Here is a 114635-nt window from a genome sequence, read left to right on the forward strand (position 1 = left end):
CTTCCATGGAGCTGGCGGTCTCTTCCAGGGAACTGGCCTGCGATTCGGTACGCGCTGACAGGTCCGCGTTGCCAGAGGCGATCTGGCGTGAGGCGACGGCTATGGTCTCGGTGCCGCTGCGAACCTGGCCCACGATATGCGCCAGACTGTCGTTCATGTCCTTCATTGCCTGCATCAATTGTCCCGTCTCGTCTTTGGAGTGGACTTCAATGGTCTGGGTTAAATCTCCTGCGGCAACACTTTTAGCAATTCGAACAGCCTCATTCAATGGCCCGGAAATGGCACGAATAAGCCAGACACCGATGAAGGCGGCGAGCAGCACGCCTGCCAGAATAGCGATGATTGAAATATTGCGCACCGTCGCATACATGCTCTGGGTGTTTTCAAACTCGTGCCTGGCCTGATCCATCTGATACTGAATTAGCGCATCAATATTCTTGCGCACTTCCTTATAACTATCTTTCATTGGGCCCTGCACAAGCTCTCCAGCCTGCTGATAATCCGCTGCACGCAATGCCGCGATTGCCGGGCGCAATCCACCCCGTCCATATTTGATGCGACTTGCGACAAAGCTGTCCGCGAGTTTTTTCTCTTCCGGACTCAGCTTGGTCTTGAGGTAGGCATGCCAGACCTGATCAATCTCCTTGATGACCTTTTCCGCCTCATCCATCTGTTTGCCGACTACCGCTGGTCCCTCTGCGAAGGCCCCCACCTGTCCGACAATAGATTCGGCAACCAACAATTGATTTTTATTGATCAGCCTGACCACCTCGTCCAGGTGCCCCACGGTAACCATCCGCTCCTCGTATACACTTTTCAATGCACTATTGGCGGAATTCAGGCTCACCAAACCCAGGATGCCTATCCCGGTAAGCAGCATGGAAAGAAAACCGATCACAAAAATCAGCCGCGATTTGATACTTAGATTCCTTAACATTTCTCCATCCTCCAAATTCTTATGCAGGGTCGGAATTTGCCGGAAGCGGCATTTTGCGACCCCGGCATTTTTTCTTCGTTATGCTGCAGCTTCCTCGATCAGACCCATTTCTGCGCTGGACATGAGTTTGTCGATATCCACCAGAATCAGCATGCGCTCATCCAGCGTACCGAGGCCAATCAGGTAATCCGTGTCGAACGTCGTTCCCATCTCCGGGGCCGCTTTGATTTGCTCAGGAGAGAGGGTTGTGACGTCGGAGACGCTGTCAACCACCATTCCCATTACCCGGCCGGCGATATTGAGGATGATCACCACGGTAAACTGGTCATAGACCGGCTCGCCAAGATTGAATTTGATACGCATGTCGACGATCGGCACAATGATGCCGCGCAGATTCACTACACCTTTGATGAACTCCGGTGAATTGGCGATGCGCGTCACTGGCTCGTATCCACGAATCTCCTGAACCTTGAGAATGTCGATGCCGTATTCTTCCTTGCCTAAAGTAAAGGCAAGAAACTCGTTTCCGGAGACCTCGGAGTGCGCCTGATGCAAGGCGGCATTGGTTTGTGTGTGTGCAGTTTGTGACATGATCCTTGTCCTTATCAGGAGAAAATAGGCGCAGCAGTAAGCTGACGACTTGAGCGCAATAGTGCGGCGACATCGAGAATCAGCGAAACGCCGCCGTCACCCAGAATGGTGGCGCCCGAAATGCCGGCCACTTTGCGGAAATTCGACTCGAGATTTTTCACTACTACCTGCTGCTGCCCGACCAGCGCATCGACCAATAATGCGGCTTTTTTGCCATCGCTTTCCAGAATGACGACAATGCCTTGCGACGGATCGGTGTAACGCGGTTCGATCGCAAAAATCTTGTGTAGCGGGATTAGCGGCAAATAATCTTCGCGGACCTTGACCACTTGCCCCTGACCGGCGATTTCCTTGACGTCTGCGGGGGTGGGCTGGAGTGATTCGATGACGTAACCCAGCGGCAGGATATACACTTCTTCACCAACCTTGACCGACATGCCGTCCAGAATTGCCAGCGTGAGCGGCAGCGAGATCGACATCGTGCTGCCGTAGCCTTTGGCTGAACTGATTTCCACAGTGCCGCCCATGGCCATGATGTTGCGCTTGACCACATCCATGCCCACACCACGCCCGGACACATCGGTCACCGCTTCAGCTGTGGAAAAGCCTGGTGCGAAGATAAGCTGCCATACCTCTGCGTCCGGCATGGTGTCCGAAACCGGCAAACCTTGCTGCTTTGCCTTGGCAAGAATTCTGTCGCGATTCAGGCCGGCCCCGTCGTCGCTCACTTCGATCACGATGTTGCCACCCTGATGCGCGGCGGAAAGTATCAGTTTGCCGGCTTCGTCTTTCCCTGCCGCACGCCGCGCATCAGGCATTTCTATGCCATGGTCAACGCTGTTGCGCACCAGATGCGTGAGCGGGTCCACGATGCGTTCGATCAAACCCTTATCGAGTTCTGTCGCGGCACCCCGCGTAATGAATTCAACTTTTTTACCCAGCTTGGCAGCCAGATCGCGCACCATGCGCGGGAAGCGCGAGAATACGTAATCCATCGGCATCATGCGGATGGACATCACCGCTTCCTGCAGGTCGCGCGTATTGCGCGTCAACTGACCGACGCTGTTCAACAGTCGTTCATGAAGAATCGGGTCAAGAGAACCGGTGCGTTGCTCGATCATGGCCTGGGTAATGACCAGCTCACCGACCAGGTTGATGAGCTGATCCACTTTTTCAATACCGACGCGAATCGATGACGATTCCTGGGTTGCCGGTTGTTTATCCGCGGCGCGCCTGCCAAATGGCTTGCCTTCAACGGATACTGCGGTTTCGGCTTCCTGGTGAGCTGATTGAGGCATAGCAGCGGCTTGCTCTGTTGCGGAGGTATCTTTTTTCTCGATTTCAGATTTCAGTGGCTCGAAAAAACCATAGCCAGGCTCTGATTCCGGCATTGCCGGCGGCGCGGTATCAGCTTCCGGCTGAGCCACTGCCGAAGCAGTTTCCTCGGTAATTTTAAGGTCGTCCGGATCCAGCACGAATGAGCAAATGGCGATAATATCGTCCAGCTTTTCATTGGTCGCCAGCGTAAAAACGCTGCGCTTATTGTCGAGTACGGACTGGCTGATTTCACCCAGCAAGCCCAGCTCTGCGGCCAACGCGTCGACATCTCGCTGCGGCACTTCCGGTAATTCAATGCGGAAACTGCGGCTCGCACTCGCAGCTTGAGTGGGTGTGGACGCTGTTCCGGTAGCGCGTTTTTCCGGTTGGCCTGCAGGTTGCACCGCACTTCCTGCATGCGCGGCGGAATCCTGCGACAGCGCGTGCAGCCGCTGGCATACACTGCTCACCGCATCCTGATCGACGCTCGAACCCTGCCGGTGGCCATCCATTTGCATTTTCAGGATGTCCTTGGCGGCCAGGAACGCATCCACATGCTCTGCCGTCAACGCCATCTCGCCTTTGCGAATTCTGTCGAGCAAGGACTCCAGCATGTGCGTCACTTCGGTAATATCGGTGAAGCCGAAAGTAGCTGCCCCGCCCTTGATCGAGTGTGCTGCGCGAAAGATCGCATTAAGATCTTCGCTATCCGGTGCTGATACATCAACAGCCAGCAACAGTTTCTCCTTTTCGGCGAGCAACTCCTCTGCCTCATCAAAGAACACCTGGTAAAACTGGCTCATATCAACTGTCATTTCTTGTCTCCGTCATTTGCTTGCAGCATGATTTCTTATGCTTTCATCAGCCGATTACTTTTTTTACAACCTCGGTCAGCCGTTGCGGATCGAACGGTTTGACCAGCCATCCATTGGCGCCTGCGGCTTTTCCCTGAGCTTTCATATCGTCGCCGGATTCGGTGGTCAACATCAGAATCGGCACGCGCTGGTAGCTCGTCATGCCGCGCAATGCCTTGATCAGGCTCAGGCCATCCATGCGTGGCATGTTCTGATCCGTCAGCACCAGATCAACGGTCTGTTTCTTTGCCTTGTCCAGGCCATCCTGCCCATCCACAGCTTCGATCACCTGGTATCCCGCTGCTTTCAGACTAAATGCCACCATCTGGCGCAACGAACCCGAGTCATCTACTGCTAGTATTGTTTTGGCCATCATTACTCCTGCTATTTTCGTATCCGGGCTGACTACCCGTTCGTATTGCTTCCCGCTATTTGCTAGAAAAGCTCAATGTCTCCGCTTTCCATATGCCTTTGGTTAACTGCTTTGCGCAAAGCACCCTCAAGTGCAACACTTCGCTCAGCCAGCATCTGATTGAGGCTATTCAACAAAGTGACGATGTCTTCGTGATCACTTTCAGGCAACACATTGGAACTGCCTGTGTCGAGCGCGCCGAACACGTCGCGCAGCCCTGACAGATGCGTCACCATTCTGCCAATCAACTGGCTGGTCATATCCTGAAATTGCAGGCCGGTCACGGCAGCATTCACATGCTGGCCTATCTCACCCTGGATGGCTTCCAGCCTGGCAACACATTCAGGTGCGGGAGTTCCGCCGGACAGCAACAGGTTTACCGTCTCCTGCTGGATACTGAGCGCTCCATGAATCGCCATGAAGCTCGAACCCAGCTTTTTAATTGCTTCACTCAGCAGAATATTCATCTGCACCAGGTCTGTTTCCACTTCGACCAGATGCCGGTCGCCATGGTCAGACACCCCGGAGAGCAGATTCTTGACCTGTGAGCCCATTACTTGATTAGGAACCATGTCTAAACTCACAGATAATTAAATAACGACAAGCCGGCGATTTTCACAAAGGACTGCTGCGCGGCCTGGAGCGTAGTTTGCTGTTGGGTAAGCTGACTGATCGCCTTGGCGTAATCAACATCCTGAAGTTGTGACAAGGTCTGGCTGTACTGGATGTCCCGGCTTGAACCGGCGCTGTTCAGGGAATCCAGTTCTCTGAGGCGCGATCCGACAGAAGCTCGTGTTGTCAGCACATTGTTGAGAGATTGGTCGATATTGCCGTTGGCAGTCGACAGCCCGGCCGTTAGGGCGGCGCTCCCCGCCGGCGTGGTGACCGGGGTTTGCAGTAATGTAATCAAGTCGGTCAGCGTCTTGAACACATCCTGATTATTCCCCTGGAATATGGCCTGTCCGGAATCGCTCACCGCCATCTGCCGTGAGGAATCCACCTGTATTTGCCGTTGTCCCTGGTCGCCATTGTATTGAGCACCCGTCGCGGTTTTGACGAACGGCTGAGTTCCGGTCTGATAACCGGAGAACAGGTAATTGCCAATGCCATCCGTGGTATTGGCCAATGCCAGCAATTGATCCAGGTCGCTGCTCAATTGCGTCGCCAGATTGCTGCGATCCGAGTTCGACAAGGTGCCATTTCCGGCGTAGACAGTTTGCGTTTTGACATCCTGCAGAACCGAAGTAACGCTCGCCAGGGTGCTGTCCACAGCGGTGAGCGAACCGACCGCAGTCTGGCGGTTGGTGGCGTATTGCGCATTGACTGATTGCGACTGGGTAACGTCCAGCGCACGGGCGGCGGCAACCGGATCATCCGCGGGCGTCAGGATGCGACGCCCGGTAGACAACTGTTGTTGCGTCTTCACCAGATTGGTTTGCAGGTCGCTGATTTTGGCTGCGCCCTGCTGAAAGATCATGCTGGTACTGATACGCATGTTTATCCCCTTAATTACCCAGCGTGAGCAGAGTGTTGAACAGCTGGCTGGCGATCTGCATGACCTTACCGGCTGCCTGATAGGCCTGCTGATAGCGCAACAGATTGGTTGCCTCTTCGTCCAGATTGACTCCTGATTCGGACTGCTGCGCCTGCACCAGGCCGGTCAACAAATTACCCGATGCGGTGCTCGACACATTGAGTTCGTTGGTTTTATTACCTACGCTACTGACCAATTGCGAATAGGCGCCCTGATAGGTCGTGGTACCGCCGGCCAGGGTATTGCTGGTTTGCAAGGCGCCGAGCAGCAGCGCATTGCGGCTGTCGCCAACACCGCCGGTATTGGCTGTAACAGCAAAACTGTCGCCGCTGGCCGGAGCACCGGCGATCTGGACGGTCCAGCCGTTGTAGCTGATGTTTGCGCCGGGGGTATAGGTCACGCCGGTAGGGTTTCCGGTGCCGGTGCCGCTCACGTCAAACGTCGTCGGCGAGGTGAAAGTAATCGTCACCGGCTGCTGCAAATTGGCGTTGGGGGGCGGCGGTGTGTTCACGCTGGGTGCGCTGATCGTTCCCGAGCCCGAGTTGGGTGAAACAGCGAAGCTGTCGCCACTGGCCGGAGCTCCGGCGATCTGGACGGTCCAGCCGTTGTAGCTGATGTTTGCACCGGGCGTATAGGTCACGCCCGTAGGATTTCCGGTGCCCGTTCCGCTCACGGAAAACGTCGTTGGAGAAGTAAAGGTAATCGTTACCGGCTGTTGTAAATTGGCGTCGACGGGTGGTGGATTGACACTCGCCGTCCCAATACTCCCTGTGCCTGTATTGGTCGTGGTGGCCGAAGAACGAATCGGTGGCGAGGTGGCCGAAGAACGAATCGGTGCTGCCGCTGCGATCAGTGCCGGATCGCTAATGGCCACATTGATCGCCTTGGCGCCATCTACGGTAGGACGGATCAGAAAGCTGTCTCCCGCTGCCGGCGTACCGGTAATATTCAGGCTCACGCCATCGATGGTTTGCGGAAAAGCGCTGAACGTGGTGACGGCGCCATCCGTAACCCGCGTAAGCTTGTAATTTGTGCCGTCGTAATTCAGCCGGTAATCGCTGGCGGTCAAAGCACTCGCACTACTGATCGTGGCTGTAAGCGCTCCGGTTCCGGTATTGGTGGTACTGGCACTCACCCGGGGTGACGCTACGGTAAAGAAATCGCCGCCCAGATTGCCATTGAGACCCTGACCAAGACGATGCTGGGCGTTGAAATCGCTGGCCAGGCCGATTGCAACCCGCCCCAGTGCATTCTGTGCAGGATCCAGCGACTGACTGCGGAAAGCGAGCAATCCGCCCAAATTTCCGCCGCTCAGGCTGTTTTCTCCCATGATCACGCTCGTACCATTGGTCGCGTAAGCGACCTCGATACGGCTTGGATCGGTCGGCGAAATAGTCGTGCTCAACGCATAAGCCTGCTTGCCGATCACCAGCGGCTGGCCATTGCCGATAAAGACGTTATATTTCCCGTCATCCTGCTTGACGACTGTGGTCTGAATTTCCTTGCTCAAATCGGCCATCAACTGGTCACGCTGATCAAGCAGATCATTCGCTGGCTGGCCGTTGTTCGCCCCTTGCGCCAGCGTGATTGCATCATTCAGTTGCGCGATTTTCTGTGCATAGGTGTTGATGACGCCGACGCTCGATGTGATCTGGCTATTCACGCCCTGGTTCATCTGGGCCAGCTGATCGTTCAAGCTCTGAAAACGCGACACCAGCGACTGACCCGAGGACAACGCAGCCTGACGCGAGGGGACCGACGCCGGATTGGCGGCCAGATCCTGCACGCCCTTGAAAAAATCCTGCAACGCGGGCGACAGTCCCGCAGAAGGGTCGGCCAGCATATTGTCGACTTGCTGAAGCTGCGTCGCGTAAGTGCTCTGACTGCTGTTTGTAGACTGTGCGGCACGAACCTGGGACGCCTGGAAATCGTTGTAGATACGTTTGATCGTTTCAATCTGGGTGCCCTGTCCCAGAAAACCATAGCCAAAATTCTGTTCGAGCGCCGAACTCTGTATCACCACCTGACGGCTGTAGCCCGGTGTGGCGGCGTTGGCGATGTTGTTCCCAGTCGTGCTGATCCCCGCCTGGGCTGCGGCGAGAGCGCTTTGTCCGATGCTGAGAATATTGGAGGCCATGGTGTCTTTAATCTACTTGTATAGGGAGGTTGTCGGCACGCCGTCAAAAAACTTTAACGGGGCTAGCGAAGTTTCTCAGGCAGACAGCGATTGCGTGATGATGCGCGTCAACTTATCTGCATAATGCGGATCAGTGGCATAACCGGCACGCTGCAGACCCTGGGCAAAGCCAGCCACATCCTGGGCATTGGCCAGTACTTGTTGATAGCGCGGGTTGCTGCGCAACATGTGAGCGTAGTCGCGGAAGGCATCGGCGTAGTTGTCATAGGCGCGGAATTTCTGTACTACTTTCTGTGCCACACCGTGCACATATTCAGTGGTGACATGTTCCACCACCTTGCCTTGCCAGCCACCGCTTGCCTTAATGCCGAACAGATTGTGGCTGGGCGTGCCATCCGCCGCGATGATTTCACGTCGCCCCCAGCCACTTTCCAGTGCGGCCTGGCCGAGCATGAATTTGGCCGGAATGCCGGTGGTACGACTGGCCTCTTCTGCATGCCCCTCAAGGCGCGCCTGAAACGCCTGCACGTGCGCTGACTGGCTCGAACTGGTTTTGGCTGGTGCAGTAGCAGGTGCCGCGTTGGAAGCAGGGGCAGGATTCACGCCGGATGGCAGACCGGATAAAGACGGCATGGGTTGTCCAGACGGTTTATCTCCCGGCGGGGCCGTCACCGTATTGGAGAGCTGGCGTATCAATACGTCAGCCAGCCCCACGCCGCGCGAGGCGAGATTCTGGCTTAACTGCTGGTCCAGCATCGAGGTATACATCCGGGTCTGCGCATTGTCGAATGTCCCATCCTGCGGGCTGGCTTCGCGCATGCTCTTGAGCATCATGTTCATGAACAAGGCTTCAAACTGCTTGGCGACGGTCTTCAATCCCTCCGGCGTATTCTGCTTGGCCGACTGGCGTAACGCATCCACACTCTGGGTATCGGTAACCAGATTTGCGGACAGTTCGGTCGGGTTGATCATGGTCAGCGTTGGTCAAATAATTTCGAGCTCGGCGCGCAGTGAGCCAGCTGCTTTCATTGCCTGCAAAATGGCCAGCAAATCCTGCGGTGTCGCTCCAATGGCATTCAGTGCCCTCACCACTTCGGCCAGGGAAGCACCGCTTTGCAGCATCAATACCTGGCCAGGTTCTTTCTTGATCTCGACCTGGGAACGCTGGGCTACGACTGTCTGACCCTGTGAAAATGGCGCGGGCTGGCTGATGACCGGCTGGGTGTCGATCATTACGGAGAGATTGCCGTGCGAAACCGCGCAGCTATCCAGCGTGACCGCCTGGTTCATCACCACGGAACCAGTGCGGGCGTTAAGAATCACCTTGGCGGCGGTCTGCGCCGGCGTCACATTGAGGCTTTCCAATGCCCCCAGAAAGGCAACCCGTTCATCGCTGTTGAGCGGCGCCTGCACCTGGATTACACGCCCATCCAGTGCGGCAGCCGTGTTATTGCCAAAATGTTTGTTGACCGCGGCGACCACACGACTGGCAGTGGAAAAATCGGTGTCGTTGAGTTCCAGCCGCACCACATTCCCCTGGCTCAGCGAGCTGGGCACCGCGCGCTCTACGGTTGCACCGGCGGATATGCGTCCCACGCTGAGATGATTGACCTGTACCTTGCTGCCGCCTGCAGAAGCGCCTACGCCTCCCACCAGCAAGTTGCCCTGGGCCATGGCATAGATCTGGTTATCGGCGCCTTTCAGCGGCGTCATCAGCAGGGTTCCGCCGCGCAGACTCTTGGCATTGCCCATCGAGGATACGGTAATGTCGAGCGTCTGCCCGGGCTGGGCGAAGGCCGGTAGCGATGCCGTCACCATCACCGCCGCCACGTTCTTGAGCTGCAACGTCGTGCCGGGCGGCAGATTGACGCCCATTTGCTGCAACATGCTGGCCACGCTTTGTACGGTGAATGGTGTTTGGGTGGTCTGGTCGCCGCTGCCGTCCAGACCAACCACCAGACCATAACCGATCAGCTGGTTCTGCCGTACCCCCTGGATGCTGGCCAGATCCTTGAGACGCTCGGCATGCGACACGCCAGAGATCAGCGTAGCAAGCAATGCAAACAGCATCACTAAAGTCCTGCCCGATTTTTCCAAACGCATATTTGCGGCTCTCATAATGGCATCACGCTCAAGAAAAATCGCGTCAGGGAAGTCATGACCTGTGCCGCATCGATACGGCTGTTGGACCGATATTCAACCCGCGCATCGGCGACCTGGGTGGATGACACCACATTACCCGTCGCAATGGTGTCCGGGCTCACTACCCCGGAAAAACGAATGTATTCGACGCCCGTATCCAGCGACACCTGCTTTTCGCCACTGACCATCAGGTTGCCATTGGGAAGCACATCGGTAACGGTGACAGTCAACGTGCCAGTGAAAATGTTGCTGGAATTTTCTGCGCCCTTCGTATCATATTTGTTCGCTGATTGCGCGGAGACCGAGGTTCCTTGCAGCATTTTAAGCGGCAAGCCCAGTATGGTCGGGATACTGGCCGCTACGCTGCCACTCTTGCTGCCGGAACTGCCGGTCTGCTTGCCGGCATTGGTTTTCTCGTTGATGGCGATGGTGAGCACATCGCCCACCAGGCGCGCACGCCGGTCTTCGAACAGCGGACGATACGACGTGGCCTGGAAAATCCCGCCGTTGGTCGGCGCTGCCGGTGCGGCCTGGAGCGGCTTGGCATGGGTGGGCTTCTGCACGATCGTATCGGGCACCACGGCGCAACCGCCGAGCAGCACAATCGATAAAATCATCACGGCAACAGCGCGATTATTCATTTCTGCTCCATTTACGCGGGTAAAGGAAACATTCAAAGTTGAGTCAGCTTCTGCAACATCTGATCGGAGGTCGTGATGGCCTTGCTGTTGATCTCGTAAGCACGCTGGGTCTGGATCATATTTACCAGTTCCTCCGCCACGTTTACGTTCGAGGTCTCCACGTAGCCCTGATTCAGCAGGCCGGCACCATTGCTGCCCGGAGTATTGGTATTGGCAGTGCCCGAGGCAGCAGTTTCGACATACAGATTCTCGCCTTTGGCTTCCAGCCCGGCCGGATTGATAAATGTAGCCAGTTGCAGCGAACCGACTTGCACCGGCGCCACGCTGCCAGGCTGGGTCACCGATACCGTGCCATCGCGCCCGATGGTAATGCTCTGCGCATTGGCCGGAATGGTGATGGCAGGCTGGATGACATAACCGCTGGAAGTCACCAGCTGACCCTGGCTATCACTCTGGAATGAACCGTCGCGGGTATAAGCCGTTGTGCCGTCCGGAAGCAGCACCTGGAAAAAACCGGAGCCCTGGATCGCAACATCCTTATCGTTGCCGGTCTGCTGCAGATTGCCCTGAGTGAAAATCCGCTCGGTAGCGACCGGGCGAACACCGGTGCCCAATTGCAAGCCGGTCGGCAACTGGGTTTGTTGCGACGACTGCGCGCCGGGTTGGCGCATGGTCTGATACAGCAGATCTTCAAATACCGCCCGCGAGCGCTTGAAACCGCTGGTGCTGACGTTGGCCAGGTTGTTGGCGATTACATCCATTTGTGTCTGCTGCGCATCCAGACCGGTCTTGGCTATCCAAAGCGAACGGATCATTTTTTTCTCCAGAAAAACATTTCATCACCGATGCACAAAAACCAACTGTCCATCGGCATACAATTGCCATTTTGCGCCGCCCATCACTAACTCAAACTGAGAAGCTGACTCGCTTTATTGGCGTTATTCTCGGCGTTCTGCAACAACTTCATTTGCATTTCAAACTGGCGGCCCAGGCTGATCATGTTAACCATGGCTTCCACCACATTGACATTACTGCCTTCCAGCGCGCCACCGATTAGCGCCACATTCGGATCGGATTCGGCAGGGCTGCCATCCTTGGTACGGAAGTAGCCATCATCACCGCGTACCAAAGACGCATCCGGCGGATCAACCAGCTTGATACGCCCCAATACGTTCACCGCTGAAGGCGAACCGGTTTTCGGGATCGCTGACACGGTGCCATCTTTGGCGATGGCGATCGTGACATCAGGCGGAATGCTGATAGGGCCGCCGTCACCCATTACATTGAGTCCGCTTTGTGTCTGCAAAACCCCATTTTCACTGAGCTTCAGACTGCCATTGCGTGTGTAGGCTTCGGCGCCGTTTTCCGATTCCACAGCGATCCAGCCTTTGCCCTGCACCGCCACGTCGAGCTCGCGCCCGGTTTGCTGGATGGCGCCGGGAGTAAAATCACTGCCCACCGTCGAATCCACCACAAAGGCGCGCGTCGGCAAGCCTTCGCTGCTGACCACAGGCACAGCCCGGAACGAATCCAGCTGGGCGCGAAAGCCGGTCGTGGTGGCATTGGCCAGATTGTTCGTCGTCGTCGCCTGCTGTTCCAGGATGTGCTTCGCGCCGGTCATGGCGGTGTAGATCAGACGGTCCATGCGGGTCTCCCAGTGGCTTGGCTAATGCGGATTAACGCAGATTCACCAGAGTTTGCAGAACCTGATCCTGCGTCTTGATGGTTTGCGCATTCGCCTGGTAATTGCGCTGTGCAGTAATCATGTTCACCAGCTCGGCAGTAAGATCGACGTTCGAATCTTCCACCGCAGACGACTGCAATACACCCAGGCTGCCTGAGTTGGGCGTACCCACCAGTGCCGGGCCGGAGGCCGCAGTATCCGTCCAGAGATTATTGCCGAGTGATTGCAGACCGTTGGGGTTGGTGAAATTCGCCAGTACCACCTGTCCCAGCGTGGCGGATTGTCCATTGGTATAGCGCCCGACGATGGTGCCGTCCGCACTGATACTGAAGCCGGCCAGTCGGCCGGAGGTATAGCCATCTTGCTTCAGTGCATTAACGCTGAAGGCTGATCCATACTGCGACGTTCCCGTGTAATCAACACTAACCGTAAATGGAGAAGTTGCACCTGTGCCTACAGTCAGCGGCACGGCGAAGGGTGGGGCGGGGACGAGCGAACCATCGGTGGCAAAAGCCAGCGAACCCACTGGGACCGGTGCAGCGGGTGGCACATAACCGATAGGCACGCCGTCGTTGGCTGCGTATACATTCCAGGCATTGGCGCCGGTCTTGACGTAGAAAGTCTGCAGGGTGTGCGCGTTACCCAGGCTGTCGTAAACAGAAACCGCTGTCGAACTGTTGTAAGTAGTCGGATCCGCCATATTGAATGGCGTGGTCACTGGCACTGTGCTACCCGAATCCAGATTCAATACGGCTTTCACTTTTGTCGTAGTCTGAGGTGTGAGATCCGAGGTATTGATATTTAAATCGGCAGGAGCCCCTGTTGACAGCACACCATTGGCATTCGCTGTATAACCGGTCAGCCGTGCGCCAGTAGCGTTGATGATATAACCGGATTTATCAAGCTGAAACTGGCCATTACGCGCGTAGGTAATGGTGCCGTTATTGCTCATGCGAAAAAAACCGCCGCCGTTGATCGCCACGTCCAGCGGATTATTGGAAGCCGAGATATTGCCCTGGGTGAACTGCTGGGCAACCACAGCCACCTTGGTACCGATACCGATCTGGGAAGCCCCTGCGCCGGTCAGCGAATTGGCGTAGACATCAGCGAATTGCGCCTGCGATTCCTTGAAACCGACCGTGTTGGCATTGGATACGTTGTTGCCGATCACATCCAGACTCTTTGACGCCGCATTCAAGCCGCTTAAACCTTGTTGAAAACCCATTTCGCTCTCCTAAATATGTACTTGATGCTGGTTCAAAGAATCTGCCGGATATCAGCCAGATTGACCGGGCCGAGACCGGGCACATTCAGCACCACGCCTTGACCACTGCTTGCCACGCTTGCTACCTGGCCGAACGCCAGGCCGTTTGCACTCACATTCTGGCCACCTTGAGTGGCGCTGACTGTGAAGCTGTACTGGCCGTTGGCGGCTGCCGCACCGCTATCGGTCGTACCATCCCATTGCAAAGCCAGCATGCCAGCCTGCTGGGAACCCAGATCCATGCTGTGTATCGCTCTCCCGCTGGCATCCTTGATAGTGACTTTTACATCGTCAGCCGACGTGGCGAGATCGATGCCGAATGGCGCCTGGCCATTGTTCAAGTTCAGGCTGGATCCTGCTACCAATACCCCATGGCCGATCATCCCCGCTGCCTGCAAGGTCTGGCTGGACTGGTAGCTGCCCATCAGGGACTGCAGCGTCGTATTCATTTTATCGATACCGGTGACCGTAGACAGCTGCGCGAGCTGGCTGGTTACCTGCGCGTTATCGAGCGGGTTGAGCGGATCCTGATTTTTCATCTGGGTGACCAGCAGCTTCATGAAGGTATCCTGTGCGGCGGCAGCGGTACTCTGCGTTGCCGCGGCTGCCGGATTCATGGAAGCCAGCAAGCTGGGAGAAACGGTGTTGTTTTGCACGGTGCTCATTTAATTCTCCTTGGCTACTGGCCGATGGTGAGGGTTTTCAGCAGCATGGTTTTGGCTGCATTCATGGTTTCCACGTTGGTCTGATAAGAGCGCGACGCAGAAATCATGTTGACCATTTCTTCCACAACGTTGACGTTGGGCATGGCGACGTAGCCTTTTTCGTCGGCAACGGGATTTTTCGGGTCGTAAACCATCCGCGGCGGTGAAGTGTCCTCGACTACCCCCAGCACCTTCACCCCGCTTGCCTGCGAACCGGCAACCGGCACCGCACTGAATATGACCTGCTTGGCGCGATAGGGTTGGCCGGTGGAACTGGTAGTGCTGTCGGCGTTGGCGAGATTGCTGGCCGTAGTATTAAGGCGCTGTGCCTGCGCACTCATGGCGGAACCGGCGACATTGAAAACATCGAAGAGCGACATGATGATTACCCCTGTATTGCAGCCAGCAGACTCTTGATCTGCCCGCTGATCATGGTGAGACTCGCCTCATAGCGAATTGCGTTGTCGGCGAACTGATTGCGTTCGGTATCCATATCCACGGTGTTGCCATCGACGCTGCCCTGCTGGACACTGCGATACAGCACCGGTGTACCACTGGGGCCCGTTGTGCCGGGAGCATTCAGGTGCACGGCGGAAGTCTTGGCAAGCTCGGATGGCGACTGCCCGGCAGGAGTCAGCGCATTCTGCAGGGCGCTGCTGAAGTCGATATCGCGCGCCTTGTAATTAGGCGTATCCGCATTGGCGATATTGGATGCCAGCAATTGCTGGCGCTGCGCACGCAGGCTGAGCGCGGTTTCCTGAAAACGCAGGTATTCATCTAGTTTCCCGATCATGGCAATCCCCGAAAATATGGTGCTAGAGAAAACGTGTAGTCATAGAGCTATTACAGTTTCACTGCTCCGATCTTACGGCGGCACTGGCAAACGCAATTGCTTGATAAGCGCCCATATCCGCAAGCTATTCCTTGCTTTGACTAAACGCTGACCCTATAAGATAGGCGGGTAATCAATCCGTTGGCCAATTACCCATGAAAACCCTGCTCGCCACGCTACTGTTCATGTTCATGCAAATTGCCGTCGCGCAAACCGACGGCTTGCGCCAGGATCCGGCGGTCGTTCGCCAGATCGCGGAACAGTTTTTGCACGCACAGACTCGCGGGCTTCCCGGTCATGTCAGCATCAGTGTCAACAAGCTCGATCCGCGCCTGGATCTGGCATCCTGCGCTGCACCCCAGGCATTTATGCCCAGCGGCAGCCGGGTATGGGGGAAAACCACGGTAGGCATCCGTTGCACGGTACCTACGCCCTGGACGGTTTACATTCAGGCCAAAGTCAGCGTGGTGGCCGACTACATTGTTACTGCCGCACCGCTGGCCCAGGGTCAGATCGTCAGCGCGACCGATCTCGCCACCATGCAAGGCGACCTGACCACCCTGCCTACCGGCATCATTACCGATGCCGCTCAAGCCATTGGCCGCACCGTCACCCTGTCCCTGCAAGCGGGAAGCGCATTGCGCCAGGATAGTTTGCGCAGCCAGCCTGCCGTACAGCAAGGGCAAACGGTACGCCTGGTATCCGTGGGGCCGGGATTTCAGGTTTCGTCGGAAGGCCAGGCGCTGACCAGTGCCAGCGAAGGTCAATTGGTACAAGCCCGGACTCAGGCTGGACAAATGATCAGGGGAATAGCCAAAGCGGGTGGCGTGATCGAGGTAAGCTATTAACGAGATTCCGCCAATATGTTCTGATTGAGCGTTAAAGTTTGCAACAGCCTCGCCGATATAATGAACACTGGCTCTGGCTTAGTTGGGCCCAAATCAGATTGAGATAACACAATGAAAATCAATGACTCGAAAAAGTCAACCAGCTTACCGCTCGGACAAACCCAGGCAAACACAGGTAAAAAGGTAGATAAGGCCGAGACCGCGCCCGCCACGGCTGCAGGGACGATCAAGTCCTCCCCCATGTCTGCGCAATTACAGGCTTTGCAAGGCTCCATGGCCGCGGGCGAAGTTTTCGATGCGGGCAAAGTGGACGCCATCAAGACGGCCATTGCCGATGGAAAGTTCAAGGTCAATGCCGAGAAAGTTGCAGACGGGCTCCTGGCAGCCGTGAAAAACCTGCTGCAGGGACGTCGGCACTAAATCTGAATCTCAAGGGTATCCGCTTGATGCAAACACTCAACGAAGAACGCGATGCAATGCAGCATCTGCTCGGATTTATCCGGCAGGAACAGGCATTATTGCTCGAAGCCAACATCGACGGGATGCATGCAATCACCGTTGAAAAAGCCGGCGCCGTGGCCCGCATGACGGAATTGGTCAATGCCCGCCTGCAAGCGCTGGCGGCAGCCGGTTACCCGCAGAACGATGCAGGCATGCAGGCATGGCTGGCCAGCCAAACAACCGGTGAAGCCGCAGCAACTTGGGCGGAACTGCTGGCGCTGACACATACCGCGAAAGAAGCCAATCGTATCAATGGCCTGCTGATCAATACTCATTTAACGCGTAATCAAGTAGCCCTTAACGTACTGCATGGCGCGGATCAGCGCACTGGTTTCTACGGGCCGGATGGGCAATCGAAGATTTCAATAGCGGCACGCAATCTGGTCATCGGCTAGGCTGGGCTCAACGGCAAGTTGTATCAAAATTCGACCTTTGCGATCCCGCAAGATGTAACAACAAGGTGCCTGGCATGTCAGGCCACGAATATATCGGCTACCAGCCCCCAATTCATGCGCGCTGACTCTATTTCCACATCGTTATCCGCGAGCCCTGCCGCAAAGCGCATTTCGCTTTTACAAAAATTCAGTGATGATGCAAACCTGCCGGCTTTGGGCAGCGCGGTATCGCGGGTTGTGCAACTCGCTTCATCCAACGACGAGGCCTTGCAGGAACTCACCAATTTCGTCTTGTCCGATGTCGCGCTGACGCAAAAAATTCTGCGCCTCTCCAATACGGTGTCTTACCGTACCGCCTCAGGCCGGCAGATCAGCACCATCTCGAGCGCAATTTTTTTACTTGGCTTCGACATGGTGAAGACCTGTGCATTGGCCATGCTGCTGGTCGATCGCCTGCCCGACAACAACCACGCCCAGAGTGTACGCTTCGAACTGGCGCAAGCCTTGCGTGCCAGTGTGATTGGGCGCCAACTGGCGCGCCGCAGCCACTTTCCCGATTCCGAGGAAGCCGCGATTACCGCCCTGTTCAAGAACCTGGGTCAACTCCTGGTCGCTTCGCATGATCATGACGTATACAACGAAATTAACGTACTGACCCATGCCGCCAACCTCACCCCGGCCAGGGCATCCATACAGGTACTGGGTTGCAGCTACGACCAGCTCGCCGTTACCGTGCTGCAGGACTGGAAAATTTCGGATACGCTCATTCATGCCCTCACCCCGCTATCCAGCCGTACCCTGAAAGCACCGTTAAATCGGCAGGAATGGATGGCCCAGGTGGCTTCGTTCAGCGCGGAAGCCGCAGGATTGATGCCGCATCTGTACGATGCGAAACAGCTCACCGATAACCAGGCACTGGTGACGCGCTTCGGCGCCGCACTCAATCTCGACAAGGCGCAAATCGACCAGCTATTTGTCGCAGCAAGCGAAGAAGCCCATATTCTGCTGGACAGCATGGGTTTGCTCTCCGTGCCCGACAAACAGGCTGAATTGCCGAGCGATACGGACTCCAGCGCAGAAAACCTGTTAAACGATTTCCTGCTCGCCTCACCCGATCCCGACAGCCAGCCAACCATAAGCTGCCACCCCAGCGGCAAACCCATTAACGCTCATGCGTTGTTACTGGCGGGCGTACAGGACGTGACTCAGATGATGGGCTCCGGTCATGGCAAACTAAACGAGCTGATCATGCAGGTGCTGGAAACCCTGTACCAGGGCATGGGCTTTCGATTCGCTACGCTATGCATGAAAGACCTGAAAACCGAACAGTATCGGGCACGTGTTGCAATAGGTGAGAGCCACGCCGCACGCCAGGCCGGTTTCCGATTCTCCACCACCAGCACCAACGATATATTTCATCTGGCGATAAAAAATAACGCCGACCTGATGATCGCCGACGCCACCGCCACCAAAATTTATCCGCTCATCCCCAGCTGGCACCGCCAATTACTGCCTGATACGCAAAGTTTCATTGTCCTGCCTTTGGTGATACAGGAAAAAGTGCTGGGCTTACTCTATGCAGACCGATCCTTACTGGCGCCAGAAGGCGTCTCGGCAGATGAAACCTCGCTGATTAAAACCCTGAAAGGCTTGTTGTTGGCGGCGCTCAATTCCCGTTGAGATAGGCACGAAACCATTACGCTGCCGGGTCAACACCAGAAAGCGCCGACCCGGCGGTCCTTTGCCGGCTGGTCCATCACTTCTTTTGAACCAGCCCGGTTGTGCTTCGACCGGCTGTGCTATTGCCGCATCCACTCGGAGCGTTTACTCCTATCAGTGCTCATGCACTCCACCCCGCTTGATATTCAATACAGGTTGCTCCGCACCGGTTGGGGCGACCGATTTGGCGTCGTGCTTGACGGGGGCACTGGGTGCTTCAGGCATTTCACCAGTCCATTCGTAGGCTTGCGTGCCCGGTGGTTGTTTGTACCAGCCGGGGTCTTTGTAGTCATTGCGCGCCAGTCCTTCACGCACTTTGACGACAGTGAACATGCCGCCCATCTCGATCGGGCCAAACTGCCCCTGCCCGGTCATCATGGGCAGGGTGTTATCCGGGATGGGCATCTCCATGCCGCCCATCGAAGCGCCTTTATCGCCCATCACCATGTAATCCGGTACCAGTTGGGTGATCTTTTCGGCGATGCCTTTCTGATCAACGCCGATCATGGTCGGCACGTTGTGCCCCATCGCATTCATGGTGTGATGCGATTTATGGCAGTGGAACGCCCAGTCGCCCGGTGCATCGGCGATAAACTCGATGGCGCGCATCTGGCCGACGGCGATATCGGTGGTCACCTCCGGCCAGCGCGCCGATTTAGGCACCCAGCCGCCATCGGTTCCGGTGACTTCGAAGTTGTGCCCATGCAGATGCAGGGGATGGTTGGTCATGGTCAGATTGCCGGCGCGGATACGCACCCGGTCGCCTTTTCTAACCACCAGCGGGTCGATTCCAGGAAATGCCCGGCTGTTCCAGGTCCACAGATTGAAATCGAGCATGGTATTGATCTTGGGCGTGTAGCTGCCCGGCTCGACATCGTAGGCGTTGAGCAGGAAAACGAAATCCCGGTCGACCGGCATGAAGCCGGGATTTTTCGGATGCGTGACCCAGAACCCCATCATCCCCATCGCCATCTGCGCCATTTCATCGGCGTGCGGGTGATACATGAATGTGCCGGGGTGGCGTGCAACAAATTCATAGACGTAGGTTTTGCCGGGCTGGATTGCGGGTTGCGTCAGCCCGCTTACACCGTCCATGCCGTTGGGCAAAATCTGCCCATGCCAGTGAACGCTGGTGTGTTCGGGCAGCTTGTTGGTCACGAAAATACGTACCTTGTCGCCTTCCACCACTTCGATGGTGGGGCCGGGGCTCTGGCCGTTATAGCCCCACAGATTGGCTTTCATGCCGGGTGAAATCTCGCGTACCACCGGTTCGGCCACCAGGTGAAATTCCTTCCAGCCGTTTTTCATGCGCCAGGGCAGGCTCCAGCCGTTCAGCGTGACGACCGGGTTATAGGGACGACCATTCGGCGGCACCAGCGGCGGCATGGTGGCAGGGTTCATTTGGGTAACGGCTTCCGGCAGCGAAGCGGCCTGTGTCCGGCTTACCATCGCGGCGCCCATCAGTACTGCACCGGATGCGGATAAAAAATCTCGACGACTGGTCATGGTCACTCCTTGTTCGATAGATTGGCGGGCAGATTACCGCCCAGTGCGGCTGTCAGATCTGTCTGGGCGACCCAGTAGTCTTTCAGCGCATTGATGTAGCCGTTCACGCTCAGCACCTGTTCGCGCGCATCCGCCAGCAGTTCGAACACGCTGATGAGCATGCCGTTGTAGCGCAGCATGTTCTCATCCGAGATCTGCTTTCTGAGCGGCACGATGTTGTCGCGGTAATGCCTGGCAAGGTCGTAGGCACTGCGATAGCCGAGGTAGCTTTCACGTACTTCGCTGCGGGCGTTGACGGCGGTTTCGGCAAGGTGATTGACCGACTGCATGTAGATCGCTTCGGCCTTGGCCACGCGCGCACTACCCCAGTCGAACAGCGGAATCTCCAGGCTGAGTTCATAGCCCGTGGCACGCGGCAACCCGCTGTCGGTATTGCGCAGATACCCCAGATCCAGCACGTTGATGAAACGGGTCGTGCGGGTGAGACCCAGCGATGATGCGAGACTTGCCGTCTGCTGTCTGGCCGCCTGAATATCGAGGCGATTATTGATGGCGTATGCTTCGGCATCCTGCACTTGCAGCGGTTTGGCGGGCAGGTCGGGCAGGCGCTCGGGCAACTGGAACTGCGTCTCGCTGCCCCACAAGCCCATCAGGCGCGTCAGTTTTTCGCGCGCCCTCACCGCTTCCTGTTCGGTCCGCGCCAGCGCTGCCGTGGCATCGGCATAAAATACCTGCTCGCGGTCCTGTTCCAGCTTGCTCCAGTTGCCCACCCTGGCCATGCGTCCACCCAGCTCCGCGCCCGCTTCTGCCGCCGCATTGACCTGCCGGGCGTACATCACACTTTGCTGGGCGGCCACGGCCTCGAAATAGGCTTTGCGCGTGTCGGCAGCCAGGCGCAGCACCTGATTGGCCACTTGCAGCTTGACCGCCTCGAAGCGCTGCCGCTCCAGACGGCTTGCCTGGGGCAGCATGATCAGATTGACCAGGCTCATCGTAAAGGTGCGCTCTATCATCGTATCTGCGCCCTGCGTGATGTGCTTGAAATCGAACCTGGGGTTTTGCAAACGCCCGGCCTGCACCAGATCCGCTTCGGCGATACCCAGCTCGGCATAGCCGGCCTGCAGCCCCCGATTGTTCAACAGCGCAATTTGCACTGCATCCTCGGCATTCAGCGGTTTCGCCAGCAGGTTTTTGATGGAGGCATCGACAGCCTTCGCGTCATCGCTGTTGCGTACCAGCTTGACCGTTTTGCCCAGGCGCGCTTCGCTAAGCTGCGCCACCGAATCAAACCCGCCGTCTTTGGAGAACGTCGCGCAGCCGCCCAGCAGCAGCGTGAGCGCAACGCCTGATACTGTTCTGTGCATCAAGCTGCTCATGGTTTGCCTCCTTGCTGCGGTTTGCCGGCAGCGCCGGACATATCCATGCCGCTCATCCCGCCCTCGTTGCCGACGGCCTCGTTGGCGGAACGCCAGTTTTTGTCCGGCGACACGGTGTCATCAATGATGACACGGTAGTCATCCAGCGGCGATTGATACTGTGGCGCCGGCACCGTGACCTGCGCATTGGCAGGATCCGGCAGCGCGCTGGCGCCGGGCCCGCCCTGCGCCAGCGCGACCAGCGGCGCTGCCGACCACAACGCCGCGCATACAAATGCTTTAAATGTGTTCATGATAATCCTCGTTCGTGTAAGCAGAATTCTGCCACCGCAATCAAAGCCGTGGCGAAACCATACCGGGTGCGGACAGACGCCCTGCTGGACGCATGCGCCGGCTCGTGGCTAAACGAAAGAGGATTGGGGGGGACGTTCCGGGGTTGCCGAAACGAAACTGCGGAATGACCGGGAACGGAAAGGAATGACTTCGCTGCCATAAACCGGCATGGAAGAAACTGCCATGAACGGCGGAGCAATCGCCACACTCAAACAACCGTCCAGGCAAGCACTGCATTTGCCCGCTGCATCGTGATGGCTGTCGGTTGATACGCAACAGTCAGCATGTTCCATAGTCGAGGCAGCATACTGCAGAGGCATCTCATGCATGGCATGATCGCCTGACATCATCGCCGCTGCTGCGAATCCCTGGATGGGTACGCAGAGCAACAATAGCCAGACGAGGATGGTTTTAAACAGGATTTTCATAACGAAAATTTTCGTACGTAGAATCACTCACCAGTTAAAACCAATAGCATCTGGCAGTAATCTTAACGCGCCTTGGCTACTTTGGCTTTGGAGTTGGCCACGGCATCAGCCATGGATTTACCGACCTTGAACTTGACTACTTTCTTGGCCGGGATAGTGATGGTTTTACCAGTCGCCGGGTTACGGCCTTCGCGACCTGCGCGTTCCGTGACGGCAAAAGTTCCGAAACCAACCAGTTGCACGGCATCCATTTTGGTCAGGGCTTCCTGGACAGTAGCCATCAGTGCATCCAGCATGGCTGCGGTTTGGGCCTTGGTGCTGTCGGTTTTGGTGGCAACGGCTTCGATCAGTTCTGCTTTGTTCATAGGATAGCTCCTGTGGGTTGTGGGAAAAGAGGGGACATTCTTACAGGTATTGCCTCCATACGGCAATGTTTTTCAGCGCTTCCGGGAGGAAACTACTAAAGCTCAACTTTACAATATCTTCTCAATATTTGGATTTTAGCGTTGTCCCCTATACCATTGCGGCTGTTTCGCGCCCCCTGCTGAATCCATGAACCTGCTCAGATCGCTCGCCAAAGTCAGTAGCATGACCCTGTTGTCACGCATCTTCGGCTTCGTTCGTGATGCAGTCATTGCCCGCGGCTTTGGCGCAGGCATCTACACTGACGCGTTTTTCGTCGCTTTCAAAATTCCCAACCTGTTGCGGCGCCTGTTTGCCGAAGGCGCCTTTTCGCAGGCGTTCGTACCGATACTGGCCGAGTACAAAAACCGCCGTGGCCACGAAGACACGCAACGGCTGGTGGACCATGTCGCCACGCTGCTGTTTCTGGCGCTGCTGGCGGTGACCCTGATCGGGGTGCTGGCAGCCCCCGCCGTGGTCTATATCAGCGCGCCCGGCTTCTCCGCCGAACCGGAAAAATTCGCGGTGACAGTGTCCATGCTGCGTATTATTTTCCCGTACATCCTGTTTATTTCGCTGGTCTCGCTGGCAGGCGGCATACTGAATACTTACAGCCGCTTTTCGGTACCCGCATTCACGCCGGTTCTGCTCAATGTGGCAACCATTGCAGCCGCCTTGTGGCTGGCACCGCACCTCGCCATCCCGGCGATGGCACTGGCCTGGGGAGTGACGCTGGGCGGCATCCTGCAATTATTGCTGCAACTGCCCTTCCTGAAGCAGCTTGGCTTGTTGCCGCGTTTTCGGCTTGAACTGCATGATGAAGGTGTGTGGCGCATCCTCAAACTGATGGGACCCGCGCTGTTCGGCGTTTCCATCGCGCAGCTGTCTCTGCTGATCAATACCATTTTCGCTTCTTTCCTGGCGACTGGCAGCGTGTCCTGGCTGTATTACGCGGATCGCCTGATGGAGTTTCCCACCGGCATGCTGGGGGTGGCGCTCGGCACCATACTGTTACCCAGTCTGGCCAAGCATTATGTGGATAACGACCCCACGCAATATTCGCAACTGCTGGACTGGGGGCTACGCCTCACCCTGATGCTGGCGCTACCCGCCGCTGCGGCTTTAGCGATATTGGCGGTACCCTTGATCAGCACCCTATTTCTGTATGGCCATTTTAGTTTTCACGATGTCTTCATGACGCGCCAGGCGCTGGTGGCCTATAGCCTCGGGCTGCTGGGGCTGATCATGGTGAAGATTCTCGCGCCCGGATTTTATGCGCGGCAAAACATCCGCACCCCGGTAAAAATCGCCGTGATTACCCTGTTTGCCACCCAGCTCATGAACCTGATGTTCGTATGGAAACTGCAGCATGCCGGACTGGCGCTATCCATCGGCCTGGGCGCTTGCCTGAATGCTGCGCTGCTACTTTGGAAACTGCGCAGCCAGGGCATTTATCAGCCGCGGCCGGGCTGGTATGCGTTTTTCATGAAAATTGGGGTTGCGCTGGGTGTGATGAGCCTGCTGCTATGGTGGGGCATGATGGGAGAGTCAAGCTGGCTGCATATGCATGCCTTGCAACGCCTTGCTCATCTGAGCGCTCTGGTGGTGTTGGGCGCAGGGAGCTATTTTGGCACGCTGTGGGTGCTGGGCATGCGTCCGATCCAGTTCATGCGCCGCACAGCCGAATAGTTCAGGGCCGGTGAATAGCTTTGACCGGCGCGCCGCACAACCGCTAAAATCCCTTATTTTCAGGTTGTTTCAACCCATTCCTCAATGCGTATTACTCACGGCATAGCGCCTGTCGTCAGCCAGCCCAGCGCGGTGACAATAGGTAACTTTGACGGCGTCCACCTCGGTCACCGGGCGATGCTGCGTCGTCTGGTAGAAGCAGCCAGTCAACGCGGCCTGGTACCGTGCGCGATAACTTTCGAGCCGCATCCGCGCGAATTTTTTGCACCGGACAAAGCCCCCGCCCGTCTCTCCAGCCTGCGCGAAAAGCTGCAAATGCTGGGCGAATGCGGGATTGCCCATGTCCATATCTGCGCTTTCAATCAGGCATTTTCACAACTCTCGGCAGAAACTTTCATCGAGCGCATCCTGGTCGCCAGTCTGCAAACACGTTTCCTGCTGATCGGCGACGATTTTCGCTTCGGTGCACGGCGCGGCGGCGACTTCGCCATGTTGCAGGCGTACGGCGCGCAGTCAGGCTTTGAAGTGGCCGCAATGGGTAGCGTCACCCTGGACGAATTGCGCATTTCCAGCACCGCGGTACGCGAAGCGCTGGCAGCGGGCGATCTCGACCTGGCCGGCCGCCTGCTGGGCCGCCCTTACAGCATCAGCGGACGAGTCGTCGACGGCGACAAACTGGGGCGCGACATCGGTTTTCCCACCGCCAATATCCAGCTCAAACATAACCGCCCGCCGCTGACCGGGATTTTCGTGGTGCAAGTGCGCGGACTGGCCGATGCGCCGCTGCCCGGCGTGGCCAGCCTGGGCGTGCGCCCCACCGTCAAGGAAAACGGCCGGCCGGTGCTGGAAGTACACCTGCTGGACTTCGACCGCAGCATCTACGGACAGCATGTGTGCGTGGATTTTCTGGCCAGGCTGCGCGACGAGGAAAAATATCCCGACCTGCCCACGCTCATTCATCAGATTGGCCGCGATGCAGAAAATGCCAGGCAGTATTTCCGGGCTGGTTCACAGGCGCCAGCATCGCTTGCCATACCCGCCAAACCCGATTAAACTTGTACAGTAATTTGAACAGGTATACTGCCATGCACATTATCAATTTCTCCGACGCGCGCAACAACCTCAAACGCGTGATCGACCAGGTTGTGGAAGACGCTGACTACGCCGTCATCACCCGTCGCGACGATGCCGACGCCGTGGTCATGTCGCTCGATACCTTCAATAGCCTGATGGAGACAGTTCACCTGCTGAAAACACCCGCCAACGCCGCACATCTCGCTCGTTCGATTGAGCAGTTGCGCAAGGGCAAAACCAAGTTGAAAGATCTGGTGGATGCCTGAACGGCTGGTATGGACAGCCGCCGCATGGGATGACTATCTCTATTGGCAAACTCAGGATCGAAAAGCGCTCAAACGCATCAATACGTTGACTCAGGATGCCATGCGCAATCCGTTCACCGGTATCGGCAAACCGGAACCGCTGAGGGAAAACCTGAGTGGATTCTGGTCACGCCGCATCGACGAGCAGAACCGGCTGGTTTATGCCGTGGACAACGCAGACCTGGCGATCGTGGCGTGCCGCTATCACTACGACTGAACTCCATTTACCATTTATGCCACCTCTGCAGCCAATCCAATGACTGACTATAAAAATACCCTGAACCTGCCCGATACGCCCTTCCCCATGCGCGGCGATCTCGCCAAACGCGAGCCGGGCTGGCTGGCCCAGTGGCGCGAGAAACAACGCTACCAGCAAATCCGCAAGGCCGCCGCCGGGCGCCCCAAATTCATCCTGCACGACGGCCCGCCCTACGCCAACGGCGACATCCACATCGGCCATGCGGTGAACAAAATCCTCAAGGACATCATCGTCAAGAGCAAGACCCTGGCCGGTTTCGACGCACCGTATGTGCCGGGCTGGGACTGCCACGGGCTGCCGATCGAATTGCAGGTGGAAAAACAGCACGGCAAGGCCATCCCCGCGGCGCGCTTCCGCGAGTTGTGCCGCGAATACGCCGCGACCCAGATCGAGCGCCAGAAGGCTGACTTCATCCGCCTCGGCGTGCTCGGCGACTGGGACCATCCCTACCGCACCATGGACTTCGCCTTCGAGGCCGGCATCATGCGCGAGCTCGGGCGCATCCTCGCCAACGGCTATCTCTATCAGGGCGCCAAGCCGGTGCACTGGTGCGTGGACTGCGGCTCTGCGCTGGCCGAGGCCGAGGTGGAATACGAGGACAAGACCTCGGCCACCATCGACGTGGCGTTTCAGGTCGCCGATAACGCGGATTTCGCGCAGCGGCTGGGCATGCCCAAACTCACCGGGCCGGTATATGCGGTGATCTGGACCACCACGCCGTGGACCTTGCCCGCCAACCAGGCGGTGTCGGTGCATCCGGATTTCATTTACGACCTGATCCTGACGCCGAAAGGCATCCTGATTCTGGCGCGCGACCTGGCGGAAGCATCGATCAAACGTTACGGCTTCGAATCCGTGGAAGTGCTCGGCCAGTGCAAGGGCAGCATGCTGGAGCACCTGCAACTGCGCCACCCTTTCCTCGACCGCAGCGTACCCGTCATCTGCGGCGAACACGTCACCCTGGAAGCCGGTACCGGCCTGGTGCACACCGCGCCGGCGCACGGCGTGGACGACTATCAGATCGGCTTGAAATATCACCTGGCAGTGGACAACCCGGTGGGCGATGACGGCAAGTTCTTCGACGGCATCCCGCTGGTAGGCGGACAGACGGTGTGGCAGGGCAACAAGACCGTGGTCGAAACCCTTGCCGCCAGCGGCCTGCTGCTCGCCAATGAAAAACTGCTGCACAGCTACCCGCACTGCTGGCGGCACAAGACGCCGATCATCTTCCGCGCCACGCATCAGTGGTTCATCGGCATGGACAAGACCGGCGCGGATGGCGTGAGCCTGCGCAACCACGCCATCGGCGCAGTGGACAATACCGCGTTCTTCCCGGCCTGGGGCCGCGCCCGCCTGGAAGCCATGATGAAAAACCGCCCCGACTGGTGCGTGTCGCGCCAGCGCAACTGGGGCGTGCCAATGCCGCTGTTCGTGCACAAGGAAAGCGGTGAGTTGCACCCGCGCACCGCAGAGCTGATCGAAGCCGCGGCGCAACGCGTGGAGCAGACCGGCATCGAAGCCTGGTTCAGCCTCGACCCCGCTGAACTGCTTGGCGATGAGGCCAGCGAGTACAAGAAAATCACCGACACGCTGGACGTGTGGTTCGATTCCGGCGTAACACACGCCTGCGTGCTCAAGCAGCGTCCCGAACTCGCCTACCCTGCCGATCTGTACCTGGAAGGCTCGGACCAGCATCGCGGCTGGTTCCAGTCCAGCCTGCTCACCGGCTGCGCGACTGACGGTCGTGCGCCCTACCATGCCCTGCTCACCCACGGCTTCGTGGTGGATGCCAAGGGTCACAAGATGAGCAAGTCCAAGGGCAATGTGGTCGCCCCGCAAAAAATCATGGACACCTACGGCGCCGACATCCTGCGCCTGTGGGTGGCGTCCACCGACTATTCCGGCGAACTGACTATCTCCGACGAGATCCTCAAGCGCGTGGCCGACGCCTACCGCCGCATCCGCAACACGCTGCGCTTCCTGCTCGCCAACCTGGCCGATTTCGATCCGGCCCGGGATACCCTGCCGGTGGACGACTGGCAGGAAATCGATCGTTACGCGATGGTGATGCTGGGCGAATTCCAGACTGAATTACTGGCGGCCTACGACCGATACGAATTCCACCATGCCGTGCAGCGCATGCACAATTTCTGCTCGGAAGACCTGGGCGGTTTTTACCTCGACATCCTCAAGGACCGGCTCTACACCACAGCCGCCGGCTCGCATGCGCGGCGCTCGGCACAAAATGCACTGCATCACATTACTCACGCGCTGGTGCGACTGATGGCGCCATACCTGAGCTTCACCGGCGAAGAAGTGTGGCAACTGCTGACGGCCGACGAGAACGACAGCATTTTCCTGCATCAGTGGCACAACCTGCCGGTGGCTACAGACGCGCCGCAACTGGCCGCCAAATGGCCGCTGATCCGCGCCACTCTGGCCGACGTGCGCAAGCATCTGGAAACCCTGCGCATCGCCGGCGATATCGGCTCCTCGCTGCAGGCTGAGGTGTCGATTCATGCCAGCGGTGAACAATACCAGGCGCTGGCCGATCTCGGCAACGACCTGCGCTTCGTGATGATTACCTCTGCCGCCACGGTGACGCAGGCCGCAGCCGCTTCCGTCAGCGCCGAACCCAGCACCCATACCAAATGCGAGCGCTGCTGGCACTATCGCAGCGATGTCGGCAGTCACGCCGATCATCCCGCCTTGTGTGGGCGTTGTTACAGCAATCTTTTCGGCCAGGGCGAGGACAGACAGCATGCCTAGACTCAAACAGGGACTCGTAGTGGCTGGATTGATCATTGCCCTCGACCAGCTCAGCAAATACGCGATTACGCACACCTTCATGCTCGGCGATTACCTCACCGTCACGCCATTTTTCGACCTGGTGCTTGCCCACAATACCGGCGCGGCGTTCAGCCTGTTTGCGGATCAGGCCGGCTGGCAGCGCGCATTTTTCATCAGCACTGCGCTGATCGCGTCTGCCATCATCATCTATCTGCTGCGGCGCGAATCCGGCAGCGTGCTGTTCAAGCTCGCGCTCAGCCTGATTCTGGGCGGCGCCCTCGGCAACCTGATCGACCGCATTCTGAACGGCTACGTGGTGGATTTCCTGTCCTTCCATATCCAGCAGCACTACTGGCCGGCGTTCAACGTGGCCGATTCCGCCATCACCATCGGTGCGCTGCTACTGGTCTGGGACAGCCTGAAAAAACCGCGCAAGCCATGAGCGACGGGATGCGGCAGATTGAGCCTGGCGACACGCTCACCCTGCATTTTGCCCTGCGGGTAAATGGGGGTGTTGAAGTAGACAGCAGCTTTGACGACGCACCCATTACGCTGACGCTCGGTGACGGTACCCTGATGCCGAATCTGGAGCACTGGCTGATCGGCATTGCCCCCGGCGAACGCCATGTGTTCCAGCTTGATCCCATGCAAGCCTTCGGCGAATATAATGCCGAGCTTGTGCAAACGCTAGCGCTTAGCGACTTTTCCCCTGACAAGCTTCCACAGACCGATAGCGTAATTGAATTCAGCCTGCCCAACGGCAGCACCCTGGCCGGACGCATCCTGACGCTGACGGACACTCACGCCAGCGTGGATTTCAACCACCTGCTGGCGGGCTTGCCGATCGAATTTGAGGTTGAAGTCGTCGAGATTTGCCGTCAACCCGGAGATTGACACGCCGCCGGGAAAAAGTTATTGTACAAATATCAGTACAATAACTTTTTGAGCCAAAAATGGATGCCATCAGCTACAGCTACACGCGCCAGCACTTTGCCGATGTGATGGACAAAGTGAATGACGATTGCGCGCCGGTTCTGGTGACGCGCCAGAATGGCAAACCGGTAGTGATGATGTCCCTCGCGGATTTCAACGCACTGGAAGAAACGGCATATTTGCTGCGCAGTCCGGAAAACGCGCGCCGCCTGATGGCTGCAGTGGATGAATTAAGAAGTGGCGCGGGCGTCAAACGCGAGCTGCTACCCGATGCAGATTAAGTTTGCCGAACAAGGATGGCAGGATTACCTCTACTGGCAGCAAACAGATAAAGCAGCGCTCAAGCGGATCAATGCGCTCATCCATGACATCGTGCGCTCACCTTTCGATGGCATCGGAAAGCCCGAACCGCTACGCCACAACCTGGCTGGATTCTGGTCACGCAGGATTAACGATGAGCATCGTCTGGTTTATGCAATCGAGGATGGCTGCCTGCTGATCGCCCAATGCCGCTATCATTACTAACCATTTCCGGGCAGACCCCCATGACCACCCAAACCCAAATCCTTCTCGCCAACCCCCGCGGCTTTTGCGCCGGGGTGGATCGCGCCATTGAAATCGTCGAGCGTGCACTGGAACGCTTCGGCGCCCCTATCTACGTGCGCCACGAAGTCGTGCACAACAAATTCGTGGTCGATGACCTCAAGGCCAAGGGTGCGATCTTCATTGAAGACCTGGCGGAAGTACCCGCCGGCAGCACGCTGATCTACAGCGCCCACGGCGTCTCCCAGGAAGTGCGGCGTGAAGCCGGGGCACGCGGCCTGAAGGTATTCGATGCCACCTGCCCTCTGGTCACCAAAGTCCACATCGAAGTCGCTAAAATGCGCGAAAAGGATCTGGAAATTATCATGATCGGCCACAAGGGCCACCCCGAGGTGGAAGGCACCATGGGGCAATCGGCGGGCGGCATGTACCTGGTGGAAACGCCGGAAGACGTGGCGAAACTGGAAGTGAAAGACGCAGATAAACTTGCCTTCGTCACCCAGACCACCCTCTCGATAGACGACGCCGCGCGCGTGATTGCAGCGCTCAAGGCACGTTTCCCCGCCATCGTCGGCCCGAAAAAAGACGACATCTGCTACGCCACGCAAAATCGCCAGGACGCGGTCAAGGCGCTGGCAGCGCAATGCGACTTGGTCATCGTAGTGGGTTCACCGAACAGCTCCAACTCCAACCGCCTGCGCGAAGTGGCGCAAAATCTGGGAGTGGATGCCTATATGGTGGATAACGCTGGAGAGTTGAAAGAGGAATGGCTGGCGGATAAAACACGAATTGGCGTCACAGCAGGCGCCTCCGCACCGGATGTGCTGGTTCAGGAAGTCATCGCCCGGCTTAAATCATTGGGCGCCGACGATGTAACGGAGTTGAGCGGCACTGCCGAAAGCGTGGTGTTTCCGTTGCCGAAGGGGCTGATTCAGCTGGTGTCAATTTAGCCCCTCCCCTATGCATCTCCCACTCCATGGCCGGGATGCATACAGATTAATGCCGTATCAATCAGCCCCAGTCAACGGCTCCAGCCAATTCTCGACCCCGAGGCCGGCAACTCGGGTAAATTCACCCATGTTATCCGTCACCAATGTAAGCTCCAGCGACAGCGTGTGGGCTGCGATCAGATAGTCGTTCGCGCCGATTGGCGTACCAAGCTTCTCCAGTGCCGAGCGTACCTCGGCGTATTTCTCGTCAGCCCCAGTTTCGAGCGGCAGCACCTCAATCGCGGACAGCAACTGCTCAATCTTGCTTGACAAGATTTGAGACCCCTTCTTTGCCGCACCGTAGCGCAACTCACAGGCGACCACGACACTGGTGCAAATTGCGTCTTCACCGACTGCATTGATTCGGCTGGCTACAACCCCAGACGGTTGCTTGAGAAGGCTACTCAGGATGTTGGTATCAAGCAGATAGCGATAGCCTGCCATTTCAGAGTTCCACAGGTTCGGCAGGCAAATCCTCGACAGCGGGGAAATTCTCTTCCATCGGCTCCCATCCGGCGAGCAATCCCAGCAGCGAACGGCGCGTGAGCGGTTCAATGATCAAGCGATCCCCTTCTTTGCGGATGATGGCTTCCGTACCCGACAGTTCGAACTCGCGGGGAATGCGTATCGCCTGGTTGCGACCGTTTTTGAATAGACGTACATGACGTTCGGTTAACATGGTGGCCTCCTTGCTGGGACAATGTGGCATATACTCTGGCATATACTACCAAGCAGACACCTTTACGGCAATACCGTGGTCGGCTCCCCCAACAGCTCAAACTCCAACCGCCTGCGCGAAGTGGCGCAAAATCTGGGCGTGGATGCCTATATGGTGGATAACGCCACGGAATTGAAAACGGAATGGCTGGCGGATAAAACCCGAATTGGCGTCACAGCAGGCGCCTCCGCACCGGATGTGTTGGTGCAGGAAGTCATCACCCGGCTTAAATCATTAGGCGCAGACGATGTAACGGAGTTGAGCGGCACTGCCGAGAGCGTGGTGTTTCCGTTGCCGAAGGGGTTGATTCAGCAAAGCCAGCTTACGTAGGAATCCTTGCGCCCTCTTGCGCTGTCCATGTTCGGGCGGCGATTTTTCTATGTGTGGTGGCTGCAGCTTCGCATCCGAGGTTCTGATGCGTGAAACCATCATACAAATAAGAAAATCGGGCAAAGAGTTGTTAACCGAACTCCCTGGCGCAGAGAAAAGTATAAACTTTTCACGACCCAAGTGACTTGCCACAACTCACTAATTGTCTCGGCTCATTTGCTCCAGCAAGCGATCGATCCCAAACTACCTGATGCAGTTTTGGCTCCCGTGTTATCCAGGGAAAGATTGCCGCACGCATCACCCGACATAATACCGGTAGGTAGTGCTTGCAAAGTATATGTGTTGGTACCCGAAGCGGAAATACTCAACGTGTATTTTGCTGTGCCTGTCTTGGGCGATTGGGTATAAGGCAAGGTAGGATTGCTGCCCCCGGGCGTATAGGTCCCATTTTCAGTATAAGTACGCTCCATGAACTGGCTAAGTTCGGTAAGCGCACCCTTAGCGTCGCCTCTTGCTGCTCGCTGAACGTAACTTGTGTATGAGGGGTAGGCAATCGCGGCTAGTAAGCCCACGATAGCCACCACAACCATGAGTTCTATCAGCGTAAACCCGCCATTATGGGAAAACACTCGAACGGGATTTTTAATTTCTTTTCGGGTAAGCATGTCCATCTCCAGCACTTGGTTAGACTGCCCGATATCAATTTATACGTATCTGTATCAGCTGGCGACCGCCATTGCCAGGGGGTTGCTGATAAATAATATCAACCTGTTCCCCCGCTTTGGGTAAGGTTCCATTGAGCACTACTAGCCTGGAATCATAGTGATAGCTGACATTACCGATCACCATGATCATGGTGGCGGAATCCACTCGTTCCACTTTTCCGCTCAATTTCTTGGCTTCAGGTGCTCGGTAAGACTTGGCACTGTCTACAGGAATTTTTCCCAAGGCACCCGTCGTGCTCGCCGCAATCATCCCCGACTGAAGCATCAACAACCCCGACATCAAAATCTGCGGTAGATATTTCATGACTGTCTCCTCGTCATTATTGAATCAACTCATGCCAAGATACGCGTCCATTTGCACCCGATGCGCCAAGGTTCAGTACTTGGCTCATTGATCCATTAGATTGGTTCATGAGCTTATTCATATACTTCTTGGGCTTGTTGCTCTTAAGCGACTGTATTGACACGCCGGAAGGTATCGAATCTATCATCAAGCCTCCTGCTGCAACTGACCCACCACCATAAGTGAGATTGTCGCTTGAATCAATCGAACCATTACCATTCGTATCGAACGGACTGCCCGCCAAACGTCCCCCTGTTGCAGCATCGAGTTCCATTAGCGCGCCTGTACCACCCGCCGAACAGGCCCCGGTTGAAGGTATCAGCGTGGTAAAAATTATGCGTTTGTCGTACAACACCGGGTCGGTCACAACCCGCTCGCCAGAAGTCAGATCCATATACCAGCCGTCAGGCGTGCTTACATTGGCTGGGTTTTGCGAGGTAATACGGTAAGTGTTGGTACCTACAATTTGCGTACCAAGTATGCTCTGTTGAATTAGCGTGCTACGCGAAGCAACTATGGCACCCGCATCGCGTATTCCGTAGAAACTACCTCCGGGTGTAGTGGAGGTAATATCGCTTACTTCCAGATATTTTCCCGTGCCGAAATACACCATCAAGTTATTGGTATTACTCGGGTCAAATCCGACATCCGGCGCATCGGTGATCGGTTGCGGGTTATTGGACGCATCCAGTGCGGTGAACAAGGGTTTGGGGCTCCCCACGCTTCCATAAGCAATTTTCCATGAACTGGGGTTGGTGCTGGTCAGGTCAAACTTCCACATGTTCCCGCGCAAATCCCCGGCGTACACATAATCAGCCACACGATCGCCGTTGACATCAATCACAGCGGGGGTTGCTAGCCCATTGGGGGTTGTGGTGCTGCCCACCGGAAGGGTAAATTTTTTGACCAGACTACCCGTTTCCAGATCAACGATATACAGCGCTGCGTAACCTGTGGTACTAGCATGGCCATCCGCATCAGTATTGTTATAACCATTGCCGAAGATTGCCACCCATTCACCATTATTCAACTTCACAATAGCTGGCTGGCTGAAGGAATAGCCCATGTCAGAATCGTTCAGGTCATTAAATTCCCAGCGCACAATGCTTGCTGCATTTGCTTCAGAAAAGTTAGCGGGATCGGTGACGTCCAGCGCAAAGAAACCCTGCCCGCCAGCCGCCAGCCCGCTGACCAGAACTGAGCGCCATTCCGGCGATGCGGCGAGTGCGCCGCTTGTTGTGCGTTTTTTGATAAACGCATCTCCGGCGCTTGGGGAGCCATCCACAAAATAGCGATGACCATAGCTGGTTGCGGTCAACTGGGTCAGATTTGCGTAAACAGAGGCCGGTATATAGGCCAGTTTTTCCTGCCCCGTGGCCTCGTCAAACCCATGCAACATACCGTCATTCGCTCCGGCGTAGATCATGCCAGGACGAGTTGCATAGGCCGTGCGAAACGCCGAATACATGCTTGTTTCAAAATCATCCGGGTAATTGAATACCGGCGCACCGACATAGTAAGGGGCAGAGTGGACAATATCGCCCAATTTGCTGGTGTTACGCGGGCGGAAATTAAGACCGGTGCCCTCGTTGGCCGCACTGCCACGAATATAGTCCAGCCGGGCTGCGCCATTGGTATCGACCACATTGCTCGGACTGGTGTTTAAAGCCAGAACCTGAGCAGGATCCAGTTCTGTTGCACTCGGCGAACTCGGTACTACAGGCCACCGGAACGCAATACCCAAACCAGTCGAAGGCTTGATAGTGAGTATTTTTCGACCGGTATCGTAATTCTGGCCATTGATAGCCTGCCCCGCATCCCAGGCTATTGGTGTCTGGATAATATTGCCCGCGCTATCCAGATTGTAAGCGATCAGCTGACCAGACCAGTCGGCACTACTGAACTTGGCCTGGAATACTTTTTGACTGCTGCTGGCACTTCCCGAATTAAGCGATACCGAAGAAGCCGCCCCGGTTTTAGACAGGATGTCAGAAAAAATCGTGTTGAGCGCAGTCGTCAAAGAGCTGGAATCGGTTGCTGAATAGGCCGTGCCTGTGCCACCTGCACTTGCAATGGTATTGAGTTGCGATGGATTGGTGCCGTAGGGCATGGCGAAGCCCACGATGTAGGTTTCCACCTTCGCCGGGCTACTCAGCAAATTTCCTGCAGCCGTGGCCGCATTGGTCAGTGCTGCACTTACCCCACTAGGCTGAATCGGGTTGCCATTCTTGTCCACGGACGGCAAGCCGTTGGTAATGAACACATTGAAATTCTTGCCGCAGGAATTGGGCAAAGCGGAAGCAGGCCCCCCGTTCTGACTAGCCAAGCTTGCCGGGGTATTGAAGTAGGTCTGCGTTGTTACTAATGTCCCTTCAATTGCGGTCAACCCTGCATTCTGCAATGGATAAGCGGGATCAGTAGGCTTGTTGGAGACAAACTGGGAAGTACCCAGCTTGGTATTCATTTTCCCCGCCTGCGTGGCGTCAAGAAAGCTGATAGGCACGTGCAGATAGCCGCCGCCGGGCGAGGCATTGGAGAACCAGGTCGGGCCAACATAGAAATAGGGATTGAAACGGCCAAAATCGCTGATACCCTGGGCCAGATCGCTGTCCGTCGGATACACATAATATGCGCCATTGAATCCGCTGTAGCCCGCCGAACTTTCGGTTGCCGTCACCGTGTTATTGCAATAGCTACCGCAAGAAATGGAATGAGGTGCTGGTGCAGGGCCTGGTGGGGTGGGTAAAGTATCGGTAGTCCCAGTGTAATTGCTAAAACAGCGGTAGTAATCCCATGGGCCATCCTGGGAACCTGCGTTCCAGTCGACATTGCTGCCGTCGAAATAATACTCGCCATTGGTGAAGTTATGAGAAGCATCCGCCGTAGTTGAATAGCAATACCCAGTGCCCAGATTAGAGCCAGCATAAAAAGGCGCCGCCACATTGTAGTAAATGTACTGGGTTGAACTACCCGGCTTCAGAATTCGGAATTTTTTGGTGAGTGAATCCCTTGATCCGGTAAAACCCGAATTGTAATTCGTCGGATCGTAACTCGCATCGTAGGGTGAGTTATGTAGCGCAAATAACGAGACTGCATTTCCGCCGCTGGTGTACTGCTGAAAAGCCATCAACCCCATGTTGAGTTTGGTGGTGTAGTTGGAGATCAGCGTCTTCGCTACACCCCGGGCAATTTCTGATTTGCTGAGTGGACTTGCACTACCGCACAGGCCGCTAACACAGGCAGCGGCAGAGCCGGTCGGATCCTCATCCATATTCTGTGCGTTGGTCAGCGTAATCAGAATATTCGGTATAGCGCTGGTGGTCAGAAACAATGGCGCCTGGCTCAGCGCAATCGAAGCGGCGTGAGCCGCCGGCACCACCACAGAACAGCCTGCATACAGCGCAAGCTGTAAACAGCGGCTTAGAAGTTTGGCTTGTGGCATCGACGTTATCATCGCGCGGCTCCTTGATTAACGGGTTGCATCATTGCTTGAGGTAAACACTTTGCAAAGTTGAACGGGACAGGACATTGCTACCCCAACCTACAGCTGTCACTCGAAAAGGCGTGACCAAGTTTGATGGGGTATTCGATTTCTGACTGCCGCTATCCGGCACAAAAGAGTTCATCATTTCGATCACATAGCGGGGTTGCTGCGCCACGCCGGTTATGCTGCTACTGATCAGCACAGTGTTGGTGCTGGAGGGAGCCCAACTGACGTTTTGCCATTGCGGCGTACCCGCTACCGGGGTGCAGGTTCCGCCGCTGTCGCAGAAAGTTGGGCGGCACAATCCATTGGTACACGCGTAATCCGCCGGGCTTGCCGTGTTTAGACTCGCCGCAACCACCGATTCCCCGTCTCTCAATGCGGCTTCCGCCGACTGGAAAGCAACGCTCTGATCCCTGAGGTTACCGGTCATTTTTTCCTGCAAGGTGGCCGACTGAAACGCGGCAACACCCAACAGCGTCAGTATCACCAAAAAAACCAGGCTGACGAACAAGGCAGCACCGCGCTGCACGACTAGTGGCCTTGGGAACTGAATAATTTCGCGAGTAGTTTTCATCAGATCACCCGATTACGTATTGTGACTAGGGCTGAGAATGCTCTGCGCAACCTGAAGTCGGTAGCAGTAACGGACACTCCTTTACAGTTAACGTAAGTCTGTTTTTTTGTGGTGACATTGTCGGCAGTGGACCGTACAAGGACACAAAGACGTACCGCTTTGATGTTTTTGTCTGTGGCAAGAACAGCACTATTTTGAAATTTGTCTGGCACGCCATCGTTGTCGGTATCATTGCCGTACTGTATTTGCATGTCCTCAACCCCCTCCACCAGTTCTTCTGCGGGGGAGGATGGGTAGTTCACCAGCCGATACAGGCTGGGCTGAGCGGGTGAGGCTGCATTATTCTTCAGGAAAAAACTGGTGGTGGCCAGACTAAAAACCTGGGCATCACTTTTATATATTTTCCCCAGATCCGATGTCGAATTGCCGGGACTGCCGGCGCCAGTACCGTGCGTCAATGTGCCCGAAGTATTTGGCGTCCCACTGGATATCTGCAAGGCCGCAGAGGAGTTGCAGTCTGACACCACCACCACGTCACCCGAATTCAGCCCATTGCCAGTTGCAATATGCAAAGCTGCGGAAGTGGTCGGCATGAATGGCGTGGTGACACTTGCGCCTGTGGATTGTGCAGCGCGTACCGTAATCGTATCGGCATCAATCAGCGGTGCCTGTGCCGAGATCGAACTATCGAGCGCGGGGCTCCAGGCGCCTGGACCGGTGTTATCTGAACCATCCACAGCATTACCATAAGAAAATACATACCCATCTGGATTGAGTGTGTTCTTCATTTTTGTGATGTTACCCATGCACCCAACGTAGCCCGCCCCACGGATAGCCTGGCTTAAAAGCTGGATGGCATAACGTCCATTGCTGTCTACTTCCGATGCCGCGTCATTGGCTTTATAAGCACCTCGGCTACCGATATAAATCGACCCAACCGCCAAAACCACCACCAAACCTATGGTAATGGCGATCATCATTTCGATCAGCGTTAAACCTTGTTGGCCAGATTTCGTTGGGAAAGTATTCATGGAATTATCCGGGTCACAAATGATTTGGTTACGGTGCCATCCGCTGCCACACCGGGAGCGCCAGGGGTATCACGCTCAACCCAGCTGATCGTAATGGTATACACGTTACCGCTCTTGCTTACTGTGCCGGCACCGCTCGGCAGAAGTGCGGCATTGGCAGTATTCCAGGCAAATGCATCGTAGGTCGCCAGGTTTGTCGTTGAACAGAAAGTTGAAATGCAACCCGGATCAACTGGTGTACTGCTAATTGCATCATATTGGCCCGCCTGCCTGCCGACAAAATTGGCGCGCATCCGATCGGCCATATCGAATGCCTGTTGAGTCGCGATGGTACGGTACAGGCTGTTTTGATTGTTTTTTAAGGCGAGCGCCTGCAAACCAGCCAGCCCCAGCAGACCAATGGAAAGCACCAATATGGCAACCAGGACTTCAAGCAAACTAACTCCTGATTGTTTTGTTGATAACGAGCTATCCACACTATCTCCTTATGGGCAGGCTACTGCTGAGGGCTGACCATGCATGCGCCCCGTCGTCAACACCTGGATATCTCTACCAGCAACGCCAGAACCCGAGGTAGGGCAGAGCACAAATGTTCCAGGTGGTGTACCGCTGCCAGTGACTCGGGGTATTGAGTAATAAGTCAGGTAACTACCAAATGCAGCACCGCCATTCATACTCCAGCCTGCCGGCATCGCCGCATGTACCCGGATAATTGCCTCATTATCAGCGCTGCCACTGTTGTCTCGATCCAGACACGTGGCAGTATCGACTACCCCGTTGCTGTTACAATCCTCAAACACTATCCAGCCTTGAGCCCAGTCACCCGTAGTAGCGCATGAAGTTGCGTTCGCGCTTTTGCACAAAGTCACCGGACTATTACGCTTGATTGCCTCAGATCGGGCCAGATTCAATGCTGCCAAGAAATCATTGCTCTCCGTTGCAATCCTGCTACTAATCATGAAGCTCCTGTAGGAAGGCACGGCAACGGCTAACAATATAGCCGCCACCGCTATGGTGACCAGCAGCTCAATCAGCGTGAATCCGTGGTTGAATTGTCCGTTCATGATGTTTTCTTTTTTCACAGCCTGAATCCTAGACAGATGTTTCACAAGCCACCAGCGTCACCCGACGAGCGGCAGGTTTGTTAGAATGAACGGCCAAAAACGGCTTGTCTTGAGCCTCAAACCTTCATTCGTTCACTTTGAATCCGGACTTCCTCATCATCGGCGGTGGTGTCATCGGCTTATCCAGCGCACTCGAACTGGCGCGTGATGGCGCGCGCGTTACGGTGCTGGAGCGCGGCGTGGCTGGGGCGGAATCTTCCTGGGCGGGTGGCGGCATCTTGTCGCCATTGCTGCCATGGGACTACCCGGATGCGGTTTCCCGGCTGTGCAATCTGGGTGTCGAACTTTACCCGCACTGGTCGGCTGATCTGATATCCAACAGCGGCATAGACCCCGAATTTCAAGTCAGCGGGATGCTGGTGCTGCCGCCGGTGGACGAGATTTCCGCCGAACACTGGTGCGTGCAGCACGGCTGGCGCCATAGCTACGAACCCGCGCAACAGCGAGTACCTGGATTAGCGGGGAACAGCTCTGCGTTGTGGCTGCCGGATGTGGCGCAGGTGCGCAATCCGCGTCTGGTGCAGGCGCTGCGCGTTGCTGCCCTGGATGCCGGGATCAATCTGCTGGAGGGCGTTGAAGTCACGCGAGTTGCGCGCGCCAGTCCGGCACGCATTGATTATCTCGATACGTCACGGGGAAAACTACAGGCCAGCGCCTACATCGTAGCTGCCGGTGCCTGGAGCCAGTCGGTATTGGGTGAGATCGCGCCCCATTGGCCGATCAAGCCGATGCGCGGGCAGATGCTGCTGTTCAAGGCCGCTCCGGATCTGCTCCCGCATATCGTCTATCGCCAGAGCATTTATCTGATCCCGCGCCGGGACGGGCATATTCTGGCAGGCAGCACGGTGGAAGATGTGGGCTTTGACAAAAGCACCACCGAAACGGTCAGGCAAATGCTCTACAACGCCGCAACCGATATCCTGCCCACGCTACAGTCGGCACCGCTGGTGCAGCACTGGAGCGGACTGCGCCCCGGCTCGCCGGATAATATCCCGACCATAGGGCGCCACCCGCTGGTCGAAAATCTCTACGCCAACACCGGGCACTTTCGCTATGGCGTGACCATGGCACCCGCCAGTGCGCGGCTGCTGACGGATTTGATCGCAGGCAGGAAACCGGCGCTGGATATGACGGCATATCAGTGGACTCTTTGAACAACAAATCCCTCACCGTCCTGCAAGTCCTTCCGGCACTTCAGGGTGGCGGGGTAGAGCGCGGCACACTGGAAGTGGCGCGCCATCTGGTGCAGCACGGACATCGTGCGCTGGTGATGTCGGCGGGCGGGCGCATGGTGGCGCAACTGGAAGCGGAAGGCGCGACGCATTTCACCTGGCCGGTGGGCAAGAAATCGCTGTTTACGCTGCGCCTGGTGCCGCGCCTGCGGCGTTTTCTGCTTGAGCACGAGGTAGACATCCTGCATGTACGCTCGCGCATGCCGGCGTGGGTGGCTTATCTGGCCTGGCGCGGCATGGACCCGGCAACGCGGCCACGACTGGTGACCACCGTGCACGGGCTGTATTCGGTCAACCGCTACAGCAAGGTGATGCTGCAAGGCGAGCGCATTATCTCCGTTTCCAACACCATCCGCGACTACATCCTGCGCAACTATCCGGATACCGACGCCAGCCGCATCCAGGTCATTTACCGGGGCGTGGATGCGGCGGAATTTCCCTACGGCTACAGGCCTGCACCAGACTGGCTGGCCGCATGGCGCGCGCAGTACCCGCAACTGGCGGGCAAGCGCATCCTCACCCTGCCCGGCCGTCTGACCCGGCTGAAAGGCCACGAAGCCTTCATCGAACTCATCGCGCGCCTGAAACAACGCGGGCTGCCGGTACACGGGCTGATCGTGGGCGGCGAAGACCCCAGACGCGGGGCCTACGCACGCGAACTGCACCAGGCCGTGGCGGCGCGCGGGCTGGCTGGCGACATCACGTTTACCGGCCATCGCAGCGACATGCGCGAAGTGTTTGCGGTGTCGGAAATCGTGCTTTCGCTGTCCAGCAAACCGGAGTCATTTGGCCGCACAGTGCTGGAGGCGCTGCGGCTGGGCACGCCGGTGGTCGGGTATAATCACGGCGGCGTGGGGGAGATACTCGCGACCGCCTATCCGGCTGGGTTGGTTGAACTGGGCGATATGAACGCGCTGATCGAACGCGTTACTGGATTACTGGAGCAGCCAGTTGTGGTTGCCGATTCTGGGGCTTACCCTTTGGCGGCGATGCTGGAAAAAACCATGGCACTCTATTTAGATCTTGGCGGATTGGTAATCCCCCCACAAAAAAGAGGCGTTTGAAAGTAGAATTTTCTTAAATGAGATTTGAGGAATTTTTACATGAGGACATCCCGCTTTACCGACAGCCAGATCATGCAGATTTTGAAACAAGCAGAGGCTGGCAGCCCCGTCCCTGAAATAAACTCAACAAATATAGCAGTCTATTTTTAATGGTAACTAGTTGTATTATTTGGTGGGCGGTGCAAGGTTTGAACTTGCGACCCCTGCCGTGTGAAGGCAGTGCTCTACCACTGAGCTAACCGCCCAATAAGGCGCGCATTTAATCACAGCGGGCTTTTTCAGTCAAACAAATTGCGCGCATCTTACCCAGTGTCGCGTAAAATTCCGGCTTTTGAACTGGCCTGCATTGTGGACACCATTCGACTCTCCAAACTCATGTCTGAACGTGGTCTGTGCTCGCGACGCGAGGCGGATGTTTATATTGAACGCGGCTGGGTGAAGGTGGACGGCATACTGGTCAATGAACTGGGAAGCAAGGTATCGCCGGATTGCAGCATCGAGTTGGCCCGGCAAGCGCAGCACGAACAAGGCAGTCGGGTGACGATTTTGCTGAACAAGCCGGTGGGATTTGTGTCTGCCCAGGCGGAGGATGGCTACAAACCCGCTGCAACGCTGGTGACAGCACCCAATCATTATGCTGACGACCGCTCCGGGATACGTTTTTCCAACGAACACGCGCGCGGGCTGGCACCTGCCGGGCGTCTGGATATTGATTCCACGGGTTTGCTGGTGCTGACACAGGATGGACGGATTGCCAAACAGCTGATCGGTGATGATTCGAGCGTGGACAAGGAATATCTGGTGCGGGTGCAGGGAAAACTCAGTGCTGAAGGGCTCAAATTGCTCAACCACGGCTTGAAACTTGATGATGTGGCGCTGCGTCCGGCACGGGTAACCTGGCAAAACCAGGATCAATTGAGCTTTATCCTGCGCGAAGGAAAAAAGCGCCAGATTCGCCGCATGTGCGAATTGGTGGGGCTCAAGGTGGTGGGTTTGAAGCGCGTGCGCATCGGCAAAGTGAAACTGGGCGATTTGCCCGTCGGGCAGTGGCGTTATCTTGCGGCGGATGAGAAATTCTGAGTTTGGCCTGAAATAGCGTTCGACTATATGATCAAGTATGGCTCAGTGGCTTGAGCGTGAGTTCGGAGCCGCGCTGGGTGAATTCCATCTGCTTCAGGAAGCTCATCCCCAGCAATACCGTATTGTCATCCAGCCCTGTGGTAATCAATGCTGCCACATCATGCACCTCGATCGAACCCAGTCGCACCGTTTGCAAACGCGTCTGGTAGGCGCGCGTGGCGCCATTGGCAGTTTGTACGTTGACCGCGGAGCCGGCTACCAAAGCCAGTTTTTGTGCCAGCTGTGGCGACATGGCAACTCGCGTCGCTCCGGTGTCCACCAGAAACGTGACGGTCTGGCCATTGATTTTGCCTTGCGCCAGATAATGTCCATCCTGATTGCGTTGCAGGCGCACTTCACCGTGCTGGAGAGCCAGAACTTCGGCACGATTGGGGTTGGCATTGTGCGTCAGGCGCAGTTGAAAATACCAATAAGCACCGGCAAACAATAACGCCCAGGCGATTGTCAGCATGATGAGGCCGCCACGGCGATGCGGATTTTCGCCCATATTTACGCCAGATTGATGAAGTTGTCGCGATAAAATTTGAGTTCGACAATGGAATCGTAAATGTCGGCCAGTGCTTCGTGCTTGCTTTCCTTCACAAAGCCTTTGGCGACGGCGGGTTTCCAGCGCTTGACCAGCTCTTTGAGCGTGCTGACATCCAGATTACGATAGTGGAAGTAAGCTTCAAGATTGGGCATGTAGCGTGCGAGAAAACGGCGATCCTGACAGATCGAATTTCCGCACATGGGCGAAATACCTTTGCCTACGTACTGCGACAAAAACGCTATCATCTGGTTTTCCACTGCTGATTCATCCAGGGTAGATGCCTTGACCTTGTCAATCAGTCCGGAGCGTCCGTGCGTGCCCTTGTTCCAGCTATCCATGCCGTCCAGTACGGCGTCGGACTGATGTACCACCAGCACCGGCGCTTCGGCTACGGTGTTGAGCTGGGAGTCGGTGACTACCAGCGCCACTTCGATAATGCGGTCGCTGTCGGGGAGCAAACCGGACATTTCCATGTCTATCCAGACCAGGTTGTTGTTATCTTGAGCCATCATGTCCATTCAAAGTTGAAAAAGGCAATTGTGTCATAATCACACCATGAATACATTCACACTTATTTTCCTTGCTGCCCTGGCGATCAGTATATCGGTGCGGATTTGGCTGGCACAGCGTCATTTGCGTTATGTTGCGAGCCACCGGGACGCCGTGCCTGCTGCATTTTCTGACACCATCACGCTTACGCAACACCATAAGGCAGCTGACTACACGCTCGCCAAAACCCGTCTTTCATTCCTGCAAATCATGGTGGAAACATCATTATTACTGGCATTTACCTTGGGAGGCGGATTGCAGTGGCTGGATAACGCTTTGTCTGGCGTTTTCGCTTCGGAAATGACGCGCAATATTCTGCTTATTGGCAGCGTGATGGTGATAGCTGCCGCCATCGAATTGCCCCTGGATTTATACCGAAAATTTGTCATCGAAAACCGCTTCGGGTTTAACGCGCTGACACCTAAACGCTTTTTTATTGACTTGTTAATGCAGACCACGATTGGCGTGCTGCTTGGGCTACCCTTGCTGTTCGTCGTATTGTGGCTGATGCAGGCGGCAGGCAATTTATGGTGGCTCTATACCTGGCTGGTATGGGTAGGCTTCAATCTCACCCTGCTTGCCATCTATCCGACCTTCATTGCGCCATTGTTCAACCGTTTTGAGCCGATGGAAAATGGCACGCTCAAATCGCGCATAGAACAGTTATTGCAAAAATGCGGCTTTACCGCACAGGGCTTGTTCGTGATGGATGGCTCCAAACGCAGCAGTCATGGCAATGCCTACTTCACCGGCTTTGGCAAAACCAAGCGTATCGTATTGTTCGATACCCTGCTGAAACACCTGGAGGCGGATGAGGTAGAAGCCGTGCTCGCACATGAACTGGGCCATTTCAAGCGCCGCCATGTGGTCAAGCGCATGGCCTGGGTGTTTGCAGCCAGCTTGGTGTTTCTGTGGGTACTCAACTGGTTGATGACGCAAACCTGGTTTTTTAACGGCCTGAATGTAACAAGCCAGAACACCGGCATGGCGCTGGTACTGTTTTTTCTGGTATTGCCGGTATTCACCTTCCTGTTGCAACCGCTGAGCAGCCTGTATTCACGCAAACATGAGTTCGAAGCAGATCAGTATGCTGCGGTGCAAACGCAGGCACATAGCCTGATCAGTGCATTGATCAAATTATACCGGGATAACGCTTCTACCCTCACCCCGGACCCGCTCTATGCCATGTTCTATAATTCGCATCCGGATGCTCAACAGCGCATAGCGCGTTTGCAGATAGCCGTGCATAATTAACACAGATACTCTGTTTCAAAGGGCCTTACATGAAATCCATTCTTGCCGTTGCATTGTTAATTGCCACTGCTCCACTCTATGCTGCCCCGTTCGACAAGGGCGACCCGAAAATAGGAAAAACGCTGGTGGATAAATCCTGCTTGAGTTGCCATGCTTCGATGGTCGGCGGCGACGGCTCCAAAATCTATACCCGCGCCGATCGCAAGGTCAAAAACCCGCAGCAACTCGCAGCGCGCGTTGCTGCATGCAACGCCAATACCGGTGCCAACTGGTTTCCGCAGGATGAGTTGCATGTAGAGGCTTACCTGAACCAGGAATATTACAAGTTCAAGTAATACCACATGACCGACGCATGCGACCTCACCACTAAATCCTGCCTGCCTTGCGAGGGTGGCACACCTGCGCTGAGCCAGACGGAAATCTCCACGCTGTTGGCCCAACTGGACGGGTGGGAACAGAACGGCGTATTAATAGCAAAAACTTACCGCTTTAAAGACCACTATCAAGCCATGGCATTCGTGAATGCAGTGGCTTGGATATCCCACCGCGAAAATCATCATCCCGACATCCATCTCGGCTACAATCAGTGTCGCGTGGAATACACCACCCACGCGCTGAACGGCCTGTCTGAAAACGATTTCATCTGTGCTGCCAAGATCGACGCCCTGTTCCATCTGTAAGCCGCCCATCCTGAACGAGCGTTTCTGAAATATTAAGTCGCCACTTCTGCAACTATACCGTCAAGTGAAATAGAATACGGGCATGATCTACCCTGCCAGCCTCCCGCACTGATGACCAGCCCAATACCCATGCAGGGCCTGGTGACTGCCACCTTCGGCAGGCACTACCAGGTTGAAGCCGGGGACACACAGATCGAATGCGTATCGCGCGGTAAACGCAGCGGCATCGCCTGTGGCGATCGCGTGGTTTTTCTGCCGACCTCTCCCGGACAAGGCGTCATCGAATCGATACTCCCGCGCGACAATCTGTTGCATCGCTCGGTTGCGCATCGCAGCAAGCTGATCGCAGCGAACGTGTCGCGCATCGTCATCGTCGTCGCGCCGGTTCCCAGCTTTTATGATTTGCTCATCAACCGCTGCCTGGTTGCCGCCGAAGCCGCAGCCATCCCGGCACTCATCTGTTTGAATAAATACGACCTGGGGGAACCTGCGTATGCGGCTCAGCGCCGTCTTGAACCATATATAAAGCTGGGCTATCCGCTCCTGACGCTCTCTGCCCACCAAGACATCAGCGCGTTACGGCCTTATCTGTCAGGTCAAATCAGTGTCTTCGTAGGCCAATCCGGCATGGGCAAATCCAGCCTGATCAACGCGCTGGTACCTGAAGCACACACCACAGTCGGGGAGGTATCCGAAGCACTGGATTCAGGGCGCCACACCACCACCGGTGCACGCATGTACAAACTGGATGCATCGAGCAGATTGATTGATTCACCAGGCATGCAGGAGTTTGGATTAAACCACATCGAGCCTGGACAACTCGACCGGTATTTTGTCGAGTTTCGCCCATATATCGGTCATTGCCGATTCAGCAATTGTCGTCATCAACACGAGCCGGACTGTGCCGTGGCACAAGCAGTGGTTGCCGGGGATATTTCATCGGACCGCCTAACGGCTTATCGACAGATTTTAAGCAGCCTGAAACAGTAAAGCAGGATAGCGTCTATAAACAGATTATTCTCAATACAGGGAGAGATAATCATGAAAAGACGCCTGTTTATTGTTTCGCTCCTGGCGTGGCCGACATCTGCCTTGGCAGACGCTACTATCGTCAAAACTCCTTATAAGCCTGCCAGGGTCGTATTTGATTTTTTTCTGGATGATCCGCGGAAAATTGGCAGTGCGCTGTACTGGATACGCTCCCTGATGAACCCGTTGCTGGAAGATCCCTATGGTTATTCACCCGAGCAGCTGGATATCAAGGTAGTCATACACGGTACGGAAATTGTCACTGTCGCCAAAAAAAACGAAGCGAAATACAAAGACGCCGTGGACAGGATGCGCTACTACGCAAACCTGGGAGTGAGCTTCAAGGTTTGCAGCTATGCCGCCGAAGAATACGGCTATAGTGCGCGAGATTTCCAGGATTTTATCGAGATCGTTCCCAATGCCATCACTGAGTTGGTCCATTGGCAAATGCAGGGCTATGCGCTGATTACGCCAAATGTGCAGTACAAGAAATTTTCGATTGAGGCGATCCGTTGAGGGGGCAGCCGATTATTCCGGCCAGTGTTTGATGTAGCGCTTGAGCAGGCGGTTTTCAAAATCCGCTTCGTTGAGACAGGCGCGCGCGACGTCATGGAAGGAAATCACGCCAAGCAATGTTTCGCCTTCCATTACCGGCAGATGGCTAACCCGGTTTTCTGTCATCACGCCGCGCACATAATCCACGGTGTCGTCCGGGTTGCCGATGATGGGTTCAGTGACCATCATATCGCTGACTTTAACCGCAATCAGCGCACAGCCGCGCTCATTCAATCCGCGCAGCACATCACGCTCGGTAAGTAATCCGACCATGGTTCCATTCTGACGTACGATTAACGAACCGACATCGTGTTTCACCATCACCTCAACCGCTTCTGAAACTGGTTGATCCGGGTCGATAGCGAAAATATCGCCACCCTTGATAGTCAGAATTTCACGAATAATCATTTGATCATAGCTCCAGGCAAACCTGCTTACACACGCATACAGAATATCAGATGCCCGGCATGCATGAAAGCCGAATGCACCTTGGATAGGTCAATCCCTGAAGTTCTGGAACTGTAATGGAAAATCGCTGACGCTTTTACGTACCAGCGCGATGGTTTCCTGCAACAGGTCACGCTTGGCGCCTGTCACGCGTACCGCTTCACCCTGAATACTGGCTTGCACCTTGAGCTTGCTGTCCTTGATGATTTTTACGATTTTTTTGGCAAGTTCGCTTTCCACGCCGGTTTTCACCGTGGCACTCCGCTTGACCTTGTTACCGGTGACTTTCTCCGACTTTCCCATCTCCAGGCACTTAATGTCTATGCCCCGTTTGATGAGCTTGCCATTGAGGATTTCCTGCACCTGATCGAGTTTGAAGTCGTCGTCGGCGTAAATCGTAAGCACATATTCCGCCTGTTCCACACGCGCGTCGGATCCCTTGAAATCGAAGCGCGTCGAGACTTCCTTGTTGGTTTGCTCGACTGCATTTTTGACTTCTTGTTTGTCTACTTCGGAGACGATATCAAATGAGGGCATGTCGGACTCCAGTTCAGTATTGATTGAACATATCAGCCGAAGTGGCAGACATAATCCAGTGTTTCCATGGTTTCTATATCGAATTTGCTATTACCCGGCACTGAGAACCGCTCACCCGCTTTGTAGGTTTTCCAGTCGGATTCACCAGCGAGCTTGACTCTGCATACACCACCGTTTATTTCCATGATTTCAGGTGCGCCGGTATTGAACACCAACTGGCTGGGAAAAATCACACCCACACTTTTTTTGCTGCCGTCGGCAAATACCACGGTATGCGACACGCATTTGCCATCAAAATATATATTGGCCTGTTTGACCACGCTCACGTTATCGAATTGAGGCATGACTGGTTCCTGTATTAATTGCTGCTGCGGTTTTTGAGTTTGGCGGCAATTCGCAAACGCAGCGCGTTGAGCTTGATGAAACCGCCGGCATCGGCCTGGTTATAGGCACCTGCGTCGTCTTCAAAAGTGGCGATGGTGGAATCGAACAGCGAATCGGTCTCGGAATCGCGCCCCACCACAATCACATTGCCCTTGTATAGCTTGACCCGTACCCAGCCATTCACGCTCGCCTGCGATGCGTCTATCATGGTTTGCAGCATGGTCCGCTCCGGACTCCACCAGTAGCCATTGTAAATCAGGCTGGCGTAACGCGGCATGAGATCGTCCTTGAGATGCGCTACCTCGCGATCCAGCGTGATGGATTCGATGGCTCGATGAGCCTTGAGCATGATGGTACCGCCCGGGGTTTCATAACAGCCGCGCGACTTCATCCCCACATAGCGGTTTTCCACCAGATCCTGACGACCAATACCGTGCTTGCCGCCCAGACGATTCAACTCGGCCAGCACAGTTGCAGCGCTCATTGCCTGGCCGTTGATGCCCACGATATCGCCGTGGCTGAATTCCAGATCAACATATTCGGCCGCGTCCGGCGCCTGTTCCGGTGATACTGTCCAGCGCCACATGTCTTCCTCTGGCTCGTCTGCCGGATTTTCCAGCGCGCGCCCCTCATAGGAAATATGCAGCAGGTTGGCGTCCATGCTGTAAGGGCTGCCGCCCGCCTTGTGCTTCATTTCTACCGGGATAGCGTGCTGCTCGGCATAGGCCAGCAGCTTTTCGCGCGACAACAAGTCCCACTCGCGCCACGGGGCGATGATTTTGATGTCCGGCTTGAGCGCATAGGCGCCCAATTCGAAACGTACCTGGTCGTTGCCCTTGCCGGTGGCGCCGTGCGAAATGGCGTCGGCACCGGTCAGGTTGGCAATCTCGATCAGGCGCTTGGCAATCAGCGGGCGGGCAATCGACGTGCCGAGCAGGTATTCACCCTCGTATACAGTATTGGCGCGGAACATGGGAAACACGAAATCGCGCACGAACTCTTCGCGCAAATCGTCGATGAAGATTTCCTTCACGCCGAATTTTCCGGCTTTTTCGCGTGCCGGTTCCAGCTCTTCGCCCTGGCCGATATCCGCAGTAAACGTCACCACTTCGCATTGGTAGCTATCCTGCAGCCACTTCAAAATCACCGAGGTATCCAGCCCGCCCGAGTAGGCAAGCACGACTTTTTTAACGTCACTCATTTACTTTTCCCAACAATAAATATTCCATCAAGGCTTTCTGCGTGTGCAACCGGTTCTCGGCTTCATCCCACACCACGCTTTGCGGGCCGTCGATCACCTCGGCCGCCACTTCCTCGCCGCGGTGGGCGGGCAGGCAGTGCATGAACAGCGCGTCGCTGGCCGCCACGCGCATCATGTCGGCGTCCACCTGCCAGTCCTGAAAATCACGCACACGCTCTTCGTTTTCCGCTTCGAAACCCATGCTGGTCCACACGTCGGTGGTCACCAGATCAGCACCGCGGCAGGCTTCCATGGGGTCGGCAAAACTCTCGTAGTGACTGGTGTCGTACAGTCCGGCACGTTCCGGTTCGACTTCATAACCTTGCGGAGTCGACACATGCACATTGAAATCCAGTACCACGGCAGCTTGCAGCCAGGTATTGCACATGTTGTTGGAGTCCCCGATCCAGGCTACTGTCTTGCCCATGATGCAACCGTGACGCTCGATAAAGGTGAAAATGTCGGCCATGATTTGGCACGGATGGTATTCGTTGGTCAGCCCGTTAATCACCGGCACCCGCGAATAGGCGGCGAAGCGTTCAATAATGTCCTGCTCGAAGGTGCGGATCATCACAATATCCACCATGCGCGAAATCACCTGCGCCGCATCTTCCACCGGCTCACCGCGCCCCAGCTGCGTGTCGCGGGTGTTGAGGTAAATTGCCGAGCCGCCCAGCTGGTGCATTCCTGCTTCAAATGACAGGCGGGTGCGAGTGGATTGTTTCTCGAAAATCATCGCCAGCGTACGATCCATCAGCGGATGATAGGTTTGATAGCCCTTGAAACGCGCCTTGATGATTTTCGCGCGCTCAAAAATGTATTCGAATTCTTCGCGCGTCAAATCCTGGAACTGTAGGAAGTGCTTGATGGCTTGCATCACACGGCCCTGCCGAGAAAACTGCGCACCAGTGGCGCAAGCACGGCCACCAGCTGTGCCGCTTCGGCTGAATTCATCACCAGCGGCGGTACCAGGCGCACCACGTTATCGGCGGTCACGTTGATCAACAGGCGTTGCGCCAGCGCCAGTTTGACCAGCTCGCCACACGGACGATCCAGCTCGATGCCGATCATCATGCCCAAGCCGCGTATTTGCTTGACGCCCGCCACACCGTCAAGCTCTTGCCTGAGTCCTGACAAAATTTCACCGCCAATGCGGGTTGCATTGGCCAGCAGGCCTTCATCTTCCATGACCTGCAAGGTGGTCAGCCCGGCGGTGCAAGCCAGCAGGTTGCCGCCAAAAGTGGAGCCGTGATTGCCCGGCTTGAATACATCCGCCGCCGCACCGCGCGCGAGGCAAGCACCTATCGGCATACCGGAGCCCAGGCCTTTGGCCAAGGCCATCACATCCGGCAACAGGTCAGAGTGCTGAAAACCAAACCAGGTACCAGTGCGGCCGATACCCGTTTGCACCTCATCCAGCATCAGCAGCCAGCCCTTGTCGTCGCAAATCTTGCGCAAGGCGAGCAGATATTCGGCATCCGGAATCTTGATGCCGCCCTCGCCTTGTACCGGCTCGACCAGTATCGCCACCACATCATGATTGTGCTCAGCCACCTGGCGTACCGCTTCCACATCATTATAGGGTACCCGCGCGAAGCCCATCAGCAAAGGCTCGAAACCGGCCTGTACCTTGCGGCTGCCAGTCGCGGTCAGCGTCGCCATGGTGCGCCCGTGAAAGGCTTTTTCCATGACAATGATGGTAGGTGTAGTGATCCCTTTCTGATGACCATATAGTCGCGCCAGCTTGATGGCAGCTTCGTTGGCTTCACAGCCGGAGTTGCAGAAAAACGCCTTGTCCATGCCGGATATCTGGCACAAACGCTGGGCGAGTTGCTCCTGACGCCGTATCTCGTAGATATTTGAAGTGTGGATCAGTGTACGTGCCTGCTCGCATAGCGCGGCAGCCAGCCTGGGGTGCGCGTGTCCCAATCCGTTGACGGCCACGCCTGCCAGCGCATCCAGGTATTTGTCACCGGCTTCGTCCCACAGCCACACGCCTTCACCCCGAACAAACGCCACAGGTTGACGTGCATAAGTATTCATCAAATAAGACATAGCCATTGACTTATAGAGAGGGTTAAAAAGCACACGGCGGCTTACGCCGCCGTGATGTGTTACCAACTGCTACGTTCAGGACGCAAAATTTTGCGCCACGAATTTCCAGTTTACCAGATTCCAGAACGCCTCTACATATTTGGGACGGGCGTTGCGATAATCCACATAGTAGGCATGCTCCCACACATCGCAGGTCATTAGCGCCTTTTGGCCGCTGGTCATCGGTGTAGCCGCGTTACTGGTGGAAACAATGTCAATCTGACCGTCAGCCGTTTTCACCAGCCATGCCCAACCCGATCCGAAAGTACCCACGGCAGCTTTGCTGAAAGCTTCCTTGAATGCATCAAACGAACCCCATTTGGCCTTGATGGCATCGCCCAGCGCTCCGCTCGGCTCACCGCCACCGTTGGGGCTGAGGCAATTCCAGTAAAAGGTATGATTCCATACTTGGGCAGCATTGTTGAACACACCGCCGGAAGATTTCTTGATGATTTCCTCCAGGGTCATGCTTTCAAATTCATTGCCCTTGATCAGGTTATTCAGATTGGTCACATATGCCTGATGGTGCTTGCCATAGTGATACTCGAGAGTTTCCGCAGAAATATGCGGTTGCAAAGCATCTTTGGCATAAGGTAAGGCCGGTAATTCATGAATCATCGCTTTCTCCTTTAAACAGACCACAGTTAAACAAATTTAAAAGCCGTATACGCCGCTATGTGCCCCCGCAGCCATGAAAAACAACATCGGGATGGACAGCATGGTATTGGTACGAGACGCCAGAAAAGCTATCCTGCGTGCAGTATTTTTCTGCGTATCCGTGGCTTTAGCCAAACCCAGGATTTTTCTCTGATTGGGCCAGATTAACATCCATACATTAAACAACATAATCGTACCCAGCCATGCCCCTATCCCAATCACGGCATGGGATGGTTGCAGACTGAATGCCGCCTTGAAGTATGGTCCCAGCAATGCTGCTCCAGCCAGCCAGGTAACCAGAGCAGACCAGCGAAAAAACAATAACGCGCGTGGTACAACATGCTTGCTGATCCCAGCCGCACTACCGTCTGCGGCTGCCGCCTTCATGGCATCAGCCTGTACAAAATTAAAATAATACAGAAGGCCAATCCACATTACGCCCGCCATCAAGTGCAGCCATCTGGCTAGTGCCGGAACGAATTCCATCATACCCCCGGCAACAAAAAGTTTTTGAGAAAAACGTAAAGTACTATGGTGAGTACCAAACCGGAAAAAATGGTTCCCCACAACGAATCCAATGGATTTTTCACAGATTTATTTTCCTCAGGAAATTTACTGATTGCGGCAGGGGAAAAATACACCAGCCATACGATTATAATTAGCTGAAACCATGCCAGGCAGCAAGCGTTAAACTTTTAAGCACTTGAATCGTTTAGATGTTGTTGGGGATTCGATGACCCACTGTTTGACACGCAACTAAACTGGAAAATCACAGTCCTGTCTAATATTCATCAATATTCCTAGCCGACTAAATGAATGAACATGCATATTAGCCTACCAGTACATTAACCGATGCGCCATACTCTGGTAAAATGCACATCAGGCATACAGCAAAAACCACCATAATGTCCGAGCCTTCCAATACCGAACTTATCATCCAAGGTTTAACTACATCCGGACGCACATTTCGCCCCAGCGATTGGGCAGAGCGCCTGTCCAGTGTGTTATCGACTTTTGGCGAAGACCACCGTATGACTTATTCACCTTACGTGCGCCCGACCACGCTGGATGGTGTGAAATGTGTCGTAGTAGATAAACAGCTACAAATTGAGCAACCGGCGGCTTTTTCTTTCCTGATGAATTTTGCGCGTGAAAATGACCTGAAAGTGCTGGATCCAGCACAGACCGACGATCAGCCGTAAATGTAAATATTGCGCAGTTTTTTACTGCGCACGATCTTATAGGGAAGAATACTGTGCAGACGCGCCTGGAAACTATTTTCCCAGGCGGTTGAAGCTATTCAGGCCATTGCCTTGACAGCTGAGGACAGGCGACTTTTGTGACGCGACGCTTTGTTCTTGTGGATGATTCGTTTGTCAGCGATGCTGTCGATAGCTTTCATCGACTCGCCGAATACGGTTTGAGCAGCAGCTTTATCACCTGCCAGCACAGCTTTTTGAACTTTCTTGATGGCGGTACGCAAAGTGGAACGCAGAGCGGCATTACGCGCGCGCTGTTTGTCATTCTGTCTGGCGCGCTTTCTGGCCTGTGCGCTATTTGCCATGGATGAAACTCCTGTCTGATTTCGCTAAACGTGGAATTATAAAGACCATCAACATTTCTGGCAAGTCCAATTGCGAACACCTTCGTCCCTGCTGCATACACTTTCCGCTTCCGGTCCAAGGTATACCTCTTCGGACATACCGAATGGTCAGAATGGCTCGGTCCCGCATATTACATTTTTATTTTTGGGTACATAAAATTCCTGGTGGCATACGTTGATTTAATGTTTTTGTTATATTGATGTAACCTGTATTTTAAACACTGAACAAGATGTGAATAATAAAAAGCAGTAATTTATGAGTGGAGCGAGACAAACATGCGGGCGGCAAGTACTCCGGCGGGAACCCTTCGGGGTTCCATGGCCGATGAATTAGAGTTATACAAGCGTTACCTCAAAGCGCTCAGCAGTGTCGCTGAGGTTTTGCTGGAAGGAACCAGCGAACAAAACCTGACTGAAGTACTGCAGCTATTGGTCGCAAACTCTGGAATAGACTGTTGCGCACTATTCCTGAACAAGCCCGAAAAAAACGCACAAGGCGCCAAACTTTACTGCACGTGGTCGTCTGCCGAAGCAGTGAGTCAATTATCCGATTTCATGCAGTTCCGGGATATCGATTATCAAAAGTACCCGCTGCTTTTCGATACATTGCATGCGGGCATGGTGTTTTCCAAAAATATCGCGGAATTACCGATCGAGGAAGCCACGCTCTTTGGCACGCAACAAATCCATACCGCATTGTGCATACCATTGCTCATGCAGGACAAAATGGAAGGTTTTCTCGGCCTCTTTAGCCGGAATGAATCGCGCAACTGGCTGCCCATAGAGGTGAGTGTGTTGTGCGCGATAACCAATAGTCTCGCGCTCGCACTGGTCCGCAAACGTGCTGAGCAAAACCTGGAAGCTAGCAGCGAGCGGTTGAAGGCATTGGTCGGCGCAACCGAAGACATGATTATCGAATATGATCTCAATGGTCATATCGTCAATGTGTGGTCCGATAACAGTTCCTTTTCCATTGGTCTGGCTTCGGGCATTGCCGGCTTGACATTGGAACAGGCATTGCCCGATGACATGACCCAGGCAATCCGGCGAGCCACACCGAAATTGCTGGCTGGCAGCAATCGTGAAACCTTTGAATTCACGCTCAACATCGACAGCACAGATCGTTTTTTTCTGGGCAGATTACAAATGCTGCCTTCAGAAACAGGCCAAACCAGAAACATCGTGGCGCTGATACGCGACATTACCGAATTGATGCGAGAAGAAGCACAGCGCCTGTCCATGCTGGAAACGCTTAATCTGCTCGAAGAAGCCATTATCGATCTCTCTCTTGATGGCCTGCTGCTTAATTTCAGCGGCGCCTGGAACAAACTGCTGGATTTGCCCAGCGGACACACCAATGACCATCTCGGGAAACCGCTGATTGATTTTGTTTACCAGGACGACCGCCCTGCGCTTGTTTCAGCTATTCATCTATTGGCCTCCGGCAAGAAACATTCCGAGGCGGTTCGTTTTCGTCTTTTGCAAGGCCAGGATCCTGTCTGGATCGAAGCACACTTGCTTGCACACCATTCTCTGCAAGGACAGATCACCGCACTGCGCGGCGTTCTGCGCGACATCACCTCCAGCTATTTACAGGAGCGGCGCATTACCCAGATGGCATTGCATGATGCGCTGACCCAGTTGCCCAACCGTATTCTGCTGGAAGAGCACCTGCAACAATCCATTGCCCGCGCACAGCGCGGAAATGAAAAAGTCGCATTGGGATTTATCGACGTCGACTATTTCAAGCATATCAACGACACCTTGGGACACAAAGCCGGCGACATCGTACTCGTTACGTTAAGCAAACGCCTGCAGTCCGTGCTCAGAGAGATAGACACGCTGTCGCGCTGGGGAGGCGATGAGTTTGTTGTATTGTTGCCCGATGCCAGCAGCGAACATGACATCCGCAGAATTGCGGAACGCATGCGCAAAGTAGCCCTTAAAAGTATCGACCTGGACGGCATTGAGACCAAGATTACACTCAGCATCGGCCTGGCAATTTATCCGGATGATGCAGATAGCTCGGAAACACTGATGAGCATGGCGGATCACACCATGTTCCACGCCAAAAGTGTCGGGCGCAACAATGTGCAGTTTTTCCAGGACATCCGCGCAACCCTGAAACGCTAAGCCCCATCCTGCTGCGCGTCACCGCGTACGCAAGGCGCGAACGCCTTGATGCTATTTTGTTTGAATATTTCCCGGAATCTGCGGTGTTTCCATCACCACATCCGCGCACTGGGCACGGTGTCTCAACGCATGATCCATCAGCACGATCGCCATCAGCGCTTCGGCAATTGGTGTAGCGCGGATGCCGACACAAGGGTCATGACGGCCATGCGTGACAACCTCGATGGGGTTACCCTGCTTGTCAATGGAACGGCCGGGCAGACGGATTGATGAAGTGGGTTTGATGGCGACATGGGCGACAATATTCTGCCCACTGGAGATGCCGCCCAGCACACCGCCGGCGTGATTGGACAGGAAACCTTCCGGGGTAAGTTCGTCGCGATGTTCAGTGCCTTTCTGACGCACGCATTCGAAGCCGTCGCCAATTTCCACACCTTTGACGGCATTGAGTCCCATCAGGGCATGGGCGAGGTCGGCATCGATGCGGTCATAGAGCGGCTCGCCCCAACCTGCCGGTACATTCTCGGCCACCACAGTGATTTTGGCGCCGACTGAGTCACCGGATTTGCGCAGTTCGTCCATGTAGGCTTCCAGCGCCGCGACACTATCGGGATCAGGACTGAAGAAAGCATTTTCGCCAACGGCTGCCCAGTTTTTAAAAGTCAAATCTATCGGCCCCAGCGCAGACATGTGGCCGCGCACCTGGATGCCGTATTTTTGCGCCAGCCATTTTTTGGCGATGGCACCGGCACCCACCGTCGGTGCGGTGAGCCGTGCCGATGAACGCCCGCCACCACGATAATCGCGGATGCCGTATTTGTGCCAGTAGGTATAGTCGGCGTGTCCAGGGCGGAAGGTGTCGGCGATGTTGCCGTAATCCTTGCTGCGCTGGTCTTCGTTGCGGATCAACAATGCAATGGGAGCGCCGGTCGTGTAGCCTTCAAAGATGCCGGAGAGGATTTCCACCGTGTCCGACTCGCGCCGCTGGGTGACGTGACGCGAGGTGCCGGGCTTGCGCCGATCCAGTTGCGCCTGGATATCCTCGGCGCACAATTCCATCCCCGGCGGACAACCATCCACCACGCAGCCTATGGCCGGGCCGTGGGATTCTCCGAAGTTAGTAACGCTGAATAACTTGCCTATGCTGCTGCCGGACATGGTCGTGCTCGCTCAGATTTCAAAGCGCCGAGTTTAACATGGCACGCTTACTTGCTGACCTGCAACTCGGCCAGCAGCCTGATTCCCCAGGCCACGCCAAATCCGGTCACCTCGGTGTCCACCGCACCCAATCCGTCATCGCAGTTGCTAGAAGACAAGTCCACATGCAGCCACGGACGCTTGTCCACGAAACGGTTAAGGAAACGCGCTGCAAGAATATGATCGGCATCACCGTCAAGCGTACATTGCTTGATATCGGCAATATCGGAATCCAGCGCGGGTTCGTAGTCTTCATCCATCGGAAAGGCACACATGCGCTCACCGCTGGCTTTGCCCGCCGCAACCGCTTGCGTGAGCAGTTCATCGCGGTTGGACAGCACCCCGCTATAGCGCTCGCCCAGCGCAGCGCCCATGCTGCCGGTCAGCGTGGCAAAATCGACGATGGCATTGGGCTTCTCGCGCGCAGCCAGCGCGAGCGTATCGGCCAGCACCATGCGGCCTTCGGCATCGGTGTGCACCACTTCGATGGTGGTACCGTTGAGCGCAGTGACCACGTCGTTCTGCTTATAGGCTTTCGCGCTGATGTGATTTTGCGCGATCGCCAGCCAGCAATCGATGTTCACCGGCAAATCCAGACGCGTGGCCGCCACCAGAATGCCCAGCGCCACCGCCGAACCGTTCATGTCCTCGTGCATGCCCTGCATATGTCGGGCGGGCTTGAGGTTGTGCCCGCCGGTATCGAAGCAGATGCCCTTACCCACCAGCGCGACGGTTAATCTGGTTTTGGGATGACGACGGCGCAGATGCACAATGGCAGCGTCCTCCGGATCCGACCCTTGCGCCACCGCGACGAACGCGCCGGCGCCGAGTTTGCGCAGTTTTTTCATGTCGTATTCGATATGCTTCCAGCCATTGTCTTTGGCCAGCTCGCGCACCCGTTCCCGGTAGATGCCGGGGGTGAGCTGGTTGGGTGGCGTGACCGTGAGACTGCGACACAGGGTATTGCCTTCCGCCACCGCGCGCTGCGCGGCAAAACCATCGGTAGAACTATAGCCAAACAGGTGCAAAGTTTGCAGCGGTTTGGGCCTATCCTTGCTTTTCAGGCTGGGCAGCGCTGCGCCGTTGATCCACACCACATACACCGCAGCAGCCGCAGCTTGAGCGCGAAAATCCTCATCGCCGCTGATCGCCAGACTGATTTCCCTGGGTGATTCGTCCAGAAGGATATGCAAGGCCTGGCGCAGTACGGTGTGCTGGCTGAATGCGGGCTGTTTGGTATCCAGCATGACCCACACGATCAAGCCGCCATGTGCCGTTTCCACAGCGACTGGCGTTTTCGCCAATTCAGCTGGTTTTTTGTCTCGTCTCCGCAGTGCGGCAGCGAGTTGCGTCAGACCCGGCAGGTCGCCGTCTGGGGGCAAGGCGGCGGTTTTCGGCAAAACCATCAAAATATGACTGGCTTTATCCATTTGCGTTATAGGAATTTGTTTTTTATTTTCAATAAGTTTTGCGAGCATATTCAACCTTGACGTTGGGTTTTGGCTTGACCGGATAGGGTGTTTTAACCGATCATAGCAGAGTTTGTATTACCTAAAATCAGTCCGGGCTCAAGCTCTTGCAAGGAAGAAATACATGAAACTGGAAGATAAAAAGCGCGTGCTGCGCGAAATGGTGTTGCACCGCCGCTTTGAAGAGCGCTGCTATCAGGCCTATATCGAACGCAAAATCGGTGGCTTTCTGCACCTCTACCCCGGTCAGGAAGCCTGCTGCAACGGCGTGATGGAAGCGGCCCGCCCCGGACACGATTATGTCATCACCGGCTACCGCGATCATATCCACGCCATCAAATGCGGTTCCGACCCCAAGGCCGTCATGGCCGAGCTGTACGGCAAGGAAACCGGTTCCTCCAAAGGACGCGGCGGCTCCATGCACATCTTTGATGTGGCGCATCGCTTCATGGGCGGTTACGCCCTGGTTGGCGGTCCGTTCCCCCTTGCTGCCGGCATTGCCAAAGGCATTCAGATGAAAGGCGGCGACGAAATTTCCATCTGCTTTCTGGGTGACGCCGCCAATAACCAGGGGGTGTTCCACGAAACCCTGAACATGGCCGCATTATGGAAACTGCCGGTGTTGTTCGTGTGTGAAAACAACCAATATGGTATCGGCACCTCGATTGACCGCTCCACCGCCGTGCTCGACCAGTTCAAACGCGTATGCGGCTATGGCATCGAATCGGCTCAGTGCGACGGACAGGATATCGACGTCGTATATGAACACGCGCGCAAAGCCGTGGATTATGTGCGCAGCCGCAAGGGGCCGTATTTCCTTGAGTTGATGACCTACCGTTATCGCGGCCACTCGATGTCCGATTCACGCGGCTACCGCACGCGCGAAGAAGAAGAACAATGGAAACAGCGCGACCCCATCAACATCCTGCGTGATCGCCTGATTGACGCCGGCGCGCTGACCATGGACGACTATAACGCCATGGAAAAAGACACTGACGCCTATATCGAAAACGAAGTGATCAAGTTCGCCGAGGAATCGCCGGAACCGGATGTGGCAGACCTGGAAAAATACGTTTTCGCATAAATGCGATAGCCGCAGGGATCACAAAGGCCACCGGGAAAAACTCCTGCTGCGCCTCTAAAAACCACTCTGTGGATTCTGTGCCTTCCGAGGCAACAAAAGATTCGAGAATTAAGGAAGATCGACATGGCTGAAATAATGTACTGGGAAGCGCTGCAGCGCGCCCACGATGAAGAAATGGCGCGTGACCCGCTGGTCATCTGTATGGGTGAAGATATAGGCGTGGCCGGCGGCACCTACAAGGCCACCAAAGGGCTGTATGAAAAATATGGCCCGTTGCGCGTGATGGATACCCCCATCTCCGAAGGCGGCTACACCGGTCTGGGTATCGGCGCATCATTCCTTGGCATCCGCCCCATCATCGAAATCATGTCGGTGAACTTTGCCTGGCTGGCCATGGACCAGATGTTCAACTCCGCAGCCAAAGTACGCTATATGTCCGGCGGCCAGCTCACCTCCCCCAGCGTGTTCCGTGCCGCGGGTGGTGCCGCGCATCAACTGGGCGCCCAGCATTCGGCGCGCATGGAAAAGGTATTCATGGGCATCGCCGGCCTGCGCGTGGTCACCCCATCCAATCCCAAACAGGCCTACGGCTTGTTGAAGTCCGCCGTGCGCAGCGATGATCCTGTCTTCATCAACGAGCATGAGCTCATGTACAACATGAAAGGCGAAGTGCCGGACGAAGAATATTTCCATCCGCTGGAAGGCTCTGAAATCAGTCGCTCCGGCAACGATGTCACCCTGTTCGGCTATAACATCTCGGTACACTGGTGTCTCAAGGCCGCCGAAATTCTGGACAAGCAATATGGTATCTCCGCCGAAGTGGTGGACCTGTATTCGCTCTCCCCGCTGGATCGCGCCGGCATCAAAAAATCGGTATGCAAAACCCATCGTGCGATCATCGCCGAAGAAGACGAAGCCCCGGTAGGTGTCGGCTCCGAAGTGATCGCCATCATCAACGAGGAATGCTTCTTCGAACTCGATGCTGCACCGGTGCGCGTACATTCCGCACTCGTGCCGCAACCCTATAACCACAAGCTGGAAAAAGCCGCCATTCCCGACCATGAAGACGTGATTTCGGCAGTTTTGAAGATGCTCGGCAAATGAAACCGCCGGTGGCAGATCACCGCTAGCAGAGTTCTGTGCGGCCACTGGCCGCACAGCTTTTTGGCTACGGGCTGCAACGTTACAGGCTAGAGGAAAAAGCAATGTCATCACATTACGTCATTACCATGCCGCAGTTGTCCGACACCATGACCGAAGGGGTTGTGGTGACTTGGGAGAAACAGGTCGGCGACAAAGTCGAGCGCGGCGATATTGTCGCCACTGTCGAAACCGACAAAGCCATCATGGACGTGGAAGTATTCAAAGCCGGTTATCTGGCCGGCCCGTTGGCGGAAGTCGGCGCCACTGTTACTGTCAGCGGCGCACTGGGCTATATCACCGATACCCTGGGCGATCTCGCCATTGGTGAAGGCGAGGTTGTCACCGAACAGGCGGCCACCGAGATGATCCCGCACCAGGCCGGCATGCCGATTGTCATGCCACAGCTGTCCGACACCATGACCGAAGGCATCGTGGTGACCTGGGAAAAAGCCATCGGCGCCGCCCTCAAACGCGGCGACATCGTGGCTACAGTGGAAACCGACAAGGCCATCATGGATGTGGAAGTGTTCCAGGAAGGTTTTCTGTCTGGCCCGCTGGCAGGCGTGGGCAGCACGGTGGAAGTGGCGCATCCGATGGCCTTCATCGTCAGCGACGCCGCTCAGGTGAACAATACCGAAGTCACCGTTTCCGCCGAACACAAGGTGATCGAAAGCCATCACCAGAAAGACAAGACTCCGATCTACGCCGCGGCGGCCAAATCCACGCCAGCAGCCACTCCCGCAGTGACCCAACCAGGTGCCAAACCGGTGGCCCGTCCGGCCGGTCGTCAGGCCAGCCCCTACGCACGCAAGTTGGCAGGCGAAATCGGTGTTGATTTGAGCCAGCTGGCCGGTTCCGGTCCGGCCGGCGTGATTGTCGCCCAGGACGTGGCGCGCGCCCGCCCGAGCATGGCGCAAGTCGCCCACTCCCTGCCGCAGGTCGAAGTGCCCGGCACTGGCCGCCCCATGTCCTCGATGGAAAAGGCCGTGTCGCACGCGATGACGGCGGCGCTGACGCTGCCCACCTTCGATGTCACCTTCAACATCAAACCCGAGAAACTCATCGCTGCCGCCAAGGCGCGCAAGGTTTCGGTGACGGTAGCCATCGCCAAAGCCTGTTCCGTGGCCATGCTGAAGCACCCGATGCTGAACAATTGCTACCAGCCGGTGGACAAAATCGTCGAGCGCAGCAACCACGATTTCGGCGTTGCCGTCGCTGCCGATGGTGGCGGGCTGGTAGTGCCGATCCTGCACAACATCGAACAGAAATCCCTGGAGCAACTGCAGGCCGAGTGGAGCGACCTGATGCCGCGCGCCCGCGCCCGCAAGCTGTCGCCCAATGAATACGCCAGCCCGACTTTCACCATCTCCAACATGGGCATGTTCGGCGTCACCCACTTCACCGCCATCCCCACTCCCGGCATCGCCGCCATCATGGCCATCGCCGCTACCGGGCCGGACGGCATGCCGGTGAACATCACCGGCGATCATCGCGTGGTGAACGGCGCGCACGTCGCCGCCTACCTGGCTGATTTGAAGAAAATTATCGAAAACCCGGAAAGCTGGCTGGAAGCAACCGCCACCAACCCGATTCCCGAAGGCGACTGGGACTTTCCGGTCATCGTCATCGGCGGCGGTCCCGGCGGCGAAGACTGCGCACGCGACCTGGTCGAGCATGGCGTCAAGGCGGCAATGATCAACAACGCCCCGCTGCCTGGCGGCGAGTGCCTGTGGCGCGGTTGCATTCCGTCCAAGGCCTGGCGCCACAATGCCGACCTGATGCGCGACCGCGCCCACGACGCGGAAAAAGGCATCACCGGTACCAATACCCCCAAGCTTGACTGGGCAACACTGGAAACACGCCGCAAGGGCATCCTGCAAACCCGCGGCGAACTGGCGCTGAAAACCGACAAGGGCGTCAAAATTGACGTACGCGAAGGCTTTGCCTCCTTTGTCGATGATCACACCATCAAGGTGCAGCCAGCCGGAGGCGAAGCCTACACCCTGCGCTTCGGCGCTGCAGTGATTGCGCCGGGCGCGCCGCCGTTCGTGCCGCCCATCCCGGGCGCGCTGGAAGGCCTGACCGGCGGCGGCGTGATTACTTCCGACACCATCTGGAACCTGCCTGCCCCGCCAAAGAAAATGGCCATCGTAGGCGGCGGCGTCATCGGCGTGGAAATGGCGCAGATTTTCCGCGATTTCGGCACCGAGATTCTGATGCTGGAAGCCAGGGACCGCATTCTTGCCGAAGTCGAAGAAGAAATCGCCAAGCAGCTCACCGAGCTCCTCAAGCAGGAATTCAGCGTTGTCACCAGCGCCAAAATCGGCAGCATTGCCGGTACACCTGGCAAAATGAAACTCGACTACGCCGACGCCGAGGGCAAAACCGCCAGCTTCGATTGCGATTATGTACTGATGGCTACCGGCAAGCGCCCCGACACCAGCAAGCTCAATCTGGAAGCCGCAGGCGTGCAACTGGATGGTGCGGCGATCAAGGTCGATACCCGTGGCCGCACCAGCGTGCCGCACATTTACGCGGTGGGCGACGTGGTGGGCGGCTACATGCTGGCTCACACCGCCGCCACCCAGGGGCGCGTGGCGGCCAGCAACCTGCTGGGCGAAGATCACGTGTACAACCAGGATCTGGACTGCGGCGTCACCTTCAGCCGTCCGCAGGCCGGTTTTGTCGGCCTGTCCGTGGCGCAAGCCAAAGCCAAGGGCGTCGACGCGGTGGAAGCCAAGATGCCGATGAGCATCGATGCCAAGGCGATGATCAGCGGCGAGACCCACGGCATGATCAAACTGGTGGCAGACAAAGCCACACAGAAGATCATCGGCGTGCATTTCCTGGCCGAACACACCGACACGCTGATTGGCGAAGCAGTGATGATGGTGTCCGCCGGCATGACCCTGAAACAGGTCGCCCAGGCGATACATCCGCATCCGACCCAGACCGAGCTGTTTGGCGAACTGGCGCGGCGCCTGATGTCACGCCTGCGCAGGACGGCCAAGCACTGAGCAAGCGTTTTTGCAGCCCCCCGGTACATCATTCTCTCAGCGACCACCCTGTTTTAAGGGCGGTCCGCTTCCGCATTCAGGTCACGAGTAAAAACCTCTCGCAACTAAGCGGCTTTTATTTGGTTTTCAGTTATCTCGCATCGGGTGCCGTACGTTCAGTAACATTTTTCCTTGATCAGCAAACGATTCGCTTCGGTTCAGGCGATAAAACACGGCAAGATGAGTCGATGCCAGCAGAGGAACCAGGAACCCAGGTATCAGCAGCCAGGGAAGCGTGGTCATGATGGCTGACCCCGGTTCCGTAAATATCAGCTGCAAGGGCCCCGGCGAAGAGACCGCTCCGAGGCCAATAGCCGCGGCCAGATCGAGTAGTCCCAGGATATTCCAGACCAGAACCGTCGGGCGCACGGCTGCACCATGTTTGTACACCAGCCATGCGACCGGTCCCGCGGCAAGACCGACCATGACATCGCCCCAGCCGGCGACCGGCGCAAAGGGCGCCGGCAAGCGGCCTGCTGCATAAAGGATCAAGAATGTGACGCCCAGGACGCGGATGGCGTGCACACCGATGAGCATGTATAGAGGAATGGTTTGCAACGCCCGGCGCAAGGACGGCGAGCGAAGCACGCCAACGCTGAGAATCACAATCGGAAGTATCACCGCAACGCCAAGACCCGGCGCACCTACACCGTGCTGGTAAGTCAGCACTTCGGTGATCGCCATGATTGTTACCAGCACGAACCATAAAGTGAGTCCGCCGGCGATGCGCAGGCGCCCCCGGATATCTTCGCCGAATCCAACAGCTAAAACCGAAACCGCAAGGGCGGCGCTGGCAGTCAGTTCAATTGAAGCAAGCAGATCGAATTCCATAGCACACCTCCGTGTATATACACATTGTTGAACAAAAAATTATCCGCAACGAGAGACATTCAAGTCTTGGATACCCGCGCGATCAAGCACCTCTCCAACTGTGGATTGCGCCTGTTTCCACGCATCCAGAGCCGCCAGGGCGGCGGCCTCCCCTTTTTTCGTAATAGCGATGCGCCGGACGCGTTGATCATCATCGGCCACGCTGCTGACATAGCCTTTTTTTTCCAGCGGGCCCAAATTTCTGGTCAGCGTGGTGCGCTCAAGCCCCAGCATTGTTGCCAGTGCGCTCAGTGGCAGAGGACCGGTTTGGGCCAGAGTCGCAAGCAGCGTGAACTGGGTTGCACGCAGGCCGGTACCACGAAAACTTGCTTCGTAGTGCTGGGTCACGGCGCGACTTGCTCGGCGCAGTGCCGAACAGGCACAACTGCGACAGGCATGGAAAGGAGATTTTTCGTCAGTCATATATGTGTATATACACCATTATTCACGAAGGAGCAAGCACATGAATTTGTAGCTACTTGAGAGGAAATGAATACGCAAGGTGCTCGACTTGGAAGAAGCCAACGGCAGAGTGTCCTGGTTCCGCCCTCAACTGAAATGGCTCCTGTCCTGCAAAGCAGGTACCATAATACGCAGGGAACTCCTCATGGCGCACCGCATCTTACCGCGGTGCCCTCGCCCATATTTTATAAAATCTTATCCTTCCAAGCCCCAGGCTTGACCACCCTCAAGGAGTTGTACATGCCGTTATCCTTCCCGTCGCGTGCCCTCGGCATGCTATTGCTGGCTGCCGTATTCGAGGCCAGCGCTGTCGCCGTTCCTCTGCCAGCCATTCCTGACGCACCCAACGTGGACGCTCGCAATTACGTGCTGATTGATCCGGTTTCCGGCCAGGTGCTGGCTGCACGCGAAGCCGACCAGAAGGTGCCTCCTGCCAGCCTGACCAAGCTGATGACAACCTATCTGACGTTCCAGGCAGTTGCGCGCGGCAGCCTTAAGCTCGACCAGACCGTCCCGGTCAGCGTGGCTGCCTGGAAAGCCGGCGGCTCGACCATGTTCCTGCAACCCAATCTGCCGGCAACCGTCGAGCAGGTCATTCAGGGCATGGTGGTGGTTTCCGGTAACGACGCGGCGGTGGCGCTGGCTGAAACCATCGCCGGCAATACCGACAGTTTCGTGCAGATGATGAACGCCACGGCACGCCAATTGGGCATGACCAACACCCATTTCGACAATGTGGACGGGCTGCCCACGCCCACCCACAAAGTGAGCGCGCGCGACATCGGCATACTGACCGAAGCCATCATCCGTCAGTATCCGCAGTACCTGCATTATTTCGGTGAAAAGACTTTCACCTATAACCACGTCACCCAGAACAACTGGAATCCACTGGTATTCAGCGACCCCACGGTCACCGGGATGAAAACCGGCCATACGGACGAGGCCGGCTACTGCCTGGACGCTACGGCCGTCCGCAAGGGACGCCATCTGATTGCCGTCGTGCTCGGATCCTCCTCGCGCATGGGCAGCGCACATGCCGCCGAGGCATTGCTGGATTTCGGCTATCACTTCTTCGAAACGCGGCGCGCGTATAGCGCTGGTCAAGTCATCAGCACAGTGCGCAATAATCAGGCGAGTCCCGCCCTGGTATCCATCGGAACCGCCCGCGACGTCTGGGTCACGATGCCTATCGGGCGCTATGCGCAACTCAAGCCCAGCGTGAATCTGCCTGCGCAAATGCCTCTGCCGCTAAAACGCGGACAGCAAGTTGGCACCCTGATCTTGAGTGAAGGCGGTAAGGAAGTGGCCCGAACACCCCTGGTCGCAATGACCTCGGTGGAAAAAGCCGGCTGGTTTGGCCACTTGTGGAATGTCGTTCGCGCCAAGTTCTGAAGCGGTCATTTTCTACCCGCTGAGCATGCCGGCATAAACAGCCTGACCCCAACCATTCCGGCGCGGCATTAACGTGCCGGAATGGTTTCTGCCTGACCTCCTCTGACATCCTGCAATTTCGGTTGTACACTATCTCCCGCATCGGGGGAGAGGCGCATGCACCAGTCCGGTTTATCAGGACCATGCGAACTACCCCTCCGCTTGCCACGGTATGGCCGGTGACCAGTAACACACCGCCTCACCAACTTAAATCCTAAAAATATTGGAGGCACACATGAAAAAGCTCAGCATGACTTCACAAAAAATTGGATTCACTGCGGCCACAGCATTATTGGCCGCTTGCCTGCCGCTCAGCGCAGCCGCCGGAACCTCGGGGGATTATCAGGGAGCGATGCCCAACAAGGGTCAGTACAATGTGATCTTTCATCTCGATGCAGGCGGCGTGCCGGCCATCAAAAAAACCCTGAACAATATCGAAAACATCCTGCACGACCCGCGCCTTGCCGGAAAACTGCACGTGGAACTGATTGCCAACAGCAAGGGCTTCGACGTGTACGTCAAGAACAACGGCTTCGAGGACAAGCTCAAGCATTTGCAGGCGGAAGGCGTGATCCTGGCGCAATGCGCCAATACGCTGAAAGAACTGCACGTCGATCGCAACGACCTCTACCCGTTCATCAGCATCGTCCCTTCCGGCATGGGCGAGATCACCATACGCGAAGCGCAAGGCTGGGCCTACATTCATCCATCCGCACCGCCTGAGCAGCTCTGACCGGCATCCAAATACCCCCCGCTACAATACGTAGCGGGGCTTCAAATGAGATGCACATCTCAAACCGCCCATTCTCACAATTGATTCCGCATTGCCTTGGTGAAAACCAAAAAATGCATTCGATCATTGCAACTTCTGCAACCGGTATTCAGCCTTCTGCGTGTCTACTATCCGGCTATCATCAGCTGTATAACCAATAAAAAATATGAGGAAATTTCGGTCTGTAGCCAGGGATATGCGCTTGCAGTCTTACACAGGCAAACGCTCAAACTGAGGCAGACGCTCCGGCTCGTCGCGAGCACTATCTATCCAGGCCTGCATCGCAGGGAGTGCAAGGAACGCGGACACATAGTCCGCTGATTCAGGCTTTACATTGACATCATAAGTTCGGACCCTGAGTGCAATCGGTGCATACATAGCATCCGCCACCGAGAACGTGCCGAAAAGAAACGGGCCGGCGGATGCAAATTGAGCCCGGCACTCGCTCCAGAGCGCCTCAATACGATCCAGGTCATTGCGTGCCCCAGCACTTACCGGAAAGCCGGGATGATAGGCGCGGCAATCCATAGACAACTCGTGGCGCAGCGTACTGAAACCGGCATGCATTTCGGCACTGACAGAGCGCACCATTGCGCGCGCCCGGATATCAGTAGGCCACAGATTCTTATCCGCATGACGTTCAGCGAGGTACTCGCAGATCGCCAGTGATTCCCATACCGTTACCGGACCATCGATAAGAATTGGAACACGCGTCCAAGTCGAATATCGTGCAAGCTGAGATTTGGTTCCTGCTTGATACAGCGGCACACGAATCTCCTCAAACGGGATCCCTGCCTGATGCAGCAACAACTAAGGCCGGAGCGATCAGGAAGAATGATTTTTATTGCCAATGACCAATTGCATCGCTCCTTCTCCATTCCATATATTTACATTTGCCCACTCATTACAGCAGCAATCACCCAGATATCAACCGGCTCAATTGATAAAATCGTTTCTCTCACACAGAATATCTGCTGCATGACGACCCGCTTAAACAGAATGACCGGTGCCGTTCAGTGGTATCGCATTGGTGGGAAAGCCTCGGATGTTCTGCCAGTTGAAATGGCGAACTTCGGTGTTGTAGCTGATGTTCCACAACTGATCAATCGACTGCACAATGGCCTTGACCGGCACATCGGAACTAGTACCTGACCTGCACCGCCTCCGCACGCAGCCGCCACCGCTGCACCAGCAATTAATCGTCGCATAACAATCCCCCGCCGCCCAAACTTACAGAACGCACAGGGTATTATGGGCGAATGTCAAAGCCAGTAATGCTCCTCCAAAATGGGCTGGTCTGACCAGGGAATGACGCACGCACCAGTCACGTAGCATGCCCGGCGAGGGCGGCCGCGGAACGGTCTGGTCGTAGCTGCGGCTTGGTCGGCTATTGATTTCCGATATACTTCAGACCGACATAGGGGCCGCTGGCGCTGAAGTCAGTGTTGTTACCGTTGTGGGCCTTAAAACTGGAGGTAGGCGAAAAGTATTTTGAGGGCGGTCTGTTTTGCGAACCGGCTGGATTTAGCGCGCCGTTTTTAACCTTGTACGAAGGTCGCTGGCCATGCTTGCCCAGACCTACGGCGAGCGCGTCGTCAGAGGCGGCCAAGTAGCTGCCCAACACCAAGACTGCACCAACTACGGCAATTTGTTTAATGAACATGTTAGGCATCTCCTTTGTGACGTCCGTTCGACAGTAAGCGTTCTGATTTTAATGCCCAATTCGGGTTAGAGGCAACCTACACCAGCAAGGCTTAGCACCAATATCCAGTCTGGTTCTGAGCGGACGACATCTGCTGATAGCACCGGCGGGAAGAGGCGGTACTCAAGGGAGGTCTCATCCAGGCCGTCTGGCAGCGGATAGCCGATTCCGGCCTCACTGGCACAGCGCAGATACTGGCTGACAGGGTCGGCGAGGCGCCGATGGCGTTGGCAATCTCTCGATGGGAGCGGTTACATTCGTGATGCAGCCGCAGTGCTTCTGTAGTCTTGCGCATGGATAACCTGCAATTCGCCATGTGGCCTGCGAAGAAAATCTTCGAGAGTGCCACTGTTAGCCCGCGCGCTACGTCACAATTTTACTGTCCAGTTTGCGCTGGAATCAGTGTCCAGTTTGGCCTTGTATAAGCAATCCAGCATCGGCAATCAGTCGGCATCATCAATATCCAACATAGGGCAGACTTTCCGGATCGTCATCCCGTTGTGCCACTGTTCACTCGAAGGTCGGGGCGAGTTTCGCCAACACTTCGTCCATGATCGGGTCTGGCAAGGTATCCACTTTGCCGGTGGTAAGATCGCGTTGACTCGGTGTGAACCATATTCAACGCTTATTCCGGTTTCAACTGCACTGAAAGGGTAACAACCCAGGCCGGATTCTGTCACCACCAGCGCATCCAGTTCCACCAGCTGGTTCAGGCAGTGCAGCGGGATGATATGAGGTTGCGGAGCGGCACCGTTATCCAGCCATGCCTGCAACACAATCCTGTAGGCAGCGCGTGCAGCAATCTGTGCAGCCTCGATTCTGGCTTGCAGCGGAAATTCGCGGCGCAGGCGTCCTAACTCTTGCGTGATACTGGTATTGGATAACAAATATTTTGCCCGTTGGGTTATCCCGCACAACACGACAACTGCTTCACATCCTTGTGAAAAGTCTGTGCGCAAAGTTTCAGGCCTTCAACCATGGTGAGATAAGGGAATAATTGCCCCGCCAGTTCCTCGACCGTCATCCGGTTGCGGATGGCAAGCACCGCCGTCTGGATGATTTCCCCACCTTCCGCCGCCAGCACCTGCGCGCCCAGCAAGCGTCCCGAGCCTTGTTCCGCAACCAGCTTGATGAATCCGCGCGTATCGAAGTTGGCCAGGGCACGCGGCACATTATCCAGGCCGAGGGTGCGGCTTTTGGTTTCGATGCCGAGTGCGGCAGCTTGCGCTTCGTTCAATCCCACGGTTGCCACCTGCGGGTCGGTAAACACGACAGCGGGCATCGCGGACAAATCCAGCGCGGCATCGCCGCCGGTCATGTTGATTGCGGCGCGCGTACCGGCAGCAGCCGCTACATACACGAACTGCGGCTGATTGGTGCAATCGCCCGCCGCATAGATATGCGGCACCGAGGTGCGCATGTGGCCGTCGATGATGACCGCGCCGCTGGCGTCGGTTTTCACCCCGGCGCCATCCAGGTTCAGACCATCGGTATTGGGCTTGCGCCCGGTGGCGACCAGCAAGCGGTCGCCGTCAAGCGTTTCGGAGCCGATATTCACCTGGAAAAGTGTGCCGTCGAAACGCACATTTTGTACCTCGGTGTCGGTCAAAATGCGCATACCCTCGCCTTCCAGTATGGTCTTCAACTCTGTACCGAGCGCGGGGTCTTCCTTCGACAATAACTGGCTGCGTGCAATCAGCGTGACCCTGGAACCCAGACGCAGAAAGGCTTGCGCCAGCTCCAGCGCAACCACCGAACCACCATACACGATCAGGTGCTGCGGCAACGCCTCCGCAACCAGCGCCGCCGTCGAGGTCCAATAAGGCGTATCGCCCAGACCCGGCGTGTCCGGAATGGCAGGCGAACGACCGGTGGCGATCAGGATGCGATCCACGGTCAGTTCTTTTTCGCTGCCGTCCGCCTTTTTCACCACCAGGGTATGAGCGTTCTTGAAGCGCGCAAAACCTTGTTCCAGCGTAATGCCGGGATTCGATTCCAGGATGCTTTCGTACTTGGCGTGACGCAACTCCTCCACGCGTGCTTGTTGCTGTGCCACCAGCGCCTTGCGATCCACGACTGGCGGCTGCTTTTTCAGCCCATCGAACGGATTGTCAGCTTGCAGGTGGGCGATATGCGCAGCACGGATCATGATTTTGGACGGCACGCAGCCGACATTGACGCAGGTACCGCCAATTTCACCCGCTTCGATGACCGTCACCACGGCGCCTTCTTCAACTGCACGAATGGCGGCAGCAAAGGCGCCCGACCCCGTGCCGATAATGGCAACACGGAGGCCGGACGTGTTAGCCGCAGAGGCTGTCGCACCTGCACCACCCGCTGATTCGGCACCGTACCCGCCTGCCTTGATCGCATTGATCAACGCCGCCGCGGAAACCTCGGCTGTGGTCTCAACCGAAGCACTGCCTGCCGCATAGGAAACTTCGGCATGCTTTACTCCGGGAACAGCCGCCAGCTGTTTTTCTATTGACCGGGCACAATGCTCACAGGTCATGCCGGTAACCCGCAGCGCATGCGTGGTCATTTTGCTTTCGCGCCTTTAACGGTGGAGGGGTAACCTGCCTGCGTCGTGGCATTGATAATCTGTTTGATATTGGTTTTCGCGTCGTCGTAGACGACCACTTCCTCTTTTGTCTCAGGCGTCGCGGTCGCGCTAACCACTCCAGGCAGTTTTTTCAACGCGGTTCTGACGGTAATCGGGCATATTTCGCAATCCATGCCGGGAATGTCCAGGGTCACCGTCTTCTGCGCGGCAAACGCCGGCGTGATGGACAGGCCCGAGACAGCAAAAATAGCGGCACACAATAAATGACGAGCGTTCATAAGTACTCCTTGAATGAATTGAATTAATAAAACAACGGGGCGATATACGGGAAAGCCAGGGCAAGCGCCATTACCACGACCACCACCCAGAACAGCACTTTGTAGACGCGGTTGGTTTGCGGCAGCGCGCACAGCGAACCGGGAGTGCAGTCCTGCGCGGCGGGAGCGCGATAAATCTTCCGGAAGGCCAGCACCATGAATACAATACCGACACCGAGGAACAACGGCCGATAAGGTTCGAGCACTGCAAGATTGGCAATCCACGCACCGCCAATACCCAGCATGACCAGCACCAGCGGCCCCACGCAACACAGGGAAGCCGCAATGGCGGCAGCCACGCCGCCAATCAGCGGCCAGCTGCCCGCCTGTTTACCTTGAGACATGATTTCTCCTTCATTATCAATCGAGGGAACGATTTATCCCGATGCGCTACCCAAGCACCGTATCAGGCGACTTTTAGTCCGCACTACGGTTGGAAAATTCAGGATAAATTCCGTACCATGGTACGGAGTCAACAGGATTTTGAAGAGGTAGAGAATATGCATCATCAGGACATGACGATCGGGATGCTGGCCCGTCAGGCTGGCGTCAATCTGGAAACCATCCGCTACTATCAACGCAGGGGTTTATTAACCGCGCCCGCCAAGCCGCTTGGCGGCATCCGGCGCTACACTGATATTGACGTGACGCGCATCAAATTCATCAAACGCGCACAGCATCTGGGCTTTACCCTGGAGGAAGTCGGCGCGCTGCTGAAACTGGAAGATGGCGCTCATTGCACCGAAGCACGCAGCATCGCAGTCGAGAAATTGGCCGATGTGAAAAAGCGCCTGGAAGGCCTGCGCGGGATTGAACAGACCCTGCAAACGCTGGTGACCGAATGCGCGACCCAGAAGGGCAACGTGTGCTGCCCTTTGATTGCCTCATTACTGGAAAATTGAGATGCCGGGTTAAAATGCCCGCATGTATACCCTCCTCCGCCCCCTGCTGTTCCGGTTCGACGCCGAAACTGCCCATCACCTCACCCTGTCTTCGCTGCAAGCTGCGTACCGCCTCGGTTTATCGCGGCTGATTGCGCCGCCTGCGGGTGGCGAACCGGTTTCCTGCATGGGCATCACCTTCCCGAATGCGGTGGGATTGGCCGCCGGGCTGGACAAGAACGGCGCCTATATCGACGCACTCGCCGCGCTCGGTTTCGGCTTTATCGAAATCGGCACGGTCACGCCGCGCCCGCAGCCGGGCAATCCGAAACCGCGCCTGTTCCGGCTGCCGCAAGCCGAGGCCATCATCAACCGCATGGGCTTTAACAATGACGGCGTGGATGCGCTCATCGCCAACGTGCGCGCCGCGAAATTCCGCGGCGTGCTCGGCATCAACATCGGCAAGAATTTCGACACGCCGATCACCCGCGCCGCCGACGATTATCTGGCCTGTTTGCAAGCGGTATATCCGCATGCCAGCTACGTCGCGGTGAATATTTCCTCGCCCAACACCAAAAACCTGCGCGACCTGCAATCCGGCGCAGCCTTGTCCGATCTGTTGGGCAAGCTGAAAGCCGGGCAGACCCGGCTGGCTCAGCAGCATGGCCGGTACGTGCCACTGGCGGTAAAAATCGCACCTGATCTGGACGATGAACAGATCGCCGAAATCGCCCAGCTGTTGCGCAAGCACCAGCTAGACGGCGTCATCGCCACCAATACCACCCTGGCTCGCAGCGGCGTGGAAAAACTGCCTCACGGCAACGAGGCAGGTGGGCTATCCGGGGCACCGGTGCGCGATGCCGCCACGCGCGTGATTGGCAAGTTGGCTACTGCCCTTGCCGGAGAAGTACCCATCATCGGCGTAGGCGGCATCCTCTCGGCACACGATGCGCGCGAAAAAATCCTTGCCGGCGCGAGCCTGGTCCAGCTCTACAGCGGTCTCATTTATCGCGGCCCAGCTCTGGTGAGCGAATGCGTGCAGGCGCTGCGCAGCAGGACACACTGAAAATATCGTCCGATATTTTAAAAACCGAGAACAATAAACGCATGATGAGGTCGGAGTGACAGGCAGCAGGGACATGCTCATGAGCGGCAAAGCGTTTGCACATCTTTTTCTCTGGCTATTACTTGCCTGGAGCAGCGTGGGCAGTGCGTTTTCCGATACCCTCCCCAGTTTCCGGGAAGTCGAAGCCGCGCATCTCCCATCCGAAGCATGGCTGGTCGATCGTAATGGCGCGCCGCTCGATACGCTGAACGTCGACCCCAAAGTACGCCGCTTGCCATGGGTGCCGTTGCGCGAGCTGTCTCCGGCGATGCGGCATGCACTGATCGTGTCGGAGGACAAACGTTTTTATCAGCATTCAGGCGTGGACTGGCGCGCCTTCATCGGCGCCGCCTGGGAAAACCTGGTGTACGACACCCATCGCGGCGCTTCCACACTCACCATGCAACTGGTGGGCATGCTCGATCCGGCACTGTATCGCCACACCGGCGGGCGTACGTACACGCAGAAATGGGATCAAATCAAGGCCGCGCGCAGTATGGAGAAAACCTGGAGCAAGGCGCAGATACTCGATGCCTATCTCAACACAGTGACGTTTCGCGGCAATCTGTCGGGCATCAATGCCGCTGCCCAAGGCCTGTTCGGCCAGGAGCCCTCCAAACTGAACAAGGCAGAGTCCAGCATACTCGCTGCACTGTTGCGCGGGCCGAATGTTAAAGCAGAGATTGTGGCGGAACGCGCCTGCGGCGTGGCACGGCAACTCAGCATACCGCGTCCGTCGTGCGCAACGGTCACCGCACTGGCATACAAAAGCCTGGCTATGCCACCCCATATCGATTTTGGCGAACAATTGGCTCCCAACGTCGCGCGCATGTTTCTGCACACTCCCGGCGAACGGATACAGGTCAGCCTGGATGCAGGTCTGCAGCGCTTTGCAATTCAATCCCTGCAAAGCACGCTGGCAGCACTTCGAGGCAACCGTGTCGACGCGGGTGCTGTGATTGTCCTCAACAACCAGACCGGCGAAGTTCTTGCCTATGCGGATTCCGGCATCAATGCGCCCGGCGCGCAAATCCCGGATTATGCAGCCATGCCGCGACCGGCCGGCGCCACTCTCCAGCCATTCTTATACGGCCTCGCCATCGAGCAACGCCTGCTGACTGCGGCGTCATTCCTGGATAATTCGCCGCTGGCGCTGGAACCATCGCCGGATCAGGCGCTATTGCAGAACGACAGCACGGGAAGCGACAACTGGGTCACCTTGCGCACTGCGCTGGCTTCGTCGTTGCCCGCTCCGGCGATACGAACGCTGGCCTTGGTCACCCCGCCGGATTTTTATGATCGCCTGCGGGGGCTTGGGCTATTTTCTCCGGGCCTTAACCCGCCACAACGCGACAGTTACGCCCCCGGCGCAACGACCGTCACACTGACCGCTCTGACCAATGCTTATCGGATGCTAGCCAATGGCGGTGTACTCAAGCCGCTGGGCTTCCGCGTTGGCGGCGTAGCGGGTGCGACCCAGATCATGCCGGCGCCCGTTGCAGCCATCGTCACTGACATCCTGGCAGACAGCAATGCGCGCTGGATGAAGACTGGCCTGGACGGCGCCGTGACGACGTCCGGCTTTGCTGCCGTGAAAACCGGCCTCAGCCAGGATAAGCGCAACAACTGGAGCGTGGGGTTTTCGGATCAATACACTGTCGGCGTATGGGTCGGGAATGTCCCGGGCAGATCAATGCGCAATGTCTCCGACGTAAACGGCGCCGCACGGGTATGGCAGGCGTTAATCAACAAACTGAATGCCGTCCAACCCAGCCGAACGCCAAAGCTGCCTGGCGGTATCGTCGTTCAAATGGTGCGTTTCGAACCGCCGCTGGAACCGCCACGTCGTGAATTGTTCCTGACCGGCACCGAGCAAAGCGTGGTGACGCTGGCCGGGGATAGAAGCTTGGCGCAGATTATCGGCCCCGCTACGCTGACCCTGAATACGGATATACCTGCCGCATGGCAGAAAGTACGCTTTTATAGCCGCCCCATGCATCAGCGCTGGAACTGGCTGGTGGACGGCGAAGCTGCGCCGGTAGAATGGCTCCAGGCAGACGGCAGCCTGCTTTATACGCCCCAGCCCGGAATACACCAGATCAGCCTTGTTGATGATCAGGGCATCACGCTGGATACACTATCCTTTACGGTACAGGTACCGACTGCCCGTCAAGAGCCTCTGTTCACCACACCCTAGCTGCGAGGACACCCCCATGCTGATCGGCATTCCCAAGGAAATCAAGGATCACGAGTATCGCGTCGCCCTTACCCCGGACAGCGTCGCCGCGCTGCTGGCTGCAGGACACCAGGTTCGCGTGCAAACCGGCGCCGCTGCGCGCATCGGCTTTTCCGACGACGCCTACCGCGCCGCCGGCGCGCAGATCGTGGACAACGCGGCAGCCGTGTACGAGGCGGAGCTCATCGTCAAGGTCAAAGAGCCGCAAACTGCGGAAATCTCCCTGCTCCGCGCAGGGCAGATGCTATTCAGCTATCTGCACCTGGCCGCCGCGCCCGAACTGACCGCACAACTGCTGGACAGGAAAATCATCGGCATCGGCTTCGAAACCGTTACTGACGCCAGCGGCACGCCGCTGCTTGCCCCGATGTCCGCGGTGGCGGGGCGCATCGCGGTACAGGCGGGCGCGCAGGCATTGACCATGGCAAGCGGCGGCAACGGCACCTTGCTGTCCGGCGTGGCCGGAGTAGCGCCCGGCAAGGTCACCATCGTCGGTGCCGGCATGGTGGGCGCCAACGCGGCACGGGTCGCTGCCGGCATGGGGGCGGAGGTCACCGTGCTGGACCTCAGCATGGACAAACTGCGCCATTTTGACGACCTCTATCAGGGGCGGCTCAAGACGCGTTATTCCGACACTGCCGCGCTGACCGAACTGGTGACCGGGGCCGACCTGGTCATCGGCGCCGTGTTGTTGCCCGGCAGAAAGGCCCCCAAGCTGATTACCCGGAAAATGCTGGCTGGCATGCGTCCGGGTTCGGTGCTGGTGGACGTCGCCATCGACCAGGGCGGCTGCGCGGAAACCTCGCGCCCCACCAGTCATTCCCATCCCACTTACGTTGAAGAAGGCGTGGTGCATTACTGCGTCACCAATATGCCGGCAGCCTGTGCGCGCACCGCTACCCAGGCGCTGGCCAGCGTGGTGCTGCCCTATGCGTTGCGCCTGGCGAATCAGGGCATGGCGGCATTGCTTGCAGACAAAGGATTTCTCGACGGCTTGAATGTCTACCTGGGCGCGGTCACCCATCCCGCCGTGGCGGAAGATACCGGTCACCCTTACGTGGCCGCTCACACCCTGTAAGCGCTGTCAGGATTCAGTCAGGAAAAATCAGTATGCTGCTTGGCGCCGATCGGCCGGATGCAGTTTGCTTCCCCTTACTTAAAACTTGCATACTCTTGAATACAGCAGCCATGGGAAGGATAATGGCTGACTTATTGCATTTGAATGAATCATGGACATCCAGAGCTACATCCTGATTTTGATCGGCACGGTTTTCGTCAACAACATCATCATGGCGAAAATTCTTGGCCTGTGTCCGTTCATGGGCGTCTCCAAGAGCCTGGAAACCGCCATCGGCATGGGAGCCGCCACCACCTTCGTGCTCACCCTGGCATCCGGCTCCAGCTACCTGATCAACCAGTACCTGCTGGGCACCGATCTGACCTATCTGCGCACATTGTCGTTCATCGTGGTGATTGCGGGCATTGTCGGCTTCACCGAGATGTTCGTGCGCAAGACCAGCCCGGTACTGTTTCGCGTGCTGGGCATTTATCTGCCGCTGATCACCACCAACTGCGCGGTGCTGGGGATCCCGCTGCTCAACGTTCAGGCGCAGCACAATTTCATCCAGTCGCTGTTTTTCGGCTTTGGCGGCGCGGTCGGCTTCTCCATGGTGCTGGTGCTGTTCGCCGGGCTGCGTGAGCGGCTGGAAGGCGCGGACGTCCCCGCTGTGTTCCGCGGCACCAGCATTGCAATGATTACCGCCGGGCTGATGAGCCTCGCGTTCATGGGCTTTGCCGGTTTGGTGAAATAAGGTGCTGGCAGCGATTCTGGTGATGTCCGGCCTGGCCGTGTTTCTCGGCGCGGCGCTGGGGTTTGCGGCGGTGCGCTTCAAGGTGCAGGAAGACCCTATCGTCGAGCAAATCGACGCCATCCTGCCGCAGACCCAGTGCGGGCAATGCGGATTCCCCGGATGCAAACCCTATGCGACGGCCATCGCCAATGGCGATGCTGAAATCAACCAGTGCCCGCCCGGCGGCGAAGACGGCATCCACAAACTGGCCGAACTGCTGGGCGTGGAATTCAAGCCGCTCAATGCCGAACACGGTGAACCCAAGCCAAAATCCGTGGCGGTCATCGACGAAACCACCTGCATCGGCTGCACATTGTGCATCCAGGCCTGCCCGGTCGATGCCATTCTCGGCGCAGCCAAGCAGATGCATACCATCATCGCCCAGGAATGTACCGGGTGTGAATTGTGCATCGCACCCTGCCCGGTGGATTGCATCAGCATGGTCCCCATCGCAGAAGACGTCGCCACCTGGAAATGGAAGTACCCCGTGGTCAAACTGAAAGTCGCGTGATGACCCGTCAACTCTACGAATTCAATGGCGGTGTGCACCCCGAGGAACACAAGCACGCATCCACCAGCCGTCCGATCGGCATTGCGCCATTGCCCAGGATCTTGATCGTGTCGTTGCGCCAGCATATTGGCCAACCGGCCAAACCCATTGTGGCGGTGGGCGAGCAGGTTCTAAAAGGCCAGATGATCGGGCAAGCCGAGGGCTATGTCTCGGTAGCGGTGCACGCGCCGACCTCGGGCACAGTGACCGCCATTGCCGGTCATGCGGCGGCGCACCCGTCCGGACTGACCGATCTGTGCATCACCATTGCGCCCGATGGGGCGGATCGCTGGATCGAGCACAGCGCGCTGGATTACCGCAACATGGATCCCAGCCATCTGCGCAATCAATTGCGCGATCTCGGCATCGCAGGGCTGGGCGGCGCAGTATTTCCCAGCTTTATCAAGCTCAACCCCGGCGCCACCCAAAAAGTGCCTACCCTCGTTCTCAATGGCGGCGAATGCGAGCCGTGGATCACCTGCGACGATATGCTGATGCGCGAGCGCGCCGCCGAAATCCTCGCGGGTGCCGCCGTGATGCGTTATATGCTGCACAGTGACGAAGTACTGGTCGGCATCGAAGACAACAAACCGGAAGCCATCGCCGCAATGCAGGCGGCAGCCAGCCAGTGCGACTTTCCTGTGGAAGTGGTAACCGTGCCTACCCTCTACCCCGGCGGCGGCGCCAAGCAGCTCATCAAGACCTTGACCGGCAAGGAAGTCCCGTCGGGCGGACGCTCCACCGATGTCGGCGTCGCCACTTTCAACGTCGGCACCGCGTATGCCCTGCACCGTGCGGTCAACCACGGCGAGCCACTGATTTCGCGGATTGTCACCGTCACCGGCAATGTGCACCGCCCGCAGAATTTCGAAGTGCTGATCGGCACCCCGCTCGCCGAACTGGTGCGACTGACCGGCGCAACCCGCGACGACACCAGCGGCTACGTGATGGGCGGCCCGATGATGGGCTTCGATCTGATCAGCACCGATGTGCCGATGGTCAAGGCCACCAACTGCATCCTGGTCAAATCACTGGCACTGTTCCCCCCTCCGCCGCCAGCCATGCCCTGCATACGCTGTACCCGTTGTGCGCAAGCCTGCCCGGCGGATCTGCAACCGCAGGAACTGTACTGGTTTGCGCGAGCAAAAAATTTCGGCAAGACCCAGGAATACCATCTGTTCGATTGTATCGAATGCGGCTGTTGCAGTTATGTCTGCCCCAGCCACATCCCTCTGGTGCAGTATTACCGCTACGCCAAGAGCGAAATATGGGCCAAGGAAAAGGACAAGAAAGCCGCCGACCTGGCGCGCGAGCGCCACGAATTCCGCCAGTTGCGTATCGAGCGCGAACAGCAGGAGCGCGCCGCAAAACTCGCCCTGAAAGCCAGTGCCAAGCTCGCAGAAGCATCTCCTGAAAGCCCGGATGATGCCGCCAATGCCGCCAAAAAAGCTGCGATCCAGGCCGCGCTAGAACGCGCCAAGGAAAAGAAAGAAGGCGTCACCCCGCGCAACATTGAAAACCTGCCACCGGAAAAATTGCAGGAGATCGCCGAAATCGAAGCGCGCCGAGCCAAAATTCGCGCCATGGCAAAGGATGCGGTAGAGAAATGAACCCCGTGCACGCTCAACTTCCCATCCAGACAGATCAATAACCCATGCTCTCTTCCCCCTACATCGCGGAACAATCCAGCGTCTCCATCATCATGCTCAAGGTGCTGGCGGCGCTGGTGCCGGGCATCGCGGTTTACGTCTGGCTATTCGGCCCGGCCATCCTGGTGACGCTGACCCTCGCCAGCGTCACCGCGCTGGTGCTGGAAACCATCGCAGTGCGTTTGCGCGGCTGGCCGGCCAAGCCGTTCCTGATGGATGGCAGTGCGCTGGTCACCGCGTGGCTGCTGGCGCTTTCGCTGCCGCCGATCGCCCCGTGGTGGCTGATTGTGGTGGGGACATTTTTCGCAATCGTGGTGGCCAAACATTTGTACGGCGGACTGGGCAACAACCTGTTCAATCCGGCGATGGTGGGTTATGCAGTGCTGATTATTTCGTTCCCGGTGCAGATGACGCAGTGGTCGGCGCCGCTGTCGCTGGCGGGTGCGCATCTGAGCCTCCTTGATTCCGCGCAATACATCTTCACCGGGATATTGCCGGACGGTTTGAAACTCGACGCGATCAGTTCCGCCACGCCGCTGGATACGCTGCGCACCCAGTTGCAACTGGAACACACGGTGCGTGAAATCACCCGCTTGCCCATTTTCGGCAACCTGGGGGGCACCGGCGGCGAGGCGGTGGTGTTGATGTTCCTGCTGGGCGGACTGTACTTGTGGCTGGCGCGCATCATCACCTGGCATATCCCGGCGGCCTTTATCGCCGGCCTGTGGATTACCGGCGGACTGTTCCATATCTCCGACCCGGATCGTTATATCTCTCCATGGTTTCACCTCGCCACCGGCGGCGTCATGCTGGGCGCATTCTTCATTGCCACCGATCCGGTAACGGGCGCTACCACGCCGCGCGGCAAACTTATTTTCGGCGCAGGCATTGGTATTCTCACTTATCTGATCCGCACTCTGGGCGGCTATCCGGACGGCGTTGCCTTCGCCGTGTTGCTGATGAATATCATGGTGCCGCTGATTGACGCCTACACCCAGCCCAAAGTGTACGGGCACAAACAGAAAGAGCCCGCAGAATGACGCCGTTATTGCGTTCCGCTGCACGTGCCGCGCTGGTCCTGCTGGGCTTCACCATCGTCGGCACCGGCGTGCTGGCTTATACCTACGACATTACCCGCCCGGCCATTACTCGCAACGAAGACGCAGCGCGCCTGAAACTCATCAGCGAGACACTCGTCCCCGGCAGCTATGACAATAACCCGCTGCACGACGCCCTGCTGCTGCCGCCGCACCAGCTACTGGGCACCACCCTTCCCAGCCACGTCTGGCGCGCACGCAAGGCCGGCGCCCCGGTGGCGCTGGTGCTCGAGGCCACCGCGCCGGATGGCTACAGCGGCAATATCAACATGCTGGTGGGTATCGGCGCAGATGGACGGATTATTGGTGTACGCGTGGTAAGCCACAAGGAAACGCCGGGGCTGGGTGATTACATCGATATCGCCAAGAGCGCATGGATCCATATTTTCGACGGCAAGGCGCTGGATAATCCGGCCAGCGGCGGCTGGAAGGTCAAAAAAGACGGCGGCCAATTCGACTACATGGCCGGTGCCACCATTACCCCGCGCGCGGTAGTCAAAGCCGTACACCATGCCCTCGAATACGAAGCCGCGCACCGCAAGGAACTGTACGCCCCTGCACCGCACCCTGAATCTACCCCCGGAGCCTAACCATGAGCCAATATCGCGACATCATCGTCAACGGTCTGTGGAAACAGAATCCCGGCGTCGTACAACTGCTGGGACTGTGTCCGCTACTGGGCATCAGCAATTCGGTCGTCAACGCGGTCGGGCTGGGGCTCGCCACCACCATGGTGATGACCTTCAGCAACGGTTCAATCTCCGCCATCCGCAACCTGGTATCCCATGAAATCCGCATCCCGGTATTCATACTGATCATCGCCGCGCTGGTAACGGTGATCGACATGGCGATGAATGCCTTTATTCATCCGCTGTATCTGGTGCTGGGCATTTTTGTACCGCTGATTGTGACCAATTGCATCGTGCTGGCGCGTACCGACAGCTTCGCTGCCAAAAACCCGGTGCTGCCCTCCATGCTCGACGGCATGATGATGGGCCTCGGTCTCACCATGGTCATCACGCTGCTTGGCGCACTGCGTGAAGTGGTGGGAAAAGGCACCCTGTTCTCTGGTCTGGACCTGGCTTTCGGCCCCGCAGCGCGGGCCTTCGTCATTCACGTTGTGCCGGACTACAAAGGCTTTTTGCTGGCCATTCTGCCGCCGGGCGCCTTCTTTGGCCTGGGTCTGCTGGTTGCGCTACGCAACTGGTGGGATCTGCGCAGTAAAAAACGCGCCGCGCAGCATCTGCCTGCAGGCCTCGCTCAAGGAGTGAACTGATGCCAAAATTTGCGGATTCATTACGCGCATGGGGAACGCCTGACTTTAACCACATCCTTAAAAATGATATCGAACAGCTCGATGCCAGTCAGCTTCCCTTGCAACAAGGCTTGTCCATTGGCAGCTATGCGCTGGACAACAAACTCGACGTCATCGTCATCGGCGCTGCTGAAAAAGAAGACCATATACGCGCCAAGGTCGGCATTTTCTATACCAGCATCATTGCCGGTTGCAGTTGCGCAGACGACCCCACGCCCGTCGATGAAAACAATGAGTACTGTGTCATGCAGATTGATATCGACCCAGTCACGGCCGAAGCTGCGCTGATACTCCTGACGGATTAAGCACCCGGATTTTTCAGAATCAATCAGGGATGATGATCCAGCAATCTTTTGCTGTGGATATCTTTATTAATCATCGCTCCCATTCTCTCGTTCGGCAATGACCCGCTCGATACGGCGGTCGGGGATGAGCCACATCAGCGCGACCACTACGTACACCGCTCCGGCGATCCATTGATTGAAAAATGCGGAAGGGATGGCGATCGCGTAGAGCAACGGAGAGAGCTTGCCTTTGAGATCGTTCCCGATCGCCACCGCCAGCAGCGAGTCGCGGCCTTGTTCAGCCATGATCGCCTGCTGCAATATCCAATAAGCTATGGCTGCCATCAAAAGTACGATGCCGTAAAAAGCCGTCGGCGCAGAGGCAAAATGGTTCTCGCCCATCCAGCCGGTCACGAATGGAACCAGCGATAGCCAGAACAACAGGTGCAAGTTAGCCCACAGAATGGCACCGCTCACCCGCTGTGTTGTGTGCAACAGGTGGTGGTGATTGTTCCAGTAAATGCCCAGATACACAAAACTCAGGATGTAGCTCAGGAATACCGGCCACAGTGACCACAATGCAGCCAGGCTCGCATCGTGCGGCACCTTCATCTCCAGTACCATAATGGTAATGATGATGGCCAGCACGCCATCACTGAATGCTTCTAACCGGCCTGTACCCATCGTCGTTTCCTGCACAATGCACGTAGCATTGCCTAATTCACAAAATCCACGAAACCATGCAGGAATTGCTGCAATTGCGCCTGCAGTTTTTCGTCTGTCATCTCGCCCGCGTCGTTGAATACATTCCCCGCTCTGGACACGAACAGACGCCCGCCGAACCAGGGCTGCATGCCCAAAGTCCGCAGCACAGGCAGCCAGGCATTCTGTGCCAGGATCGTCCCGAACCCGCCGGGCGAAGCGCCCATGATCGCTACCGGCCGATTGCCGAAGACCCGCGGAATGTCAGCTGGAGGCCTCGATAGCCAGTCAATCGCATTCTTGAACACACCCGGCATCGCGTTGTTGTACTCGGGGGTAACCAACAGCAATCCATCCCCAGCGGCAATCTGGTCTTTCAGCGCCGCCACTGCTTGAGGGATACCTTCGCTCGCTTCGACGTCGCCATCGTAGAGCGGGATACCCTTGATGGTCGCTATTTCCAGACTGGAACCGCCTGGCATCAGACCTGCTGCGGCACGCAGCAGCGCTGCATTAAACGAGCCGGCGCGCAGGCTGCCTGCAATTCCGATGATCTTTGTTATGCTGTTCTCCTGTTATCTGAAGACAGGGTACACATTTGGGTGCCTTGCACTTTACTGCTCAGGCGAATTGCCAGGCATAAAGTGGCTCGCCCATCAATACTTCACCCGTACCCGATAGGTCAGCACGGTCTTGCCCTCAGCCGCCACCGGCACTTGCCACAATGCCGTTCCGGCCGCCTCTTTGGTATGCGGCAGAGACTCCGACAACACTTGCCAGTCGCCCGGCAAGGGCTCGAATACCTTGACGGTCACCGGCTGGTTTTTGGCATTTTTAAGGGTGATCTGGTAGGCCGATTCAAACACGTTGTTATAGCGCCCGCTCACGCCAATTTTCTGGAAATCGGTCTGCTTTCTGTCGGCGGTCACATCGAAGGCCTCGCCCAGTTTCAGCCGCACGCGCTCGTTTTTCGGGGTATGGTCGATGCTGTCTTCGCCGATGAATTGGGCGTTGCCCGCGCTGTCTTTCTTGTACAGACGCATCACGCCTTTGGGCAGCGGCACACCCAAGCCGGCGCCCTTGTTGTCGAATTCCACGAATACCCCGACCTTGATTTTTTGTCCGAGGTCGCCATAGCTGCCCTGGTAGTAATACGCTGCGCCGCGCAGTTCCAGCGATTTGCGCACCGGGATGCCGGTGGCGGAGAGCAGCGCGACCTGTTTGGTTTGCTGCTCGGCCAGCGTGGTTGGGCGGTTGAGGGTGTAGAGGTGGTATTCGAACAGGTTTTCCTGCGCCAGCGGCGCCGCTTCCGCTACCTGGGTTTGCATCTTCCCGCGCAACACAGTGGCCTGCATGGCTGTTTGCACCCGATTGACATCCCCTGCGACCAGTTGCAGCCTGGCATTGTGGTAACTCGCGCCACTCTGGTTGGTGAGTGTGACCCAGCCGTTCAAGTCCATTTTGTCATCCTGACCGGACAGTTCCGCTACATAATCGGCGCGCCATGACAGGCCGCCGGTCAGGTAAGACAGCTCCAGATTCTGCAAGCCCGCGCGTGGATTCACCATACTCATTACCAGGGTGGGCCGGTCACGCAGGTTATCCGGCACCCCGGCGAACGCCAGCCGTCCCGGCACCCCGGTCTCGATACGGTCACCGAACTTGAGCACCGTGCCGCCGTTGGTGGCCAGCACCGTAGCCCGTTCGCGCGTTTCCACACCGGTCGCCGGGTTGGTGCTGATCACGGTGACCTGCTTGCCCACATATTTTTCCAGCAGGGTTTGCGGGGTGAGCAAGTCGAAGTCGAAATTCTGTTCCAGCAGGCGGAAGCCTTTTGCATCGGACAGGTTGCGCAGCAATGCGGTTTCCGGCTGCATGCGCGCCGCCACGTCGCGCCAGGCCAGCTTGTTGAGGTCCGCACCAAGATTGACTTTGCGCTGATCCTTGACCAGCGCCAGGTCATTGTTGTAAATGGTCACCGCCACCGCAGTCTGGTCGCTTTGGGTGGTAAGTTTTTCGTCGGCAGGCGCGGCCTGGGCGGTACCGGTCGCCAGTGCCAGAGTCAGCATTATGGGCTTCAACGGATTCATGCATCCTCCTTATTCGCTGGCTGTATGCAGATACGCTCCACCAGCACATCCACGCCTGCCACCGGGCGAATCGCCGCCGCCGGAATCGGCTCGTCCCGGCGCCAAGCCGCGACCGCATCGCATTTGCCTGCTCCGCTTACCAGAAACAGCACCGCGCGCGCACGGCCCAGGCGGCGCGCGCTGAGGCTAACGCGTTCCGGTGGTGGCTTGGGTGCGTCCCTCACCGCCAACACATCCGGGCTATCCGGGCAGGTGCCCCAATCGTGGCCGGGAAACAGGCTCGCGGTGTGGCCATCCTCGCCCAGCCCCAGCAGTACCAGGTCGAATTCCTCCACATTGCGCAAGGTGTTCACGTAGGCATTGGCAGCGGCAGGCGCGCCCAGTTCGGCAGGTATCGTGTGGATCTGCGCGGCCGGAATCGCGCTGCTTGCCAGCCAGGCATCCTGCGCCATGCGGCTGTTGCGCTCAGGGTGATCGGCGGCCAAGCAGCGCTCATCGCCAAACCACACATGCCAGCCGCGCCAGTCTGTATCCATCCCATTCATCCGCGCATAGAGCGCCCGTGGGGTGGTGCCGCCAGCCAGTACCAGATGGAAGACGCCGCGTTCGCGCAGTGCTTCTCTTGCCGCCGCGTGAATCCGGATAAAAGCTGCCTCGACGAGTTGTTCGACAGCGTTGACGAAATGCCAACGGGTCGCAGCATCCAGTTGATGTGATTTCATGTTTTCAGTTTAGCCTAACCATGGCGTCAATCCTAGCTTGCAGGCGTTTGTACCCTGCCCGTAATCCGGCATCCGGGGGTGGCATGGTTGCTGCTTATCTTAAGGCGTAAACCAGTGCCGGAGATCATCATGCAAAACGACGTCATTCAAAATTCCTGCGACAAGGCCCGTATCGTCAACACAGTTGCCGGTGATTGGCACGGTGTAGCGACGCACGTTCTGGCCGTTGAAACAGAAGGACTGCCTTCGCGCCAGGATGAAATCCGCGAACGCCTGCTGTCGCAGCAGACAATATATGACCGTGATGGTCAAATCCATGCCGCTGAACTGACGTTGCGCGTCAAACTGGCTTACAGCCACAGCCAGCCTTCCATGCCGAAATTGCGCAATGCCGAGGACGAAACCCTGATTGCCGGACTGTATTCGCTGGTTGAAGAAGGCACGCTGAGAAAGAACATCCTGTTTGCCAGTGTTACGGCCGACACCCTGATGTCAGCCGACATCGAATACCTGCCACCCCAAAATGTCGTGTTCGCAGTCCATGCAGGCATTAGCGACGTCTCGACACTGTTGCCCAGAATCAAACGCCTCACCGAATGCGGCTACCGCATCGTGCTGGACAATATCAACGGCGACGAAGCCTTCCTGCCGCTGGTTGCAGTGGCTAAAGCAGTGCGCATAGACGTAAGCCGCCACGACGCCATTCACCTTGATAGCCTGCAGCGTACCCTGCGCGCCATGGGAGCACACCAATTAATCGCGACTGACATATGCAGCGCAGAAATGCTGGAAGTCTCGCGCCAACTTGGGTTTGACCTGTTTCAGGGTACCTTCGTCACCCAGACCGGGGGAAAACCCGCGATGAGCATGGCGGTAAACCGTCTGCGCCTGCTTGAACTCATTGACCGGGTCATGGCGCACTCGGATATGGCTGAAGTGGAATCCCTGCTGAAAATGGACGCTGTACTCAGCTACCGTCTGTTGCGTTACGCCAACAGCGCCGGATGCGGCGTCGTTCACGAAATCACTTCGATTGGCCAGGTATTGCAGCGCATGGGCCATGCAGCACTGTATCGCTGGCTCACCCTGCTGTTGCATAGCAGTGGCAAACCCGTTGCCGTCAACCCGACCGTATTGAAGCGCGCCTTAACCCGTGCCAGTTTCATGCAGGCGCTGGCCGGCAAATGCCTGCAGCCGGTCAATGGCGACGAACTCTACCTGACGGGCTTGTTCTCGGTACTGGGTGAAATGCTCGACATGCCGATACAGGACGCCATCGCCAACCTCAACCTGGGCAGCTCAATCCAGCAAGCCCTGGTGAATGGTGTTGGTATCTATGCCGGCTTCCTGGAACTCGCCCTGGCGTGTGAAGCAAACAACGAAACCCGCATCGAGAATGGCTCGGCCCAGTGCATGGTGTCCTACATCGACGTCAATATCGCACTCATCAACGCATTGATTAGCGCGGAAGAAGCCGCCTTGTAACACAAACATCCACCGGCGCAGTCCGGGCGCGCCGTGTAATCGGGTAAAATGCTGTCTCCCGATTCACGGCGCGTTGTCATGTTCCCAATTCGTGTTTTCGATATCGAAAGCATCCCCAATACCAGCGGTCTGCGCAAACGCACGCAATCGTGCTGCGAAGCACATCCCCACAACCGGAAAGGACAGGGCGATTTTCGTTCCCGTTATGGGCAGTAACCTGTTTTTGATCATCGTCGCGCTGCTGCTGGTGGCGCTAAACGGTTTTTTCGTGGCTGCCGAATTCGGCATGGTCAAACTGCGCCAAACCCGCGTGAAGGCCATCGCCAAGGTATATGGGCTGCGCGGGCGCATACTCGCCAAGGTTCATGCCAAGCTCGACGCGTACCTGTCCGCCTGCCAGCTTGGCATTACCCTGGCTTCGCTGGGTTTGGGCTGGATCGGCGAACCGGCCTTTGCCGAACTGCTGAAGCCGTTGCTGGCCTTTATCGGGGTCGAGTCTGTCAGGCTGATTCACGGCATCGCTTTTTTCTTCGCATTTTTCACCATCTCATTTCTCCATATCGTGGTCGGTGAGCTGGTGCCTAAATCACTGGCGATCCGCCTGACCGAGAAAGTGGCGCTATGGACTGCTGTACCGCTTTACGGTTTTTACTGGCTGATGTATCCGCCGATCTGGGTACTCAACACCAGCGCCAACTGGGTACTCAGTTTGACCGGACTGGACCGTACGCATGGTCACGACGCTCATTATTCGGCCGATGAACTAAAGCTGATCCTGAAAAGCAGCCGTGCCAGTGAGCATCTCACGCGCGACGAATGGAACGTACTCGCCCACACTCTCGATTTCAGCGATCTGGAAGTCACCGAGCTGATGCGTCCGTTCAATGAAGTTGTGGCCTTATCGGCCAACCATACACTGGCGGAAAATCTCGAACTCATCACCCGTCATCGTTTCAGCCGTTACCCCTATCTGGACCGGAATGACGAGGTCAAAGGCGTCATTCATCTGAAGGACATGTTCCTGGCCGAGCTCAAGGAAGGCGATATCGAGGATCTGGAAAAATTTATCCGCCCGGTTCTGCAGGTCTCCCCCGACATGTCGGCGATGGAACTGTTTCGCCGTTTTCGCCAAGGGGCACCCCACTTCGCAGTCATCGGTCATAAAGGCAGTCCGCCGCTTGGCTTTATCACACTCGATAATATGCTGAGCGCGCTGGTCGGCGAGATTCGCGACGAATTCCGTCATAGCCAGAACGACTGGACCAAACTCGATGACGGCACCCTGATCGGCAAAGGCAGTCTGCCGATATTCACTCTGGAACGCGCGCTGAGGATAGAACTCAACAACGATGAAGTGGATTCGATCGGCGGCCTGATCATGTGGAAACTCGGCGATATCCCCAAGGAAGGCGACAAGATTGAATTCGAGCATTTCGACGTGGTCGTCAAAAAAATGAGCGGCCCGCGCATCGTGCTGGTACGTGTCCATCAAAAACCGACGGCGCAATCCGGCAAATAATAGTTTTTACCTACAATTCCTGTTAGCACTCCACATCCAGATGAACCCCACCCCACCCACCCTTGATATCGAATCCCTCAACCATGAAGGGCGCGGCGTCGCGCACCGCGACGGCAAGGCGATTTTCGTGGACGGTGCGCTCACCGGCGAGACCGTGACCTACTCGGTGTACCGCAAAAAAGACACGTTCGAGATGGCGCAGGCCGTCCGCATCCTGCGCGAGAGCCCGGCGCGCGTGAAACCGCGCTGCAAGCACTTCGGCGTATGCGGTGGCTGCAGCCTGCAACACATGGAACCGTCTGCCCAGATCGCCGCCAAGCAACGCGTTCTCGAAGACAATCTGGCGCACATCGGCAAGGTCCGGCCGGAAACCATGCTGTCGCCCATTCATGGCCCGGCCTGGGGCTATCGCAGCCGCGCGCGGCTATCAGTACGGCTGGTGGAAAAGAAAGGTGGCGTGCTGGTCGGATTTCACGAAAGAAAAAGCAGCTTTGTCGCCGAAATGACCAGTTGCGACGTGCTGCCGCCACGCATTTCGGCGCTCATTCCGCATCTGCGCGAAATGATCATGCAACTATCAATTCGCGACCAGCTTCCGCAACTCGAACTCGCTGCTACTGATGCGGTGGACGTACTGGTGATTCGCCACATGGTGCCGCTTGCCGAAGCCGACGAAATCCTGTTACGCAGTTTCGCCGATACTCACCGCATCCAGTGGTGGCTGCAATCCAAGGGACCCGACACCATCGTGCCATTCTATCCGCTGGACGCACCGGAGCTGGCCTATACGCTGCCCGAGTTCAACCTGGTGATGCCGTTCCGCCCCAGTGAGTTCACCCAGGTCAATACCGCGGTGAATCCGGTCATGATGCGGCGCGCCATGCAACTGCTTGACCCGCAGCCCACTGAGCGCATTGTCGACATGTTCTGCGGTCTGGGAAACTTCACGCTGCCCATCGCGCGTCGTGCAAAACAGGTGGTGGGCATCGAGGGCAGCAAGGAACTGGTCGCCCGCGCCCGCCAGAACGCCGAACGCAATGGTATTCACAATACCGAATTCAGGGTGGAAAACCTGTTCGAGATCGGCGCAGAACAACTGGCTGCACTCGGCCACTTCGACAAAATGCTGATCGATCCGCCGCGTGACGGCGCCTTCAAACTGGTCGAATCACTGGGTGACGACGCGCCCCGGCGCATCGTTTATGTCTCCTGCAACCCGTCCACGCTCGCCCGTGACGCCGCCGTGCTGGTGCATGACAAAGGCTACCGTCTGCGCGCAGCGGGCATCGCCAACATGTTCCCGCATACCGCCCACGTGGAATCCATCGCGGTATTCGAGCGCTGATTCATTTTCCGGCCAGGCACGCAGCAGCACGCGCCAACAGCAGCGCGCGTTCGCGGGCGTTGTGTGTGAGCACGGCGGCGCGCCTGAATTCGGCACAGGCTTCGTCCTGACGACCCAATTTAGCCAACAGGTCTCCGCGTACGCTGGGTAGCAGGTGGTAATGCGCGAGTGCGGGTTCATCGCGCAGGGTATCAACGTGTTCCAGCCCCGCTGCCGGGCCGAATGCCATGGCCAGCGCAACAGCGCGGTTGAGTTCGACCACCGGGGAAGGAGCGATCTGGGCCAGCGCATCATAAAGCGCGGCGATGCGCGTCCAATCGGTTTGTTCCGGTGTGCGCGCGCGGGCGTGACAGGCAGCGATGGCGGCTTGCAGCGTATAGCTGCCATACGCGTCGCCTTGCGCTTCGGCACGCGCCAGTGCCGCGAGGCCACGCTGAATCAGCAGGTGATCCCAACGGGCGCGATTTTGATCGAGCAGCAGGATGGGTGCGCCGTTTGCATCGACGCGGGCGTGTGTGCGCGAGGCCTGTATTTCCATCAGGGCAACGAGGCCATGCACCTCGGGTTCCTGCGGGATGAGTTCTGCCAGGATGCGTCCCAGCCGCAGGGCTTCCTCGCACAACGCGGGCCGCATCCAGTTATCCCCTGCGGTGGCTGAATAGCCTTCATTGAAAATCAGATATATTACTTCGAGCACAGACATCAGCCGTGTGGCAAGTTCATCAGCACGCGGCACTTCGAACGGCACGTGCGCTTCAGTCAGGGTACGTTTGGCGCGCACGATGCGCTGGGCGATGGTTGGCTCGGGTACCAGGAAAGCGCGGGCGATCTCGCCACTTGTCAGCCCGCCCAGCAGACGCAGCGTCAATGCCGCGCGCGCCTCGGCCGCAAGCAGCGGATGGCAGGCGGTGAACATCAGGCGCAGCAGGTCGTCGCCTACGTCGTCATCAATGGCAGCGTCTACTGCATCGCTGAACTCTGCCGCCGCCATGGCGTGCCGGGCGTCAAGCTCATGGCTGAGCGCTTCGTGTTTGTGCGCCAGCAGGGTTTTCCGGCGCAAGTGGTCGAGGGCACGATGCCTGGCGGCGGTCATCAGCCAGGCCGCCGGATTGTCCGGCACACCCGACTCGGGCCAGTGCTCCAGTGCCGTCACCAACGCATCCTGCGCAAACTCTTCCGCCAGCCCCACATCGCGCAGCATGCGTGCCAAGGCGCCGATGATTTTGGCGGACCCCATGCGCCAGACGGCGTCGATGGTGCGTTGGGTAGCGCTGGTCATGGAGGTACAGTCTAGCCGCCCTGCTTCAATAGTTCGGTATAGCGCCGCTGCATTTCGTCGGGCGAGACATTCTCGATGCTGTGGCCGATGTTCCAGCGATGGCCGAAAGGGTCACGGATGTTGCCCGAACGCTCCCCGTAGAACTGGTCTTTGGCTGGCATTTCCACGACTGCACCAAGATTCGCCGCCTGCTGTATCACTGCATCGGCATTGTCGACGTGGAGATGGGTCGTGACTGCGGTGGCACCGATGTTCTGCGCGCTACGGATGCCCCATTCCGGAAACTCGTCCGAGAGCATCAGGATCGTGCCGTTAAAATCGAGTTCGGCGTGACCGACCCGGCCATTCGGCTCGGTAAGGCGAAATTTTTCCTTTGCGCCAAATGCAGCCACATAAAAATCGATGGCGGCGGGGGCGTTGCTGACACACAGGTATGGGAAGAGCTCGCGTACCATTTTGATTCTCCTGTCGGGTGAAAGATGGCAAAACTCTATACGCCTTCGCTCACGCTGTCTTGAACGCAATTGACCTCGGCTGCGTGACCGGCTGTGTATGCACAGGCATCGTCGATACTGTTGAACAGCCGCCGCGGCGCATCAGTCAGTCGAAATACGAGATATCAACATGCCTTATCCGCCACTGGTTAAGCAAGTCCGAAAGCCGGCGGGTTTGCAGCAACATCCCTCTCAATCCTGTCGATCTTCTATGGCAGCCACCTCTGCATTTCATTGGGACGGGCTCTTTTTTGATGGCCCTTCGACGCTTAAAATGCAGCCGTCAATTGGCATAACACGGCGCAATTTCACGCACCTCTACCGTTGCCCATTGAGCGGCCGGGCACGCACTGGCAATGGCGACAGCTTCTTCGCGCGTCACGCCATCAAGCAGGTAAAACCCGCCCACCATCTCCTTGGCCTCGGTGAACGGACCGTCACGCAACGCAGTTTTGCCGTCGCGCAGCTGCACGCGCACGCCGTGCTGATCGGCACGCAAGGATTCACTGGCACGCAGCAGGCCGCGTGCGGCCAAGCCTTCACCAAAGCGCACCATATCGGCGTACAGCTGTTTGCCTTCATCCTCGGTGCGCGTGTCGCGCTGGCCGCGCGGTTCGATGATCAGCAGCAGAAAAGACATGGTGTCTCCTGTCAGTAATGAAATGTTTTAACCGCAGCGGCAGGCAGCTAATCCAGCACCGGCCGGTTGAGCTCCGTGCGCCAGCTGGCCGGGTCAGGGCTGGTATGCGGCCCGGCGACATACCATTCCCATAGATCAGTGTCGGGCGTATGGCCATTGGCCTCGATCCATCCCATGAATTCGCCCCAGGCAGCAGGCAGCCCCTCATAAGGACCATGGTAGATCGTACGCGCCACTTTGGCAGCGCGTAACTGACCGGGCTGGACGCGCCCGGCGGCGGATACGGGTGTGCTGACAAAGAAGCCAAGTTCGAAATCAAAACGATCCGGGCTCATGGTCAGGTGGTGTGCAAACGCTGATCCATTGGGTGTGATGTCCTGTGCGGACAACACAGTCAGCAACTCGTCAACAGCCGAGCCAAAAGCCTGCATCATTTCCGCGCGTGGAATGTCGAGGTGGATGACTGCAGCAAGCCGGGCGGCGCTGTGTGTGATGTAAGGCGTGTCGATCATGATCGGGACTCCTTCAGGGACAGGTTGAGCAACTTATTGGTAAGAATGCTCGAACGGGTCACGGGTGCACCTTCTCATGTCGTTCCAGCATTTGCACAAACTGGGCAATTCGCCTGGCGCGTGTTTCGGCTTTTTTGACGGTTTGAATTCTGAACAGAACAGCGTACCGATTCCGGCTGTCGAGCGCTTCAAAGAAGCCCCTTGCTCGCGCATTAGCATCCAGCGCAGATTGAAAATCACTGGGTACAGTCGCCTTGCTGGCCGAATCATACGCAGCGTCCCAGCGCCCATCAGTTTTTGCGCTTTCTATCTGTTTGAGCCCCGCTGGTTTCATGTTCCCTGCCTTGATCAGGGCCAGCGCCTTCTCTTTATTGATCTTGGACCAAACACTTTTGGCTGAGCGTCGAGTGAATTTCTGGAGCCAGAATTGCTCGTCGTGAGTTTGTTTTTTCCCATCTATCCATCCAAAACACAGTGCTATTTCAATCGCTTCGTCATATGAAACCGACGGTATTGCAGCGCCTTTTTTTGCGATCTGCAGCCATACGCCTGGCGACGTGCTGTGGTTTTTTCCAGCCATGCGGCCCAGCTCTGCTGCTGTTCGAAGTGATGAATCGGCAGAGCCGTAGTGGACCTTGATTGGGATTTCATTATTTTATCTTTCCCGGCCTCGATAACTCATTCAGTTTCGAAGGCGCGCTGCAAACCGGCGATGTCGATCTTTTTCATCTGCAGGATTGCCTGCATGACGCGATTACGTTTGTCCGCAATGGGGTCAGCCAGCAGTTCAGCCAGTTTTCTCGGCACTATTTGCCACCACAGCCCATACCGATCCTTGAGCCAGCCGTATTGCTGAGCTTGCGCGTTACTCCCTTCCCCGAGTCTGGACCAGTAATAATCGATCTCGTCCTGGTCCGCGCAATCGACCACAAAGGAAACCGCTTGGTTGAACGCGAATATCGGCCCGCCATTGAGCGCGGTGAACGACTGTCCCTCGAGCTCAAACGTCACCGTCATGACCGTTCCCGGAAGCTGCCCGTGAACCGCTTGCCCAGCTTCAGGATAGCGGGTAAGGCTGACAATTTTCGAATGCTTGAAAATCGAGACATAGAACTCGGCGGCAGCTTCGGCGTTGCCATCGAACCAGAGGAAGGGGGTGATCTTTTGCATGGCGCGGTTCCTGGTAAATATTCGGGCGGCCCCGGTTTGATACGCTGTCAGCCCAGCATGGCCTTCATGGCCTTCTGCATCTCGTCCGGCTTGACATCGCGGGTATGCGTGGCGATCGACCACTGGTGGCCGAACGGATCGATCAGCACACCGTAACGGTCGCCCCAGAACATGTCGGCAAGCGGCATTTTAACCGTGGCACCGGCAGCCACGGCCTGCGCGAACGTCGCATTGGCGTCCTCGACATACAGGTGCAGCGTGACCGACGTGCCCTTGAGCGAGGCCGGCCCCAGCGAACCCCATTCCGGCATCTCATCAACCAGCATGACATTGGAATCACCGATACGGATCTGGGCGTGCATGAGCTTGCCGGGGGCGCCAGGCAGACGCATCACTTCCACGGCGTTGAATGCACGCTGGTAAAAATCAATGGCTGCGGCCGCTCCGGCGCATACAAGGTGCGGGGTGATGCTGTGGCTGCCTTCAGGGATGGGTTTGATGGTGGACATGGCAAGTACTCCTTGTTGTGAGGGTCAGGGATGTTGCGATGCGATTTCGGCGCGCAATTTTGCTTCCTGCGCGCGCAGTTCAGGCGTGAACTCGGCACCGAAGTCTTCCGCCTCGTATACCTGGCGGATTTCGATTTCGGATTCGCCATCGAACGGGTTGGGGCAGCGTTTGACCCATTCGATGGCTTCGGCCAGCGATTTCACCTGCCACAGCCAGAAGCCGGCAATCAGCTCCCTGGTTTCGGTGAATGGGCCGTCGACGACGCTGCGCTGGCTGCCGGAAAACTTCACACGCACTCCTTTATTGCTGGGGTGCAGGCCTTCGCCCGCCAGCATCACGCCGGCTTTCACCAGTTCTTCGTTGAATTTACCCATTTCGGATAATAATTGTTCACTCGGCATGACACCGGCTTCACTATCGGCGTTGGCTTTAATCATGATCATGAAACGCATGGTCGGCTCTCCTGTCGTGTTGAGGTCGGCGTGCTGCCTATCAGCATAGACTGCTGGCATGACGCCCTGACAATACGACGAACGATAGGAAGTGAAATCGACACGCTGGGAAAAATATTTTGCAATGCACCTTGGTGTTAATGCAATAGCCTAGCCATCATTATCCATCTGAAAACCGCAGGCTCGGGGTTTCCGGTTGATTCTGGCTGTTTCCTTCGATTTTTTTGCAGACCCCAACCCATGATTACGAGTGCCCATAAAAAAAGCGCACTAAAGCACGCCTCTTTCACTAACATTAACGTATCAGTAACGATTGCCGTGCTGGTCCATGACAAAGGTGACCGTTTACGGGCAGCGGGCAACGCCAACATGTTCCCGCGCACAGCCCACGTGGATTCCATCACCCTCTGTGTAGAAACAAAGCGTGAGGACTGCTGGGTGCACGTTTCTATCGGGCGGCAATGGTCGCATCTCCCCTCCCAGCGCATTAATCAGAATTCCACTTCGAATTTGAACCCGTGCTGCTTAAAACTGCACGGCACAGCGAACCTTGTTACAGCAGTACGACTATTGTTTAGCCAGAACAGGACGTCCAAAGAAATAGCCTTGTGCCCAGTCTATCCCCAGTTCACAGAGAATATCAGCGGTATCCGCATCTTCGACAAATTCGGCTATCGTGGTCAACTGCAGATCTTTTGCGATATCGCTAATGCGTTTGACGATCTGCCTGACGCGCTTGTCTTTTACCTGTTGAATCAGGCTTCCTTCAATTTTCAGGAACGAAACAGGCAGGTCAGCCAGATACTGGAATGAAGAATAGCCGCTACCAAAATCATCAATTGCCAGGCGCATTCCATAATCAATAAATGGAGCAAGCTTGGCTTTGACTGCATGGGCATCGCCGAGCAATTGTCTTTCCGTAATTTCCAGCACCAGAGGCTTGGTGAGACCCATATCCACCCCACACGATATGCACGCCGCCTGAGCTTCAGCAAACAAACCCTGAATCAAATCCTGATGCAGCAAAAGATCCGCTGAAATATTAACGAAATGCGCTAAATTTGGGCCGCCGCCAGAAATATTGGCTGCACAGCGGTTCATGGTCTGTTTGATGATCTGGTAATCGACCAAGTGGGTTAGCTGCAATTCCATTGCCGCCGAAATGAAGTCGGCAGCCACAATGATTTTTCCGGATTCATCGATTAATCTGGCCAGGGCTTCTTCAGCAACCGGCCTTCTGGTTTTCAGGTCCACGATTACCTGATGGGCCGGCACCAGCCGGTTGTTTTCTATGGCGGTGTTGAGTTTCGCCGCAATGGAATAAACCTCTCGCTTGTCCCTGGCCGCCACCACACGATTGCGACCAGATTTCTTGGCTTCATAAAGCGCAGCATCCGCTGCCTTTATCAGGAAGTCCGGCGTATCGCCATCGCGGGGATAACTGGCAATCCCGATGCTTGCAGTCGTTCTGATTTTTTGCGTATTGAGCTTAATTGAGAATTTCTCGATTGCGTCCCGCAGCCGTTCGGCAATCATCAGCGCACCATGCTCATCGGTGTCGGGCAGGATAGCCAAAAATTCCTCGCCGCCCCACCTGCTCAACCAGTCACTCGTGCGCAGCGTCTGCTTTGCGACTTCACTGATTCCGAGCAATATCCTGTCGCCAATATCATGGCCATAATTGTCATTGAGCATCTTGAATCGATCCAGATCGAACAGGATCATGCTGAAAGGCTTTGCGCATCTTTTTGCGTACGCATACTCGCGGTTGATCACCTCCTGTATTGCGCGCCGGTTAAGCAGGTCGGTCAAAGGATCAATCGAGGCCATTACCTCCAGCGAGACTTTCAAACGGGCTTGATCCAGGGCGACGGTAGCCAACTGGGCAAAAGCGATGAAAGGCTCTACTCCGATCTGCTCAAAGTAATCCTGCATATCAACAAAAATCACGATCAATCCCCTGAAGGGATGACTCGGATCACCGATCGGCAAGGTCAATCCTTCCTGTAAACCGTACCGAATCGCATTTTCGCGCCAGATACCGAAGCTCGAATCGGCATGGACTTGTACCAGAACAGGTTCGTTATTTGCCAACGAACGCCTGCCGGGGCCTTTCATCGCTTCCGGAGAAAGATCAAGCACCAAATCCCGGGTATATTCGGAAGCCCTTCCTACCGAGTAAGAGGGCCTGATCGTTTCAGTACCGGGATTACCCAAATACATCCAGGCCAGGCAAATACGCTCAGACGATGCCACCAGCGCATCGCAGGCCGCCCTCAATACTTCATCGGGGGTATTGCCCTGGGCCAAGCTTTTGGTAGCTGTTAACAGAGCCTTGTATATGGACAACTGCTCTTGAGAGAATTCCATTTCAGGTATGCTGCCACGTTTGGGAAGATGATGCTGGGTTGCGAAAATTGATCTTACCCCTGTTTTGCATATCGCTTAAGGCTTACGTTTTTCGTGGGCAAGATCAGTTTACGGGTAGCCATAAAAAAAGGCGCACCGAAGTGCGCCTTTTTCGTCAAACCAGGCGTGTCAGTCACGATTGCCGGAAAATGCCATCAGCAAATTCAGCAGATTGACAAAGATGTTGTAGATATCCAGGTAAAGCGCCAGCGTCGCCATCACGTAGTTGGTCTCGCCGCCATTCACTATCCGGCTCACGTCATACAATATATAACCCGAGAAAATCATGATGGCAATGGCCGAAATCGCCAACGATGCGGCCGGTATATGGAAGAAAGCGTTTGCCAGCGAAGCGATCACCAGCATCACCAGTCCCACGAACAGGAACTTGCCCATGAAGCTGAAATCTTTCTTGGTCACCGTGGCGATGCCGGCGAGCGTGAAGAAAATCACGCCCGTTCCACCCGCAGCCATGCCGATCAGTTGCGCGCCGTTCCGGAAGTGCAGCGCCGCCTGGAGTATCGGGCCCAGCATCAAGCCGAACAGGAAAGTCACGCCCAGCAGCAGCATCACGCCCAGGCTATTGTTGCGGTTCTTCTGGATGCCGTAGAACATGCCGAACATCACGGCCAGCATGCCGACCATGGACAGCACCGGATGCACCGCCATGAAGGAAAAATTCAGGCTCAGGCCCATCCACGCGCCGATCACAGTCGGGATCATGGTCAGGCTCAGCATCATGTAGGTGTTGCGCAGGACTTTGTTTTGCGCCAGCGCCAGTTGCGTGGACTGGCTGTTCATTTGCAGATCGGGTTGCATGTTTCACCTCCGTTTATCAGTACACACTGATACAGACTAGCCGACGTGGCATTAAGTTGCAAACACTATTAGGATCATGGCGCCGGCACGGTAAAATATGGCCATGAATGCACCCGCCGCCCATACCCCGATGATGCAGCAATACCTGCGCATCAAGGCTGAACACCCCGATATGCTGCTGTTTTACCGCATGGGGGATTTTTACGAACTGTTTTATGAGGACGCCGCGCGCGCATCGCAGTTGCTGGGAATTACCCTGACCACGCGTGGCGCGTCGGCAGGTACGCCGATCAAAATGGCGGGGGTGCCATACCATGCGGCCGAGCAATATCTGGCGCGACTGGTGAAACTGGGGCTGTCTGTCGCCATCTGCGAACAGGTGGGCGACCCGGCGGCCAGCAAAGGCCCGGTGGAGCGGCGCGTGGCGCGGATTGTCACCCCAGGCACGCTGACCGATGCAGCGCTGCTCGACGACCATCGCGACAGCCTGTTGCTGTCGATATGCGCCGAGCGCGACACGCTGGGACTGGCGTGGCTGAACCTATCCAGCGGCAGCCTGCGGGTGGCTGAAATCCCCGCCGCGCAACTCGCGGCCGAACTGGAACGCATTCGCCCCGCCGAACTGCTGGTGGCGGAAGGGTTTTCCCATCCTGCATTGGCGGCTTACCCGGCGTTGCGCACCCTGCCCGCCTGGCAGTTTGACAATGAACGCGCTGCCGAACTACTTACCCGGCAATTCGGTACGCACGACCTGCAGGCATTCGTTTGCGAGCAGATGTCCGCAGCCATTACCGCCGCCGGCGCCTTGCTGCAATACGCGCAGGCCACCCAGCGCGGTGTGTTGCCGCATATCAATGGGCTGACGGTCGAAAGCCAAAGCGAATTCGTGTTGATGGATGCCGCCACCCGCCGCAATCTGGAAATCTCCGAAACCCTGCGCGGCGAGACCAGCCCCACCCTGCTGTCACTGCTCGACACCTGCGCCACCAGCATGGGATCGCGCCGGCTGCGCCACTGGCTGCACCATCCGCTGCGCGATCGCAGCGTATTGCAACTGCGCCAGGATGCGATCAGCCGCCTCGTGGATGATGCGCACGGCCGCAACCAATTGCACCGGCTACTGCAAAACTGTGTGGATATCGAGCGCATCGGCGGCCGCATTGCGCTGGCCAGCGCACGCCCGCGTGATTTGTCCGGCCTGCGCGATACCCTGGCCTTGTTGCCGGAAATCGGCACTCAATTGGCGCAATGGGACAGCCCGCTGCTGGCAGCCGCCGCGACTGCCTGCACGCCGCAACACGCGATGCACGAACTTCTCGCCCGCGCCATCCGCCCGGAACCAGCCAGCATCATCCGCGAAGGCGGCGTGATTGCCGACGGCTACGATGCCGATCTGGACGAACTGCGCGGTCTGCAAACCCACAGCGGCGAGTTCCTTATCGCTCTCGAAGCGCGCGAACGCGAACGCAGCGGCATCGCCAATCTCAAGGTCGAGTACAACAAGGTGCACGGCTTCTATATCGAGGTGAGCCGCGCCCAGGCCGACAAGGTGCCGGACGATTACCGCCGCCGCCAGACGCTGAAAAACGCCGAACGCTATATCACGCCGGAACTGAAAGCCTTCGAGGACAAGGCGCTGTCGGCCTCCGAGCGCGCGCTGGCGCGGGAAAAACTGCTCTACGAAGCGCTGCTGCAGGCGCTGCTGCCCGGCCTGCCCGCGCTGCAGGCCCTGGCTGCCGCGCTGGCCGACCTGGACGTGCTGTGCAGCCTGGCGCAACACGCCCAGACGCTGGGCTACTGCGTACCGCAATTCACCGATGAAGCGGTGATCGAGATTTGCGGCGGACGCCATCCGGTGGTGGAGTCGCGCATCGACGACTTCATCCCCAACGACACGCTTCTGTCGCGCACGCGCCAGATGCTGCTGATTACCGGCCCCAACATGGGCGGCAAATCCACCTACATGCGCCAGACGGCGTTGATCGCGCTGCTCGCCTGCTGCGGCAGTTTTGTGCCGGCGGAGAGTGCGCGCATCGGACCAATCGACCAGATTTTTACCCGTATCGGCAGTTCGGATGACCTGGCCGGCGGGCGTTCCACCTTCATGGTGGAAATGACCGAGACCGCACATATCCTGAACAACGCCACCGACAACAGCCTGGTGCTGCTCGATGAAATCGGACGCGGCACCTCCACCTTTGACGGCCTTGCGCTGGCCTGGGCGGTGGCACGCCAGCTGGCGGAAAAAACCCGCGCCTACACCCTGTTCGCCACGCATTATTTCGAGCTCACCCGGCTGCCGCTGGAATGGCGCCAGATCGTCAACGTGCACGTCGAAGCCGTCGAACACAAGGACCGGATCGTGTTTCTGCACAGCGTGAAAGAAGGCCCGGCGAGCCAGAGTTACGGCCTGCAGGTAGCGGCGCTGGCGGGCGTGCCGGGCAGCGTCATCCAGGCCGCGCGCAGGCATCTGGTGACGCTGGAACAGGGCGCCACGCGCAACGACCTGCAGCCCGACCTGTTCGCCGCAGCCGAGCTTAAAACCGCAGCGCACCCGGTGCTGACGCAGCTGGCGCAGATTGAACCGGACAGCCTGAGCCCGAAGGCTGCGCTGGAGGCGCTCTATCAGCTCAAAAGCCTGCTGGCCGAGTAATCTCCTCAGCGCGGCATCGGCGCTGCACCCTCCGCATCCGCATCCGCATCGATGGGCCACAAGGTATGCGTATCCAGCAGCAGCCGGTAGCGGGCTTCAGCCGCGTCCAGACGGGCACTGATGGCGGCAAGCTGGGCCTCCTGCATCTGGCGGCGCGCAGTCAGCACATCGGACAGACCGCTCTCGCCCATGCTGTAGGCCCGGGCAATCAGATCCGCGTTATTGCGCATGGCGGTTGCCGCTTGCTCCGCTGCCTGCCATGCCTGATAGGCAGACTGTGCAGTCAGCCAGCTGTTTGCGGTTTCCGTTTTGACTTTGGTCAGCACGCCGGCTTCTCGCTCTGCCGCCACTTCGCTACTCGCCAGCGCGCTCGCCTGGCTGGCAGCACGCCCCGCGCCCGGCAGCGGAATCGTCACATTCACGCCGATCAGCCGCTCAGCTCCACCGCGTTCCGAGCCGTAACGGATGCCCACGGCAGGATCCGGCAATCGGTCGGCCTCACTGCGTGCCAGCAGCAGGCGGCTGTGTTCGGTCTCGCCGCGCGCCAGGGATAGTTCATGATTATCCGCCAGCACCAGTTGCTGCCAGTAATCGAGACCTTCGCTCACCGGTATGGGTTGCGGCAGCACAGGCGCCGCAGGCAGCGGAATGGAAGGGTAGCGCTGGGTCAACTCATTCGCAGCAATGGTTGCGCGCTGGTGCGCCAGGGCGAGCTGCGCCTCGGCCTGGGACAATGCCGCCTGGGCCTGCAACTGTTCCAGCCGGGCAGCATCTCCCGCCTTGATGCGCTTTTCCACCACGGCGAGCTGATCGCGCAACAGTCCGACCTGGGTCTGCCACTGTTTTTCCTGGTTGAACTCACGCAACCAGACGAACCAGGACTTTAGCAACATGCGCCCTGATTCATGCAGCGCATCGCCATAAACCACGCGCGCCTGGGACATGCCTTGATCGCCCAGCTCGCCGTCTATGCGGGATTTCCCCGGCAGGCGCAGGCTGCGTTCCAGCCCCACGCTCCATTCGGAAAACTGTTCCGAAGGCACATTCACTTGGCGCTGCGCGGCATCAACGCGCACATTGGTTTCGTAGCTGCCGGCGCGCAAACGGCTGCGATCGGCTGACGCCACGCCAATGCTGGTACGCGCGGCGCGCACCATGGGGGTGTTTTCCAAGGCCTTTCTTACCTCGAACAAGGGTGGCAAGTCGGGGTAATTCTGAAAGGTTTGCGCCACAGATGAAAAGGGTAGCGCTGCAATCAGCACAGCCAGTAAATACGGTTTCATACAAATCTCCCGAATTCTTGCACATCCATCATCCAGTAAGCCACTTCCGGATGCGGCCAGTTGGCTTTCAACAATGCCAGCAACTGCACGGCGTCGGCATGCTGCATCACCGTATCAATGCGGACGCGCCGGGCGCGGCCGCGCACCTCCTCAGCTGCTGTGGTAATCATCTGCGATTGCCCATGACCGCTGACTTCCATGCTGGTAAAGCCGCTTACCCATTCGGGGTGTTCCAGCAGGGTATCGAGCACCGCTTCTTCCAGCGCCACGGGCAGGATCAGGGTGAGTTGGGTATAGGTATTGCTCATGTGAGTTTCTCCGTGCGCGCAACGCCGAAGCGCCGATAAAGGATGGGCAGCAGCACCAGGGTGAGCAACGTGGAAGTGACCAGTCCGCCGATCACCACGATGGCGAGCGGCTTCTGGATTTCCGACCCCGGCCCGCTGGCGAACAACAGGGGCACCAGGCCGAAGGCGGCGATCATCGCAGTCATCAGCACCGGGCGCAGGCGGCGCCGCGCGCCCTCCACCACCACGTCATTCAGCGCCATGCCCTCACTGAGCAGCTGATTGAAATAAGTCACCAGCACCACGCCGTTCAATACGGCGATACCCAGCAGCGCGATGAAACCCACCGATGCCGGTACCGACATGTATTGCCCGGAAAGCCATAGCGCGAACACGCCGCCGATCAGCGCAAACGGCACGTTGGTCAGCACCAGCAACGCCTGCCGCACCGAACGGAAGGTAGCGAACAACAACAGGAAAATCGCCCCCAGCGCGACCGGCACGACAATGCCCAGCCGTTTGGCAGCGCGCTGCTGATTCTCGAACTGGCCGCCCCACACCGTGGTGTAACCGCTAGGCAGCTTGATCTTGGCGGCCACTGCCTGCTTGGCGTCATCCACAAAACCGACCAGATCACGGCCGCGCACGTTGGCCTGCACAACAACAAAACGTGCGCCGTTTTCGCGATCCATCTTGACCGGCCCGTCGGTATGGCGCAGCTGTGCCACGTCACTCAGTGGAATGCTGCGGCCATCCGGCAAGGTCAGCCGCAGCGACTCGAACAGCGCCGGAGAGGCGCGCACGTCCTCTGCTCCCCGCAATACCAGCGGCGTACGGCGCACGCCTTCCAGCACAATACCCAGCTGTTTACCTTCGAGCTGGATGCGCAGGTCGTTCTGAATATCGTCCGCATTAAGACCGAAGCGTCCGGCCGCCAGACGATCCACCTTGATTTGCAGGAATTGCACGCCTTCGTTCTTGGTCGTGATTACATCCTGCGCACCGGGGATGGTTTTCAGCACGCCCTCAACCTCGCCTGCCAGACGATTCAGCGTGTCAAGATCAGGGCCGAAAATCTTCACTGCGAGGTCGCCGCGCACACCGGTCAGCATCTCCGATACGCGCATTTCAATCGGCTGGGTAAACGCGATGTTGATGCCGGGGAAATCCTGCATGACCTTGCGTATCTGGTCGGTGAGCCACTCCTTGTCCGGCTTGCGCCATTGATCGCGCGGCTTCAGAACCAGGAACGTATCGGTCTCGTTAAGTCCCATCGGGTCCAGACCCAGTTCGTCCGAGCCGGAACGCGCCACGATTCCCTTCACTTCCGGCACGCGCGCCATGATCGCCCGCTCCACGCGCAGGTCGGTGTCCACGGTCTGCTCCAGACTGATGGAAGGCAGTTTCTGCAGTTGCAGAATGAGGTCGCCCTCGTCCATCACCGGCATGAAGGTCTTGCCGATCAGCGTGTAGACGCCGACCGTCGCCAGCAATGCAACCAGCGCCACGCCAATGACGATTCTGGCATGCGCCAGCGACCAGTCCAGACTCGGCCGGTACATCGCCATGGCTTTACGCACCAGCCAGGGATCCTTGTGGGCTCCCTGCTTGAGCAGCCAGGACGCCAGCACCGGGATCACGGTGAGCGACAACAATAATGAGGCGGACAGCGCAAACACGATGGTCAGGGCCACCGGTACAAACAGTTTGCCTTCCAGGCCCTGCAGGGTGAGCAGCGGGAAAAACACGATAATGATGATGAAAATACCCGAAGCCACCGGCGTCACCACTTCGCGCACCGCGCGATAGATCACATGCAGCTTGGGCAGTTTTTTCGCGGCGCTATCATGGGCCAGATGGGTGACAATGTTTTCCACCACCACCACGGCGGCATCCACCAGCATGCCGATGGCGATGGACAAGCCACCCAGGCTCATCAGGTTGGCCGACATGCCGAACTGGCGCATGAGGATGAAAGTGGCCAGTGCCGCCAGCGGCAACACCATCGCCACGACGACAGCCGCCCTGAGGTTGCCCAGGAACAGCACCAGCAGAATCAGCACCAGGATAATGGCTTCGCCAAGCGCATCGGATACCGTGGAGATGGCGCGCTCCACCAGACTGCCGCGATCATAAAACACCCGGATTTTGACGCCGGCAGGCAGGGTTTTTTCGATCTCGGCCAGTTTCGCGCGTACCCCCTGCACAACCTGTTGCGCATTGGCACCGCGCAGCCCCAGCACCAGACCTTCCGCCGCTTCACCCTTGCCGTCCTTGGTTACCGCGCCATAACGCGTCAGGCTGCCGATGCGCACAGTGGCGACGTCGCCAACGCGTACCGGGATACCGTCACGGTTCGTGACGACGATATTGCGCACATCATCCAGCGTCTTGATGGCGCCCTCCACCCGCACCACCAGCACTTCCTCGCCCGCCCTCAGGCGTCCGGCACCGTCGTTGCGGTTGTTCATCTCCAGTGCCTGTTGCAGATCGGACAAGCGCACGCCGCGTGCGGCGAGTTGCGCGTTATCCGGCGCCACCTCAAAAGTGCGCACCAGACCGCCCAGTGTATTGACGTCCGCCACGCCGGGCAGGGTGCGCAGTTGCGGACGTATCACCCAATCCAGCAACGAGCGACGCTCGGCGAGCGAGAGCTTGCCGCCTTCCACCGTAAACATGTACATCTCACCCAGCGGCGTAGTGATCGGCGCCAGGCCGCCGGTCGTCCCGACTGGCAGACTGGCCTGGACATTGCCCAAGCGCTCCGCCACCTGCTGGCGCGCCCAGTAAATGTCGGTGCCATCCTCGAAATCAATGGTGATATCCGCCAGCGCATACTTGGAAATGGAGCGCAACATATGCTGTTTGGGAATGCCCAGCATTTCCGTTTCGATGGGCGCAACAATCCGCGCCTCCACCTCTTCCGGGGTCATGCCGGGCGCCTTCATGATCAACTTCACCTGGGTCGTGGATACATCGGGAAAAGCGTCGATCGGCAGGTTCTTGAACGCCACGGCGCCCGCACCGATCAGCAGCAACGTGAGCACCGCGACCAGCAGGCGCTGGGTCAGCGAAAATTCGACGAGTTTGTTTAGCATCTCATTCTCCGCCTTCCCCGCCTATTCCCATCCATACCGCCTTGACTTGCGCGACACCTTGCACCGCGACTTGCGCGCCGTTCTTGAGTGCGCCTTCTACCCGCGCGGTATCGCCGCTTTGTCCAAGCACCCTGACCGCTACCGGGGTGAAGCCCTGGGCACTCCGCACGAATACATAGGATTTACCTTGCTGCATGGCGACCGCGGCTGCCGGAACCTGCCAACCGCTCGCTGCGCTCTGCGCAATACGCGCCTCTACCGCCTGACCCGCCATCAGTCCATTCAGATCGCCGCGCACTTCGACGCGCACGCTCACGGTCTGACTCGTCGACGCTGCACGCGCCACCGACAGCACACTGCCCCTCGCATTTCTGCCGCTGAGCGTAACCACCTCACCCGGCCGAATGGCGGCGGCATCCTTGGCGGGGACGCTGATCTCCAGCCAGAGCGGGTCCAGTTTCGCCACCTTGAACAGCGCTGTGGCGGAGTCGACACGCTGACCCGGGGTAGCCGTCACCTCCAGAACCACACCGGAAATCGGCGCCACCAAAGTGATTTCCGCGCTCGTCGCGTGCCCGGCTTCCATCTGCCGAACCAGACTCTCCGGCACACCCAGCATACGCAGCGACTGGCGCTGTTCGACCAGCATCGCATTGGCGCCCAGATAAGCTGCACGCGTCGCCTGCTGGCGTGCGGCAGAAATAATGCCGTCGGCCAGTAACTGGTCGTCGCGCTTCAGATTTTGTCGTGCGAGTTGCGCCTGGACGGCGGCCTGTACCAGATTGCGCTGCGCTTCGGCAAGGCCGGGACTGGCAAGTCGCGCCAGCGGTTGACCGGCCTTGACGGTGTCGTTGCTGGCGACCAGTACGCTGCTCACCAACCCCATCATGGGTGCAGCCACCACGCGCATCTGACCGGCAGGCACACTCACCGTGGCCGGATAGGGTACGCCCTGCGTGTTGGCTGCGACGCTGACAGCCGCTGTTCGGATACCCAGGGTTTGCAGCTGCGCCGCACTCATGACGATATTGTTCGCGGCGTGCGCCGTCAGCGCGAATGCCAGGCACAGGCCGGCCGCCAAATATTGGAATTTCATGTTAGTCCTTTGATGATGTGGCAATACGACACGCGCAGGCGCGTCAAATCAATTTGAAAAAATACGAACGCAAGGCGCCCTGAATTGATTAGCCGAGATGTGCGCCAGGCGGCGCATGAGGGGGAGGGAGCAAATATAAACCAGAGGGATGGGGCGCAATTTCCGCCAAAAACGGAAAGGATGGGGGTGCAGTGGCCCGAGGCAAGGTGAAGGCCGCCGCGACGACTCCCAGTATGGGCGAGCTAACGGCCATTTCGCCCTTGTCATCCTTGTCGTTCTTGCCGGCGCTCTCCATGCCGATGGCAGTCGATTCATCTGCATGCAAATGCAGCTGATGTACCCCGGCGTCCAACTTGTTATGCGTCTGCTCGAGTTCCAGCCCATCGATGTGTATCTTGTGCGGCATTGAAAATTCAAGCACATGGGCGTGCAGCAACGGCGCAACGCCTTGCAGCAGCGCGAGCAACATGACCAGGATGAAGTTATTCCACGAACGAGACATGGTCTAAATAATAAGTTACTTGTTTACGAATCACAAGAAATAATTTATCCGATGGAGATTACGGCCAGAAGACATGCCCTTCTCCCAATTTAGAGGATGCTGGACCACTACCGATGTGCTGCAAGAACTTCCCTGGAAGCCTGTTTGCGCCCTGGCTTCAGGGTGGTGTAATCGTTGCGCAAGACGCTAGGGAGACATCAGTTCAGCCCTCTGCAATCTCGTCCGTGTTGTCTTTCATTTCGCTTCATAGATCCATACGCCGTCCCAATCTGCACCGGGCGGATTGTCGCGCAGGTGCGCAAGACGTTCGAGATACAGGGCGTAGAGTTTCGAAGGATGCTCGTTTTGCAGCTCATTCAGGATCGCTTCGGCTTCATCCCAACGCTGGGCGCGGTACGCGGCCAGCGCGCTGGCGAAACGTTGCGCAGCGGCAAGCGTGGCAGCGTCCACCTGGCCTTGCAGTCCCAGCGGCTGGAAAATGGCAACCGGCTGTTCTTTGCCTTTGACACGCACCAGATCAAGTTCGATGAACACCATCTCCGGCAGTGCGGCGCGCGTACCCTCGCCTACCGCTACCGGTGCCGCATAGAATTTGGTAATGCCTTCCAGGCGCGAAGCGAGGTTGACCACGTCGCCCATCACCGTGTAGGCCATGCGGAATTGCGAGCCCATGTTGCCCACGCTGACCCGGCCGGTGTTGATGCCAACCCCCACATGTAACTCAGGCCAGCCTTTGGCAACGAAGGTTTTGTTGAGCTCGGTCAGCGCAGTTTGCATTTCCATCCCGGCCAGCACGGCGTCGCGGGCATGGTGGGGATTGTCAATCGGCGCGCCCCAGAATGCCATGATGCAGTCACCCATGTATTTGTCGATGGTACCCATGCGATGGTGGATCACCTGGGTCATGGCACCCAGGAATTCGTTGAGCAAATCGGATAACTGCTGCGGGGTAAGGCTCTCGGAAATCGTGGTGAAGCCGCGTACATCGGAAAACAGAATGGAAAGTTCCTTGCTCTCGGAACGCATGTTGAAACGCGACGGATCCTGGCTCATTTCGTCCACCAGTTCAGGCGGCACATACTGTCCGAACAGCCCGGTAATCTGGCGTCTGGCGCGCGTTTCGGCAAAAAATCCCCACGCCATGTTGAGCAGCATCAGGCCCAGGATCAGCACCAGCGGCGTGGCCAGCGGAAACACCAGCTTGTGCTGCCACGCCCAGTAATTGCCTGCCACTACAAGCGCAGCCAGTGTCAGAGACAATGCTGCGCCGCGCACCGGGGTCAGGCGCGGCAGTATCAACGCCAGTAATATGCCGAGCGCGCTCAGCACGGCCAGGGTCAGGTCGTGCGCGTAAGCCGGCGCATAGCGGATGGTGTCGTCGAGGATGCCGGAAATCAGGTTGGCGTGGATTTCCACGCCGGGGTAGCTGCGCGCCACCGGGGTGACGCGCAGATCGAGCAGGCCGGGAGCGGTGGTGCCAACCAGCGCGATGGTGTTTTCCAGTTCGGCCGCAGGGATGCGCTGCGCCAGTATGTCGGCGGCGGAATAATAACGGTAGCCGGGATAAGCGCGATACGGCACATACGCCGCACCCCGGCTGTCCACCGGCACGCGCAGGCCGTCGGCGACCAGTTCCAGATGGGTATAATGCGCTCCAGCGTCGGCGACGCGCTGATAGTTCAGGGTCGAGCCAAACGCGGTACGCAGTGTGGCGAGCGACAACGCTTCATAATCCGCACCCTGGTATTTCTGCAGCATGGACATGCGCCGGGTAACGCCATCGAAATCCGCCAGCATGTTGAAAAACCCGCCGCTCGCTGCGTTTGCCTGCAAGGCAGGCAGATTGCCGCCATAACCCTGATTGCTGATGAAATTCGCGTCCTGCCCTGCCATCGCCCCGGCCGCAAATGCCGGTTTTGGCAACACGCCCGAAGTCTCGGCGTAAGGCGTGAAATAGTAGCCCAGCACTACCGGTCCCTTGTGCAGGGATTCGGCAAACTGGCCATCGAAATCCAGCAATGGCCGTGCATTCTGGAGGGCAGTGGCAAAACCCGGATTACCCTTGAGGCGGGTGGCGGCGAGTTTTTCCAGTGCGGGCAAACCAGAGCTGGTATCAGGTTCGGCAAATACCACGTCGAACCCCACTGCCGCGACGCTATAGTGCTCAAACAAACGCTTCGTCAGCTCGGCCAGCTTGTCGCGCCCCCACGGCCAGCGCCCGACTTCTTTCAGGCTCTTTTCGTCGATATTCACAATGACCACACGCGGATCAACCGTGTGCGGCATGGTGAGCAGAAGGCGCGCATCGTAGGCCCAGGCTTCGAGGCGATCAAGCAAACCGAGCTGCACGCTGCCCTGGCTGGCAAGCACCAGCAACAGGGTAAGCAGCAGGCTAACAACGGTGCGCGGTAACGCGCGTTTGAACTGGGCGAACTGCATCCAGACGATTAACGGATCCGGTAGAACCGGTCTTTGACTTCCTTGCCTGGCGCGAGGTTATCAAAACGAGTGCCGATCGCATCGCCCAGCCTGGATAAGCGTTCGGCCGGTGCCGGGTGGGTTTTGAACAGCAGCGCAACGCGGCTGTCATTCGGTGCCGTGTGGCCGATCTCTTCCAGAACTGCAGGTAGGCCGTAGGGTTCATAACCGGCGCGTGCAGCGAGCACCACGCCCATGCGATCAGCGGCAAACTCGGCATTCTTATCGAGCCCGCGCGCAACGATTTCAGCACCGCTACCGATCAGCTTCTGTACCGCCGCCTGATCTTTCGCCTGCTTCCCGAGGTACTGTGCGCCGAGGTTGAGCAACTGAGTCTGCTGCAGAATCTTGAGTTGATCCTTGTGCACGACGTGGCTGATTTCGTGCGCAAGCACCCCGGCCAGTTCCGCCTCGCTATTGAGCTTCTGATACAGCCCCTTGGTGACAAATACATACCCGCCGGGGGCTGCGAAAGCATTGATGTCGGTCGTATCGATTACGCCGAAATGCCAGGGCAGGTCCGGGCGATCACTCTGCAACGCGACCCAGCGCCCCACTTCGTTGACGTAGCGCTGCAGCTTGGGGTCCGGCACCAGCGGTGCGGCGCCGAGCAAATCGCCGGCGATCTGGCGCCCGATGCGGATTTCATCATCCGTCGAGGTTTTTGAGAACGCCCCCAGAACGGTAGCCGCCGTATTGTCCTGCGTACTGGTCGAGTTGCCTGCCTCACCCGGATTCGTTTGCCGGAGCTCGGTTTGTTGCGGCGCAACCTGTTTGCGCAGCTCTTCTTTCAACAAGTCCTGCCAATCTGCCTGTGCAGCGCTGGCGGCAAACAGGGTCCCGATCGCAATGATCAATATGGATTTTTTCATTACTGCACCTCCCAGGAATTACTGCTGTTTGCACCGTTTGCTCTGGACGGATCCGGCAAATACGCGACAGCCTGACGGGTAAGCCGTGCCTGGCCGGCAAACTGGCGCGCCGCACCTGCAGAAACCGAATAGGATGTGAGATCCTGGATACCACGTTCGCTATATTTCGCAGTCTTGAGTTCTTCTTCGTTGAGCCCGCGCACGCCTGCCGTCGCCACGATATTACCGGGGCGACGCTGACCTGCCCGCGCCAAGCCCGCCAGATCCGACGCTGCATTCCCGCCGCCGCCCACGCTGCTGCGCACCGAGAACATGCGCACCCAGCCACGCGTACGTCCGCTGGTCACTTCCACCCAGCCACCCTGGCGCGTTACCACTGTTACCTGGGTGCCGCGCGCCACTTTACCTACCGAGGCACTGCGCACTGCGGGTTTGGAATACAGGGTTTCATCCTTGATCAGCACGCCGCCCGCTGCCGCAGATGCGAGCGAGGTGCATAGCATACTGATCAGCAATAACCATTTTGCCTGTCTGATTTTCATCTTCATGATCTCCTTAACGGTTGACCATTCTAACCTCATACCAGTGTACTTGCGCATGGTAACCTTGCAACCCATACTTGCCCTGTTCGATAATTTTTTTAGACAATGAACGTGCTGGTTACCAGGATCGAAACCATCGGGAATGCTGTGATTACGCGCCTGCGGTCTGCCGCTGCGCTGGTCGATTTCGGCTGGCGTTTGCTGACTGTGGCGCTTAATCCACGCACTTACGACAGCGCCACGCGCTGGATTATTGTCAAACAGATTTATTTTACGGCGGTGCAGGCGCTGCCCATATATATGGCCTACTCGCTGGTCATCAGTGCAGTGATTATCCAGATCATGGTGACCGTGGCGCGCAATTTCGGATTGTCGGAGTATGTGCCTGGACTGATCGTGGGTTTCCTGGTGATGGAGTTGCTGCCGTTTTTATCAGTGCTGTTCGTAGCCCTGCGCTCGGGAGCGGCAATCAATACTGAAGTCGCGCTGATGCATGTCAACGACGAACTGACGGCATTCGAGCATGCACATATTGATCCCATCCGTTATGAATTCATGCCGCGCGTGGTGGGTGGGGTTCTGTCGGTACTCGCGCTGACCGGCCTGTCGGTGCTTACGGCACTGGGGGTGGCCTTTTTCGTGATTTATGGCTTTGAACCGGTGAATTTCCCCGCGTATTCGCGTGCCATCGCCCATCTTCTGGCGTTTCCGCTGGTGTTCTGGCTGGTGCTCAAGACCACGCTGTTCGGGTTAAGCGTGACGCTGATACCGATCAAAACCGGGCTGGAAATTCCAAAACGCCTGTTTCTGGTGCCGGTAGCGGTACTCAAGGGCATGATGCGGGTATTCTTTGCCATCGTTCTGATCGAGGTTGCATCATTAGCTTTCAAATACATATAGATTGGTGCGCAGACGAGGCTGCACGACACGCCCGGCTGGCAGCGCTACTGGGCGATCAGGGCGACGCTTGTGCGCTGGTGTCACCAGAATTGCCGTTGCGGGTGAACCTGACTGCGCTGGAAAACATCGCGCTGATCAAGCAATACCATCTCAACCTGTCCTGGACACAAGCCAGTGTGGACGCACAGCAACTGCTGGATCAATGCGGGCATGGCGATGTCGCGATGAAGCGCGATGAAGACCTCACACCCACGCAGCGCTTTGCCGTCAAAATGGCGCGCGCAATGATGCTTGCACGACCGCTGCTGGTAATAGATCGACCCGCCGAGCTGTTGGCGGATACGCCCTATCCGAAGTTGCTGGTCACCATGCTGGGCAGCCTGGCCAACAAGCTTCCCGATCACCAGATACTCGATTACGATTGGAACAAACCCTTATATCAGGGCGAGACATGAACACATCCATACAATTCAAAACAGGCCTGTTTCTAGTCTTCTTTACCATTTTGAGTACGGCCGCGCTGCTCTATCTGTTGTATGCACGCGGCACCTTTGAAAAAGAATCGCACTTCACGCTCCTTTCTGCCGATGCCACCGGTGTTGAGGCAGGCACACCCATTGTTTATCGCGGCATTGCCATTGGCAGGGTGACGACAGTGTCCCTGAGTGATCTTGGTCTGGCGCTGGTGGCGATAACCATACCCGAGCGCGAGCACCGCTGGTTACGGACCTCCAGCGAGTTCACGCTCGACAAGCCCCTGGTGGGCGCCACCGTGATACGTCTTGATACGTCCACTCTGGATGACCCCCGGCTCGCCAATAACGCTATTGTTCCGCTCATACTGAACCCACCGCTGGATGTGCCGGCGCTGGTGGCCAAGGTCAACGGCATCCTCGATCAGCTGGGCGGCGTGAGCAAAAACCTGGCATACATCACGCGCAAGAACGGCGAAATCGATACCGCGCTGGTCAATGTCAAGACCATTACCACACAGATGTCCGGTAAATACGGCGTAGCGCAAGGCCTGTTGGGCAGCGAGCAGAACGCTCAGGTGCTGATGGATGCGCTCAACAATACGCGCAAGCTGACCGCAAATCTCGATGCCCTGTCAAAAAAACTGGATACCTGGGCGTTTTCCCAAGGCG

At 57.1% G+C, this 114635-nt stretch carries 121 protein-coding genes, 1 tRNA gene and 2 pseudogenes (1 of these 124 running past the window's edge); 49 read left to right on the plus strand and 75 right to left on the minus strand.

What is annotated here, in order from left to right; all coding sequences use genetic code 11:
* The 16 genes from EI185_RS01125 to flgB form a co-directional block, all read right to left on the minus strand.
* Positions 1-937, minus strand: a 937-nt coding sequence (locus tag EI185_RS01125; protein WP_124703286.1) for a methyl-accepting chemotaxis protein, incomplete at its 3' end; no start/stop codon positions are given.
* 78 nt (positions 938-1015) lie between these two features.
* A complete protein-coding gene (locus EI185_RS01130) occupies positions 1016-1528 on the minus strand; it encodes a chemotaxis protein CheW (RefSeq protein ID WP_124703287.1) in 513 nt (170 codons plus the stop codon).
* A 14-nt stretch (positions 1529-1542) separates the two neighbouring features.
* Complete coding sequence (cheA, locus tag EI185_RS01135) at positions 1543-3660, minus strand: chemotaxis protein CheA (protein ID WP_124703288.1); 2118 nt, start codon at positions 3658-3660, stop codon at positions 1543-1545.
* 46 nt (positions 3661-3706) lie between these two features.
* Complete coding sequence (locus EI185_RS01140; protein ID WP_124703553.1) at positions 3707-4072, minus strand: response regulator; 366 nt, start codon at positions 4070-4072, stop codon at positions 3707-3709.
* Positions 4073-4134: 62 nt separating this feature from the next.
* Positions 4135-4695 carry a chemotaxis protein gene (locus tag EI185_RS01145; protein WP_223247600.1) on the minus strand — a complete coding sequence of 187 codons (561 nt, stop codon included), beginning with the start codon at positions 4693-4695 and terminating at the stop codon, positions 4135-4137.
* Entirely contained in the window at positions 4692-5606 is a 915-nt protein-coding gene (flgL, locus tag EI185_RS01150) for a flagellar hook-associated protein FlgL (RefSeq protein WP_124703289.1), read from the minus strand. Before flgL ends, EI185_RS01145 begins: the two co-directional genes overlap by 4 nt.
* Before the next feature lie 10 nt (positions 5607-5616).
* Positions 5617-7782, minus strand: coding sequence for a flagellar hook-associated protein FlgK (flgK, locus tag EI185_RS01155; protein ID WP_124703290.1), 2166 nt, complete (start codon positions 7780-7782; stop codon positions 5617-5619).
* A gap of 75 nt (positions 7783-7857) precedes the next feature.
* Positions 7858-8754, minus strand: coding sequence for a flagellar assembly peptidoglycan hydrolase FlgJ (gene flgJ / locus EI185_RS01160; protein ID WP_124703291.1), 897 nt, complete (start codon positions 8752-8754; stop codon positions 7858-7860).
* Positions 8755-8766: 12 nt separating this feature from the next.
* Positions 8767-9852 (minus strand): flagellar basal body P-ring protein FlgI, encoded by a 1086-nt coding sequence (locus tag EI185_RS01165; RefSeq protein ID WP_189836249.1) that lies wholly within the window; start codon positions 9850-9852, stop codon positions 8767-8769.
* A gap of 44 nt (positions 9853-9896) precedes the next feature.
* Positions 9897-10565, minus strand: a complete 669-nt coding sequence (locus EI185_RS01170) for a flagellar basal body L-ring protein FlgH (protein ID WP_124703293.1) — start codon at positions 10563-10565, stop codon at positions 9897-9899.
* A 32-nt stretch (positions 10566-10597) separates the two neighbouring features.
* Positions 10598-11380 (minus strand): flagellar basal-body rod protein FlgG, encoded by a 783-nt coding sequence (gene flgG / locus EI185_RS01175; protein ID WP_124703294.1) that lies wholly within the window; start codon positions 11378-11380, stop codon positions 10598-10600.
* Positions 11381-11466: 86 nt separating this feature from the next.
* Positions 11467-12210: a flagellar basal-body rod protein FlgF gene (gene flgF / locus EI185_RS01180; RefSeq protein ID WP_124703295.1), complete on the minus strand. Its 744-nt coding sequence runs from the start codon at positions 12208-12210 to the stop codon at positions 11467-11469.
* A gap of 31 nt (positions 12211-12241) precedes the next feature.
* Positions 12242-13474: a flagellar hook protein FlgE gene (gene flgE / locus EI185_RS01185; protein ID WP_124703296.1), complete on the minus strand. Its 1233-nt coding sequence runs from the start codon at positions 13472-13474 to the stop codon at positions 12242-12244.
* Positions 13475-13506: 32 nt separating this feature from the next.
* Positions 13507-14178: a flagellar hook assembly protein FlgD gene (locus EI185_RS01190; protein ID WP_124703297.1), complete on the minus strand. Its 672-nt coding sequence runs from the start codon at positions 14176-14178 to the stop codon at positions 13507-13509.
* Positions 14179-14192: 14 nt separating this feature from the next.
* On the minus strand, positions 14193-14597 hold the full coding sequence (gene flgC, locus EI185_RS01195; protein ID WP_124703298.1) for a flagellar basal body rod protein FlgC: 405 nt from the start codon (positions 14595-14597) through the stop codon (positions 14193-14195).
* Between the two features lie 5 nt (positions 14598-14602).
* The gene (gene flgB / locus EI185_RS01200; protein ID WP_124703299.1) at positions 14603-15010 is read right to left on the minus strand and encodes a flagellar basal body rod protein FlgB; all 408 of its coding nucleotides are present in this window, start codon (positions 15008-15010) and stop codon (positions 14603-14605) included.
* A 194-nt stretch (positions 15011-15204) separates the two neighbouring features.
* Here flgB and flgA point away from each other — a divergent pair, with 194 nt between their 5' ends.
* The 4 genes from flgA to EI185_RS01220 all read left to right on the plus strand — a co-directional run bounded on the left by flgA (position 15205) and on the right by EI185_RS01220 (position 18473).
* Positions 15205-15897 (plus strand): flagellar basal body P-ring formation chaperone FlgA, encoded by a 693-nt coding sequence (gene flgA / locus EI185_RS01205; RefSeq protein WP_124703300.1) that lies wholly within the window; start codon positions 15205-15207, stop codon positions 15895-15897.
* Between the two features lie 111 nt (positions 15898-16008).
* Entirely contained in the window at positions 16009-16317 is a 309-nt protein-coding gene (flgM, locus tag EI185_RS01210) for a flagellar biosynthesis anti-sigma factor FlgM (RefSeq protein WP_124703301.1), read from the plus strand.
* A 26-nt stretch (positions 16318-16343) separates the two neighbouring features.
* Entirely contained in the window at positions 16344-16793 is a 450-nt protein-coding gene (locus EI185_RS01215; RefSeq protein WP_124703302.1) for a flagella synthesis protein FlgN, read from the plus strand.
* 114 nt (positions 16794-16907) lie between these two features.
* The gene (locus tag EI185_RS01220; protein ID WP_124703303.1) at positions 16908-18473 is read left to right on the plus strand and encodes an HDOD domain-containing protein; all 1566 of its coding nucleotides are present in this window, start codon (positions 16908-16910) and stop codon (positions 18471-18473) included.
* A 153-nt stretch (positions 18474-18626) separates the two neighbouring features.
* Here EI185_RS01220 and EI185_RS01225 read toward each other — a convergent pair whose 3' ends face one another.
* The 5 genes from EI185_RS01225 to EI185_RS01245 all read right to left on the minus strand — a co-directional run bounded on the left by EI185_RS01225 (position 18627) and on the right by EI185_RS01245 (position 22586).
* A complete protein-coding gene (locus EI185_RS01225) occupies positions 18627-20018 on the minus strand; it encodes a multicopper oxidase family protein (RefSeq protein ID WP_124703304.1) in 1392 nt (463 codons plus the stop codon).
* Between the two features lie 2 nt (positions 20019-20020).
* Entirely contained in the window at positions 20021-21394 is a 1374-nt protein-coding gene (locus EI185_RS01230; RefSeq protein ID WP_124703305.1) for a TolC family protein, read from the minus strand.
* Positions 21391-21687, minus strand: coding sequence for a hypothetical protein (locus EI185_RS01235; RefSeq protein ID WP_124703306.1), 297 nt, complete (start codon positions 21685-21687; stop codon positions 21391-21393). The genes EI185_RS01230 and EI185_RS01235 overlap by 4 nt, the downstream gene beginning before the upstream one ends.
* A 108-nt stretch (positions 21688-21795) precedes the next feature.
* The gene (locus EI185_RS01240) at positions 21796-22155 is read right to left on the minus strand and encodes a hypothetical protein (RefSeq protein ID WP_124703307.1); all 360 of its coding nucleotides are present in this window, start codon (positions 22153-22155) and stop codon (positions 21796-21798) included.
* 62 nt (positions 22156-22217) lie between these two features.
* Positions 22218-22586: an HU family DNA-binding protein gene (locus tag EI185_RS01245; RefSeq protein WP_223247601.1), complete on the minus strand. Its 369-nt coding sequence runs from the start codon at positions 22584-22586 to the stop codon at positions 22218-22220.
* A gap of 121 nt (positions 22587-22707) precedes the next feature.
* Between EI185_RS01245 and murJ the strand changes: the two genes are divergently transcribed.
* The 10 genes from murJ (at position 22708) to ispH (EI185_RS01295) (ending at position 31100) form a co-directional block, all read left to right on the plus strand.
* Positions 22708-24246 carry a murein biosynthesis integral membrane protein MurJ gene (gene murJ, locus EI185_RS01250; protein ID WP_124703309.1) on the plus strand — a complete coding sequence of 513 codons (1539 nt, stop codon included), beginning with the start codon at positions 22708-22710 and terminating at the stop codon, positions 24244-24246.
* A gap of 84 nt (positions 24247-24330) precedes the next feature.
* Complete coding sequence (locus EI185_RS01255) at positions 24331-25299, plus strand: bifunctional riboflavin kinase/FAD synthetase (protein WP_124703310.1); 969 nt, start codon at positions 24331-24333, stop codon at positions 25297-25299.
* Positions 25300-25331: 32 nt separating this feature from the next.
* On the plus strand, positions 25332-25586 hold the full coding sequence (locus tag EI185_RS01260; protein ID WP_124703311.1) for a type II toxin-antitoxin system Phd/YefM family antitoxin: 255 nt from the start codon (positions 25332-25334) through the stop codon (positions 25584-25586).
* A complete protein-coding gene (locus EI185_RS01265) occupies positions 25579-25842 on the plus strand; it encodes a Txe/YoeB family addiction module toxin (RefSeq protein WP_124703312.1) in 264 nt (87 codons plus the stop codon). Before EI185_RS01260 ends, EI185_RS01265 begins: the two co-directional genes overlap by 8 nt.
* A gap of 39 nt (positions 25843-25881) precedes the next feature.
* Complete coding sequence (gene ileS / locus EI185_RS01270; protein ID WP_124703313.1) at positions 25882-28653, plus strand: isoleucine--tRNA ligase; 2772 nt, start codon at positions 25882-25884, stop codon at positions 28651-28653.
* The gene (lspA, locus tag EI185_RS01275; RefSeq protein WP_124703314.1) at positions 28646-29116 is read left to right on the plus strand and encodes a signal peptidase II; all 471 of its coding nucleotides are present in this window, start codon (positions 28646-28648) and stop codon (positions 29114-29116) included. The genes ileS and lspA overlap by 8 nt, the downstream gene beginning before the upstream one ends.
* Positions 29113-29568: an FKBP-type peptidyl-prolyl cis-trans isomerase gene (locus EI185_RS01280; protein WP_124703315.1), complete on the plus strand. Its 456-nt coding sequence runs from the start codon at positions 29113-29115 to the stop codon at positions 29566-29568. Before lspA ends, EI185_RS01280 begins: the two co-directional genes overlap by 4 nt.
* A gap of 59 nt (positions 29569-29627) precedes the next feature.
* Positions 29628-29888 carry a type II toxin-antitoxin system prevent-host-death family antitoxin gene (locus tag EI185_RS01285; protein WP_124703316.1) on the plus strand — a complete coding sequence of 87 codons (261 nt, stop codon included), beginning with the start codon at positions 29628-29630 and terminating at the stop codon, positions 29886-29888.
* The gene (locus EI185_RS01290) at positions 29878-30132 is read left to right on the plus strand and encodes a Txe/YoeB family addiction module toxin (protein ID WP_124703317.1); all 255 of its coding nucleotides are present in this window, start codon (positions 29878-29880) and stop codon (positions 30130-30132) included. The genes EI185_RS01285 and EI185_RS01290 overlap by 11 nt, the downstream gene beginning before the upstream one ends.
* Before the next feature lie 20 nt (positions 30133-30152).
* Positions 30153-31100 carry a 4-hydroxy-3-methylbut-2-enyl diphosphate reductase gene (ispH, locus tag EI185_RS01295; RefSeq protein ID WP_124703318.1) on the plus strand — a complete coding sequence of 316 codons (948 nt, stop codon included), beginning with the start codon at positions 30153-30155 and terminating at the stop codon, positions 31098-31100.
* A gap of 57 nt (positions 31101-31157) precedes the next feature.
* Here ispH (EI185_RS01295) and EI185_RS01300 read toward each other — a convergent pair whose 3' ends face one another.
* The gene (locus EI185_RS01300; RefSeq protein WP_124703319.1) at positions 31158-31583 is read right to left on the minus strand and encodes a type II toxin-antitoxin system VapC family toxin; all 426 of its coding nucleotides are present in this window, start codon (positions 31581-31583) and stop codon (positions 31158-31160) included.
* 1 nt (position 31584) lies between these two features.
* Entirely contained in the window at positions 31585-31818 is a 234-nt protein-coding gene (locus EI185_RS01305) for an antitoxin (RefSeq protein ID WP_124703320.1), read from the minus strand.
* Between the two features lie 75 nt (positions 31819-31893).
* Between EI185_RS01305 and ispH (EI185_RS01310) the strand changes: the two are divergent.
* Positions 31894-32187 (plus strand): annotated as a pseudogene (gene ispH, locus EI185_RS01310) (4-hydroxy-3-methylbut-2-enyl diphosphate reductase); the annotation flags it as partial.
* 212 nt (positions 32188-32399) lie between these two features.
* Here the strand turns inward: ispH (EI185_RS01310) and EI185_RS01315 are convergent.
* From EI185_RS01315 to EI185_RS01345, 7 genes are read right to left on the minus strand one after another with little or no spacing between them, the layout of a single operon-like run.
* Positions 32400-32852 carry a type IV pilin protein gene (locus EI185_RS01315; protein ID WP_124703322.1) on the minus strand — a complete coding sequence of 151 codons (453 nt, stop codon included), beginning with the start codon at positions 32850-32852 and terminating at the stop codon, positions 32400-32402.
* A 34-nt stretch (positions 32853-32886) separates the two neighbouring features.
* Positions 32887-33216 carry a hypothetical protein gene (locus EI185_RS01320; protein WP_124703323.1) on the minus strand — a complete coding sequence of 110 codons (330 nt, stop codon included), beginning with the start codon at positions 33214-33216 and terminating at the stop codon, positions 32887-32889.
* 16 nt (positions 33217-33232) lie between these two features.
* Complete coding sequence (locus EI185_RS01325; protein WP_189836226.1) at positions 33233-36697, minus strand: pilus assembly protein; 3465 nt, start codon at positions 36695-36697, stop codon at positions 33233-33235.
* 40 nt (positions 36698-36737) lie between these two features.
* Positions 36738-37316 (minus strand): pilus assembly PilX family protein, encoded by a 579-nt coding sequence (locus EI185_RS01330; protein ID WP_124703325.1) that lies wholly within the window; start codon positions 37314-37316, stop codon positions 36738-36740.
* Positions 37316-38347, minus strand: coding sequence for a PilW family protein (locus EI185_RS01335; protein ID WP_124703326.1), 1032 nt, complete (start codon positions 38345-38347; stop codon positions 37316-37318). Before EI185_RS01335 ends, EI185_RS01330 begins: the two co-directional genes overlap by 1 nt.
* A complete protein-coding gene (gene pilV, locus EI185_RS01340) occupies positions 38344-38823 on the minus strand; it encodes a type IV pilus modification protein PilV (protein ID WP_124703327.1) in 480 nt (159 codons plus the stop codon). Before pilV ends, EI185_RS01335 begins: the two co-directional genes overlap by 4 nt.
* Before the next feature lie 9 nt (positions 38824-38832).
* On the minus strand, positions 38833-39429 hold the full coding sequence (locus tag EI185_RS01345) for a GspH/FimT family pseudopilin (RefSeq protein WP_124703328.1): 597 nt from the start codon (positions 39427-39429) through the stop codon (positions 38833-38835).
* Positions 39430-39548: 119 nt separating this feature from the next.
* Between EI185_RS01345 and thiO the strand changes: the two genes are divergently transcribed.
* Both thiO and EI185_RS01355 read left to right on the plus strand, forming a co-directional pair.
* On the plus strand, positions 39549-40625 hold the full coding sequence (thiO, locus tag EI185_RS01350) for a glycine oxidase ThiO (protein WP_124703329.1): 1077 nt from the start codon (positions 39549-39551) through the stop codon (positions 40623-40625).
* Positions 40622-41767, plus strand: coding sequence for a glycosyltransferase family 4 protein (locus tag EI185_RS01355; protein ID WP_124703330.1), 1146 nt, complete (start codon positions 40622-40624; stop codon positions 41765-41767). The genes thiO and EI185_RS01355 overlap by 4 nt, the downstream gene beginning before the upstream one ends.
* Positions 41768-41937: 170 nt before the next feature.
* On the opposite strand, the gene EI185_RS01360 is transcribed toward EI185_RS01355, so the two are convergent.
* Positions 41938-42012 (minus strand) — tRNA-Val (locus tag EI185_RS01360).
* A gap of 64 nt (positions 42013-42076) precedes the next feature.
* Here EI185_RS01360 and EI185_RS01365 point away from each other — a divergent pair.
* Entirely contained in the window at positions 42077-42847 is a 771-nt protein-coding gene (locus EI185_RS01365; RefSeq protein WP_223247602.1) for a pseudouridine synthase, read from the plus strand.
* 31 nt (positions 42848-42878) lie between these two features.
* Here the strand turns inward: EI185_RS01365 and EI185_RS01370 are convergent, their stop codons facing one another.
* A complete protein-coding gene (locus EI185_RS01370; RefSeq protein WP_223247603.1) occupies positions 42879-43358 on the minus strand; it encodes a retropepsin-like aspartic protease family protein in 480 nt (159 codons plus the stop codon).
* Between the two features lie 38 nt (positions 43359-43396).
* Positions 43397-43945, minus strand: a complete 549-nt coding sequence (orn, locus tag EI185_RS01375; RefSeq protein WP_124703556.1) for an oligoribonuclease — start codon at positions 43943-43945, stop codon at positions 43397-43399.
* Positions 43946-43991: 46 nt separating this feature from the next.
* Here orn and EI185_RS01380 point away from each other — a divergent pair, with 46 nt between their 5' ends.
* The 5 genes from EI185_RS01380 (at position 43992) to EI185_RS01400 (ending at position 47464) form a co-directional block, all read left to right on the plus strand.
* Complete coding sequence (locus EI185_RS01380) at positions 43992-45239, plus strand: M48 family metallopeptidase (protein ID WP_124703332.1); 1248 nt, start codon at positions 43992-43994, stop codon at positions 45237-45239.
* 29 nt (positions 45240-45268) lie between these two features.
* Positions 45269-45574, plus strand: a complete 306-nt coding sequence (locus EI185_RS01385; protein ID WP_124703333.1) for a cytochrome c — start codon at positions 45269-45271, stop codon at positions 45572-45574.
* 6 nt (positions 45575-45580) lie between these two features.
* Positions 45581-45919: a 4a-hydroxytetrahydrobiopterin dehydratase gene (locus EI185_RS01390; RefSeq protein ID WP_124703334.1), complete on the plus strand. Its 339-nt coding sequence runs from the start codon at positions 45581-45583 to the stop codon at positions 45917-45919.
* A 111-nt stretch (positions 45920-46030) separates the two neighbouring features.
* Positions 46031-46909, plus strand: a complete 879-nt coding sequence (gene rsgA / locus EI185_RS01395; protein ID WP_223247604.1) for a ribosome small subunit-dependent GTPase A — start codon at positions 46031-46033, stop codon at positions 46907-46909.
* 51 nt (positions 46910-46960) lie between these two features.
* Positions 46961-47464, plus strand: coding sequence for a DsrE family protein (locus EI185_RS01400; RefSeq protein WP_124703335.1), 504 nt, complete (start codon positions 46961-46963; stop codon positions 47462-47464).
* A 12-nt stretch (positions 47465-47476) separates the two neighbouring features.
* Here EI185_RS01400 and EI185_RS01405 read toward each other — a convergent pair whose 3' ends face one another.
* From EI185_RS01405 to EI185_RS01440, 8 genes are all read right to left on the minus strand, one after another.
* On the minus strand, positions 47477-47911 hold the full coding sequence (locus tag EI185_RS01405; RefSeq protein ID WP_124703336.1) for a CBS domain-containing protein: 435 nt from the start codon (positions 47909-47911) through the stop codon (positions 47477-47479).
* A 90-nt stretch (positions 47912-48001) separates the two neighbouring features.
* Positions 48002-48487 (minus strand): YajQ family cyclic di-GMP-binding protein, encoded by a 486-nt coding sequence (locus EI185_RS01410; RefSeq protein ID WP_124703337.1) that lies wholly within the window; start codon positions 48485-48487, stop codon positions 48002-48004.
* 32 nt (positions 48488-48519) lie between these two features.
* Positions 48520-48831 (minus strand): pyrimidine/purine nucleoside phosphorylase, encoded by a 312-nt coding sequence (gene ppnP / locus EI185_RS01415; RefSeq protein ID WP_124703338.1) that lies wholly within the window; start codon positions 48829-48831, stop codon positions 48520-48522.
* Positions 48832-48845: 14 nt separating this feature from the next.
* Positions 48846-50072 (minus strand): argininosuccinate synthase, encoded by a 1227-nt coding sequence (locus tag EI185_RS01420; RefSeq protein WP_124703339.1) that lies wholly within the window; start codon positions 50070-50072, stop codon positions 48846-48848.
* Positions 50065-50988, minus strand: a complete 924-nt coding sequence (gene argF, locus EI185_RS01425) for an ornithine carbamoyltransferase (protein ID WP_124703340.1) — start codon at positions 50986-50988, stop codon at positions 50065-50067. The genes EI185_RS01420 and argF overlap by 8 nt, the downstream gene beginning before the upstream one ends.
* Entirely contained in the window at positions 50988-52166 is a 1179-nt protein-coding gene (locus EI185_RS01430; protein ID WP_124703341.1) for an aspartate aminotransferase family protein, read from the minus strand. The genes argF and EI185_RS01430 overlap by 1 nt, the downstream gene beginning before the upstream one ends.
* A gap of 75 nt (positions 52167-52241) precedes the next feature.
* On the minus strand, positions 52242-52823 hold the full coding sequence (locus tag EI185_RS01435; protein ID WP_124703342.1) for a superoxide dismutase: 582 nt from the start codon (positions 52821-52823) through the stop codon (positions 52242-52244).
* 36 nt (positions 52824-52859) lie between these two features.
* Positions 52860-53348: a urate hydroxylase PuuD gene (locus EI185_RS01440; RefSeq protein WP_124703558.1), complete on the minus strand. Its 489-nt coding sequence runs from the start codon at positions 53346-53348 to the stop codon at positions 52860-52862.
* 419 nt (positions 53349-53767) lie between these two features.
* On the opposite strand from EI185_RS01440, the gene EI185_RS01445 reads away from it, so the two are divergent.
* Positions 53768-54064: a DUF3579 domain-containing protein gene (locus EI185_RS01445; protein ID WP_124703343.1), complete on the plus strand. Its 297-nt coding sequence runs from the start codon at positions 53768-53770 to the stop codon at positions 54062-54064.
* A 98-nt stretch (positions 54065-54162) separates the two neighbouring features.
* Here the strand turns inward: EI185_RS01445 and rpsT are convergent, their stop codons facing one another.
* Positions 54163-54426, minus strand: a complete 264-nt coding sequence (gene rpsT / locus EI185_RS01450; protein WP_124703344.1) for a 30S ribosomal protein S20 — start codon at positions 54424-54426, stop codon at positions 54163-54165.
* 357 nt (positions 54427-54783) lie between these two features.
* Between rpsT and EI185_RS01455 the strand changes: the two genes are divergently transcribed.
* Positions 54784-56598 (plus strand): diguanylate cyclase domain-containing protein, encoded by a 1815-nt coding sequence (locus tag EI185_RS01455; RefSeq protein ID WP_189836227.1) that lies wholly within the window; start codon positions 54784-54786, stop codon positions 56596-56598.
* 51 nt (positions 56599-56649) lie between these two features.
* On the opposite strand, the gene aroC is transcribed toward EI185_RS01455, so the two are convergent.
* Both aroC and EI185_RS01465 read right to left on the minus strand, forming a co-directional pair.
* The gene (aroC, locus tag EI185_RS01460) at positions 56650-57756 is read right to left on the minus strand and encodes a chorismate synthase (RefSeq protein WP_124703346.1); all 1107 of its coding nucleotides are present in this window, start codon (positions 57754-57756) and stop codon (positions 56650-56652) included.
* A gap of 47 nt (positions 57757-57803) precedes the next feature.
* Positions 57804-59273, minus strand: a complete 1470-nt coding sequence (locus tag EI185_RS01465; protein WP_124703347.1) for a M17 family metallopeptidase — start codon at positions 59271-59273, stop codon at positions 57804-57806.
* Positions 59274-59388: 115 nt separating this feature from the next.
* Between EI185_RS01465 and pdhA the strand changes: the two genes are divergently transcribed.
* The 3 genes from pdhA (at position 59389) to EI185_RS01480 (ending at position 64508) form a co-directional block, all read left to right on the plus strand.
* On the plus strand, positions 59389-60348 hold the full coding sequence (pdhA, locus tag EI185_RS01470; protein WP_124703348.1) for a pyruvate dehydrogenase (acetyl-transferring) E1 component subunit alpha: 960 nt from the start codon (positions 59389-59391) through the stop codon (positions 60346-60348).
* Between the two features lie 123 nt (positions 60349-60471).
* Positions 60472-61452 (plus strand): alpha-ketoacid dehydrogenase subunit beta, encoded by a 981-nt coding sequence (locus tag EI185_RS01475; protein WP_124703349.1) that lies wholly within the window; start codon positions 60472-60474, stop codon positions 61450-61452.
* Positions 61453-61553: 101 nt separating this feature from the next.
* Positions 61554-64508 carry an FAD-dependent oxidoreductase gene (locus tag EI185_RS01480; RefSeq protein ID WP_124703350.1) on the plus strand — a complete coding sequence of 985 codons (2955 nt, stop codon included), beginning with the start codon at positions 61554-61556 and terminating at the stop codon, positions 64506-64508.
* Between the two features lie 126 nt (positions 64509-64634).
* Here the strand turns inward: EI185_RS01480 and EI185_RS01485 are convergent, their stop codons facing one another.
* Positions 64635-65378, minus strand: a complete 744-nt coding sequence (locus tag EI185_RS01485) for a DUF8737 domain-containing protein (protein WP_189836228.1) — start codon at positions 65376-65378, stop codon at positions 64635-64637.
* Positions 65379-65417: 39 nt separating this feature from the next.
* The gene (locus EI185_RS01490) at positions 65418-65765 is read right to left on the minus strand and encodes a MarR family winged helix-turn-helix transcriptional regulator (protein ID WP_189836229.1); all 348 of its coding nucleotides are present in this window, start codon (positions 65763-65765) and stop codon (positions 65418-65420) included.
* Between the two features lie 354 nt (positions 65766-66119).
* Between EI185_RS01490 and EI185_RS01495 the strand changes: the two genes are divergently transcribed.
* Both EI185_RS01495 and EI185_RS01500 read left to right on the plus strand, forming a co-directional pair.
* On the plus strand, positions 66120-67271 hold the full coding sequence (locus tag EI185_RS01495; RefSeq protein WP_189836230.1) for a D-alanyl-D-alanine carboxypeptidase family protein: 1152 nt from the start codon (positions 66120-66122) through the stop codon (positions 67269-67271).
* A 274-nt stretch (positions 67272-67545) separates the two neighbouring features.
* Positions 67546-68043, plus strand: coding sequence for a DsrE family protein (locus tag EI185_RS01500; protein ID WP_223247605.1), 498 nt, complete (start codon positions 67546-67548; stop codon positions 68041-68043).
* 249 nt (positions 68044-68292) lie between these two features.
* Here EI185_RS01500 and EI185_RS01505 read toward each other — a convergent pair whose 3' ends face one another.
* The gene (locus EI185_RS01505) at positions 68293-68850 is read right to left on the minus strand and encodes a glutathione S-transferase (protein WP_262982369.1); all 558 of its coding nucleotides are present in this window, start codon (positions 68848-68850) and stop codon (positions 68293-68295) included.
* Between the two features lie 30 nt (positions 68851-68880).
* Between EI185_RS01505 and EI185_RS01510 the strand changes: the two genes are divergently transcribed.
* The gene (locus EI185_RS01510; protein WP_189836253.1) at positions 68881-69234 is read left to right on the plus strand and encodes a hypothetical protein; all 354 of its coding nucleotides are present in this window, start codon (positions 68881-68883) and stop codon (positions 69232-69234) included.
* Between the two features lie 235 nt (positions 69235-69469).
* On the opposite strand, the gene EI185_RS01515 is transcribed toward EI185_RS01510, so the two are convergent.
* The 6 genes and pseudogenes from EI185_RS01515 to merT all read right to left on the minus strand — a co-directional run bounded on the left by EI185_RS01515 (position 69470) and on the right by merT (position 73008).
* Positions 69470-69745 carry a hypothetical protein gene (locus EI185_RS01515; protein ID WP_189836231.1) on the minus strand — a complete coding sequence of 92 codons (276 nt, stop codon included), beginning with the start codon at positions 69743-69745 and terminating at the stop codon, positions 69470-69472.
* A 95-nt stretch (positions 69746-69840) separates the two neighbouring features.
* Positions 69841-70100 (minus strand): annotated as a pseudogene (locus tag EI185_RS18105) (IS21 family transposase); the annotation flags it as partial.
* A gap of 127 nt (positions 70101-70227) precedes the next feature.
* Positions 70228-70671, minus strand: a complete 444-nt coding sequence (locus EI185_RS01520) for a hypothetical protein (protein WP_124703355.1) — start codon at positions 70669-70671, stop codon at positions 70228-70230.
* Positions 70672-70688: 17 nt separating this feature from the next.
* On the minus strand, positions 70689-72326 hold the full coding sequence (merA, locus tag EI185_RS01525; RefSeq protein ID WP_124703356.1) for a mercury(II) reductase: 1638 nt from the start codon (positions 72324-72326) through the stop codon (positions 70689-70691).
* The gene (gene merP / locus EI185_RS01530) at positions 72323-72625 is read right to left on the minus strand and encodes a mercury resistance system periplasmic binding protein MerP (protein WP_124703357.1); all 303 of its coding nucleotides are present in this window, start codon (positions 72623-72625) and stop codon (positions 72323-72325) included. Before merP ends, merA begins: the two co-directional genes overlap by 4 nt.
* Before the next feature lie 23 nt (positions 72626-72648).
* A complete protein-coding gene (gene merT / locus EI185_RS01535) occupies positions 72649-73008 on the minus strand; it encodes a mercuric ion transporter MerT (protein WP_124703358.1) in 360 nt (119 codons plus the stop codon).
* A gap of 117 nt (positions 73009-73125) precedes the next feature.
* Here merT and merR point away from each other — a divergent pair, with 117 nt between their 5' ends.
* The 11 genes from merR (at position 73126) to EI185_RS01590 (ending at position 83652) form a co-directional block, all read left to right on the plus strand.
* Complete coding sequence (gene merR, locus EI185_RS01540; RefSeq protein WP_223247607.1) at positions 73126-73566, plus strand: mercury resistance transcriptional regulator MerR; 441 nt, start codon at positions 73126-73128, stop codon at positions 73564-73566.
* Between the two features lie 22 nt (positions 73567-73588).
* A complete protein-coding gene (locus EI185_RS01545; RefSeq protein WP_124703359.1) occupies positions 73589-74611 on the plus strand; it encodes a quinone-dependent dihydroorotate dehydrogenase in 1023 nt (340 codons plus the stop codon).
* A 79-nt stretch (positions 74612-74690) separates the two neighbouring features.
* On the plus strand, positions 74691-76847 hold the full coding sequence (locus tag EI185_RS01550; protein ID WP_189836232.1) for a transglycosylase domain-containing protein: 2157 nt from the start codon (positions 74691-74693) through the stop codon (positions 76845-76847).
* A gap of 16 nt (positions 76848-76863) precedes the next feature.
* Positions 76864-77964: an alanine dehydrogenase gene (ald, locus tag EI185_RS01555; RefSeq protein WP_124703361.1), complete on the plus strand. Its 1101-nt coding sequence runs from the start codon at positions 76864-76866 to the stop codon at positions 77962-77964.
* A 157-nt stretch (positions 77965-78121) separates the two neighbouring features.
* A complete protein-coding gene (rsxA, locus tag EI185_RS01560; RefSeq protein ID WP_124703561.1) occupies positions 78122-78697 on the plus strand; it encodes an electron transport complex subunit RsxA in 576 nt (191 codons plus the stop codon).
* Position 78698: 1 nt separating this feature from the next.
* Positions 78699-79247, plus strand: coding sequence for an electron transport complex subunit RsxB (rsxB, locus tag EI185_RS01565; protein ID WP_124703362.1), 549 nt, complete (start codon positions 78699-78701; stop codon positions 79245-79247).
* A complete protein-coding gene (gene rsxC, locus EI185_RS01570; RefSeq protein WP_124703562.1) occupies positions 79247-80896 on the plus strand; it encodes an electron transport complex subunit RsxC in 1650 nt (549 codons plus the stop codon). The genes rsxB and rsxC overlap by 1 nt, the downstream gene beginning before the upstream one ends.
* Positions 80897-80940: 44 nt before the next feature.
* A complete protein-coding gene (gene rsxD, locus EI185_RS01575; protein WP_124703363.1) occupies positions 80941-81975 on the plus strand; it encodes an electron transport complex subunit RsxD in 1035 nt (344 codons plus the stop codon).
* Positions 81972-82622, plus strand: a complete 651-nt coding sequence (gene rsxG, locus EI185_RS01580; protein ID WP_124703364.1) for an electron transport complex subunit RsxG — start codon at positions 81972-81974, stop codon at positions 82620-82622. Before rsxD ends, rsxG begins: the two co-directional genes overlap by 4 nt.
* Before the next feature lie 2 nt (positions 82623-82624).
* Positions 82625-83308 (plus strand): electron transport complex subunit E, encoded by a 684-nt coding sequence (locus EI185_RS01585; RefSeq protein WP_124703365.1) that lies wholly within the window; start codon positions 82625-82627, stop codon positions 83306-83308.
* Entirely contained in the window at positions 83308-83652 is a 345-nt protein-coding gene (locus EI185_RS01590; protein WP_124703366.1) for a hypothetical protein, read from the plus strand. The genes EI185_RS01585 and EI185_RS01590 overlap by 1 nt, the downstream gene beginning before the upstream one ends.
* A gap of 66 nt (positions 83653-83718) precedes the next feature.
* Here EI185_RS01590 and EI185_RS01595 read toward each other — a convergent pair whose 3' ends face one another.
* The 4 genes from EI185_RS01595 to pgl all read right to left on the minus strand — a co-directional run bounded on the left by EI185_RS01595 (position 83719) and on the right by pgl (position 87145).
* On the minus strand, positions 83719-84315 hold the full coding sequence (locus tag EI185_RS01595; protein ID WP_124703367.1) for a TMEM175 family protein: 597 nt from the start codon (positions 84313-84315) through the stop codon (positions 83719-83721).
* A gap of 32 nt (positions 84316-84347) precedes the next feature.
* Positions 84348-84896 (minus strand): NADPH-dependent FMN reductase, encoded by a 549-nt coding sequence (locus EI185_RS01600; protein ID WP_124703368.1) that lies wholly within the window; start codon positions 84894-84896, stop codon positions 84348-84350.
* 93 nt (positions 84897-84989) lie between these two features.
* Positions 84990-86423, minus strand: coding sequence for a DUF4139 domain-containing protein (locus tag EI185_RS01605; RefSeq protein ID WP_124703369.1), 1434 nt, complete (start codon positions 86421-86423; stop codon positions 84990-84992).
* Positions 86420-87145: a 6-phosphogluconolactonase gene (gene pgl / locus EI185_RS01610; protein WP_124703370.1), complete on the minus strand. Its 726-nt coding sequence runs from the start codon at positions 87143-87145 to the stop codon at positions 86420-86422. The genes EI185_RS01605 and pgl overlap by 4 nt, the downstream gene beginning before the upstream one ends.
* Positions 87146-87274: 129 nt before the next feature.
* Here pgl and EI185_RS01615 point away from each other — a divergent pair, with 129 nt between their 5' ends.
* The 3 genes from EI185_RS01615 to rlmD all read left to right on the plus strand — a co-directional run bounded on the left by EI185_RS01615 (position 87275) and on the right by rlmD (position 91494).
* A complete protein-coding gene (locus EI185_RS01615) occupies positions 87275-88630 on the plus strand; it encodes an EAL and HDOD domain-containing protein (protein ID WP_124703371.1) in 1356 nt (451 codons plus the stop codon).
* A 205-nt stretch (positions 88631-88835) separates the two neighbouring features.
* Positions 88836-90149, plus strand: coding sequence for a hemolysin family protein (locus EI185_RS01620; RefSeq protein ID WP_124703372.1), 1314 nt, complete (start codon positions 88836-88838; stop codon positions 90147-90149).
* 40 nt (positions 90150-90189) lie between these two features.
* Positions 90190-91494: a 23S rRNA (uracil(1939)-C(5))-methyltransferase RlmD gene (gene rlmD, locus EI185_RS01625; RefSeq protein WP_124703373.1), complete on the plus strand. Its 1305-nt coding sequence runs from the start codon at positions 90190-90192 to the stop codon at positions 91492-91494.
* Between the two features lies 1 nt (position 91495).
* On the opposite strand, the gene EI185_RS01630 is transcribed toward rlmD, so the two are convergent.
* The 10 genes from EI185_RS01630 to EI185_RS01675 all read right to left on the minus strand — a co-directional run bounded on the left by EI185_RS01630 (position 91496) and on the right by EI185_RS01675 (position 99779).
* Complete coding sequence (locus EI185_RS01630) at positions 91496-92773, minus strand: RNA polymerase sigma factor (protein WP_124703374.1); 1278 nt, start codon at positions 92771-92773, stop codon at positions 91496-91498.
* Between the two features lie 11 nt (positions 92774-92784).
* Positions 92785-93228, minus strand: coding sequence for a VOC family protein (locus tag EI185_RS01635; protein ID WP_124703375.1), 444 nt, complete (start codon positions 93226-93228; stop codon positions 92785-92787).
* Positions 93229-93550: 322 nt separating this feature from the next.
* The gene (locus EI185_RS01640) at positions 93551-93907 is read right to left on the minus strand and encodes a YciI family protein (RefSeq protein ID WP_124703376.1); all 357 of its coding nucleotides are present in this window, start codon (positions 93905-93907) and stop codon (positions 93551-93553) included.
* A 47-nt stretch (positions 93908-93954) separates the two neighbouring features.
* Positions 93955-94419 (minus strand): GyrI-like domain-containing protein, encoded by a 465-nt coding sequence (locus EI185_RS01645; protein ID WP_124703377.1) that lies wholly within the window; start codon positions 94417-94419, stop codon positions 93955-93957.
* Between the two features lie 58 nt (positions 94420-94477).
* Positions 94478-95065: a YdeI/OmpD-associated family protein gene (locus EI185_RS01650; RefSeq protein WP_502697133.1), complete on the minus strand. Its 588-nt coding sequence runs from the start codon at positions 95063-95065 to the stop codon at positions 94478-94480.
* A gap of 32 nt (positions 95066-95097) precedes the next feature.
* Positions 95098-95589: a VOC family protein gene (locus tag EI185_RS01655; RefSeq protein WP_124703378.1), complete on the minus strand. Its 492-nt coding sequence runs from the start codon at positions 95587-95589 to the stop codon at positions 95098-95100.
* A 47-nt stretch (positions 95590-95636) separates the two neighbouring features.
* The gene (locus EI185_RS01660; protein WP_124703379.1) at positions 95637-96098 is read right to left on the minus strand and encodes a VOC family protein; all 462 of its coding nucleotides are present in this window, start codon (positions 96096-96098) and stop codon (positions 95637-95639) included.
* A gap of 24 nt (positions 96099-96122) precedes the next feature.
* Positions 96123-96551: a YciI family protein gene (locus EI185_RS01665; protein WP_124703380.1), complete on the minus strand. Its 429-nt coding sequence runs from the start codon at positions 96549-96551 to the stop codon at positions 96123-96125.
* Between the two features lie 567 nt (positions 96552-97118).
* Positions 97119-98921, minus strand: a complete 1803-nt coding sequence (locus tag EI185_RS01670; protein WP_124703381.1) for a putative bifunctional diguanylate cyclase/phosphodiesterase — start codon at positions 98919-98921, stop codon at positions 97119-97121.
* Between the two features lie 168 nt (positions 98922-99089).
* Positions 99090-99779, minus strand: a complete 690-nt coding sequence (locus EI185_RS01675) for a Bax inhibitor-1/YccA family protein (protein WP_124703382.1) — start codon at positions 99777-99779, stop codon at positions 99090-99092.
* A 103-nt stretch (positions 99780-99882) separates the two neighbouring features.
* Here EI185_RS01675 and mutS point away from each other — a divergent pair, with 103 nt between their 5' ends.
* Positions 99883-102432: a DNA mismatch repair protein MutS gene (mutS, locus tag EI185_RS01680; RefSeq protein WP_370685751.1), complete on the plus strand. Its 2550-nt coding sequence runs from the start codon at positions 99883-99885 to the stop codon at positions 102430-102432.
* A 5-nt stretch (positions 102433-102437) separates the two neighbouring features.
* On the opposite strand, the gene EI185_RS01685 is transcribed toward mutS, so the two are convergent.
* The 8 genes from EI185_RS01685 to EI185_RS01720 form a co-directional block, all read right to left on the minus strand.
* The gene (locus EI185_RS01685; RefSeq protein WP_124703384.1) at positions 102438-103715 is read right to left on the minus strand and encodes a TolC family protein; all 1278 of its coding nucleotides are present in this window, start codon (positions 103713-103715) and stop codon (positions 102438-102440) included.
* Positions 103712-104023: a DUF3240 family protein gene (locus EI185_RS01690; protein ID WP_124703385.1), complete on the minus strand. Its 312-nt coding sequence runs from the start codon at positions 104021-104023 to the stop codon at positions 103712-103714. The genes EI185_RS01685 and EI185_RS01690 overlap by 4 nt, the downstream gene beginning before the upstream one ends.
* Complete coding sequence (locus EI185_RS01695; RefSeq protein ID WP_124703386.1) at positions 104020-107100, minus strand: efflux RND transporter permease subunit; 3081 nt, start codon at positions 107098-107100, stop codon at positions 104020-104022. Before EI185_RS01695 ends, EI185_RS01690 begins: the two co-directional genes overlap by 4 nt.
* Position 107101: 1 nt before the next feature.
* Positions 107102-108196 (minus strand): efflux RND transporter periplasmic adaptor subunit, encoded by a 1095-nt coding sequence (locus EI185_RS01700; RefSeq protein WP_124703387.1) that lies wholly within the window; start codon positions 108194-108196, stop codon positions 107102-107104.
* A gap of 88 nt (positions 108197-108284) precedes the next feature.
* On the minus strand, positions 108285-108698 hold the full coding sequence (locus EI185_RS01705) for a hypothetical protein (RefSeq protein WP_124703388.1): 414 nt from the start codon (positions 108696-108698) through the stop codon (positions 108285-108287).
* 234 nt (positions 108699-108932) lie between these two features.
* The gene (locus tag EI185_RS01710; RefSeq protein WP_124703389.1) at positions 108933-111137 is read right to left on the minus strand and encodes a CHASE2 domain-containing protein; all 2205 of its coding nucleotides are present in this window, start codon (positions 111135-111137) and stop codon (positions 108933-108935) included.
* Between the two features lie 8 nt (positions 111138-111145).
* Complete coding sequence (locus EI185_RS01715; protein ID WP_124703390.1) at positions 111146-112048, minus strand: M48 family metalloprotease; 903 nt, start codon at positions 112046-112048, stop codon at positions 111146-111148.
* Positions 112048-112590 (minus strand): SH3 domain-containing protein, encoded by a 543-nt coding sequence (locus tag EI185_RS01720; RefSeq protein WP_189836233.1) that lies wholly within the window; start codon positions 112588-112590, stop codon positions 112048-112050. The genes EI185_RS01715 and EI185_RS01720 overlap by 1 nt, the downstream gene beginning before the upstream one ends.
* 105 nt (positions 112591-112695) lie before the next feature.
* Here EI185_RS01720 and EI185_RS01725 point away from each other — a divergent pair, with 105 nt between their 5' ends.
* The 3 genes from EI185_RS01725 to EI185_RS01735 all read left to right on the plus strand — a co-directional run.
* The gene (locus tag EI185_RS01725) at positions 112696-113490 is read left to right on the plus strand and encodes an MlaE family ABC transporter permease (RefSeq protein WP_124703392.1); all 795 of its coding nucleotides are present in this window, start codon (positions 112696-112698) and stop codon (positions 113488-113490) included.
* Between the two features lie 77 nt (positions 113491-113567).
* Complete coding sequence (locus EI185_RS01730; protein WP_124703393.1) at positions 113568-113945, plus strand: P-loop NTPase family protein; 378 nt, start codon at positions 113568-113570, stop codon at positions 113943-113945.
* Positions 113942-114635, plus strand: partial view of an MlaD family protein gene (locus EI185_RS01735; protein ID WP_124703394.1) — the 5' portion only. 254 nt of this gene lie beyond the right edge of the window; only the first 694 of its 948 coding nucleotides appear in the window; it begins with the start codon at positions 113942-113944; the stop codon falls past the right edge of the window. The genes EI185_RS01730 and EI185_RS01735 overlap by 4 nt, the downstream gene beginning before the upstream one ends.

The sequence above is a fragment of the Sulfuriferula multivorans genome, from assembly GCF_003851125.1.
GTDB classification, from domain to species: domain Bacteria; phylum Pseudomonadota; class Gammaproteobacteria; order Burkholderiales; family Sulfuriferulaceae; genus Sulfuriferula; species Sulfuriferula multivorans.

Coding starts and splice junctions, on each gene's coding strand:
- EI185_RS01130 (WP_124703287.1), bottom strand. CDS start 1,528: ATGTCACAAACTGCACACACACAAACCAATGCCGCCTTGCATCAGGCG.
- cheA (WP_124703288.1), bottom strand. CDS start 3,660: ATGACAGTTGATATGAGCCAGTTTTACCAGGTGTTCTTTGATGAGGCA.
- EI185_RS01140 (WP_124703553.1), bottom strand. CDS start 4,072: ATGGCCAAAACAATACTAGCAGTAGATGACTCGGGTTCGTTGCGCCAG.
- flgL (WP_124703289.1), bottom strand. CDS start 5,606: ATGCGTATCAGTACCAGCATGATCTTTCAGCAGGGCGCAGCCAAAATC.
- flgK (WP_124703290.1), bottom strand. CDS start 7,782: ATGGCCTCCAATATTCTCAGCATCGGACAAAGCGCTCTCGCCGCAGCC.
- flgJ (WP_124703291.1), bottom strand. CDS start 8,754: ATGATCAACCCGACCGAACTGTCCGCAAATCTGGTTACCGATACCCAG.
- EI185_RS01165 (WP_189836249.1), bottom strand. CDS start 9,852: ATGCTGTTTGCATTGCTTGCTACGCTGATCTCTGGCGTGTCGCATGCC.
- EI185_RS01170 (WP_124703293.1), bottom strand. CDS start 10,565: ATGAATAATCGCGCTGTTGCCGTGATGATTTTATCGATTGTGCTGCTC.
- flgG (WP_124703294.1), bottom strand. CDS start 11,380: ATGATCCGTTCGCTTTGGATAGCCAAGACCGGTCTGGATGCGCAGCAG.
- flgF (WP_124703295.1), bottom strand. CDS start 12,210: ATGGACCGTCTGATCTACACCGCCATGACCGGCGCGAAGCACATCCTG.
- flgE (WP_124703296.1), bottom strand. CDS start 13,474: ATGGGTTTTCAACAAGGTTTAAGCGGCTTGAATGCGGCGTCAAAGAGT.
- EI185_RS01190 (WP_124703297.1), bottom strand. CDS start 14,178: ATGAGCACCGTGCAAAACAACACCGTTTCTCCCAGCTTGCTGGCTTCC.
- flgC (WP_124703298.1), bottom strand. CDS start 14,597: ATGTCGCTCTTCGATGTTTTCAATGTCGCCGGTTCCGCCATGAGTGCG.
- flgB (WP_124703299.1), bottom strand. CDS start 15,010: ATGATCGGGAAACTAGATGAATACCTGCGTTTTCAGGAAACCGCGCTC.
- flgA (WP_124703300.1), top strand. CDS start 15,205: ATGAAAACCCTGCTCGCCACGCTACTGTTCATGTTCATGCAAATTGCC.
- flgM (WP_124703301.1), top strand. CDS start 16,009: ATGAAAATCAATGACTCGAAAAAGTCAACCAGCTTACCGCTCGGACAA.
- EI185_RS01215 (WP_124703302.1), top strand. CDS start 16,344: ATGCAAACACTCAACGAAGAACGCGATGCAATGCAGCATCTGCTCGGA.
- EI185_RS01220 (WP_124703303.1), top strand. CDS start 16,908: ATGCGCGCTGACTCTATTTCCACATCGTTATCCGCGAGCCCTGCCGCA.
- EI185_RS01225 (WP_124703304.1), bottom strand. CDS start 20,018: ATGACCAGTCGTCGAGATTTTTTATCCGCATCCGGTGCAGTACTGATG.
- EI185_RS01230 (WP_124703305.1), bottom strand. CDS start 21,394: ATGAGCAGCTTGATGCACAGAACAGTATCAGGCGTTGCGCTCACGCTG.
- EI185_RS01235 (WP_124703306.1), bottom strand. CDS start 21,687: ATGAACACATTTAAAGCATTTGTATGCGCGGCGTTGTGGTCGGCAGCG.
- EI185_RS01240 (WP_124703307.1), bottom strand. CDS start 22,155: ATGAAAATCCTGTTTAAAACCATCCTCGTCTGGCTATTGTTGCTCTGC.
- murJ (WP_124703309.1), top strand. CDS start 22,708: ATGAACCTGCTCAGATCGCTCGCCAAAGTCAGTAGCATGACCCTGTTG.
- EI185_RS01255 (WP_124703310.1), top strand. CDS start 24,331: ATGCGTATTACTCACGGCATAGCGCCTGTCGTCAGCCAGCCCAGCGCG.
- EI185_RS01260 (WP_124703311.1), top strand. CDS start 25,332: ATGCACATTATCAATTTCTCCGACGCGCGCAACAACCTCAAACGCGTG.
- EI185_RS01265 (WP_124703312.1), top strand. CDS start 25,579: ATGCCTGAACGGCTGGTATGGACAGCCGCCGCATGGGATGACTATCTC.
- ileS (WP_124703313.1), top strand. CDS start 25,882: ATGACTGACTATAAAAATACCCTGAACCTGCCCGATACGCCCTTCCCC.
- lspA (WP_124703314.1), top strand. CDS start 28,646: ATGCCTAGACTCAAACAGGGACTCGTAGTGGCTGGATTGATCATTGCC.
- EI185_RS01280 (WP_124703315.1), top strand. CDS start 29,113: ATGAGCGACGGGATGCGGCAGATTGAGCCTGGCGACACGCTCACCCTG.
- EI185_RS01285 (WP_124703316.1), top strand. CDS start 29,628: ATGGATGCCATCAGCTACAGCTACACGCGCCAGCACTTTGCCGATGTG.
- EI185_RS01290 (WP_124703317.1), top strand. CDS start 29,878: ATGCAGATTAAGTTTGCCGAACAAGGATGGCAGGATTACCTCTACTGG.
- ispH (WP_124703318.1), top strand. CDS start 30,153: ATGACCACCCAAACCCAAATCCTTCTCGCCAACCCCCGCGGCTTTTGC.
- EI185_RS01300 (WP_124703319.1), bottom strand. CDS start 31,583: ATGGCAGGCTATCGCTATCTGCTTGATACCAACATCCTGAGTAGCCTT.
- EI185_RS01305 (WP_124703320.1), bottom strand. CDS start 31,818: ATGTTAACCGAACGTCATGTACGTCTATTCAAAAACGGTCGCAACCAG.
- EI185_RS01315 (WP_124703322.1), bottom strand. CDS start 32,852: ATGCTTACCCGAAAAGAAATTAAAAATCCCGTTCGAGTGTTTTCCCAT.
- EI185_RS01320 (WP_124703323.1), bottom strand. CDS start 33,216: ATGAAATATCTACCGCAGATTTTGATGTCGGGGTTGTTGATGCTTCAG.
- EI185_RS01325 (WP_189836226.1), bottom strand. CDS start 36,697: ATGCCACAAGCCAAACTTCTAAGCCGCTGTTTACAGCTTGCGCTGTAT.
- EI185_RS01330 (WP_124703325.1), bottom strand. CDS start 37,316: ATGAAAACTACTCGCGAAATTATTCAGTTCCCAAGGCCACTAGTCGTG.
- EI185_RS01335 (WP_124703326.1), bottom strand. CDS start 38,347: ATGAATACTTTCCCAACGAAATCTGGCCAACAAGGTTTAACGCTGATC.
- EI185_RS01370 (WP_223247603.1), bottom strand. CDS start 43,358: ATGCTGACAATCGCCTGGGCGTTATTGTTTGCCGGTGCTTATTGGTAT.
- orn (WP_124703556.1), bottom strand. CDS start 43,945: ATGGCTCAAGATAACAACAACCTGGTCTGGATAGACATGGAAATGTCC.
- EI185_RS01380 (WP_124703332.1), top strand. CDS start 43,992: ATGAATACATTCACACTTATTTTCCTTGCTGCCCTGGCGATCAGTATA.
- EI185_RS01385 (WP_124703333.1), top strand. CDS start 45,269: ATGAAATCCATTCTTGCCGTTGCATTGTTAATTGCCACTGCTCCACTC.
- EI185_RS01390 (WP_124703334.1), top strand. CDS start 45,581: ATGACCGACGCATGCGACCTCACCACTAAATCCTGCCTGCCTTGCGAG.
- rsgA (WP_223247604.1), top strand. CDS start 46,031: ATGACCAGCCCAATACCCATGCAGGGCCTGGTGACTGCCACCTTCGGC.
- EI185_RS01400 (WP_124703335.1), top strand. CDS start 46,961: ATGAAAAGACGCCTGTTTATTGTTTCGCTCCTGGCGTGGCCGACATCT.
- EI185_RS01405 (WP_124703336.1), bottom strand. CDS start 47,911: ATGATTATTCGTGAAATTCTGACTATCAAGGGTGGCGATATTTTCGCT.
- EI185_RS01410 (WP_124703337.1), bottom strand. CDS start 48,487: ATGCCCTCATTTGATATCGTCTCCGAAGTAGACAAACAAGAAGTCAAA.
- ppnP (WP_124703338.1), bottom strand. CDS start 48,831: ATGCCTCAATTCGATAACGTGAGCGTGGTCAAACAGGCCAATATATAT.
- EI185_RS01420 (WP_124703339.1), bottom strand. CDS start 50,072: ATGAGTGACGTTAAAAAAGTCGTGCTTGCCTACTCGGGCGGGCTGGAT.
- argF (WP_124703340.1), bottom strand. CDS start 50,988: ATGCAAGCCATCAAGCACTTCCTACAGTTCCAGGATTTGACGCGCGAA.
- EI185_RS01430 (WP_124703341.1), bottom strand. CDS start 52,166: ATGTCTTATTTGATGAATACTTATGCACGTCAACCTGTGGCGTTTGTT.
- EI185_RS01435 (WP_124703342.1), bottom strand. CDS start 52,823: ATGATTCATGAATTACCGGCCTTACCTTATGCCAAAGATGCTTTGCAA.
- EI185_RS01440 (WP_124703558.1), bottom strand. CDS start 53,348: ATGGAATTCGTTCCGGCACTAGCCAGATGGCTGCACTTGATGGCGGGC.
- EI185_RS01445 (WP_124703343.1), top strand. CDS start 53,768: ATGTCCGAGCCTTCCAATACCGAACTTATCATCCAAGGTTTAACTACA.
- rpsT (WP_124703344.1), bottom strand. CDS start 54,426: ATGGCAAATAGCGCACAGGCCAGAAAGCGCGCCAGACAGAATGACAAA.
- EI185_RS01455 (WP_189836227.1), top strand. CDS start 54,784: ATGGCCGATGAATTAGAGTTATACAAGCGTTACCTCAAAGCGCTCAGC.
- aroC (WP_124703346.1), bottom strand. CDS start 57,756: ATGTCCGGCAGCAGCATAGGCAAGTTATTCAGCGTTACTAACTTCGGA.
- EI185_RS01465 (WP_124703347.1), bottom strand. CDS start 59,273: ATGCTCGCAAAACTTATTGAAAATAAAAAACAAATTCCTATAACGCAA.
- pdhA (WP_124703348.1), top strand. CDS start 59,389: ATGAAACTGGAAGATAAAAAGCGCGTGCTGCGCGAAATGGTGTTGCAC.
- EI185_RS01475 (WP_124703349.1), top strand. CDS start 60,472: ATGGCTGAAATAATGTACTGGGAAGCGCTGCAGCGCGCCCACGATGAA.
- EI185_RS01480 (WP_124703350.1), top strand. CDS start 61,554: ATGTCATCACATTACGTCATTACCATGCCGCAGTTGTCCGACACCATG.
- EI185_RS01485 (WP_189836228.1), bottom strand. CDS start 65,378: ATGGAATTCGATCTGCTTGCTTCAATTGAACTGACTGCCAGCGCCGCC.
- EI185_RS01495 (WP_189836230.1), top strand. CDS start 66,120: ATGCCGTTATCCTTCCCGTCGCGTGCCCTCGGCATGCTATTGCTGGCT.
- EI185_RS01500 (WP_223247605.1), top strand. CDS start 67,546: ATGAAAAAGCTCAGCATGACTTCACAAAAAATTGGATTCACTGCGGCC.
- EI185_RS01510 (WP_189836253.1), top strand. CDS start 68,881: ATGCAGCAACAACTAAGGCCGGAGCGATCAGGAAGAATGATTTTTATT.
- EI185_RS01515 (WP_189836231.1), bottom strand. CDS start 69,745: ATGTTCATTAAACAAATTGCCGTAGTTGGTGCAGTCTTGGTGTTGGGC.
- merA (WP_124703356.1), bottom strand. CDS start 72,326: ATGACCACGCATGCGCTGCGGGTTACCGGCATGACCTGTGAGCATTGT.
- merP (WP_124703357.1), bottom strand. CDS start 72,625: ATGAACGCTCGTCATTTATTGTGTGCCGCTATTTTTGCTGTCTCGGGC.
- merT (WP_124703358.1), bottom strand. CDS start 73,008: ATGTCTCAAGGTAAACAGGCGGGCAGCTGGCCGCTGATTGGCGGCGTG.
- merR (WP_223247607.1), top strand. CDS start 73,126: ATGGTACGGAGTCAACAGGATTTTGAAGAGGTAGAGAATATGCATCAT.
- EI185_RS01545 (WP_124703359.1), top strand. CDS start 73,589: ATGTATACCCTCCTCCGCCCCCTGCTGTTCCGGTTCGACGCCGAAACT.
- EI185_RS01550 (WP_189836232.1), top strand. CDS start 74,691: ATGAGCGGCAAAGCGTTTGCACATCTTTTTCTCTGGCTATTACTTGCC.
- ald (WP_124703361.1), top strand. CDS start 76,864: ATGCTGATCGGCATTCCCAAGGAAATCAAGGATCACGAGTATCGCGTC.
- rsxC (WP_124703562.1), top strand. CDS start 79,247: ATGACCCGTCAACTCTACGAATTCAATGGCGGTGTGCACCCCGAGGAA.
- rsxD (WP_124703363.1), top strand. CDS start 80,941: ATGCTCTCTTCCCCCTACATCGCGGAACAATCCAGCGTCTCCATCATC.
- rsxG (WP_124703364.1), top strand. CDS start 81,972: ATGACGCCGTTATTGCGTTCCGCTGCACGTGCCGCGCTGGTCCTGCTG.
- EI185_RS01585 (WP_124703365.1), top strand. CDS start 82,625: ATGAGCCAATATCGCGACATCATCGTCAACGGTCTGTGGAAACAGAAT.
- EI185_RS01590 (WP_124703366.1), top strand. CDS start 83,308: ATGCCAAAATTTGCGGATTCATTACGCGCATGGGGAACGCCTGACTTT.
- EI185_RS01595 (WP_124703367.1), bottom strand. CDS start 84,315: ATGGGTACAGGCCGGTTAGAAGCATTCAGTGATGGCGTGCTGGCCATC.
- EI185_RS01605 (WP_124703369.1), bottom strand. CDS start 86,423: ATGAATCCGTTGAAGCCCATAATGCTGACTCTGGCACTGGCGACCGGT.
- pgl (WP_124703370.1), bottom strand. CDS start 87,145: ATGAAATCACATCAACTGGATGCTGCGACCCGTTGGCATTTCGTCAAC.
- EI185_RS01615 (WP_124703371.1), top strand. CDS start 87,275: ATGCAAAACGACGTCATTCAAAATTCCTGCGACAAGGCCCGTATCGTC.
- EI185_RS01620 (WP_124703372.1), top strand. CDS start 88,836: ATGGGCAGTAACCTGTTTTTGATCATCGTCGCGCTGCTGCTGGTGGCG.
- rlmD (WP_124703373.1), top strand. CDS start 90,190: ATGAACCCCACCCCACCCACCCTTGATATCGAATCCCTCAACCATGAA.
- EI185_RS01630 (WP_124703374.1), bottom strand. CDS start 92,773: ATGACCAGCGCTACCCAACGCACCATCGACGCCGTCTGGCGCATGGGG.
- EI185_RS01635 (WP_124703375.1), bottom strand. CDS start 93,228: ATGGTACGCGAGCTCTTCCCATACCTGTGTGTCAGCAACGCCCCCGCC.
- EI185_RS01640 (WP_124703376.1), bottom strand. CDS start 93,907: ATGTCTTTTCTGCTGCTGATCATCGAACCGCGCGGCCAGCGCGACACG.
- EI185_RS01645 (WP_124703377.1), bottom strand. CDS start 94,419: ATGATCGACACGCCTTACATCACACACAGCGCCGCCCGGCTTGCTGCA.
- EI185_RS01655 (WP_124703378.1), bottom strand. CDS start 95,589: ATGCAAAAGATCACCCCCTTCCTCTGGTTCGATGGCAACGCCGAAGCT.
- EI185_RS01660 (WP_124703379.1), bottom strand. CDS start 96,098: ATGTCCACCATCAAACCCATCCCTGAAGGCAGCCACAGCATCACCCCG.
- EI185_RS01665 (WP_124703380.1), bottom strand. CDS start 96,551: ATGCGTTTCATGATCATGATTAAAGCCAACGCCGATAGTGAAGCCGGT.
- EI185_RS01670 (WP_124703381.1), bottom strand. CDS start 98,921: ATGGAATTCTCTCAAGAGCAGTTGTCCATATACAAGGCTCTGTTAACA.
- EI185_RS01675 (WP_124703382.1), bottom strand. CDS start 99,779: ATGCAACCCGATCTGCAAATGAACAGCCAGTCCACGCAACTGGCGCTG.
- mutS (WP_370685751.1), top strand. CDS start 99,883: ATGAATGCACCCGCCGCCCATACCCCGATGATGCAGCAATACCTGCGC.
- EI185_RS01685 (WP_124703384.1), bottom strand. CDS start 103,715: ATGAAACCGTATTTACTGGCTGTGCTGATTGCAGCGCTACCCTTTTCA.
- EI185_RS01690 (WP_124703385.1), bottom strand. CDS start 104,023: ATGAGCAATACCTATACCCAACTCACCCTGATCCTGCCCGTGGCGCTG.
- EI185_RS01695 (WP_124703386.1), bottom strand. CDS start 107,100: ATGCTAAACAAACTCGTCGAATTTTCGCTGACCCAGCGCCTGCTGGTC.
- EI185_RS01700 (WP_124703387.1), bottom strand. CDS start 108,196: ATGAAATTCCAATATTTGGCGGCCGGCCTGTGCCTGGCATTCGCGCTG.
- EI185_RS01705 (WP_124703388.1), bottom strand. CDS start 108,698: ATGTCTCGTTCGTGGAATAACTTCATCCTGGTCATGTTGCTCGCGCTG.
- EI185_RS01710 (WP_124703389.1), bottom strand. CDS start 111,137: ATGCAGTTCGCCCAGTTCAAACGCGCGTTACCGCGCACCGTTGTTAGC.
- EI185_RS01715 (WP_124703390.1), bottom strand. CDS start 112,048: ATGAAAAAATCCATATTGATCATTGCGATCGGGACCCTGTTTGCCGCC.
- EI185_RS01720 (WP_189836233.1), bottom strand. CDS start 112,590: ATGAAAATCAGACAGGCAAAATGGTTATTGCTGATCAGTATGCTATGC.
- EI185_RS01725 (WP_124703392.1), top strand. CDS start 112,696: ATGAACGTGCTGGTTACCAGGATCGAAACCATCGGGAATGCTGTGATT.